The organism is Flavobacterium urumqiense (assembly GCF_900108015.1).
In the GTDB taxonomy this organism is placed as follows: Bacteria; Bacteroidota; Bacteroidia; order Flavobacteriales; family Flavobacteriaceae; genus Flavobacterium; species Flavobacterium urumqiense.
The window spans coordinates 230,686-346,028 of the sequence record NZ_FNVP01000001.1; the positions used below are offsets into that span (position 1 = coordinate 230,686).

Annotated in this window: 100 protein-coding genes, 2 tRNA genes and 2 pseudogenes (2 of these 104 only partly in view); 42 read left to right on the forward strand and 62 right to left on the reverse strand. The window is 34.1% G+C overall.

The window, feature by feature from the left end; all coding sequences use genetic code 11:
* The 6 genes from C4S35_RS00995 to C4S35_RS01020 form a co-directional block, all read right to left on the reverse strand.
* Positions 1-85, reverse strand: the 5' portion of a protein-coding gene (locus C4S35_RS00995) for an Mrp/NBP35 family ATP-binding protein (RefSeq protein WP_103998376.1). Its footprint begins 1,046 nt before the window's first position; the window shows 85 of its 1,131 coding nt (coding positions 1-85); it begins with the start codon at positions 83-85; its stop codon lies beyond the left edge, outside the window.
* A 199-nt stretch (positions 86-284) separates the two neighbouring features.
* Positions 285-611, reverse strand: a complete 327-nt coding sequence (locus C4S35_RS01000) for an MGMT family protein (RefSeq protein ID WP_103998377.1) — start codon at positions 609-611, stop codon at positions 285-287.
* Positions 612-665: 54 nt separating this feature from the next.
* Positions 666-1,304: a LysE family transporter gene (locus tag C4S35_RS01005; RefSeq protein WP_103998378.1), complete on the reverse strand. Its 639-nt coding sequence runs from the start codon at positions 1,302-1,304 to the stop codon at positions 666-668.
* Positions 1,305-1,357: 53 nt separating this feature from the next.
* Positions 1,358-2,035: a tRNA (guanosine(46)-N7)-methyltransferase TrmB gene (gene trmB / locus C4S35_RS01010; RefSeq protein ID WP_103998379.1), complete on the reverse strand. Its 678-nt coding sequence runs from the start codon at positions 2,033-2,035 to the stop codon at positions 1,358-1,360.
* Between the two features lie 169 nt (positions 2,036-2,204).
* Entirely contained in the window at positions 2,205-2,714 is a 510-nt protein-coding gene (locus tag C4S35_RS01015) for a nuclear transport factor 2 family protein (protein WP_103998772.1), read from the reverse strand.
* Positions 2,715-2,727: 13 nt separating this feature from the next.
* On the reverse strand, positions 2,728-5,184 hold the full coding sequence (locus C4S35_RS01020; RefSeq protein ID WP_103998773.1) for an AsmA family protein: 2,457 nt from the start codon (positions 5,182-5,184) through the stop codon (positions 2,728-2,730).
* Between the two features lie 637 nt (positions 5,185-5,821).
* On the opposite strand from C4S35_RS01020, the gene C4S35_RS01025 reads away from it, so the two are divergent.
* The gene (locus tag C4S35_RS01025; protein ID WP_103998380.1) at positions 5,822-7,393 is read left to right on the forward strand and encodes a L,D-transpeptidase family protein; all 1,572 of its coding nucleotides are present in this window, start codon (positions 5,822-5,824) and stop codon (positions 7,391-7,393) included.
* Between the two features lie 109 nt (positions 7,394-7,502).
* On the opposite strand, the gene C4S35_RS01030 is transcribed toward C4S35_RS01025, so the two are convergent.
* From C4S35_RS01030 to C4S35_RS01070, 9 genes and pseudogenes are all read right to left on the reverse strand, one after another.
* Entirely contained in the window at positions 7,503-7,817 is a 315-nt protein-coding gene (locus C4S35_RS01030; protein WP_103998381.1) for an HPF/RaiA family ribosome-associated protein, read from the reverse strand.
* A gap of 458 nt (positions 7,818-8,275) precedes the next feature.
* Positions 8,276-8,746 carry a hypothetical protein gene (locus C4S35_RS01035; protein WP_103998382.1) on the reverse strand — a complete coding sequence of 157 codons (471 nt, stop codon included), beginning with the start codon at positions 8,744-8,746 and terminating at the stop codon, positions 8,276-8,278.
* On the reverse strand, positions 8,743-9,363 hold the full coding sequence (locus C4S35_RS01040; protein ID WP_208618854.1) for an HNH endonuclease: 621 nt from the start codon (positions 9,361-9,363) through the stop codon (positions 8,743-8,745). Before C4S35_RS01040 ends, C4S35_RS01035 begins: the two co-directional genes overlap by 4 nt.
* A 526-nt stretch (positions 9,364-9,889) precedes the next feature.
* Positions 9,890-11,995 (reverse strand): annotated as a pseudogene (locus C4S35_RS01045) (prolyl oligopeptidase family serine peptidase).
* A 419-nt stretch (positions 11,996-12,414) separates the two neighbouring features.
* Positions 12,415-14,634, reverse strand: a complete 2,220-nt coding sequence (locus tag C4S35_RS01050) for a TonB-dependent receptor (protein WP_103998383.1) — start codon at positions 14,632-14,634, stop codon at positions 12,415-12,417.
* Positions 14,635-14,758: 124 nt separating this feature from the next.
* On the reverse strand, positions 14,759-15,112 hold the full coding sequence (locus C4S35_RS01055; protein WP_103998384.1) for a hypothetical protein: 354 nt from the start codon (positions 15,110-15,112) through the stop codon (positions 14,759-14,761).
* 128 nt (positions 15,113-15,240) lie between these two features.
* Complete coding sequence (locus tag C4S35_RS01060; protein ID WP_103998385.1) at positions 15,241-16,230, reverse strand: aspartate-semialdehyde dehydrogenase; 990 nt, start codon at positions 16,228-16,230, stop codon at positions 15,241-15,243.
* A gap of 394 nt (positions 16,231-16,624) precedes the next feature.
* Positions 16,625-17,041 (reverse strand): large conductance mechanosensitive channel protein MscL, encoded by a 417-nt coding sequence (gene mscL, locus C4S35_RS01065; protein ID WP_103998386.1) that lies wholly within the window; start codon positions 17,039-17,041, stop codon positions 16,625-16,627.
* Between the two features lie 86 nt (positions 17,042-17,127).
* On the reverse strand, positions 17,128-19,614 hold the full coding sequence (locus tag C4S35_RS01070) for a bifunctional UDP-N-acetylmuramoyl-tripeptide:D-alanyl-D-alanine ligase/alanine racemase (protein ID WP_103998387.1): 2,487 nt from the start codon (positions 19,612-19,614) through the stop codon (positions 17,128-17,130).
* A 282-nt stretch (positions 19,615-19,896) separates the two neighbouring features.
* Between C4S35_RS01070 and C4S35_RS01075 the strand changes: the two genes are divergently transcribed.
* Positions 19,897-20,502 (forward strand): hypothetical protein, encoded by a 606-nt coding sequence (locus tag C4S35_RS01075; protein WP_103998388.1) that lies wholly within the window; start codon positions 19,897-19,899, stop codon positions 20,500-20,502.
* Here C4S35_RS01075 and C4S35_RS01080 read toward each other — a convergent pair.
* The 5 genes from C4S35_RS01080 to C4S35_RS01100 form a co-directional block, all read right to left on the reverse strand.
* The gene (locus tag C4S35_RS01080) at positions 20,497-21,258 is read right to left on the reverse strand and encodes a porin family protein (RefSeq protein ID WP_244175168.1); all 762 of its coding nucleotides are present in this window, start codon (positions 21,256-21,258) and stop codon (positions 20,497-20,499) included. The two genes, C4S35_RS01075 and C4S35_RS01080, sit on opposite strands and share 6 nt — an antisense overlap.
* 766 nt (positions 21,259-22,024) lie before the next feature.
* Positions 22,025-22,111, reverse strand: a tRNA-Ser gene (locus tag C4S35_RS01085).
* A gap of 61 nt (positions 22,112-22,172) precedes the next feature.
* On the reverse strand, positions 22,173-23,201 hold the full coding sequence (locus C4S35_RS01090) for an asparaginase (protein WP_103998389.1): 1,029 nt from the start codon (positions 23,199-23,201) through the stop codon (positions 22,173-22,175).
* Positions 23,191-24,327: a 1-acyl-sn-glycerol-3-phosphate acyltransferase gene (locus C4S35_RS01095; RefSeq protein ID WP_103998390.1), complete on the reverse strand. Its 1,137-nt coding sequence runs from the start codon at positions 24,325-24,327 to the stop codon at positions 23,191-23,193. Before C4S35_RS01095 ends, C4S35_RS01090 begins: the two co-directional genes overlap by 11 nt.
* 65 nt (positions 24,328-24,392) lie before the next feature.
* A complete protein-coding gene (locus C4S35_RS01100) occupies positions 24,393-25,172 on the reverse strand; it encodes a TatD family hydrolase (protein WP_103998391.1) in 780 nt (259 codons plus the stop codon).
* A 158-nt stretch (positions 25,173-25,330) separates the two neighbouring features.
* On the opposite strand from C4S35_RS01100, the gene C4S35_RS01105 reads away from it, so the two are divergent.
* Positions 25,331-25,771, forward strand: a complete 441-nt coding sequence (locus tag C4S35_RS01105; RefSeq protein ID WP_103998392.1) for a retropepsin-like aspartic protease — start codon at positions 25,331-25,333, stop codon at positions 25,769-25,771.
* Positions 25,772-26,207: 436 nt separating this feature from the next.
* Here the strand turns inward: C4S35_RS01105 and odhB are convergent, their stop codons facing one another.
* Entirely contained in the window at positions 26,208-27,467 is a 1,260-nt protein-coding gene (odhB, locus tag C4S35_RS01110) for a 2-oxoglutarate dehydrogenase complex dihydrolipoyllysine-residue succinyltransferase (protein WP_103998393.1), read from the reverse strand.
* A gap of 217 nt (positions 27,468-27,684) precedes the next feature.
* Complete coding sequence (locus C4S35_RS01115; RefSeq protein WP_103998394.1) at positions 27,685-30,459, reverse strand: 2-oxoglutarate dehydrogenase E1 component; 2,775 nt, start codon at positions 30,457-30,459, stop codon at positions 27,685-27,687.
* A 118-nt stretch (positions 30,460-30,577) separates the two neighbouring features.
* On the opposite strand from C4S35_RS01115, the gene C4S35_RS01120 reads away from it, so the two are divergent.
* Together C4S35_RS01120 and C4S35_RS01125 are read left to right on the forward strand one after the other, a co-directional pair.
* Positions 30,578-31,120: a hypothetical protein gene (locus tag C4S35_RS01120; protein ID WP_103998395.1), complete on the forward strand. Its 543-nt coding sequence runs from the start codon at positions 30,578-30,580 to the stop codon at positions 31,118-31,120.
* 9 nt (positions 31,121-31,129) lie between these two features.
* A complete protein-coding gene (locus C4S35_RS01125; protein ID WP_103998396.1) occupies positions 31,130-32,461 on the forward strand; it encodes an alkaline phosphatase D family protein in 1,332 nt (443 codons plus the stop codon).
* On the opposite strand, the gene C4S35_RS01130 is transcribed toward C4S35_RS01125, so the two are convergent.
* Positions 32,462-32,812: a hypothetical protein gene (locus C4S35_RS01130; RefSeq protein ID WP_103998397.1), complete on the reverse strand. Its 351-nt coding sequence runs from the start codon at positions 32,810-32,812 to the stop codon at positions 32,462-32,464.
* Between the two features lie 136 nt (positions 32,813-32,948).
* A complete protein-coding gene (locus C4S35_RS01135) occupies positions 32,949-33,923 on the reverse strand; it encodes a polyprenyl synthetase family protein (RefSeq protein WP_103998398.1) in 975 nt (324 codons plus the stop codon).
* A 178-nt stretch (positions 33,924-34,101) separates the two neighbouring features.
* Here C4S35_RS01135 and C4S35_RS01140 point away from each other — a divergent pair, with 178 nt between their 5' ends.
* The 5 genes from C4S35_RS01140 to C4S35_RS01160 all read left to right on the forward strand — a co-directional run bounded on the left by C4S35_RS01140 (position 34,102) and on the right by C4S35_RS01160 (position 41,048).
* Positions 34,102-34,623, forward strand: coding sequence for a YceI family protein (locus C4S35_RS01140; RefSeq protein ID WP_103998399.1), 522 nt, complete (start codon positions 34,102-34,104; stop codon positions 34,621-34,623).
* A gap of 156 nt (positions 34,624-34,779) precedes the next feature.
* Entirely contained in the window at positions 34,780-35,376 is a 597-nt protein-coding gene (locus C4S35_RS01145) for a TetR/AcrR family transcriptional regulator (protein WP_103998400.1), read from the forward strand.
* Positions 35,376-36,719, forward strand: coding sequence for a TolC family protein (locus tag C4S35_RS01150; protein ID WP_103998401.1), 1,344 nt, complete (start codon positions 35,376-35,378; stop codon positions 36,717-36,719). The genes C4S35_RS01145 and C4S35_RS01150 overlap by 1 nt, the downstream gene beginning before the upstream one ends.
* 4 nt (positions 36,720-36,723) lie before the next feature.
* On the forward strand, positions 36,724-37,785 hold the full coding sequence (locus C4S35_RS01155) for an efflux RND transporter periplasmic adaptor subunit (RefSeq protein ID WP_103998402.1): 1,062 nt from the start codon (positions 36,724-36,726) through the stop codon (positions 37,783-37,785).
* Between the two features lie 89 nt (positions 37,786-37,874).
* Positions 37,875-41,048, forward strand: a complete 3,174-nt coding sequence (locus tag C4S35_RS01160) for an efflux RND transporter permease subunit (RefSeq protein ID WP_103998403.1) — start codon at positions 37,875-37,877, stop codon at positions 41,046-41,048.
* 140 nt (positions 41,049-41,188) lie between these two features.
* Here the strand turns inward: C4S35_RS01160 and C4S35_RS01165 are convergent.
* Positions 41,189-41,476: pseudogene (locus tag C4S35_RS01165) on the reverse strand (LexA family protein).
* A 588-nt stretch (positions 41,477-42,064) separates the two neighbouring features.
* Here C4S35_RS01165 and C4S35_RS01170 point away from each other — a divergent pair.
* Positions 42,065-42,703 (forward strand): hypothetical protein, encoded by a 639-nt coding sequence (locus tag C4S35_RS01170; RefSeq protein WP_103998404.1) that lies wholly within the window; start codon positions 42,065-42,067, stop codon positions 42,701-42,703.
* A 141-nt stretch (positions 42,704-42,844) separates the two neighbouring features.
* Here the strand turns inward: C4S35_RS01170 and C4S35_RS01175 are convergent, their stop codons facing one another.
* The 18 genes from C4S35_RS01175 to aspS all read right to left on the reverse strand — a co-directional run bounded on the left by C4S35_RS01175 (position 42,845) and on the right by aspS (position 60,366).
* Positions 42,845-43,561, reverse strand: a complete 717-nt coding sequence (locus C4S35_RS01175; RefSeq protein ID WP_103998405.1) for a DsbA family oxidoreductase — start codon at positions 43,559-43,561, stop codon at positions 42,845-42,847.
* A gap of 144 nt (positions 43,562-43,705) precedes the next feature.
* On the reverse strand, positions 43,706-44,698 hold the full coding sequence (locus C4S35_RS01180; protein ID WP_103998406.1) for a Gfo/Idh/MocA family protein: 993 nt from the start codon (positions 44,696-44,698) through the stop codon (positions 43,706-43,708).
* A 159-nt stretch (positions 44,699-44,857) separates the two neighbouring features.
* On the reverse strand, positions 44,858-46,228 hold the full coding sequence (locus C4S35_RS01185) for an NADH-quinone oxidoreductase subunit N (protein WP_103998407.1): 1,371 nt from the start codon (positions 46,226-46,228) through the stop codon (positions 44,858-44,860).
* Between the two features lie 12 nt (positions 46,229-46,240).
* Positions 46,241-47,683, reverse strand: a complete 1,443-nt coding sequence (locus C4S35_RS01190) for a complex I subunit 4 family protein (RefSeq protein ID WP_103998408.1) — start codon at positions 47,681-47,683, stop codon at positions 46,241-46,243.
* 9 nt (positions 47,684-47,692) lie between these two features.
* A complete protein-coding gene (gene nuoL, locus C4S35_RS01195; RefSeq protein WP_103998409.1) occupies positions 47,693-49,576 on the reverse strand; it encodes an NADH-quinone oxidoreductase subunit L in 1,884 nt (627 codons plus the stop codon).
* Positions 49,577-49,582: 6 nt separating this feature from the next.
* Entirely contained in the window at positions 49,583-49,903 is a 321-nt protein-coding gene (gene nuoK, locus C4S35_RS01200) for an NADH-quinone oxidoreductase subunit NuoK (protein WP_073205053.1), read from the reverse strand.
* A 1-nt stretch (position 49,904) separates the two neighbouring features.
* Positions 49,905-50,417, reverse strand: coding sequence for an NADH-quinone oxidoreductase subunit J family protein (locus C4S35_RS01205; RefSeq protein ID WP_103998410.1), 513 nt, complete (start codon positions 50,415-50,417; stop codon positions 49,905-49,907).
* Positions 50,417-50,962 carry a NuoI/complex I 23 kDa subunit family protein gene (locus C4S35_RS01210; RefSeq protein ID WP_103998411.1) on the reverse strand — a complete coding sequence of 182 codons (546 nt, stop codon included), beginning with the start codon at positions 50,960-50,962 and terminating at the stop codon, positions 50,417-50,419. The genes C4S35_RS01205 and C4S35_RS01210 overlap by 1 nt, the downstream gene beginning before the upstream one ends.
* 115 nt (positions 50,963-51,077) lie before the next feature.
* Positions 51,078-52,130: an NADH-quinone oxidoreductase subunit NuoH gene (gene nuoH, locus C4S35_RS01215; RefSeq protein ID WP_103998412.1), complete on the reverse strand. Its 1,053-nt coding sequence runs from the start codon at positions 52,128-52,130 to the stop codon at positions 51,078-51,080.
* Positions 52,123-53,172 (reverse strand): NADH-quinone oxidoreductase subunit G, encoded by a 1,050-nt coding sequence (locus C4S35_RS01220; protein ID WP_103998413.1) that lies wholly within the window; start codon positions 53,170-53,172, stop codon positions 52,123-52,125. The genes nuoH and C4S35_RS01220 overlap by 8 nt, the downstream gene beginning before the upstream one ends.
* A 67-nt stretch (positions 53,173-53,239) precedes the next feature.
* Positions 53,240-54,607, reverse strand: a complete 1,368-nt coding sequence (nuoF, locus tag C4S35_RS01225; RefSeq protein ID WP_103998414.1) for an NADH-quinone oxidoreductase subunit NuoF — start codon at positions 54,605-54,607, stop codon at positions 53,240-53,242.
* Between the two features lies 1 nt (position 54,608).
* Positions 54,609-55,139 carry an NADH-quinone oxidoreductase subunit NuoE family protein gene (locus C4S35_RS01230; protein ID WP_103998415.1) on the reverse strand — a complete coding sequence of 177 codons (531 nt, stop codon included), beginning with the start codon at positions 55,137-55,139 and terminating at the stop codon, positions 54,609-54,611.
* An 82-nt stretch (positions 55,140-55,221) separates the two neighbouring features.
* Positions 55,222-56,460 (reverse strand): NADH-quinone oxidoreductase subunit D, encoded by a 1,239-nt coding sequence (locus tag C4S35_RS01235; RefSeq protein WP_103998416.1) that lies wholly within the window; start codon positions 56,458-56,460, stop codon positions 55,222-55,224.
* A gap of 33 nt (positions 56,461-56,493) precedes the next feature.
* Complete coding sequence (locus tag C4S35_RS01240; protein WP_103998417.1) at positions 56,494-57,015, reverse strand: NADH-quinone oxidoreductase subunit C; 522 nt, start codon at positions 57,013-57,015, stop codon at positions 56,494-56,496.
* 3 nt (positions 57,016-57,018) lie between these two features.
* Positions 57,019-57,567, reverse strand: coding sequence for an NADH-quinone oxidoreductase subunit B (locus tag C4S35_RS01245; RefSeq protein WP_103998418.1), 549 nt, complete (start codon positions 57,565-57,567; stop codon positions 57,019-57,021).
* Positions 57,568-57,686: 119 nt separating this feature from the next.
* Positions 57,687-58,052 carry an NADH-quinone oxidoreductase subunit A gene (locus tag C4S35_RS01250; RefSeq protein WP_103998419.1) on the reverse strand — a complete coding sequence of 122 codons (366 nt, stop codon included), beginning with the start codon at positions 58,050-58,052 and terminating at the stop codon, positions 57,687-57,689.
* Between the two features lie 241 nt (positions 58,053-58,293).
* Complete coding sequence (locus tag C4S35_RS01255; RefSeq protein WP_007137066.1) at positions 58,294-58,488, reverse strand: cold-shock protein; 195 nt, start codon at positions 58,486-58,488, stop codon at positions 58,294-58,296.
* Positions 58,489-58,614: 126 nt separating this feature from the next.
* Entirely contained in the window at positions 58,615-60,366 is a 1,752-nt protein-coding gene (aspS, locus tag C4S35_RS01260; protein WP_103998420.1) for an aspartate--tRNA ligase, read from the reverse strand.
* Positions 60,367-60,526: 160 nt separating this feature from the next.
* On the opposite strand from aspS, the gene C4S35_RS01265 reads away from it, so the two are divergent.
* Together C4S35_RS01265 and C4S35_RS01270 are read left to right on the forward strand one after the other, a co-directional pair.
* Positions 60,527-61,540: a TlpA family protein disulfide reductase gene (locus C4S35_RS01265; protein ID WP_103998421.1), complete on the forward strand. Its 1,014-nt coding sequence runs from the start codon at positions 60,527-60,529 to the stop codon at positions 61,538-61,540.
* A gap of 175 nt (positions 61,541-61,715) precedes the next feature.
* Positions 61,716-62,081 carry a toxin-antitoxin system YwqK family antitoxin gene (locus C4S35_RS01270; protein WP_103998422.1) on the forward strand — a complete coding sequence of 122 codons (366 nt, stop codon included), beginning with the start codon at positions 61,716-61,718 and terminating at the stop codon, positions 62,079-62,081.
* Between the two features lie 253 nt (positions 62,082-62,334).
* Here C4S35_RS01270 and C4S35_RS16245 read toward each other — a convergent pair whose 3' ends face one another.
* A complete protein-coding gene (locus C4S35_RS16245; protein ID WP_341865114.1) occupies positions 62,335-62,592 on the reverse strand; it encodes a hypothetical protein in 258 nt (85 codons plus the stop codon).
* Positions 62,593-62,760: 168 nt separating this feature from the next.
* A complete protein-coding gene (locus C4S35_RS16250; protein ID WP_341865115.1) occupies positions 62,761-63,024 on the reverse strand; it encodes a hypothetical protein in 264 nt (87 codons plus the stop codon).
* Between the two features lie 177 nt (positions 63,025-63,201).
* Here C4S35_RS16250 and C4S35_RS01285 point away from each other — a divergent pair, with 177 nt between their 5' ends.
* The 6 genes from C4S35_RS01285 (at position 63,202) to C4S35_RS15775 (ending at position 66,579) form a co-directional block, all read left to right on the forward strand.
* On the forward strand, positions 63,202-63,462 hold the full coding sequence (locus C4S35_RS01285) for an AbrB/MazE/SpoVT family DNA-binding domain-containing protein (RefSeq protein WP_103998423.1): 261 nt from the start codon (positions 63,202-63,204) through the stop codon (positions 63,460-63,462).
* Positions 63,443-63,775 (forward strand): type II toxin-antitoxin system PemK/MazF family toxin, encoded by a 333-nt coding sequence (locus C4S35_RS01290; protein WP_244175169.1) that lies wholly within the window; start codon positions 63,443-63,445, stop codon positions 63,773-63,775. The genes C4S35_RS01285 and C4S35_RS01290 overlap by 20 nt, the downstream gene beginning before the upstream one ends.
* A gap of 95 nt (positions 63,776-63,870) precedes the next feature.
* Positions 63,871-64,278: a hypothetical protein gene (locus tag C4S35_RS01295; protein WP_103998425.1), complete on the forward strand. Its 408-nt coding sequence runs from the start codon at positions 63,871-63,873 to the stop codon at positions 64,276-64,278.
* Positions 64,279-64,315: 37 nt separating this feature from the next.
* Positions 64,316-65,443: a tetratricopeptide repeat protein gene (locus C4S35_RS01300; RefSeq protein ID WP_103998426.1), complete on the forward strand. Its 1,128-nt coding sequence runs from the start codon at positions 64,316-64,318 to the stop codon at positions 65,441-65,443.
* 31 nt (positions 65,444-65,474) lie between these two features.
* On the forward strand, positions 65,475-66,167 hold the full coding sequence (locus C4S35_RS01305; protein WP_103998427.1) for a hypothetical protein: 693 nt from the start codon (positions 65,475-65,477) through the stop codon (positions 66,165-66,167).
* A 115-nt stretch (positions 66,168-66,282) separates the two neighbouring features.
* Positions 66,283-66,579: a hypothetical protein gene (locus tag C4S35_RS15775; RefSeq protein WP_208618855.1), complete on the forward strand. Its 297-nt coding sequence runs from the start codon at positions 66,283-66,285 to the stop codon at positions 66,577-66,579.
* A 45-nt stretch (positions 66,580-66,624) separates the two neighbouring features.
* On the opposite strand, the gene C4S35_RS01315 is transcribed toward C4S35_RS15775, so the two are convergent.
* Positions 66,625-66,704: transfer RNA gene (locus C4S35_RS01315), tRNA-Leu, on the reverse strand.
* Positions 66,705-66,994: 290 nt separating this feature from the next.
* Between C4S35_RS01315 and C4S35_RS01320 the strand changes: the two genes are divergently transcribed.
* The 3 genes from C4S35_RS01320 to pth all read left to right on the forward strand — a co-directional run bounded on the left by C4S35_RS01320 (position 66,995) and on the right by pth (position 69,615).
* Complete coding sequence (locus tag C4S35_RS01320; RefSeq protein WP_103998428.1) at positions 66,995-67,936, forward strand: ribose-phosphate pyrophosphokinase; 942 nt, start codon at positions 66,995-66,997, stop codon at positions 67,934-67,936.
* Between the two features lie 106 nt (positions 67,937-68,042).
* Positions 68,043-68,654 carry a 50S ribosomal protein L25/general stress protein Ctc gene (locus tag C4S35_RS01325; protein ID WP_103998429.1) on the forward strand — a complete coding sequence of 204 codons (612 nt, stop codon included), beginning with the start codon at positions 68,043-68,045 and terminating at the stop codon, positions 68,652-68,654.
* Between the two features lie 286 nt (positions 68,655-68,940).
* Positions 68,941-69,615, forward strand: a complete 675-nt coding sequence (gene pth, locus C4S35_RS01330; protein WP_103998430.1) for an aminoacyl-tRNA hydrolase — start codon at positions 68,941-68,943, stop codon at positions 69,613-69,615.
* Positions 69,616-69,668: 53 nt separating this feature from the next.
* Here pth and C4S35_RS01335 read toward each other — a convergent pair whose 3' ends face one another.
* Positions 69,669-72,431, reverse strand: a complete 2,763-nt coding sequence (locus tag C4S35_RS01335; RefSeq protein WP_103998431.1) for a zinc-dependent metalloprotease — start codon at positions 72,429-72,431, stop codon at positions 69,669-69,671.
* Positions 72,432-72,634: 203 nt separating this feature from the next.
* Here C4S35_RS01335 and C4S35_RS01340 point away from each other — a divergent pair, with 203 nt between their 5' ends.
* The 5 genes from C4S35_RS01340 (at position 72,635) to C4S35_RS01360 (ending at position 76,811) form a co-directional block, all read left to right on the forward strand.
* Positions 72,635-73,564 (forward strand): bifunctional riboflavin kinase/FAD synthetase, encoded by a 930-nt coding sequence (locus C4S35_RS01340; RefSeq protein WP_103998775.1) that lies wholly within the window; start codon positions 72,635-72,637, stop codon positions 73,562-73,564.
* Positions 73,565-73,683: 119 nt separating this feature from the next.
* A complete protein-coding gene (locus tag C4S35_RS01345) occupies positions 73,684-74,133 on the forward strand; it encodes a hypothetical protein (RefSeq protein WP_103998432.1) in 450 nt (149 codons plus the stop codon).
* Positions 74,134-74,219: 86 nt separating this feature from the next.
* Positions 74,220-74,657, forward strand: coding sequence for a hypothetical protein (locus C4S35_RS01350; RefSeq protein WP_103998433.1), 438 nt, complete (start codon positions 74,220-74,222; stop codon positions 74,655-74,657).
* Between the two features lie 100 nt (positions 74,658-74,757).
* Positions 74,758-75,843 (forward strand): biotin synthase BioB, encoded by a 1,086-nt coding sequence (gene bioB / locus C4S35_RS01355; RefSeq protein WP_103998434.1) that lies wholly within the window; start codon positions 74,758-74,760, stop codon positions 75,841-75,843.
* 104 nt (positions 75,844-75,947) lie between these two features.
* The gene (locus C4S35_RS01360) at positions 75,948-76,811 is read left to right on the forward strand and encodes a cupin-like domain-containing protein (RefSeq protein ID WP_208618856.1); all 864 of its coding nucleotides are present in this window, start codon (positions 75,948-75,950) and stop codon (positions 76,809-76,811) included.
* Positions 76,812-76,909: 98 nt separating this feature from the next.
* Here C4S35_RS01360 and C4S35_RS01365 read toward each other — a convergent pair whose 3' ends face one another.
* Together C4S35_RS01365 and C4S35_RS01370 are read right to left on the reverse strand one after the other, a co-directional pair.
* Positions 76,910-80,095 (reverse strand): T9SS sorting signal type C domain-containing protein, encoded by a 3,186-nt coding sequence (locus C4S35_RS01365; protein WP_103998436.1) that lies wholly within the window; start codon positions 80,093-80,095, stop codon positions 76,910-76,912.
* A 570-nt stretch (positions 80,096-80,665) separates the two neighbouring features.
* Positions 80,666-84,112: a T9SS sorting signal type C domain-containing protein gene (locus tag C4S35_RS01370; protein WP_103998437.1), complete on the reverse strand. Its 3,447-nt coding sequence runs from the start codon at positions 84,110-84,112 to the stop codon at positions 80,666-80,668.
* A gap of 927 nt (positions 84,113-85,039) precedes the next feature.
* On the opposite strand from C4S35_RS01370, the gene C4S35_RS01375 reads away from it, so the two are divergent.
* The gene (locus C4S35_RS01375; protein WP_103998438.1) at positions 85,040-85,507 is read left to right on the forward strand and encodes a regulatory protein RecX; all 468 of its coding nucleotides are present in this window, start codon (positions 85,040-85,042) and stop codon (positions 85,505-85,507) included.
* A gap of 75 nt (positions 85,508-85,582) precedes the next feature.
* On the opposite strand, the gene C4S35_RS01380 is transcribed toward C4S35_RS01375, so the two are convergent.
* The 4 genes from C4S35_RS01380 to C4S35_RS01395 form a co-directional block, all read right to left on the reverse strand.
* The gene (locus C4S35_RS01380) at positions 85,583-86,737 is read right to left on the reverse strand and encodes a beta-ketoacyl synthase N-terminal-like domain-containing protein (protein ID WP_103998439.1); all 1,155 of its coding nucleotides are present in this window, start codon (positions 86,735-86,737) and stop codon (positions 85,583-85,585) included.
* 99 nt (positions 86,738-86,836) lie between these two features.
* On the reverse strand, positions 86,837-88,108 hold the full coding sequence (gene bioA / locus C4S35_RS01385; protein ID WP_103998440.1) for an adenosylmethionine--8-amino-7-oxononanoate transaminase: 1,272 nt from the start codon (positions 88,106-88,108) through the stop codon (positions 86,837-86,839).
* Positions 88,109-88,163: 55 nt separating this feature from the next.
* Positions 88,164-88,781, reverse strand: coding sequence for a dethiobiotin synthase (bioD, locus tag C4S35_RS01390; protein ID WP_103998441.1), 618 nt, complete (start codon positions 88,779-88,781; stop codon positions 88,164-88,166).
* Positions 88,782-88,833: 52 nt separating this feature from the next.
* Complete coding sequence (locus tag C4S35_RS01395) at positions 88,834-89,973, reverse strand: aminotransferase class I/II-fold pyridoxal phosphate-dependent enzyme (RefSeq protein WP_103998442.1); 1,140 nt, start codon at positions 89,971-89,973, stop codon at positions 88,834-88,836.
* A gap of 295 nt (positions 89,974-90,268) precedes the next feature.
* Between C4S35_RS01395 and C4S35_RS01405 the strand changes: the two genes are divergently transcribed.
* The 6 genes from C4S35_RS01405 to C4S35_RS01430 all read left to right on the forward strand — a co-directional run bounded on the left by C4S35_RS01405 (position 90,269) and on the right by C4S35_RS01430 (position 95,752).
* A complete protein-coding gene (locus tag C4S35_RS01405) occupies positions 90,269-90,808 on the forward strand; it encodes a hypothetical protein (protein ID WP_146059503.1) in 540 nt (179 codons plus the stop codon).
* Between the two features lie 468 nt (positions 90,809-91,276).
* Positions 91,277-92,485, forward strand: coding sequence for a hypothetical protein (locus C4S35_RS01410; protein WP_146059504.1), 1,209 nt, complete (start codon positions 91,277-91,279; stop codon positions 92,483-92,485).
* 56 nt (positions 92,486-92,541) lie between these two features.
* Positions 92,542-93,465 carry a transporter family protein gene (locus C4S35_RS01415; protein ID WP_103998446.1) on the forward strand — a complete coding sequence of 308 codons (924 nt, stop codon included), beginning with the start codon at positions 92,542-92,544 and terminating at the stop codon, positions 93,463-93,465.
* Positions 93,455-95,011, forward strand: a complete 1,557-nt coding sequence (locus tag C4S35_RS01420) for a vanadium-dependent haloperoxidase (RefSeq protein WP_103998447.1) — start codon at positions 93,455-93,457, stop codon at positions 95,009-95,011. The genes C4S35_RS01415 and C4S35_RS01420 overlap by 11 nt, the downstream gene beginning before the upstream one ends.
* Before the next feature lie 148 nt (positions 95,012-95,159).
* On the forward strand, positions 95,160-95,540 hold the full coding sequence (locus C4S35_RS01425; protein ID WP_103998448.1) for a hypothetical protein: 381 nt from the start codon (positions 95,160-95,162) through the stop codon (positions 95,538-95,540).
* Between the two features lie 2 nt (positions 95,541-95,542).
* Positions 95,543-95,752, forward strand: coding sequence for a helix-turn-helix domain-containing protein (locus tag C4S35_RS01430; RefSeq protein WP_103998449.1), 210 nt, complete (start codon positions 95,543-95,545; stop codon positions 95,750-95,752).
* Positions 95,753-95,904: 152 nt separating this feature from the next.
* On the opposite strand, the gene C4S35_RS01435 is transcribed toward C4S35_RS01430, so the two are convergent.
* From C4S35_RS01435 to C4S35_RS01465, 7 genes are all read right to left on the reverse strand, one after another.
* Positions 95,905-96,186, reverse strand: coding sequence for a FoF1 ATP synthase subunit delta/epsilon (locus C4S35_RS01435; protein WP_103998450.1), 282 nt, complete (start codon positions 96,184-96,186; stop codon positions 95,905-95,907).
* Positions 96,187-96,255: 69 nt separating this feature from the next.
* Positions 96,256-97,767, reverse strand: coding sequence for a F0F1 ATP synthase subunit beta (gene atpD, locus C4S35_RS01440; protein WP_103998451.1), 1,512 nt, complete (start codon positions 97,765-97,767; stop codon positions 96,256-96,258).
* Positions 97,768-98,025: 258 nt separating this feature from the next.
* Complete coding sequence (locus tag C4S35_RS01445; RefSeq protein ID WP_103998452.1) at positions 98,026-99,519, reverse strand: SGNH/GDSL hydrolase family protein; 1,494 nt, start codon at positions 99,517-99,519, stop codon at positions 98,026-98,028.
* A gap of 34 nt (positions 99,520-99,553) precedes the next feature.
* Positions 99,554-102,379, reverse strand: coding sequence for a TonB-dependent receptor (locus C4S35_RS01450; RefSeq protein WP_103998453.1), 2,826 nt, complete (start codon positions 102,377-102,379; stop codon positions 99,554-99,556).
* A 341-nt stretch (positions 102,380-102,720) separates the two neighbouring features.
* Positions 102,721-104,568 carry a glutamine--fructose-6-phosphate transaminase (isomerizing) gene (glmS, locus tag C4S35_RS01455; RefSeq protein ID WP_103998454.1) on the reverse strand — a complete coding sequence of 616 codons (1,848 nt, stop codon included), beginning with the start codon at positions 104,566-104,568 and terminating at the stop codon, positions 102,721-102,723.
* 8 nt (positions 104,569-104,576) lie between these two features.
* Positions 104,577-106,184 (reverse strand): BamH family beta-barrel-assembly machinery protein, encoded by a 1,608-nt coding sequence (gene bamH / locus C4S35_RS01460; RefSeq protein ID WP_103998455.1) that lies wholly within the window; start codon positions 106,182-106,184, stop codon positions 104,577-104,579.
* A 21-nt stretch (positions 106,185-106,205) separates the two neighbouring features.
* Complete coding sequence (locus C4S35_RS01465) at positions 106,206-107,012, reverse strand: glycogen/starch synthase (RefSeq protein ID WP_103998456.1); 807 nt, start codon at positions 107,010-107,012, stop codon at positions 106,206-106,208.
* Positions 107,013-107,120: 108 nt separating this feature from the next.
* Here C4S35_RS01465 and panC point away from each other — a divergent pair, with 108 nt between their 5' ends.
* The 8 genes from panC to C4S35_RS01505 all read left to right on the forward strand — a co-directional run bounded on the left by panC (position 107,121) and on the right by C4S35_RS01505 (position 113,608).
* A complete protein-coding gene (panC, locus tag C4S35_RS01470; protein ID WP_103998457.1) occupies positions 107,121-107,969 on the forward strand; it encodes a pantoate--beta-alanine ligase in 849 nt (282 codons plus the stop codon).
* 13 nt (positions 107,970-107,982) lie between these two features.
* The gene (gene panD / locus C4S35_RS01475; RefSeq protein ID WP_103998458.1) at positions 107,983-108,333 is read left to right on the forward strand and encodes an aspartate 1-decarboxylase; all 351 of its coding nucleotides are present in this window, start codon (positions 107,983-107,985) and stop codon (positions 108,331-108,333) included.
* 200 nt (positions 108,334-108,533) lie between these two features.
* Complete coding sequence (locus tag C4S35_RS01480) at positions 108,534-109,682, forward strand: alpha/beta hydrolase (protein ID WP_103998459.1); 1,149 nt, start codon at positions 108,534-108,536, stop codon at positions 109,680-109,682.
* A complete protein-coding gene (radA, locus tag C4S35_RS01485; RefSeq protein WP_103998460.1) occupies positions 109,682-111,043 on the forward strand; it encodes a DNA repair protein RadA in 1,362 nt (453 codons plus the stop codon). Before C4S35_RS01480 ends, radA begins: the two co-directional genes overlap by 1 nt.
* Positions 111,044-111,439: 396 nt before the next feature.
* Positions 111,440-111,979, forward strand: coding sequence for a hypothetical protein (locus C4S35_RS01490; RefSeq protein ID WP_103998461.1), 540 nt, complete (start codon positions 111,440-111,442; stop codon positions 111,977-111,979).
* Between the two features lie 195 nt (positions 111,980-112,174).
* Positions 112,175-112,438, forward strand: coding sequence for a hypothetical protein (locus tag C4S35_RS01495; protein WP_103998462.1), 264 nt, complete (start codon positions 112,175-112,177; stop codon positions 112,436-112,438).
* Positions 112,439-112,720: 282 nt separating this feature from the next.
* A complete protein-coding gene (locus C4S35_RS01500; RefSeq protein WP_103998463.1) occupies positions 112,721-112,993 on the forward strand; it encodes a hypothetical protein in 273 nt (90 codons plus the stop codon).
* Positions 112,994-113,197: 204 nt separating this feature from the next.
* The gene (locus C4S35_RS01505; RefSeq protein WP_103998464.1) at positions 113,198-113,608 is read left to right on the forward strand and encodes a hypothetical protein; all 411 of its coding nucleotides are present in this window, start codon (positions 113,198-113,200) and stop codon (positions 113,606-113,608) included.
* A 717-nt stretch (positions 113,609-114,325) separates the two neighbouring features.
* On the opposite strand, the gene C4S35_RS01510 is transcribed toward C4S35_RS01505, so the two are convergent.
* The gene (locus C4S35_RS01510; protein WP_146059505.1) at positions 114,326-114,538 is read right to left on the reverse strand and encodes a hypothetical protein; all 213 of its coding nucleotides are present in this window, start codon (positions 114,536-114,538) and stop codon (positions 114,326-114,328) included.
* 404 nt (positions 114,539-114,942) lie between these two features.
* Positions 114,943-115,343 carry the 3' portion of an FKBP-type peptidyl-prolyl cis-trans isomerase gene (locus tag C4S35_RS01515; RefSeq protein ID WP_103998466.1) on the reverse strand. Its footprint extends 61 nt past the window's final position, so the window shows 401 of its 462 coding nt (coding positions 62-462); its start codon lies beyond the right edge, outside the window; it ends in the stop codon at positions 114,943-114,945.

Below are 115,343 nucleotides of genomic sequence, written 5' to 3' on the forward strand. Positions count from 1 at the left end.
CACCACTCTCCACCATGTTTTTTCCTTCTCCAGCTATAGTAATCGTTTCTAAAGCTTTAAGAATCTCTTTTCTATCTAATTTCATTTTTAGTTCACTGTTTTCTATCGGCGTTTTACCACCAGAATATTATCTTTATTTAAACTGATTTCAGATTGTAAAGATACTGTGAAAAGTTCTTATTACAGAGGTTTTGCATCGCATTTATTGATGTTGAAATTGATGGTGGTTATTCATTTTTTTGAATAAATCATCAATTTTTGAAGATTAGGAAATAAAGAAAGTACTAAAATTGTATTTCAGGTTGCCAAAAGTGTTTCGCGAAATCCACTATCTGATTGTCGATCACAATAATTCCCTCATTTTCCAGTAACTGTTGCATGAGATTGGTTCCATCAAAATGGAGTTTTCCGGTAAGCAACCCGTTTCGATTCACCACCCGATGTGCCGGAACATCTTCTATATTATGTGAAGCATTCATAGCCCAACCAACCATTCTGGCGGAACGGGCAGTTCCTAAAGCTTTGGCAATTGCACCATAGGACGTGACTTTTCCGTAAGGAATTTGTCTGGCGATGGCATATACTCTTTCGAAAAAATTATCTTCGGACATGAATTTGAATCTAATAAAAATGAAGCTACTAATATATATTGCGATTTAGAACCACTAATTACCTATATAATGCTTTATAATATTGATCAAAGTAACAACTGCTATCAATCCAGTTATACTGCCAATAATGGTGTTCATATTTCTCATTAAATAATCGGCTTTGTTTTGTATTTTTCCGAAAAAAGTAATGTAGCAATAGAAAACTAAAAAAGCTCCCAAAACAACTCCATTCACAAAAATAAAAATAAAAGTGGTGTCGAATAAAAATAAGTTATAGGACGATAGCATAATGCTTACTAAAACATAATACGGAATTGGAAAAAAATTAAGTGCCGAAAGCAACATCCCAAGAAAAAAACGAGAACTTTTACTGTGTTTTTTTATTTTCCCTTTTATCTTTTTTGGTTTTTTGGCAATCAAAAGAAAATAAACCGTTAAACCTGAAAAAACAACACAACCAATTTCGCGTAACAACAGCACTAAATTAGGACGATCATCAATAAATCTGGCAAAAAGAATAGCGAGATACGCCTGAAAAAATATTATTATAATTGCGCCAAAAATAAACCATAAAGCACTTTTCTTTCCTTCTTTTAAGTTTACTTTAGCCGCTGTCATGTTGAGCAACCCGGGTGGAGTAATCCCTATAAAAGCAGTAATAAAACCAGAAAGCAAAGATATAATTAGATTCATAGGCAATGTATCAGCATTCAAAAAAGACAAACAACTCTAGTTAAAACGTAAAACTATTCTTTAATTTTGAATCGAATATACGTAATTGCTTTGTTAACTTCCAAATATTGTTTTTCGTAAAAAGTCTGAAAAGCAGTTACTTCCTCCGGACTTCCTTCATTTACGTATACATTATGATTGGCATACAAAACTTCGTGTCCTTCACCATGAAGTAAACCAAGTGTGTAACCGTGCATGAATTCACTATCGGTTTTGAGGTTTACAACACCCTCTTTTTTTAGTACTTTTTTATACAACTGCAAAAACTCGGAATTGGTCATTCTGTGTTTTGTTCGTTTGTATTTTATTTGAGGATCTGGAAACGTAATCCAAATTTCATCTACTTCATTTTCTGCAAAAATATGATTGATTAATTCGATTTGAGTTCGAATGAAGGCTACATTATGCAAACCTGTTTCAACGGCCGTTTTGGCACCACGCCAAAAACGAGCTCCTTTGATATCAATCCCGACAAAGTTTTTATTAGGATATCTTTCGGCAAGACCCACGGAATATTCCCCTTTTCCACAACCTAATTCTAGTACTAATGGATTATCATTTTTGAAAAATTCAGCGTTCCACTTCCCTTTAAGTGGAAACAAATCCCCTACTACTGCTTCTCTTGTTGGTTGAAAAACATTTTCGAATGTTTCGTTTTCCTTGAATCTCTTTAATTTATTTTTACTTCCCACGCTTTTACAAATATTTCGGCAAAATTAAGGAATTATATAAGACCGAAAGCCGTAGCGAAGAAAAATTAATAACGAGTTATTTATTATCTCCTTTTTTTTCATTCCAATAAAATAATTCAGCATCTTTATAAGACAGTTCAAACTACTTTTACGAAATCTGATTGTTTCCTTATTTATTGTCTTGCATTTTTTTCAAAAGAACTTCTTCGATGGGTGTTTTTATTTTTACAACTTCGTTTGTATTATCATTTGGAATGGTCATCGATAAAACATAGTGTTGTATTTTCCACTCGTTACCTATTTTTACCAAAACGCCTGAACCACGACAAATCTTCATTTGAGTATTCAACAACTCATCAAACCAAGCCATTTTCCCCGTTTTATCAAAATAAATATGACGCTCCAGTGCTGTAAAATTCCATGCTTTTCCCTTATCAAAAAAGGGTTTGGCGAAAGCCCGAAAGTTCGTTTTATTCCAATTCTCTGTCGCATCGGTGCCAATAAAAACAGCATCATCTGTCATCAAATTAAAGTAATTGTTATAATTCGCTTCGGCAGCCGCTTTATGCCAGGCATCAAGTGTGGAATTAATGTTTGCTTTTGAAGTTGTTTGGATCTCCATCATGCTTTTGCAACCGGATAAAATTAAAACGATGAGAACAGTCAATATTTTTTTCATCTGATTTAGGTATTTATTCATGGTTTTTATTCCATTTGATTTTTATTTTTCCATCAACGTCGACAGCCATTAAATGCAATACAATTCCCTTATTTCGATTTGCAGCTCTTTCGATTTTATTAATGATGAACTCATCCTTTTTTGGATCTCTCAAGGGAATAGTCATGGCTAAATTTGTCCCTCTGTTATATGAATATACGCCGTTTACATCTAAATTTAAAACGCTGGAACTCACTTTCAAATCATTCACATCGACTAAATCGCCATTGATTTTAAAGTTTCCTGACAAATCCTTAAATACAATATCGTTAACGTCTCTAAAAGGAAAAGCGAATTTACCAATATTTGTAATAGGTTCAAAATTGACCAATGCCCCCTGACTCACATCAAATTTAGCAGCCCCGGAAAGTGAATTTGTTTTTAATTGCCCTCCCGAAAGCAGCGTTCCTTTCAGCGATGCAGACGCCGTTAAAAATCCCTTTATGTTTCTTGGTTTAAAAGATTGAATCCCAAAATTATTCCACGAAGTCAGAAAATGTGAAATATCCACACGATTGATTTTTGCACTGGATTCCCAAAGAAAATTATCCCCATAAGGAGCTAACTGACCATCAAAAGAAATTATCCCACCTGAACTTTGCACCCAGCCATTTTTTATAATTAATTTATTGTTGAGTAATAAAATCGTGGCTTTGGCATTAGTCGCCTCGAATTTATTATAGGTCATTTTATCTGCTTTTAGATTTAACACCATTTGGCATTTGTCAATGACGGAATATAATCCTCCTGAAAAATCATCTTTTTTACGCTGCTTTTTTGAGGCTTTTTGACCTGAACTTGTAAAAACACCCACAAACTGTTTCACATCTAGAAAGGTTGCATAAATATCCCAATTAATCAGCATTTTTTCAGGATTTTCGTAATACAAAGTAAGGAAATTATCAATTTTACCTTCCATAAAAACCGTGTTGCGGCGGTCTTTAAAATTAATTTTTTTAATCAACAAAGCTTGCTCCGTAAAATCTAACTGAATCTCTGTTTTTACGAAAGTCAAATTTCGAGGTCCATAGTTTACCGTTGCATTTTTAACGGTTACATTTCCCGTGAACAAGGGTTTTTGTATTTTTAAATCCAAAATATCAAATTTGAAATCCAAATTCACTTTGGCTTGACCATCAGAAAAATGCATTAAATCTTTATTGACTATCTCATTCAATCGGGAAACTGGAAAATCCGATTTAAAACTTCCTGCCGCCGTTGTTTTTTCAAAATTCGAAATAATTCCGATTGGGATTGTAAAAGGAATCGTTTTATATTTCCCGGAAAGATTGGTTAAGGTAATTGTAGAATTGACATCATTACAGCCAGCGCCTTTTTCATATTGGTTAGTAAAACTGGCTTCAAAACTACAGTCAGAAATGATGCCGTCCGGTATCTTGAGTTCATTGTTTTTTATTTTCGTAGTCACTACAATTTCAGGATCACCAGTTTCACTCATATCGCCAATAATCGTACAGCCCACATTTATTGGCTTTTTCAAGTCAAATTGATTGATTCTCCGGCTAATATTATCGCTTAACAATGCCGAAGCGTCTTTCCATAAAATAGTTGTGGTAATGGCAATATCAAAAGGCGATTTCTTTTTGTCCAAGCTAAAATGTGCGTTAATATCAAAACGTTCTTTCCCTATTTCGAGATTCTCGGCTGCTACACTGATCTGGTTTTTCTGTTTAGAAAAGTCAACTACCAAAATGCCTTCAACGATTTTATCCTTGATAAAACTTCCTCTTTGGGTATTGAACGCCATGTTTTTAGCAAGCGTTTTTACATACAGTTTCGTGTGCCAATCGTCATCACCAAAATCTATTTTACTTTGTAAAGAAAGAATATTAAAATCAAACAATTTATTTCCCAATTGATTTTCGGAAATGAAATGCACCTGGTCTAAAACAATTTCATTAATGGAGGAAGTGGTCGAACTTTTTGATTTTGCGCCTTTTAACTGGGGTTTAAAAATAGCGGTATTGATGATTCCGTTTTTTCCTTTAAACAAATGCAAAGTGGCCTGCTGAATTTCTATTTTGTCTATATTGATCTCATTAGAAAGCAAACCCAAAACATTGACACGAATCTCTATTTGTTCCGCCTTGAGCAAGGTACGCTTATGAAAGGACCACAAACTATCCTTTAATTCCACTTGGCTTAACGCCAAAGTCATATTGGGAAATCCCTTTAAAAATTTGTAATTAATATCGCGAATACCAACTGTCCCCGAAATACTTTCGTTGATCTTGGCATTGATTTGGGTTATAATTTCCGCTTTGTGGTTCTTAAAATAAACGGATAAAACAACAGAAGTTATTAACAAAAGCATTACTATTCCCAGAAATAAAAAACCAATTTTTTTGATTATTTTTCTAAAATTTATGGTTTTAAAATAGGTTTTCGTGCTTTGATAAAATTGATTCATGCGAACTCGTTTACTATTTAAAATAAAGGTAGCTAAAAACATCAGGTTATGGAATTAATAATTCAAAAACTGTCTTCACTGCTACTATTGAGCGCACAAACCGACTTTTTCATTCTTGGTAACTCCATTCAATTGCAACGCATTTTTTAAACATAAACTTCGTTAATTGCTGTAAATTTACTTAAGTGAACTAATACAATTTGAGTTTTAATTTTTTACTACTACTCTATGAAAACAGCGTGAAGGTTCATCATCAGTGTCATCTGTGATCTCTAACTTACTGTTGTCTACACGGTAGCGCCGTCCTGCTTTTTCTTGCAAACAGTTTGTATTTTTATGCTGTCCCGACAAAAATGGGCAGCAGGAACAGTTTTACATATATCAGCCTATTTATTTCATAATTTTTGGATTTATAAACATTTATTAGACAAATAATATCGAGTTCAAAAATAAATTTAAAATTCAAAACATTGATATATAATTACTTAGCGATCGATTTTTATTGATTTGCATCTAAAAAGCAAAAATAGAACATAAAGCTCAAAAAATTCCCCTTTTCAAAACTGGTGTTTCAATACTTGATTTGACGTATTTTTGTATCGCCCTAAATGAATTATTACGCTTTAAAGTTTAACCTATGAGAAAGTTATCATTTCCAATTATAATTATCGTTATGACATTTTTGTTTATAACGGTTTCCTGTAAAAAGCAGGAGAAAAAAGAAGTAGAAGAAATTAAAGTTTCCCTTGAAACTCCATTCGACAGTACTCTTGTAAAGACATTTTTTGTCAATCATCCGAAATTACAAAAATATCAAGCTGATGTTGAGAAGCTATATCGCAAACATCAATTTCATTATGTTTGGTATGATGATAACGGAATTAATGATTTCGGTAATCTATTATATGACAAGATCAATAATCTTGAAGAAGAAGGTGTTCAAGTGGATGCTCCTTATAAAAAACAACTCGCTGATATTTACGAAGATCCAGATAACGACCAAAAGCCGGATATTGCTACGGAACTGCTAAGTTCTTCCCTTTACTTTTTTTATGCTGACAAAGTATATCATGGTATAGCTGCTAATAAAACGAAAGATCTCGGATGGTATCTTCCAAGAAAAAAACAATCATATGTTAGTTATTTGGATTCTCTTTTGATTGAACCTACGTTGATTAACAAAGACGAAAAGGGCGTATTAAGCCAATATTATCTTCTTAAAGATGTGTTGCAAAAATACCGTCAAATAGAAAAAAAAGGTGGATGGAAAACCATAACCCTTGATCCAAATGTAAAGTCGTATAAACCTGGTGACAATTCCACTACAATTGCACAAATAAGACAGCGTTTATTCATTACGGGCGATATTACAAAGGATTCAAAAAGCACAGTTTATGATGATGCATTAGCGGACGGAATTTTGAAATACAAAATGAGAAGTGGCAATACTCCAGATAAAGTTATCTTGCCAGCGCACATCAAAGACATGAATGTTTCCGTTGCTCAGCGCATAAAAACAATTCTTGTCAATATGGAGCGTTGTCGATGGATTTCCAATGACATTACTAAATCACCAGAATTTATTGTTGTGAACATACCTGCTTATGAGCTAACTTATTTCAATAATGGAAAACCGGAATTACGTTCTAAAGTGGTCGTTGGTAAAGCCTTAAACAAAACGGTAGTTTTTAGTGCCGTAATGAAATTTATTGCCTTTAGTCCGTATTGGAATGTACCAACGAGTATTTTGAAAAAAGAGATACTTCCTGCTATTGAAGAAAATGAAAACTATTTAGCAGAACACAATATGGAATGGCATGATAGTTATGTGAGACAAAAACCAGGAGGTGATAATTCTTTAGGCAAAGTGAAATTTTTGTTTCCAAATTCCAATAATATTTATTTGCACGATACGCCTTCAAAAAGCTTATTCAGTAGTGAAGACAGAGCATTTAGTCATGGTTGCATTCGAGTTGCTAAACCAAAGGACCTCGCTAATATCATTTTGAAAAATGATCCAAACTGGACTCCTGAAAAGATTGATGCTGCGATGAATAGGTCTACGGAAACCATGTATACGCTGAAAAACAAAATCCCGGTTTATATTGGTTATTTCACCTCTTGGGTAGATGATAAAGGAATTATTCATTTTTATGAGGATATCTACAATAGAGATGAACGATTAGCTTCGCTGATATTTGCGAACTAGACATAATGCTGTTGAAATTGTAAAAAATTTAGTATTCCACAAAAAAAATGACAATATCTTTAAAAAAGGTATTGTCATTTTTTTTTATGTCTTCCGGAACAAGTAAAATTTAATATGCTTTTATTTTATCAAAAGTAGTTCCCAACACTTTTTTTATCTTTTCTAAAGAACCTTGAAAAGCTTTCTCAGTTGTATCAGCATGATTAGTAACTACTATAGGTTGCATATTTGCGGCACGAACTTCTATAAGACAACGCTTATCATTAATACCGGTTTTATCACTATTTTCATCACCAAGATGCACTTCAAGACGTGTGATTTTATCTTCAAAACGCGATAGTACTTTTTCTAATTCGCTAGAAAAATAGGCTTCCAATCTTTCGTGTCCTTCAATATTTTTGTCTGTGTTGATCTGAATTTTCATAATTACTTTATGTTTAGTATTGATTCTCAAATTTAACCATAGTGCGATAAAAACAATAGTAATTAGTAAAACCTTATGAAAATAAAACAGAGAATTTGTGGATTTAAGGAAGGAATTGGATTGAGATTTTAAGTTTAGGATTAAACTTTTTAATGTTTCCTCGAATTAACTTCATATTGAATTTTAGTGATGCATTCCTCGAGATTTTTTTCTATTTCCGCACTCCAAAAACGAAGCACTTTTCAGTTTTGTGATTCGAGATAATTGTTGACTTGAATATCTCTTTGCATGTTAGGTTCTATTTTCTTTTACCAAAACTTGGTATTGGTTTTGACAAGGTCTTTTTGATTTTCCCAATCTTTGCCGTGGAACAATTCGCTGTCAACAAAAATGGCAATTTTGAGTTTTTTGTTAAAATATTTTTAAATCATTATAAAATAAGCTGAAGTTAGATTTAGTTATTCTTGAAGTTTTACAGGATAAACAATGTTGAAAAAATTTTCAAAGGCTTCACAAAGTAATTCTTTATCAAGTTCAAATAATTCCTTTCTAACATCCCATTCTTTTATGTATTCTTCATCTTTTTCACAGATTTCTTCTCCATCAAGCTTTCGAGTTAAAATGTCGCTTAATAAAACACTATCACAAGAATAATATTTTGGATAGTATTTTTCGATGAATGCCCAATAGTCAAATTTGCTTTCTTCTTCTTTTTCTTCGTCTATTTTATCTTCAAATTCATTAGTCACTTCAAATTCTAACCGACCAATCGATTCAGCAATCCCTTTGTAAAAAGCATTCCTTTCTGCTTTGGTATCAAAAACATATTGTTTAAAATTGATACTTTTTTCTAAATCATTAAAAGGTTCTTTGTTGTAAAACTTCCTAACTTGTTCTTTCCCGAAAATTATTTTAGTGTGATAGCTCATTTTTTAAAAATATTTTGATGATGATATTCTAAAAATTCTTTTGATGGTAAAAATTTATCTGGCAAAATGATTGAATGATTATCATAATTTAAAAAAAAATCTGTTACTGCGTCTTCTTTTTTATATTCCTTTAAATATTTAGAAACTTTTATTTTATAATCGGTGGTAACTGTTATAAAACCTTTATCAAATGCCTTATCATGAATTGAGTTTATACACAAACCATTATGAGGATTTAATCTAATTTTTTCATCCTTTGACCAAGGAACAATATGACTTGCTACCAAAAAATCTGGAATTGACAATCCAGTAATACAACACTTTAAATTATATGAAGAAAGAATCGTTGAACGAAAAAAACTTTGATTAACTCTAGCTTTTATGATAGTTTCTCTTTCTCTTCCTAACGGTAAATCATCAATATTTATATGTGCCGTTTTCTCTATTGGCTCATTCGCAAAATTAGAAATTAACATTTCACTTTCGAATGCAAGATTTTCCCAATTATTATTGAATTCGTTCCACACGATTTCATCCAATTTACTTGCATTGGCCAAACCTACAATTCCTCTCTTTTTCAATTCTGGATCAAAACTTCCAAAATTTCCGATTTTCATCTTTACTGAATTCGGACTTCTATCAATTATTTTCGCAATACGAATAATGTCTGGATGATTTGAAGAAACTCTATTAAATGGAATTTTACAATATAGATTCAATCCACTATTATTTGTTCTCTTGTCCAATTATTTCTAACCATAAAAATGAAGTTTTGCCCTAATTATTTTTTGAAACTTACGAAAATAAATTTCAGTTGTTTTTAATATGACAAAATAATAATATCCAAAGGTATTTTTATTTCGACAATTGACCTGCTTACAATTGTCTTCATTAATTTTTAGTTTTCAACTTGATTTTTTAAAACAGAATTACTCGAAAACAAAAAAAACGCTACTCTTTCGAATAGCGTTTTTTGAATTATTTGTTGGTATAAATTCGTGCTGTGATTGCTTCGTTCCTCGTAATGACAATCATTTGAGGAATCTGATGCCCTAGCCCTGATGGGAACGGCATCCTTTTCCTTTTTTCTTTAAAAAGGAAAAGATACAGTGTACTGCAGGAAATAGCTCCTGAAAATAGTTCTTAATTATTTAATTTTGGCAATTCCGTTACTCCCATATTGTACAAGGTAAATGCCTGTATGTCTACGTTTTCCTGAATGGTTGCCGCCACGGATTTTCCGGCACCGTGTCCCGCATTGATGTCGATACGGATTAAAGTAGGATTGGTTCCGGTTTGTTTTTCCTGTAATTCGGCAGCAAATTTGAAGCTGTGTGCCGGCACTACTCTATCGTCATGATCGCCCGTTGTGACCATCGTGGCCGGATATTGCGTTCCTTGTTTTACATTGTTCACCGGAGAATATCCCTTGATTTAGTCAAACATTTCCTTGCTGTCCTGTGACGTTCCGTAATCATACGCCCAACCCGCTCCAGAAGTAAAAGTGTGGTAGCGCAACATATCCATTACACCCACGGCCGGCAAGGCGACTTTCATCAAATCCGGGCGTTGCGTCATGGTGGCTCCCACTAACAATCCGCCGTTTGAACCACCGCGGATGGCAAGAAAACTGGAGGAAGTATACTTTTGAGCAATCAGATATTCAGCAGCAGCGATAAAATCATCGAATACGTTTTGTTTTTGCATTTTGGTTCCCGCATCATGCCATTTTTTCCCGTATTCGCCACCGCCACGCAAATTCGGAACGGCAAAAATACCTCCGTTTTCCATCCAAACTGCATTGGCAATGTTGAAACTTGGCGTCAAGCTTATGTTGAAACCTCCATATCCATAGAGTATAGTTGGATTTTTACCATCTAGTTTTAAACCTTTTTTATGGGTGATCATCATTGGGATTTTGGTTCCGTCTTTAGAAGTGTAAAACACTTGTTTAGAAACGTATTCTTCGCTTTTGAAATCAACTTTTGGTTTTTCATATACCGCGGATTTTCCGGATTTTGGTTCGAATGAATAAATAGTTCCCGGGCTGAGATAATTAGTAAATGAATAATAAAGTGTTTTTTCTTTTTTCTTTCCCCCAAAACCACCGGCAGTTCCTAGATTTGGCAACTGTATTTCCCGAATCATTTTTCCTGAATAATCATATTGTTTCACCACCGAAACGGCATCTTTCATATAATTAGCAAAAATGTAACCTCCACCCGTTGTTGGCGCTAAAACGTTATCGGTTTCTGGGATGAAATCTTTCCAGTTTTCCGGTTTTGGGTTCTTGACATCTACTGTCACAATGCGTTTGTTGGGCGCATTTAAGTCGGTTTCTATGAATAATTTTGTGCCTTCGTTGTCTATGATGCTATTGTCGCTCTTGAAATTATCAACAATAGTCACAATTGGACTGTTGGGCTTGGTCAGGTCTTTGATGTACAATTCGTTTCCATAAGTAGAAGTCGAAGCATTGATGATCAAATAATGATCGTCCTCTGTTACACTTCCGCCAACATAGCGTCGTTTTTGGTCCGCACCAAAGATGATTTTATCTTGCTTTTGTGGCGTTCCTAACTTGTGAAAATACAATTTGTGTTGGTCCGTTTTTGCCGACAATTCGCTTCCTTTTGGTTTGTCGTAACTGGAATAGTAAAATCCTTCATTCGCTTTCCAAGATACACCGCTGAATTTCACATCGACAATAGTATCTTCAATTATTTTTTGGGTGATGGCATCCATGATAATCACTTTTCTCCAATCGCTTCCGCCTTCTGAAATGGCATACGCAACTTTAGAACCATCTTTGGAGAAATCCAATCCACCAAGCGAAGTGGTTCCATCTTTAGAAAAAGTATTGGGATCCAAGAAAATAGTTTCGGTTCCTTTGGCATCTTTTCTATACAACACCGACTGATTTTGCAAGCCGTTGTTTTTGTAGTAATAGGAATAATTTCCCTCTTTGAAAGGTGCGCCTATTTTCTCATAATTCCACAGTTTTTCCATTCTTGCTTTTAACACATCACGAAACGGAATCTGGGCTAAATAATCATAAGTCACTTTATTTTGGGCTTTTACCCAAGCACCGGTTTCGGCAGATTTATCATCTTCGAGCCAGCGGTACGGATCGGCAACTTTGGTATCAAAATATACATCGACCGTTTCGCCTTTATGGGTAACTGGATATTTCATTGTAGTTGGTTTTTGGTTTTGGCCAAAACTTGTAATTGTGGCAGATAAAGCCATTAATAAAAAAGTGTTTTTCATCATTTTGGTTTTAGGTTATTACAAAAATAGGGAAATAGTTAGTGTTCCGTATGAAGGAAGCATTAAAAAAATTAGTCGCTAAAATGGTTTTTTTATTACAGTTGTGCCAATCTAAAATGAATTATACATTTTCATAATGCTGAAAATAATAAACATATAAGTCATATAAGTTTTTTTAAGTTCAAAAATAATTGACGTGTGCAGCAAAAAAATAACAAACCTTATAAGGCATTTAAGGTCATTTAAGTTAAAACTAATTCATTTGTGTCACAGTTTGAGCTTAATACTCATATGACTTATATGTTGAAAAAAATAGCTTAAAGACTTATTTTATAGTGTAAAGAAAAACGCTACCCTTTCGAATAGCGTTTTCTTATTTTTATGCTTATGCAAAAGTGCTACAAATTAAAATTCACCCCAAAAACAATGTTTCTTCCAATGTTAGGAATTCCATCAGTTTTCAATCTGGAAAGATGCGCGATATAGCTTTTGTCCAATAAATTATTCCCGTTCAAATTAATTTCAAAAGCCGTTTTACCGAGTTTTACTTTTCCTCCAAAACCTAGGTTTACCAGTGTGTAGCCATTTGATTTTGTTTCAAAACCACTCACGTTATTTTGATTGAAAGTAGAGGAGAAATTCAAAGTGGCAAATCCATCTTCTAACCAGTTTTTAATTTTAAATTCGGTTCTAATCGTGTTATTCCAATTGTTTGCAGGAATCAGAGGCAGAAAATCACTCCCGACGCTTCGGGATTGTTTCTTGCCGGTTACGGTTTCAAAACTAGTTTCAAAATGTAGCCAATCCAAAGGATGCGGGTGAAAATGCAGTCCTATTTCGCCACCGTACAATTTGGCATTATTCTGAATATAATCAAAAACATCGTTCTTGTCAATCACCGCTCCGGTTGGCGCCGTGTAAATATAATTATTGATGTGATTGTAAAATCCATTGGCAAAAAACTCAAAATGACTGTTTTTATATTCTAAATTCACATCGGTTTGTACGTTTTGCTCCGTTTTCAAATCACTGTTTCCTCTTTCATAACGATTCGTTCCTTCGTGGACACCATTGGAAGTTAATTCGGCTAAATTCGGCGCTCTAAACCCCGAAGCCACATTCAATCGTAAGGTCAAATCTTCGGCCAGATTGGTTTTGTAACCCAACGAAGCATTAAAACTATCATACGATTTATCGATGACCTTAAAATAACCTACCTGACCTCGCGTTCCGTGTTCTTGTGTGGTGATTTGTCTGTTATCGAAACGTAATCCTCCTTGTAAAACGTTTGATCCCCATTCATAATTAGCGGTTCCAAAAACACCAAAATCAGTGATTGCAGCATCTGGAATCAAAAATTCTTCTCCAGAATTCGTATTGTTTTGGTGCATTCCCTGAATTCCAACTATAGATTCGACTTTTCCTATTTTTGGCAAATGGTATTTCGCATCATAATTGAATGTTTTTAATTTCATCTGTAAACTGGCCACATCACTATCCGTGAACTCCGAACGGTCATTGGCAACATAACCCAAATCAACATCGAATTTTGAATTTTTTAAATAAAATATAGAATTCAAACTCAACAAATGATTGAAAACGCCTTGTTTTGGAAAACCTGTTTTCTTACTTGTAGATTGTTCCGCAATACCATTTTCTGGAATTCCTAAATCAAGTTTGTTGTAATTGTAACGAAACACCGTCGAAAATTTTGAATCACTGTAACCAATTCCTGTTTTGAAATCCGTCTCGTTATAACGGGTATTGGTCACTCGGTCGCCATTTGGAATGGTATAATCAGAATGTGTATTGTAACTTCCACGAGCAAGGAATTTCCAGTTTTCAGTAGATGTTTTTAATCCCAAAGAAGAATTACTGCCTAAAGTATTCGAGAATAATTTCTGACTGAAATTAGCTTTGAAGGTATTGGCATCGGCAAATTTTTCTGGGTTAAAATACAAAACACCACCCAAAGCATCCGAACCATACAGCAACGAAGCCGGTCCTTTGATGACTTCAACGCTTTCTATTCCAGAGTCGTTTAATCCCAAACCATGTTCGTCTCCAAACTGTTGATTTTCCATTCGAACGCCTTGTGAATATACCAAAACCCGATTCCCGCTCAATCCACGAATTACTGGTTTCCCGATGGAAGTTCCCGTAGAAACCTGCGAAACACCTGGAATAGTTGCCAATCCTTCGATTAGGGTGGCGGTTCCTTTTCGTTGTAACTCTTTGATGCTCTCGTGCTCCACCTTCATCACGTTCTGCGATTGTATTTTATTGAAAGCCGTGGAAACAATCACCTCATCCATTTGGAATATAGTTTCTTCAAGAATCACATTTAGTGTATTTTCTTTTTGTAAGCTATTTATTGTTTTATTTTGGATTCCAAATCCGATGAAAGTAAAAGTCAGTTTTAGATTTCCATTAGGGAGATTGGTAAATATATATTTTCCGCTCTCATCTGTTGCTGTTCCCTTGTGTAATTCTGAAGCATAAATAGAAACGCCTTTTATAGGTTGGTTTTTTGAATCCGTCACCGTTCCCGATACTGTGTTTTGCGCAGTAAGCATAACCGAAAACCCCAAGAATAGGGCTATAATAAAATATTTCATTGAAAATGATTGTATTCTTCCCGACCACATTCTTCTCTAAAATAAAGGAATGAGTCTGGAATTATTAAGTAAATAAAATAGAAATGATAGGTGCTGAAATAAATCAACAGAAGCTGAAATAAATTCAGCTTAAACTATTTGCAGGAGGTCCGCGAAGGGAATATAAACTTCCGGAAAACGAAAAAACCGTTTCCTCAGCACTAATGAAATAAAGTATTTCTTTATAAGTGGAATATGATTGATATGAAAATTCTTTTGGAGAAATATAACTGCCAAAAGTAAAATCACAGACATAACAATGATCAAAATTATGATGCTGATGCGTTATCTCTTTATTAGTAATATTGTATTTATGATGGCATTGCTTTTGGGAAAGTTGCTTCTCTAAATGCTCATAGGTATGAAAGGACTGAAACAGTATTGAGAACAATACCACAATCGCCAAAGAAAGACTTATTATGAGCTTATTCTTTTTCATCCAGGGCAAAGGTATGAAAACATAGAAATGTTATCCTATTTAAAACAAAAAAACTACAACCCTAAAAAGTAAAGACGCACTGCAGTGCGTCTCTACGGTGCGTCTCTACATTGAAAATTAAATTCAGGTTAAACTAATTTAGCTGCAATCAAATATTCCGCAATTTGAATGGTGTTTGTCGCTGCTCCTTTTCTCAAGTTATCGGCTACAATCCACATGTTCAATGTATTGGGTTGACTTTCATCACGACGAATCCTACCTACAAAAACATCGTCTTTTCCTTGCGCATACATCGGCATTGGATACGTGTAGGTATCATTGTTATCCTGAACCACCACTCCGTCAGTGTGATGCAAAATATTTTGAACATCAGACACTTCAAAATCCTTGCTGAACTCAACATTTACCGCTTCGCTGTGACCGCCAACAATAGGCACACGAACAGCAGTTGCCGTAACAGCAATTGTTTTATCACCCAATATTTTTTGAGTTTCACGAACCAATTTCATCTCTTCTTTAGTGTAACCATTGTCTTCAAAAGAATCACATTGTGGAATTGCATTTCTATGAATTGGATATTTATAAGCCATTTCACCTTGAACTCCTGCATACTCATTTTCCAATTGCTGCACCGCTTTTACACCTGTTCCAGTGATGGATTGATAGGTAGAAACAATTACGCGCTTTATGTTGTATTTTTTATGTAAAGGGGCCAAAACCAAAACCATTTGGATAGTAGAACAGTTTGGATTTGCAATAATTTTATCTTCTTTTGTTAATTCGCCAGCATTGATTTCAGGCACGATTAATTTTTTGGTTGAGTCCATTCTCCAAGCCGATGAATTATCAATAACTGTTGTTCCTGCTGCTGCAAATTTTGGAGCCCATTCCAGCGAAGTTTCACCTCCTGCAGAAAATAAAGCGATGTCAGCCTTCATATCTACTGCCGTTTGCATTCCTACAACCGTATATTTTTTTCCTTTGAATTCAATTTCTTTCCCAACTGACCTTTCAGAAGCTACAGGAATTAATTCCGTAACAGGGAAATTTCTTTCTGCTAATACTTTCAACATTACTTCGCCAACCATTCCAGTAGCGCCTACAACTGCTATTCTCATAGTATATTTTTATTATTTGGACATTCAATTTGAATTGCAAAAGTAAGTAATATTGAAACCAAAACAAGCGCATTCACAAAAAATAACAAAATGTTATAATTACAACAATCCATAAACAACCACTGATTCACAGATAAAAAATTTAAAATCAGCAGTACTATTATTTTTTTTGGGATCCTCCTTGATTTCTTTGCAAAACATCTTGTTTTAATTATTCAATCATTGAGAAATAAAGAAAATTTAACCACTAATTCTCTATGAAACTTAACTTCTTACTGGTGAAAAAAATGTCTTTTTTCAAGTAAATATTAAAAAAAGCAAAACCGCATCAATTATAAAGCGGTTTACTCCTGCAAAAAATCCAGGATAAATTCGACTATACAGTATAACGGTATTATTTTTTTAATAGATCTCTAATTTGAGTTAGCAATTCTTCCTGAGTAGGTCCGGCTGGAGCGGCAGGAACAACCTCATCTTTCTTTTTGGCTTTTTCAGCAGCTCTTAAAATAATAAAAATAAAGAAGGAAATAATAACGAAATTGATAATTGCTTGAACTAAATTTCCATACGTAATTACTGCAGCTCCGGCTTTTTTTGCTTCTGCTAAAGTTTCATAGCTATTCCCATCTAAGGTAACGAATTTTTGTGTAAAGTCGATTCCACCGGTTATCAGTCCTACAATCGGCATAATAACATCATCAACTGCAGAACCTACAATTTTACCAAACGCCGCACCTATAACTACTGCCGTTGCTAAACTCAACACACTACCTTTCATTAAAGATGCTTTAAAATCGCCAAAAAATCCCATAATTAATTTTTTTAGGTTAAAAACCCATTTTTTTAAACGAATTTAATCAAAATTTTAATATAGTTAGAGGACACTTCCTCAATTAATCACTCTCTATAAAACACCCGCTTTACACGTTGCGAAATACTGGTAAGGATTTCGTATGGTATCGTGCTTAATTTTTGGGCAATATAATTTACTGTTGGGCTTTTGCCAAAAATAACTACAGCATCCCCTTCTTTACAATCTATTCCGCTGACATCGACCATTAGCATATCCATACAAATGCTTCCAACTATAGTCGCTTTTTCATTTTTAATAGTCACAAAACCAACTCCATTTCCCCAACCTCTCGAAATTCCATCAGCGTAACCTATAGGAATTGTGGCAATTTTTGTTGATTTCTCCGCCATAAATCTTCTGCCATAACCCACACTTTCACCAGCAGGAATGGTTCTGATTTGAGAAATAATAGATTTAAGTGTGCCTACATTTTCTAAATATTTTTGCTCTTCATCGTCATTTGAAACTCCGTAAAGTCCAATTCCAAGACGAACCATATCAAATTGTGACTCGGGATAATTACTAATCCCCGACGTATTTAAAATATGTCGAATAGGTTTTATTTGCAATTCAGTCATTAATTTTGAAGATAATTTTTCGAACAAATCAATTTGTGAATGCGCAAAATCCTTCTGTTTTAAATCATCGCTAGTGGCCATGTGCGACAAAATACTTTTTATCTGAATGGTTTGATTTCCTTTTAGAGCAATTATCAAATCATCAATTGTATTGGCTTCAAAACCCAAACGATGCATCCCGGTATCAAGTTTGATATGAATGGGAAAGTGCTTCAATTTTTTTTGTTCCGCGATTTTAATAAAGGCACGAAGCCCTTTCAAACTGTAAATTTCTGGTTCCAATTGATGTTGGATGATCGCCGAAAAACTGGTGTTTTCCGGATTCATTACCATGATGGGCAAATGAATTCCCAGATTTTTCAATGAAATTCCCTCATCGGCAAAAGCGACTCCCAAATAATCCACTTTGTGATGTTCCAATAATTTGGCGATTTCAAATCCACCGTTTCCATATCCAAAAGCCTTCACCATTACCATCATTTTGGTTGCTGGTTTCAACTTTGATTTAAAGAAATTTAAATTATGGCTAATGGCATTCAAATTAATTTCAAGAACGGTTTCATGTGTCTTTTCTTCTAGCAGGGAAACAATTTCTTCAAATTGAAAAGTTCTGGCTCCTTTTATCAAAATGGTTTCATTGCTGAAGATTAAAACGTCAAAATCAGCAATGAACTCTGCAGTGTTTTTATACGTTATGCAGTTGGTAAACATTTCTTTAAATGCCGAAATAGTTTCTCCAATACCTATTACCCGACTGATTTTGTTAGAAATAATTAACGCTGCAACTTTCGAATACAATTCGGCATTAGGCAAACCACTTTGAAAAATATCAGATAAAATAACCGTTTTCTTTTGATCTTGTTTGTTGCGGATGTTGGCCTGTTGGGCTCGGGTCTGACTTTCTAGAAAATCTAAAGCTATTTTAAGAGATTGAAAATCGGAACTGTAACTGTCGTCAATAATACTGCAATTGTTGATTCCATTCTTGACTTTTAAACGCATTTCAACAGGATACAATAATTTCATCCGGTTTTGAATGATTGTTACATCGTATTTAAAATATAGCAAAACCATCAAACACGAAATCGCATTTTCAACAGAAGCCGCATCTTGAAAAGAAATTTCTATTTCGAAATTTTCTTTCGCTTGACGAATATGTAAAAATGTTTTATCTGAAACAGGCCTTTTAGTAACAAAAACATCAGCCGTTGCATCTTTAAAACTCCAGGAAAAAGCGATTTGATTCCCACTTTTAAAACTAAATAAATTAGCATCAACAATTTCATTTTTCTGATAAATAACCACTTTCGAATGCTTGAACAGCAGGAGTTTTTCTCTTATTTTTTCTTCTAAATTTCCAAAGCCTTCATCATGTGCAGAACCTATGCTTGTTAAGATTCCAATTGTCGGCTTGATAATTTTCTCCAGTTTTTCCATCTCAGAAAAAGTAGAAATTCCTGCTTCAAAAATTCCAAGATTGTGTTGCTCATTAATAGCAACCACGGACAAAGGAACGCCCACTTGTGAGTTGTAACTTTTAGGGCTTCTTATGGCATTATAATCCGGGCTTAGTAAAAAATTAAGCCATTCCTTAACGATTGTTTTTCCATTACTTCCCGTCAATCCAATAACCGGAAAATCAAAAAGACTGCGATAATATCCTGCAAATAGTTGTAAAGCGACTAATGTATTTTCGACTACCAGAAAATTAGCTTTGCCGGCAGAGTCGTCAGGAATATGAGTTACCACAAAATTCTGGACGCCTTTTTCAATTAAATTTTTAATGTACAAATGCGCATCATTGTTGGACCCGATCAATGCAAAAAATAAAGTTTGCGAACTATTTTGTAAAGAGCGACTATCGATAGAAACAGCGTCTATAGTTTTAGCATTATTGTTATCTACAAATACAGCGTGAATTTGCGAAATGATATTTTTAATTTTTAGAATCATTAATATAGAAAGCGAATGACGCTCATTTAAGGATTTATATAAATTACTATTACAAAAGAGAAGAATATTTTATTCCTAACTATTGTTTTCAATGATTCCTCAAAAATAATACTTCTTTTGAAAATGAAGACTTAGAAAGCTCAGAAATTATAGCCAATTTACATTTATTAATGATCAATCCAAATTACATAGAAAGCCTTATTAAATGTTAACAAACTCAAAAATACAACTACACTTTACAAAATTATTTATATTTGTTGAAGTCAATAAACATCAGAACTCTTGAAAAAAATCCTTCCCTTATTTTCTTATATTTTTCATCCGATATTTATTGCGGCTATGGCCACGTTATTTTATCTTTTTTTTAATACCTCTAATTTAATGCCAGAGGAAAAATTATTCGTTTTTTCTCAAGTAGTAATTATAACTGTTATCATTCCTATTCTATTTTTTGCAATATTAAGGGCTGTTGGTAAAATTGATTCTGTCATGGTTGTCGACGTAACGCAACGCAAAATACCGTTGATTCTTCAATGTTTTTTAATCATTTTATTGGTTCGAAAAAGCATTACTATAGATCGATATCCTGAATTGCATTTTTTCTTTTTAGGAGCATTGCTTAGCACTATTTTGGCCCTTTTATCTTTATTTGCCAATATAAAAGCTAGTTTGCACATGATGGCAATAAGTGCATTAACCGTATTTGTTATTGCAATAAGTTTACATTTTCAGTTTCAGAATACTTTTATTATCGCACTTTTAATACTCTCCAATGGACTTGTAGCTTCCTCTCGCATAGAAATGAACGCGCACACGAACAAAGAATTAATTATAGGGTTTCTTCTAGGAAGTATTCCGCAATTACTTTTATTGTTTTTATGGTTATAATATGTAGAAAATTAATCCAATATTTAGAGATTTCATAGCGATGGGATCTCCTTCAATCTTTGCCGTTTTAAACAAAGAATTTAAACCGTAATAAGCATACACATTTATGGTGTTATACCCTAATGAAATATAGGTTCCATAAAGAAGTTTGTTGAAATCCTTATTACCGGTAACTAAGATTTTGCCTTGGTCATCTTCAAAAATGGATCTGTCATAAATCAAATAACTCAATTTAAGTCCTCCATAAATTCTCCAAAACTTGTGATTTTCATAAGTAGAAGTTCGCCATCTAAACTCAATAGGTACTTCAACTAAAAATTGTGAAAATTTATTTTTATTAAAAGTGGTTTCGGGATTAATAATAGAATAGGTAGGAGATTGATCTGATTTATAAATCGCAAGATTCTGATTATAATTATTATAAGAAAATCCAATTCCAGAAGCTATTGCAACAGTTCTATTTTTGTTTACAGGCATATCCCTTAGAAAACCCAATGAAAATCCAGTAGACAATTTACTTTGTGACAAACCTTCGGGTTTATTTGTCAAGGTGTTGTACATGAATCCAAAATAGAATTGGTCTTCTCTATATAACGAATCGATTTTTACTTTTAAAGCACCATCCAGAGTTGTGGTTTCTTGTGAAAAAATATTAAAAATGGTTAGAAAAAAAAGACAACTAAAGAATAATCGCATGTTGTTACTTTTGTGTAATGATTGCTTCATGTCGCTCTTAAATACATTCCTTAATTCCATTATGGTTCATGGTTTTACAAATATAGTATTTTGATCGCCTCCAGAAACGTATTTTTGTCAAAAACACAGTAATCGATTTTAATATTCCCTTTTAGAGAATAATTTAGAATCGCAATCAAATAGATATATACAACAGCATCCCCATTAAAGCAAGTATAGACAAACTCCCTGTCGTAACAAAAAAAGCACCTACGTATAAAAACATTTCGTTTTTTTTATTTTCTGTCTCCATCTGTTCCGTTATTTTGATTGATAAATTTTTTATATTGATGCTGTATCAAATATTCCTTATTTCTCGGTTCTTCGATTTAATTATCTTAACTAAATTCCCGTAAAAATTTCAAGAATATTATGCTTTTTAAACTCTACATAAAAGTAAAGATTTAACGCCTTAAATGCAAATATAATCGATTAACTACATGAATCTATATTTTTTACAATATTTTTCTTACTTAATTTACGCGACGAATGTTATTTTAAAAAATAAGCAGAGACGTTTCATGACGAATCAACAAAAAAATTCAATTATAAATGAAAAAATGTGGTTAGAAATCAGAAATCGAAAAGATTTAAGAATGGTAAAAGCCGCAAATATCATATTTGTTAGCGATAAAAATTTTAAGGTATTTGTAAATAAAAGAAGTAATTTTACTAATCTCAGAAGTAGCGCTTAAAAAATTAATGCTTGGTATTTAATGCCTGAGTCTTTTTTATAATTTTAGCCAAACAAAAAATGCTCCCCTTTCAGGAAGCAATAGTTTTTTTGCAGAGAGGATGGGATTCGAACCCACGATGCAGTTACCCACATACTAGCTTTCCAGGCTAGCTCCTTCAGCCACTCGGACACCTCTCTATTTTATTTAAGGCTGCAAAGAACACGAAAAAAAATGAGTTACAAAAGTAAAATCTAATTATTATACCATTTCACCTCGTAAAGATGTTTCGAAGATCTTTTTGAACTCGTTGGGAGCTATTTTTTGACCTAATAAATACATCAATTTCGTGATTGCTGCCTCAGTGGTGATATCTTTTCCCGATATAACTCCGATTTCTTTCAACGAAGTGCTTGTTTCATATTGTCCCATACTCACACTTCCGGCAGAACATTGGGTCACATTGATGATATGCAATCCTTTATTAATGGCTTTTTTTAAGAGCTTAATAAACCAATCTTCTGTAGGAGCATTTCCGGCACCATAAGTCTCTAAAATAATTCCTTTAAGATTTGGAATGTTTAGAATTGCTGTCAAAACGACTTCACTAATTCCTGGAAACATTTTAATGATAGCCACATGTTTATCTAAATTTTTATGGACTTTCAATTGCAAATTACTTTTTAAAGGCAAAAACAATTCCGAATTCAGTTTTAGATGCACTCCTGATTCTACTAAATCAGGGTAATTTGGCGAAGTAAATGCTTTGAAATGTTCCGCATTTATTTTAGTAGTTCTATTGCCCCTGTACAATTTATATTCAAAATAAAGACACACTTCACTAATAACTGGTTTCCCGTTTTCACGCAAAGAAGCAATTTGTATAGCAGTTATTAGATTCTCTTTCGCATCAGTACGTAAATCACCTATAGGCAATTGGGATCCTGTAAAAATAACTGGTTTAGCTAAATTTTCCAGCATGAAACTTAAAGCGGAAGCGGAATAAGACATCGTATCTGAACCATGAAGCACGACAAATCCATCAAATGAAGGATAATTATCAGCAATGATTGTCGCAATCTTGGCCCATTTTTCAGGATTCATATTGGATGAATCAATTGGCTTATCAAAAGAAATAGTTTCTACCTCACAGTCCAATTGTTTCAATTCCGGTATTCTTTGCAGTAACTTACTGAAATTAAATGCTCTAAGAGCACCAGTCTCAAAATCTTTTTTCATACCAATAGTTCCACCAGTATAAATCAAAAGTATTTTGGCTTTAGACAACATTTTTATATTTTAATGTATTCACAACAGGTTTGGCATACATGGCCAGAAAACCTTCTAAAGCTACTGGATTATCATGGTCAATTCTCATTTCTAATCTGCGCTCAAAAAGTAATTTTTCGTTTTCAGTATATAAATGCGAATACGTGTTCAATTTATTTACAATATCGTAAGCGATGAAATTCGTAGTCCATAATTTATAATTGCTCAATATTGCATCATCTATAACTTGGGCCAAAGCTTGTATTTGCTTATTTGTATTGTCATTTTCAGTCGTAATTTTATCAATTTCAGAATCTAAAACTTTACCAACATGAATGTGGATTCTTTTCTTTTGTCCCATAGCTCCACTAAGAATCGTCATGAAATCTTCATTTTTCTCCTTGATATAAATTTCATTATTGGCTTCAGCCATCAATTGAGGCATTTTCAAAGCATCAGTTGGATCATATTCATAGGAAATCGATACCGGTACGATTTTGATTTTTTTGAAATAGTCCATCAAGTACTTCTCGTCAGAACCCATTCCAAGCATTTTCAAAACACCGGGATTTGTCACATCATTCCCATCTTTTGTTCTTCCCTCTCGCTGTGCAATCCAAACCGAACGATTTTCATGAAGCAATAAATTTCCAATATATTCTGATAGTAATTTAGAGCTTTGCAGCATTTCTCTGGGAGTCAATCCGCGTAACACCAGAAAATTACGATTCAGTTTCGCTAACGTACATAAAAAGGCTTTTTTGACCAGATTATCCCCAATCGCCGAAGCTGTCATTCCTAAACCATGCTCGAATAATGCGGTATTCAACAAAGTTGTGTCTAAAAGAATATCTCTATGATTTGATATAAACAAATAGGAAGTGTTTTTTTCTAAATTTTCAAAACCTGAAGTCGTTAAACCTTCAGAGCTTTTTTCTAGCACTTTTCGGACAGACTGGTATATAAAATTGCATTGAAAATCACGTATAGAATGCGTTTTCTTGAGTTGTTCTTTCCAAACTTCGTCTTCCACGTCAGGAAAAGTAAAGTTCATTAATGCCTTCATCATAGGATGATGAATCACATTATGAAGTGCCTCATTTACTTCAGAATCGTAAAATGGTCGAATAGCGTCAAATTTTTGCATTTTGGTTCTCAATTTTTGTGTGGGCAAATGAACAAAAAAAATATTAAAATAATGTCAATTCTCTTTTAAATACCAAAAATAGCTTTCGAATTCTGAGTTGTTACCTTCGCAATTTCATTTGCCGAAAGGTTATAAATTTGCGCTAACTTATCAACTATAGCGACTAAATAACTGCTTTCATTACGTTTCCCGCGAAAGGGAATTGGCGCCAGATACGGCGAATCCGTTTCCAAAACGATATCCTTTAAATCAATTAGATGCAAGAATTGATCGATTTTTCCATTTTTAAATGTTACAACGCCACCAATTCCTAGTTTCATGTTATAAGAGATCGCTCTCAAAGCTTGTTCATAAGTCCCTGAAAAACAATGAAAAATACCAAAAAGATCATCCGATTTTTCATCTTCCAAAATATCGAAAATTTCATCGAAAGCTTCTCGACAATGAATGACAATAGGTAATTTGTACTGTTTCGCCAACCTGATTTGAGTTCTAAAAGCAATTTGTTGTTCTTGCAAATGGGTTTTATCCCAATATAAATCGATACCAATCTCACCTATAGCACAGAAATTCCTTTTGTGCAATTCATTTTCCACATGCTGCAATTCTTCCAGATAATTTTCTTTTACATAAGTTGGATGCAAACCCATCATCAAGAAAACATTCTCCGGATAATTTTTCTCTAATTCATACATTGCTTTCGTACACGTTGAATCAATAGCAGGAATAAAGAAACGAGTAACTCCAGTATCTATGGCACGTTGTATCATTTCGGTTCTGTCTTGATCAAATTCTTCGCTATAAAGGTGCGTATGCGTATCGGTAATAATTGTTTTTGTTTCCAAGGGTAAAGTTTAAGAATACAAATTTACGAGAATAAAACTAGTGGGAAAAGCTGTTTCATCAGAAAAATCAAATTCACAAAATTCCCTTATAAAATGAAGAAAACTCCTAGTATCTTTGTGAAACAAGAATAGTAAATACTGAAATAAATTCTGCATAAATGAAAAATCTGCACGATATCCTAAAAAAAGAAAATTACAAAAAAGTAAAATTCAAAATCACAAAAACACAACACCTTTTGATAAAGGCAAAAATCAATGGCGTCATGGGAAACTTCATTTTAGATACAGGAGCTTCAAACAGTTGCATCGGATTTGAAAGTGTCGATTTATTTTTATTGGAAGCCAAAAAATCAACAACAAAAGCTTCTGGCGCAGGAGCAACAGGAATGTTTACACAAATAGCCACAAGAAATCTACTACAGCTTGGTTCTTGGAAAGATTTTGATTTTGAGATTATAATTTTTGATTTATCCCATGTAAATGAAGCTTTAAAACAACATAAATCAAAACCAGTACAAGGAATTATAGGGGCAGATATTTTAATGAAAGGCAAAGCGATTGTGGATTATTACAATCATTATTTGTATTTGATGAAGTAAAAAATAGTCATAAAAAAAGAGAGCATTAATGTACGAGTTACTTCAACTTACTTATCATCTCCTCCCTGGTAAGATCCATTAATCCCAAAATCTACTATTTTGATTTTAAATGTGGTTACATTTGGTGTCCAAACATCAATATGAAAATTAAGCATTGCCGATGCATCAATTTTGCTAGCTTTAGTGATAACACCAAAAAAACCTTATAATTCTGATTATTTTTTGAATGTTGTGGTGGTGTAATGGTAGATTCTCATTTTTAATTTTTTTAACTTATACTAATCTTACTTTTTTTACAATAAAAAGACGTAAACACAAGAAAAAGCAAAATTAAATACACATTTACAATTTCGATTTTAGATAATAAAAAAATCCCGTCTTGCAAAAACAAGACGGGATTAGTATTTTTCCTCTGTCGAGTGACAAAAGTATAGATTTACAATTCTAAAGCTTTTTTAGGATTGTTGTCCATCAATAATTCCATTGGGTTTTCTAAAGCTTCTTTTACCGCTACCAAGAATCCAACTGACTCACGACCATCAATAATTCTGTGGTCATAAGATAAAGCTACGTACATCATTGGATGAATTTCCACTTTCCCATTTACTGCAATTGGACGCTCAATAATGTTGTGCATTCCAAGAATTCCAGATTGTGGAGGATTAATAATTGGCGTACTTAACATACTTCCGAAAACACCACCATTGGTAATTGTGAACGTTCCACCAGTCATATCATCAACCGTGATTTGTCCGTCACGCGCTTTTATTGCTAATCGCTTAATATCAGATTCTACACCACGGAACGTCAAGTTTTCCGCATTACGAACTACAGGAACCATTAACCCTTTTGGGCCTGAAACTGCAATTGAAATGTCGCAAAAATCGAAAGCAATTTTGTGATCACCGTCCATCATTGAGTTAACATCTGGGAATAATTTTAACGCTCTTGTTACTGCTTTGGTAAAGAAAGACATGTAGCCCAATCCAATTCCACCATGTTTCGCTTTGAATGCATCTTTGTATTCATTACGTAATGTATTTATAGGCGTCATGTTTACTTCATTGAATGTAGTTAACATCGCTGTTTCATTTTTAGCCGCAACCAATCTTTCTGCGACTTTACGACGCAACATAGATAATTTAGTTCTTTCCGTACCACGAGATCCTCCTGTAGGAGTTCCCATAGATGGCACTGCATTTACGGCATCATCTTTAGTAATTCTTCCATCTTTTCCTGTTCCTGTAACCGTTGCAGGAGCTATATTTTTTTCATCCAATATTTTTCTTGCCGCTGGAGATGGAGTTCCTGTAGCGTAAGTTGATGTTGCTGCTACTGGTGCTGCTGCTACCGGAGCCGCTTTTGGAGCTTCAGCTTTAACTTCCACTTTTGGTCCTGAAGTCTCGGGATTAACTGTTTTTGCTACTTCAGCCACTGGTGCATCGCCTGATGGTTTAGCCGCGTCTGTATCGATAAGACAAACAACTGCACCAACTGCAACTGCGTCACCTTCTTCTGCTTTTAGTGTAATAATTCCGCTTGCTTCTGCTGGCAATTCTAAGGTTGCTTTATCAGAATCAACTTCAGCAATTGCTTGGTCTTTTTCTACATAATCTCCATCTTTTACTAACCATGTTGCAATTTCAACTTCTTTGATTGATTCCCCCGGTGATGGGACTTTCATTTCTAAAATCATGTCTTATTATTTTAAATTATGAATTTTAAGTTTTAAATTGTTCTAAAACAACCTATGTTTATTTTATGAACTGTTTTTTAGCCCTGATTGCAGTGAAAATCCTTTTTGTTTTTTTTTAAAAATAAAAAGATTGCAACGTAAAGTAGGTTCCTGGCTCCTAAAAATAATTATTTTAGTGAGATTGCTTTGCCACGTTGCTCACAACTCGTCGCAATAACTATCTAAATAAATTTTTATCGAATACCATTCTAATAGCATCCGCCTGACGACGTTTTGCTCTTGTATAACTTCCTGCCGCTGGAGCTGCATACGCTTTTAGGGAGGCCAATCTCCATTTTACTAAATTAAAGTTCATCAACATGAAACTGTAAGCTCCCATGTTTTTTGGTTCTTCTTGCGCCCAAACATAATCATCAACGTTTGGATATTTAGCGATAATAGCTTTTAATTGCTCTACGGGTAATGGAAATAATTGTTCGATTCTAACTACAGCAACATCTTTACGACCATTGATTTCTCTTTCGGCAGTGATGTCATAATAGAATTTTCCCGTACAGAAAACCAATGTTTTTACCTCTGCTTTATTTACTGTTACATCATCAAATGTTTCTTGAAAACTTCCAGTTGCAAATTCTTCAACAGTAGAAACTACTCTTGGATCACGCAACAAACTTTTTGGCGTAAAAACAATAAGCGGCTTACGGAAAGTTGTTTTCATTTGTCTTCTCAACAGGTGAAAGAAGTTGGCTGGCGTAGTACAATCGGCAACATACATATTTTGTCTGGCGCAAAGCTGTAAATAACGCTCCATTCTTGCAGATGAATGCTCCGCTCCTTGTCCTTCATATCCGTGAGGCAATAATAAAACGATTCCGTTCTGGTTATTCCATTTATCTTCTCCACAAGAAATATATTGGTCAATCATAATTTGGGCTCCATTACTGAAATCTCCAAATTGTGCTTCCCATATAGTCAGTGTATTTGGGTTTGTCAACGCATAGCCATAATCAAAACCTAAAACACCATATTCAGATAAAAGGGAATTAAAAATGTTAAATTTCCCTACCTTACCTTCTAAATTATTGATCAAAACTACCTCTTCCTCAGAATCTTCGACTTTTACTACGGCATGACGGTGAGAAAAAGTACCTCTTTCTACGTCTTGTCCAGAAATACGAACATCATATCCTTCTTTTAATAATGACCCATAAGCTAAATGTTCGGCCATAGCCCAATCCAACTTATTAGTTTCGAAAAACATTGTTTTTCTGTCGTTTATTAATTTTTGGATTTTGCTGATGAATTTTTTATCCGAAGGCAAATTGCAAATTGCATTTGCAACATCAGTCAGCCCATCTTTAGGATAAGAAGTATCTACATTTAAAAGCATTTGAACGTCTGTAACCTGCTCGAAACCTTTCCATTCATTTTTCATAAATGGAGTAATAATCGTCAAGTCTTTTTTACGAGATGCTTCAAGATTTACTTCAAGATTTGATTTGTATTCTTTTTCTAAACCATTTACATAAGAGGCATCAATAACTCCTTCTGACAAAAGTTTCTCTGCATAAATATCTCTCGGATTTTGATGTTTTGCAATAATTTTATAAAGAACAGGCTGAGTAAAACGAGGCTCATCCCCTTCATTATGACCATATTTTCTATATCCTAGTAAATCGATGAACACATCTTTACCAAATTGCATTCTGAAATCCAACGCAAATGACATAGCATGTACTACTGCTTCAGCATCGTCCGCATTTACGTGCAATACCGGCGACAGCGTTACTTTGGCAACATCCGTACAATACGTTGATGAACGAGCATCGAGATAATTAGTTGTAAAACCTACTTGATTATTGATTACGATGTGAATTGTACCTCCCGTTTTGTATCCATCCAATTGTGCCATTTGCACAATTTCATAAAGAATTCCCTGTCCAGCGATTGCTGCATCTCCGTGAACGGCGATTGGCAATACTTTTGAGAAATCATTAGGGAAATACTTATCTTGTTTTGCTCTTGTAATTCCTTCAATCACGGCACCTACTGTTTCCAGATGCGAAGGATTTGGAGCCAAATTAATATTTATGTTTTTTCCTGATCTGGTTACTTTTTCAGCAGTAAGCCCTAAGTGGTACTTTACATCTCCGTCAAAATATTCCTGATCGTAATCTTTTCCGTCAAATTCACCAAAAATGTCTTGAGTGGATTTACCAAAAATATTGGCTAAAACATTTAAACGACCACGATGTGCCATTCCCATAACAAATTGCTCCACTCCTTGCTCTGCAGCTTTTTCTATCAAAGCATCAAGCGCAGGAATAATAGATTCCCCACCTTCCAGTGAAAATCGTTTTTGACCTACATATTTTGTATGCAAGAAATTCTCAAAAGAAACTGCTTCATTTAATTTTTCTAAGATTGTTTTCTTTTCATCTGCAGAAAAATTTGGCTGATTGTCATTCTTCCCTAATTTTTTCTGGATCCATTCTACCACTCCTGGTTTACGAATATACATATACTCCACCCCAATATGCTGACAATAAATAGTGTCAAGGTGCATTATGATTTCCTGAAGTGTACAAGGTTGAATACCGATAACTTTAGCCGCGTCAAAAACCGTGTTTAAATCGGCTGCAGAAAGATTAAAATTAACAATATCTAATGTAGGAGATGTTGTTCTTCTGTCTCTTACGGGATTTGTTTTTGTAAACAAATGTCCTCGAGATCGATAGCCATCAATCAATTTAAGTACGTTAAATTCCTTTTGAAGTTTTTCTGACACATGAACACTCTCCATATTCCCAGAAGCAACATTTGCTATGTAGGTTACTGGATTCTCATCAGTATAAGTTGTCATCCCAAAGTCGAAACCCTGAAAAAAACTTCTCCAACTTGGCTCTACGCTGTCTGGATTTACTAAATACTGATCGTATAATTGTGCGAAAAATTCGGTGTGTGCTGCGTTTAAAAATGAAAACCTATCCATATCGTTAGTGTCTGTACTTTTTTGTTAAATAGTTTGACAAAAGTACAATAATCAATTAAATCTAAATCTTTTTTTTACCTACTTTTACGTAAAGATTTGTTAAAATAACCAACGAAATATGAAAAAAATATACCTTTTACCCATTTTAAAGTTTACTTTGATTTTCATATCCCTATTCTTTTCCGGGTTTTTATTGGCACAACAACAAACAACAGCACCAAAAGCTCAAAGTGATTTCTGGGAAAAAGTACAATTAGGTGGAGGCATCGGATTAAGTATTGGTTCCGGATACACCGATATTTCGCTGGCACCAAGTGCTATTTATAATTTTAATCAATATGTAGCGTTGGGTCTTGGCGCGCAATACAGGTATGTAAAGCAAAAAAATTATTATGCATCCAACTTATATGGAGGAAGTATTATTGGGTTGTTTAATCCAATATCCCAAATCCAACTTTCGGCAGAATTGGAAGAATTAAGAGTAAATGTTAATTTAAGCCGCTCTGATAGCAATTCCCAAGACTATTGGAATACCGGTTTGTTTCTGGGAGCTGGCTATAAAACTGGAAATGTGACTATTGGCGCACGTTATAATGTGCTAAGCGATAACAATAATGTTTATGGCAACGCATTCATGCCGTTTGTCAGGGTTTATTTTTAATTTAGCATCATGAAAAAGACTTTACAACTGTTATGTATTTTATTTATAAGTTCTTGCTTTGCACAAAGTAACATTTTACAATCCGGTCCTATGGTGGGTTATTGCGAAATGAAAGAAGCCGTTATTTGGTTACAAACCAATAAAGAAGCCGTAGTCAAGGTAGCCTATTTCTCAACCGATAATCCATCCAAAGTATTTTATTCTAACAATTACACTTCTTCAAAAGATTCTGGATATACATACCATGTTATTTTAGACCAATTACAACCTGGCAAGAAATACAACTACTACATTTTCATAAATAATAAAAAAATCAACTTGCCTTATGAAACTTCATTTTCATCAAAAAAATTATGGCAATGGCGTGAAGACGCACCTGATTTCACGGTAGCATTTGGCAGTTGCATGTACATCAATGATACTGAATTTGACAGACCGGGAAAGCCTTATGGAAGTGGCTATTCTATTTTTGAAAGCATTGTTAAAAAAAATCCGGATATTATGATTTGGGGTGGAGATAATTCCTACTTAAGAGAAGCAGATTGGGATAGTAAAACCGGTATTTATTATAGAAACACGCATTCGAGATCAATCAAGGAAATTCAGCCTTTGCTGGCAAAAACACAAAATTTCGCAATTTGGGATGATCATGATTTTGGTCCGGATGACAGTGACCGCAGTTTTTACAACAAACATATCACTCAAAAAGCATTTAAGGATTTTTGGGGTAATAAAAGTTACGGAATAAGTCCAGATCAAAATGAAGGTGTTTTTTCAACTTTTAATTGGGGTGATGCGCAGTTTTTTCTAATAGACGATCGCTTTTTCAGATCTCCTGATAATAGAATTACCGGAGTAAGAACCATGATAGGAACGACACAATTGGAATGGCTAATTGATGCTTTAAGTACATCAGACGCTAGTTTTAAAATAATAGTAATCGGTGGCCAAGTGATAAATGCTGTTCCGGACACCGAAAATTATGGTCGCTTTCCTTTAGAAAAAGAAAAATTACTCAACGAAATAACAGCTAATAAAATAAAAGGAGTGTTTTTTCTAACTGGTGATAGGCATTTTGCAGAAATGTCAATGCTTCCCCGTGAAAATACCTATCCTATTTTCGACTGGACCGTTTCACCGCTGACTGCCGGAATTGTTTCCAAAAAAGTATTAAGTGAAGACAATAAATATAAGGTTTTAGGAAGTGCATTTGTTCAGAACAACTTTGGGACAATTTCCTTTTTAGGTTCAAAAGAAGAGCGACAAATGAAACTTACTTTATTCGATATAAAAGGAAATGAATTGTGGAGTAAATCAATCTTTAAAAAAGAATTGCAGTAACTAATACTTATTTCTAAACCATACTTTTTGCCATTCTCTTTTTAGAATCAAGAAAGATACTTGCTCAGCTAGGAGTACTAAATCTGATCCGTCCAGTTTTTTTATTTGTTCCTCAGAAACATCAATTATATAAAGCAGATTAAGATATTCTGTAAATTTATACTGTATGAGCCTGTAAATTTTTTCGTGTAATTGCAGTTTCAATTCAGCAGGAGAAATGCTCATGGGAAAATCAATTGCTTCATTAGCAAGATTAAAATCCTTATTCATTTGTTCTACTAACTTTAAATATAAGGCTTCTTTTTCGGCTTCCGAAATAAGCAAATCAACATTTTTAGGTGCTACGAACATTTAATTTTTGATTTTTAGATTAGCGAATTCAGCTTTTTGATTTGGCACAATTTCGGTTTATATTTTTAGGATTAAAAATTATTCACTCGTAGTAAAAACTTCCGAGATCAAATATCATTAATCTTACATCAGAAATCTACACTTTTCTACCCATTAAATTTTCTCCAAAGGTTCGCAATATTGATTTTTTATCATCGTCAATATTCATTTTTTCAACGATTTCAAATGCTTTAAACGTAAATTCCTGAATAGCATCTTGAGTAGCTTTTGAAGCGCCTGAACTGTTAAAAATTTCTTTTACGGAACTAATTTTATCTGAATTTTCATCCGGTTGGATAGAAAACAATTGAGTCAATTGCTGCGCTTCTTCTTTTTTCGAAAATTCTAATGCTTTTAGATACAAATAGGTTTTTTTGTTTTCGATAATATCACCGCCTACTTGTTTCCCAAAAGTTTCGGGATCACCAAAAGCGTCTAAATAATCATCTTGCAACTGAAAAGCTAACCCTAAATTTAATCCAAAATCATATATTAAATTTGCATTTTCTTTAGAGGTTTCCGCAATGATCGCACCCATTTTCATCGCTGCAGCCACTAAAACTGCTGTTTTATTTTCAATCATTTTCAGGTAATCCGGGATTGTAACATCAATACGAGTTTCAAAATCCACATCCCATTGTTGTCCTTCACAAACCTGAAGCGCCGTTTTGCTGAACAATTTGGCCAGTTTTCGGAATATTTTTGGTTGATATTTTTCAAAATACTGATAGGCTAAAATAAGCATAGCGTCACCAGATAAAATCCCTGTATTTACATTCCATTTTTCATGAACTGTTGCCTGACCTCTTCTTAAAGGAGCATCATCCATTATGTCATCATGAACCAATGAAAAATTATGAAAAACTTCAACAGCTAAGGCCGCGGGTAACGCTTTTTTATAGTCAGCATCAAAAATTTCAGCGGTCAATAAAGTAAGTACCGGTCGGATTCTTTTTCCTCCAAGATCTAATATGTAATGAATGGGCTCATATAGATTTTTAGGCTCTTTTATTTCATATTGTGATTGCAAATAATCTGAAATAAATTCCTGATACTGATAAATGCTATGCATAAAAATTAATTTTTGGCTAATTTACAGTATTCACAAGAGATTACAAACTGCGTTTCTTAAGGAAATGTTAAATAAATAAAAATACTACGGAAACTTCTTTGGTATTCAAAGTTTCCTTTTTACATTTGCAATTGAAATTTTAACATTTCCTCTACATAAAATAACTTTTCCAATTATTATGAAAACAAAATGGATAATTGATTCAAGCCAATCAGATATTATGATTAAAAACAGACATTCCATAATTGCTTATTTGGATGGCACAATCAATAAATTTGCGGGTCATGTTGACATTCAGGATAATGAACTTGAAGATGCTTCGATCGAATTTGCTTTAGATATAAATAATACAGATATAAAACTGGAACAAATAGACACGCACTTAAGACTGAATAATTTTTTTGATACCAATGAATATCCGCTGATCAGCTTTAAGTCGACTTCGTTTCAAAAAGTAAACAAGAATATTAATTTTTTGAAAGGAAATCTAACGATTAAAAATATCACTAAAGTTATTGAACTAGACGCCGAATTCATTGGAATTAACACTACCAACGGAATTGAAAAAGCCGCTTTTGAGATTGTTGGGAAAATAAACCGTAAAGATTTTGGCTTAAAGTATAATTATTTTACACAAACTGGAGGTTTAGCAAAAGGGCAAGATATTAAATTAATTGCCAATTTAGAATTTACTGCTTAAAATACGAGTTTATATAAATGTTAAATTTATGTAAATAATTTGGAAACTATTTTCGTATTCAAAGTTTCCTTACTACATTTGTGCTCTAAATTCACCTATTCAAAATGATGAATTTGAGATAATTAAAAAATACTAAAAAGAGTTCAGCACAAAAAAATGAAAGAGAAAATTATATCAAAAGCAAGCGACATGTTCTTAAAACTAGGTTTTAAGAGCATTACTATGGATGATATTGCAGGAGAAATGTGCATTTCTAAAAAAACGATTTACAAGTATTTCTGCAATAAAGAAATACTTATCGAAGAAAGTACAGCTGCCATTCATGGAGAAATTCATGAAATTATTGATGCCATCATCAGACAAAACCACAATGCAATTGAGGAAAATTTTGAGATCAGAAAAATGTTTAAAGAGATGTTTAAATCATCTGACACCTCTCCAATATATCAATTAAAAAAACATTATCCCGAAATATATGAAAAGGTGATGCTTAGAGAAATCAATGAATGCAATTCCGCTTTTGAACAAAATATCAAAAAAGGAATTCAACAAGGATTATATCGGGAAAACATTAACATTGATAGTTATATTCAATTTTATTATCAGCTAGTATTTAGCATTAAAGCAAGCATAGTTTCGGAAAAAGAAGGCCAAAAAATAGAACTTGAAATATTAGAATACCATACCCGAGCGATGGCAACACCAAAAGGATTAATTGAACTTGAAAAACATTTACTAAACTATACTATATAATGAATAAGCTAATCTTAATCACATTCTTGGTTTTTGCCATTACCGCAAAATCACAAGAAGCAAAATCGCTCACACTAAAAGATGCGATTACCTATGCCTTAGAGAATAAAGCAGATGCAAAAAAAGCAAAATTAAAAGTAGAAAACAGCGAATACCAAATCCAAGAAGTTCGTTCTAAAGCACTACCCCAAATATCCGCTAATGGAGGATTAACTTACAATCCCATTCTTCAAACAACATTTCTGGATGCAGGTTCCTTTGGTGGTGAGAAAGGAAAAACAATTCAAGCTAATTTTGGACAAAAATGGAGTTCTACAGCTGGTTTATCGTTGAATCAAGCCCTTTTTGACCAATCTGTTTTTACAGGTTTAAAAGCGGCAAAATCAACTAGAGAATTTTACCAAATAAACAATCAATTAACTGAAGAGCAGGTAATAGAGAGAGTCGCTAACAACTACTACCAAGTATATGTTCAAAGACAAAAATTAAATGTTTTGGACAATAATTATGTAAACACCAACAAAGTAAAAAACATAATTAAAGGGCAATTTGATAATGGATTGGCTAAAAAAATTGATTTAGACCGGATTTTAGTAAAAATATCAAATATCAATACACAACGTCAACAAGTTTTGAACGCAGTTCAACTGCAGGAAAACGCCTTGAAATTTTATATTGGAATGCCTATTGAAACAAAAATTATCATTCCTCAAACGGAGTTTCAAGTTACCCCTCAGGCCTTATCTGAAACCCCAAATACGGAAATCAGAACGGAATATTTGCTTTTGAAAAAACAAGAACAATTATTAACCTTTCAAAAGCAAGCAAATCAGGCAGCTTATTACCCAACGCTTAATCTATCTGCAGGTTACAACTATATCGGTCAGGGCCCAAAAATACCGTGGGGAGCAAAACCAGCTGATGGTGTTTACTGGTCAGATTTCTCTTCGATTGGTTTGAATTTAAAAGTGCCCATTTTTTCAGGATTTGCAACACGAGCAAAAGTGAGACAAGCGGATATTAATCTAAGATCAATAAAGGAAGATATAAACGACACCAAATTAGGACTTGATTTAGCGTATGAAAATGCCAAAATACAAATTGACAACAGCATTATTACCATTGGAAACCAAAAAACAAATGCGCAATTAGCTCAGGACGTTTTGAGTAACACAAGAAATAACTACGTACAAGGATTAGCTTCTTTAACTGACTTATTGGATGCTGAAAATTCATTAACCGAGGCACAAAATAACTACACATCTGCGATATTAGATTACAAACTGGCAGAAATTCAATTGATCAAATCAAAAGGAGAATTAAGAACATTAATAAATAACTAACAAAATGAAAAAAAATATAATAACCATAGGATTAATCATAGCCGCTTTAGCAATTATTTCTTACACTTTAATGAATAATAAAAAAGAAAATGAAGCAAAAACAGCTATTGTAGCTGAGAAAAATGCCAGCGTTTCTGTTAAAGTTGGAACTGTTAAAACGGAAGATGTTTCCCTAGATTTTTCTGCTAATGGTAATTTTGAACCTTTACAGGAATTAAAATTTTCTGCAGAGAAATCAGGCAGAGTGGTGCGTGTTCTTGTAAAAGAAGGAGATTATGTGAGAATTGGGCAAACTTTAGCAATTATTAGAAGTGAGCAAATTTCATCTGACCTACAAACTGCAGAGGCTTCATACCAAAATGCGCAGGCGGACTACAATCGTTTTGAGAATGCCTTCAGAACTGGCGGCGTTACCAAACAACAATTAGATCAAGCAAAGCTGGGTTTAGTAACGTCAAAATCCAGATTGCAACAAGCTAGGGTTAATATTGGAGATACTAATATTAAAGCCACCATTAATGGTATTGTAAATAAAAGATATATTGAGCCAGGATCAGTTCTTGGTGTGGCAACACAGATGTTTGACATTGTAAATGTTTCAAAACTTAAACTAAAAGTTACTGTTAATGAAAGTCAAGTAGCAAGTTTGAAATTAGGTAATATTGTCCAAGTTAGTGCCAGCGTTTATCCTGATTCAAAATTTTCAGGAAAAATTACTTTCATCGCTCCAAAAGCAGATACAAGTTTAAACTTTCCTGTAGAAATAGAAATTGCTAATAACGCTGCAAATGATTTAAAAGCTGGAATGTACGGAACGGCTGAATTTGCATCCAATCAACAAAAAAAATCGTTAATGATTGTTCCCAGAAATGCCTTTGTAGGAAGTGTCAGCAGTAATCAAATTTTCGTTGTAGAAGACGGTGTTGCTAAAATGAAAACTGTAGTTGCCGGAAGAATACTTGGTGATAAAGTAGAAATTATAAATGGACTTTCTGATGGAGAAATAGTAATTATTACGGGTCAAATCAATCTTCAAGACGGATCAAAAGTGGATATTATAAAATAGTCGAAAGTCATAAAGTCAAAAGTTGCAAAGTCAAAAATAGAAAAACTAAGACTTTATACCGTAAACTTTAAGACCTAAAAAGTAAATATATGAAATTAGCAGAAATATCCATAAAACGTCCTTCATTAGTAATTGTGTTGTTCACGATTCTAATCCTTGGTGGACTGTTCAGTTACAGCCAATTGGGCTATGAATTGATTCCGAAATTTGAACAAAACGTAATTACGATTGCTACCGTTTATCCCGGAGCTTCACCAAGTGAGGTCGAAAACACGGTAACTAAAAAAGTAGAAGATGCCGTAGCATCATTGGAAAACATAAAAAAAATTGATTCTCGTTCGTACGAAAGTTTATCAACAGTATCTATCACTTTAAATACAAAAGCCAAAGTAGATATTTCGTTGAACGACGCACAACGAAAAATTAATGCCATAATTAGTGATTTGCCCGATAACGCCAAAACGCCTTCATTAAGCAAATTCTCATTGAGTGATTTACCCATAATGACTATTGGTGCCAATGGTAAAATGGATGAAGTAGAATTTTATGACTTGATTGACAAAAAAATTGCTCCTGTGTTATCCCGTGTGACCGGTGTGGCTCAGGTAAACATCATTGGTGGACAAGAAAGAGAAATTCAAGTAAGTCTTGATGCAGTAAAAATGCAGGGTTATGGACTTTCTGTTCCGCAAGTGCAACAAGTAATCTTGTCTTCAAATCTGGATTTTCCAACAGGAAATATTCAGACTCGTGAACAAAAAATCCTGATTCGTTTAGCTGGAAAATATAAAAATGTTGAAGAATTAAAAAACTTGATTGTATCATCAAAAAATGGTATCCAAGTTCGTTTAGCTGATATTGCCGATGTGCAAGATGCTCAAAAAACAGCTGAAAAAATAGCACGTATTGATAGAAAAAGCGCCATCATTTTACAAATCGTAAAGCAATCGGATGCAAATGCAGTTGCCGTTAGTGAGCAAGTTCTAAAAACGATTACCAAATTAGAAAATGATTATAAAGCCAATAGCGTAAAACTTAATGTAGCTAATGACAGTACGGTTTTCACCTTGGAAGCTGCTGATTCTGTAATTCATGATTTATTGATTGCGGTGTTTCTTGTGGCATTTGTAATGTTGTTTTTCTTACACAGTGTTAGAAACTCCCTAATTGTAATGGTTTCTATCCCTGCCTCTTTAATATCTACTTTCATTGGATTTTATTACCTTGGTTATACGCTGAATTTAATGAGTTTGCTGGGTTTATCTCTTGTTGTAGGTATTCTTGTAGATGATGCGATTGTAGTTTTGGAGAATATTTACAGGCATATGGAAATGGGTAAAAACCGTGTTCGTGCCGCTTACGAAGGAACTGCAGAAATTGGTGGAACAGTAACCTCGATTACCTTAGTAATTGTAGTTGTATTTTTACCCATTGCAATGAGTACCGGACTAGTTTCAAATATCATTACTCAATTTTGTGTTACGGTAATTATTTCAACATTATTCTCTCTATTAGCTTCGTTTACGATAATCCCTTGGTTGTCTTCTCGTTTTGGAAAACTGGAACATATAGAAGGTAAAAATGTTTTTGGAAGAATAATCCTTGCATTCGAAAAACAATTAACGAGTTTCACAAACTGGATTTCAGGTTTACTAGAATGGTGTCTTGATCATTATAAAACAACGCTATTAGTTGTTCTAGCACTGTTTTTCGGATCTGTTGCCCTTGTTCCTGCAGGGTTTATTGGTGGCGAGTTTTTTGCCCATTCCGATAGTGGAGAGTTTTTAGTTCAAATAGAATTGCCTAAAGATGCTTCATTGGAACAAAGTAACTTCATGACTCAAAAAGCAGAAGCCTATTTAAATACTCAGGAATACATCAAAAGTTTGATTACTAAAGTTGGTCAAACTAGTGAAGGTATGGGCTCGTCTCAAGCCACTGCATACAAAGCAGAGATTGATGTGAAAATGATTGATCAAAAAGACAGATCGGATGATGCGTCCGTTTATGCCGCTAAAATGAAACGTCAGTTAGAAAAAATATTGGTTGGTGCCAAAGTAAAAACAACTCCCGTAGGTATTTTAGGAACTGCAGAAGACGCTCCAATAGCTTTAATTGTTACGGGTTCCAGTTTAGACAACGCTATGATTTTTGCGAAAGCAGCCGAAGCAGAATTGAATAAAATTCCCGGAGCAACCGGTGTAAAATTATCTGTAGAATCCGGAAATCCGGAAATTAACGTTCAGGTCGACAGAGATAAAATGGCTGCCCTTGGTTTATCCTTACAAACCGTAGGTTTAACCATGCAAACGGCTTACAGCGGAAATACGGACGGAAAATTCAGAGCCGGAGAATATGAGTATGATATTAACATTAAATACAGCAGTTTCGACAGAAAAAGCATAGATGATGTAAGTAATCTTCTTTTTATAAATGAAAGAGGAGAACAAATTAAGTTGTCACAATTTGCAACTGTAAAAGAAGGTTCCGGGCCAAGTCAATTAGAAAGAAGAGACAAAACAGCATCTGTAACCGTAAAAGGACAAACGGTTGGGGTACCGGTTGGAACTGTTGTTGCCCAACTTGAAGCAAGATTAACTAAAATGAAAAAACCAGTAGGTGTAAATTACATTTGGGGTGGCGATCAGGAAAATCAAAGTGAAGGTTTTGGGACGTTAGGTTTTGCTTTATTAGCAGCGATTATATTGGTTTATCTCGTAATGGTAGGATTGTATGACAGTTTTGTTCATCCATTTGTAGTATTATTTGCTATTCCGCTTTCGTTTATCGGAGCCTTATTAGCCTTGGCTTTGACCAATAATACGTTGAATATATTTACGATTCTTGGGGTTATTATGTTGATTGGTCTGGTTTGTAAAAATGCAATTATGTTGGTGGATTACACGAATCAGCGAAGAGCTGCGGGTGAAACCATAAGAACAGCACTAATTCAAGCAAATCACGCACGTCTTCGTCCAATTTTGATGACCACGATTGCGATGGTATTTGGTATGTTCCCAATTGCATTAGCATCTGGTGCTGGTGCCGAATGGAAAAATGGTTTGGCATGGGTAATTATTGGTGGATTAATTAGCTCATTATTCCTAACCTTGATTATTGTTCCTGTGATTTATGAAATCATGGAGAAATTAATTTACAAATTCACAAAAGGAGAAAAAACAGATTACGAAGCTGAAATGGTAGCCGATTACGACCATAAAGAACTGAGTGAAGATGGATATAATCCAAAACATACTTTATAAAATAATTCATATTAAAAACACAAAAACCTGTTCATTAGTTTGAACAGGTTTTTTTATGGCTAAAATCCCAATAGGAATCCCATTTTAATAATGGCTACAACTAACTTTTATACTTGCTTAATCCCGTACCTTACAGTTTCTCAAATGATTAATTGATTTTCTTCAGTGACTTTTAAAGGAGCATAATTAGTGTTTTCAGGCATGCGATACAAACAGTCTTTTTCTAGTTGAATGCGTTTTACGGTAAATTCTCCGTCGATAACACAAATCACAACTTTATTGTTCTGCGGTTATAAACTTCGATCAACCATGAGAACATCTTTGTCTTTGATTCCCGCATCAATCATAGAATTCCCTTTGTCTTTGATGTAAAAAGTGGCCAATGAATTTTCACTTAGTTCTTTGGTTAAATCGATATTCGCTTCCATAAAATTAGCAGCTGGTGACGGGAATCCCGCCGAAACACCTTCTGAAATAAAAGGAATTTTTAATTCACTTTCAAAATCAGGCAAAAAAACTTAATTTTTGATTTTTGCTTATAGACATTTAGTTTCGAGTATATCTTTAAAATGCGAATTGCGACTGAAAAACCCTTTTGCAAGAAGCATAAAATTGTTACAACTATTAAAGCATATACGTTCTGAAATTACTCAATATGTCTATATGCGAGTAAATAACAAAAGTTAATTTTAGGATTGTTGATAAATAGTTTTATGCAAAAATAGTATTCAGTATTAGCAAATTTCTCTTTTCTTGGGATACAAAACAATAAGAACACAGCAGGAATTGCATTGAAAAAATATTAATGTTCGCTATTTAAAAAAAATTATTTTTATTTTTTAAAATATTAAACTACTGATTTTAAATTATTTAAATATAAAAAATTGATTTATAGTCTAAAATCAGGAAACTGTGATTCAAAACTTTGGCATGCTACTTGAATATACCTAAACAAATAAGTAAAAAAGCGAAAGCCGAAAAGCTCAAGAGTAGGCAAAACACAAATAACATTTATTATGAAAAAAATTACCTTTTTAGTAGCTAGTATCCTCTTATTTGGAATTGGTGTAGCGAATGCAACAGAGAAAAACAATTTTTCTCATCAGAGAAGATTACCTGTTGATTTTAGAAATGCGGAACCAATTGTGTTCACAGAAAGAGGAGTTGAGTTCTTCGTGTTTCCTGATGGACAATTTGATTTCAATACACGCCCATCAACCGGTGGTGACCAGTATTATAAATTTACCAGAAGTAGTGCTGTGAATAGAACTTATGGCGCTCCAACAAATTCTCGAAACGAAAACTATAGTGTAAAAGTGGAACACGATAATATGGGTAGAGTAAGACGTATTGGAAATGTGATGATCAACTATGATGCGAATGATAGAATTAAACGAGTTGGTTCTGTATACATGACTTACAACCGTTATGCCTTAGAACAAGTAGGTGGATTACAAATTATCTACAACCGTCGTGGTCAAATTGTTGATATGATTGGAACTGTAAAAGGTGGCAGAGCTTATCAATACAACCAAAATAACAATGGCAACAACGGTCATGACCATGATGATTGTGACGATCGTGATAATGATTATGACCAAAATTCAAACGATAAGGATCAATACTATTTTAAAAAGAACGGCACTAAAGACTAAAAAGAAGACGCCAAAGTAGTAGGAAGTTTAGATAACAGAATTGATAAAAGACGTTAGTTAAGTTTACATCGTTAATTAAAAAAACCCGCTGGTATTCGTATCAGCGGGGTTTTTGTTTGTAAATAAAACGTTTTATTATATTTAGTCACAACCATTAATGTCGCAACTATTCTCAGTTGTTGTATTTAATAAAGTCACATTCGAATCAAATTTGCCTTCTTGCCACACTTTTTCTAAAGTTTCCAAAAATGCAGTTGCGGGTTGCGCTCCGGAAATCGCATATTTATTATCTATAACAAAAAAAGGAACACCCTGAACACCTATAGTATTGGCCTCTTCTTGGTCTTTCTTCACTTCGGCACCATAAGTATCAGAATTCAAGACCTGAGCAATAGCTTCAGCATCCAGTCCTACTTCAATCCCCAGTTTACTCAAAGTATCGAGATCATTAACATTCTTTCCTTCGGTTAAATAGGCTTTGAACAAAAGTTCTTCTAATTCATTTGCCAGATTATACTTTTTAGCCAAATGCAACAATCGATGCGCATTAAAAGAATTAGCAAGAATTGCTTTTTCAAAATGAAAATCCAGTCCTGCTGTTTTTGCATTTTGAGTCATGTTATCGAGCATATTTTGAGCCCAATCATTGTCCTTTCTATACTTTTCTGCCAAATGTTCTACCATATTATCTTCAGTAGAGGCTATAAAACTGGCATCCAGTTGGTAACTTTTCCATTCAATTTCGACAGCATCTTTATGTTCGAAAAGGCGCAATGCTTCCTCAATTCTTCTTTTCCCAATGTAGCAAAACGGACACATTATATCCGACCAGATTTGTATTTTTAATTTATTTTCCATCTTAATTTTTTTAATGAAGTTCAAAAATTATTCCATGTTGTAAAATTAATCATTTCCGTTTTGAGCTTTTTGAGTTTTAGGTTTTTATTGGCAATTTAGACTTTTTGGACTTTTACAATAAACCCTGCCTTACTTTCAATTTTCCTAAATATTTCCAATTATCTTATCCATCACCCAGCTTGTATGAGTTCCTGTCAAACCAGTGGAAGGATGCCTGCTATTTCCCGCCAAATGTTCTCGAATCTGCTTTACATGATACAGTTGAATATTTTCCGGATGCGCAATAAAAAGTTCCGTTTTTCCTTGCGCGTTTGAAAGAACAATCGGTTCCTCATTAAATACAGAGAAAGCTATTTTACCTTTACTCCCAAATATTTCTACCTTATCTTCCCGCTCATAGCACCCAAAATTCCAGCTGCCTGTTCCCGTAATTCCTGACTCATGTAACCAACAAGCGGTAGCAGCATCTTTTGCGGAATACAATCCCTGCTGGTTAAGACTAATGCCGGAAACTTCCTTTATGTCACCTAATAGATGTGTAAATAAATCAATCCCGTGACTCGCTAAATCATCAAAATAACCACCTGTGGCGATATCCGCATCGGTACGCCAGTTATAGTTTCCCGACAAATCTTCCGGGGTTGCGGGTGCACTTAAATGCCATCTTACATGTCGCACTTCACCAATTTCATCGGTACTAAGCCATGTTTTTATCTGTTTGAAACGAGGAAGCGACCGCCTGTAATAAGCAACAAACAAAGGAATATTTTTAGCTGTAAATGCTTCAACAATCTCCAGACTATCTTTATAATTCGGCGCTAACGGTTTTTCGATACAGCAGGGCTTTCCTGCCAATGCTACTTTAAGTCCATAGTATTTATGAGTGTCTGGAGGAGTCGCAATATAGATCGCATCAATTTCGGGATCGTTGATTAGCGCATCTGCATCCGTATAATATTTAGCAATTCCGTGTCTTCTGGCATAATCGGCAGCTTTGCCTCCGTCTCTTCTCATAACTGCCGTGAGCTGAAACCCTGAGGTTTTCTGATAGGCAGGACCACTTTTTACCTCGGTAACATTTCCACATCCCACAATTCCCCAACGAATATCTCCTACTTTACTGTTTTTACCAATCATTTCTAAGTGATTTAAAATCTATATCTTTTTTTAGATTGAACTTTTACCGAAGTAAATATAATATATATAATTACTAGAATAAATTGCGAATTTTCAATAAACCAAAAAAACCACCAAAATTGCTTTTGGTGGTTTCTGATATATTTTTAAAATTTTGGTTTAAGCCAATAAATCCAAAACTAAAGAAGGAAACAACCCTATAGCAATATTCAATACAATCGCTACAACTGCTACCGCATAAATTAAGAATGGTTTTCCTGTTCGTTCTTCATTTGATTCTTTAGTATACATCGCCAAAATCAATTTGAAGTAGTATCCAACGCTTATAATAGAATTCACAACTGCAACAATCACTAAAGCTAAATAACCCGTTTGAATCACTTCGTTGAACAAAACCAACTTAGCAAAGAAACCAGCGAAAATTGGAATACCAGCCATAGAAAGTAAAGCCGCTGTAAGAATAGCTGCTAACAATGGATTGGTTTTTCCCAGTCCGTGGAAGTTAGTAATATCTTCGTTATTTCTATTTTTACAAACGTATAAAATCACACTAAAAGCAGCGATACCAGATAAAGAATAAGCGGAGGCATAGTACAACAAACTTCCTGCAGAAGAAGATAAACTCAATAAAGTCATCAACATAAAACCAGCATGAGAAACTCCTGAAAAGGCCAACATACGTTTCACATTCGTTTGTCTTAAAGCCATAATATTTCCAACTGTCATTGAAGCCATAGAAAGGACTACTACAACCATTTTGAATGCTTCAGAAATATCAGCATTCATAACCGATAATAATTTGTATAATGTTGCCATCGCAACTACTTTTGCTAAGGTGCTCATTAATGCTGTTGTCAAAGCAGGAGAACCTTCATAAACGTCCGGTGCCCAAAAATGAAAAGGAACTGCAGCAATTTTAAACAACATCCCAATCGTTACCAATACAATTCCAATTGGAAACCAAATTGGTAATTCAGCAGACTGCGATAATTCACTGATTTCGGTAACATCAAAACTTCCCATCGCTCCGTAAATTAAACAGATACCAAACAAAATAATTCCCGAAGCAAAAGATCCCATAAGAAAATACTTCATTCCCGCTTCGTTACTTTTTAAGTTCATACGGTCACTTGCCGCAAGAATGTAAAGTGATATTGATAATACTTCGATTCCTAAAAAGAACATCGCCAAGTTTCCAAAAGAGACCATTGCAACAGATCCCGCTAATAAGAAAACTTTTATGGCAATAAAATCTGATATTTTTGATTGGTGATTTTCGTAAAAATTATGACTTAAAGCCACCAAGAAAATAGTAAGTATGATAAACAAACCAGAAAATGTAGTTGAAAATTTACTTACAACAATCATGTTATTATAATAACTTTCTGTCGAATTAAATTCAGAGATGGTTAGGCCAAGAACACCTAACAATCCGATGATTGTTACAGGCACAATGGCTTTTCTTAAATTAAAAATTTCAAATAAAAGGCATAAAACACCTAATCCTATTATAGCTATTAATGTATTCATTGTTTTATTTGACTAGTTAATTCTATTAATTTGAGTTAAAATTTCTTGAAGACTTGGTGTGATCAAATCTATAATTGGTTTTGGATACATTCCAAAAAAGAATAAAACGGCAATTATTATTACTAAAGTTGTTCCTTCTCCGAAAGTTACATCTGCAAATATTTTTGTATTGGTTTCGCCCAACATCGCGTGTTGAAACATTTTCAACATATAATACGCTCCTAAGATTATGGTTGTTCCTCCTAAAATCGCAAACCAAATATTAATTTGAGATAAGCCGTATAAAACGGTAAATTCTCCAACAAAGTTAAAAGTAGAAGGCAACGCTATCGAAGCCAAAACCAAGATTAAAAACATCGAAGTGAATTTTGGTGTCTGGTAACGAATACCACCCATTTCAGCAATTGCTCTGGTTTCATATCTTCTGAAAATAATCTCAGCAACAAAGAACAATCCAACAACTACAAAACCGTGAGCGATCATTTGTAAAACAGCTCCACGCAATCCGTCTAATGTTAATGTATACGTACCAGCTGCAATTAACCCAACGTGTGCCAATGAAGAATACGCTAATAATTTCTTTAAATCCTTTTGTCTCAAAGCAACGATCGACCCATATATTACACCAGCTATTCCTAAACCAATAAATATAAACATGTATTCTTTAGCAGCAAGCGGCGCCAATGGCAATTGCCAACGGATGACGCTGTACAATCCCATTTTTAGCATGATACCAGATAAAAGCATGGTTCCAACAGTTGGTGCTTTTTGATACACATTAGCCTGCCAAGTATGGAAAGGAATTAATGGGATTTTGATGGCGTATGCTAAGAAGAAAGCCAAGAATATCCATAATTGTTCCTTTGCTGATAAATTCAACTTGTATAAATCTTCAATTAGCAAGCTTCCCGCTTTTTGATACAAATAAACAAATGCCACTAACATAAACAAGGATCCTGCAAATGTGTAGATAAAGAATTTAACTACTGCTTTTTTACGTTCTTCAGCATCTCCATTACCCCAAATTAATGCGATAAAGTAAATAGGAATAAGAGATAATTCCCAAAAAATGTAATATAAAAGCCCATCTGATGCCAAGAATGTTCCTGCCATTGCAAATGACATAAACAAGATTAATGCATAAAATGATTTTGAATTTCTATAGTCATTCCCAAAAGAAGAGAAAATAATAATTGGAGTCAAAACTGCAGTCAGTAAAAGCATCGCCATTGATAATCCATCCGCTTTCAAAGCAAAAGAAATGTTAGGCTGCACAACCCACTGGTTGATGAAACTGATGTTTTCACCTAAATTATAGTGATTTAATAATACAATAGAACAGCCTGCAGCAGCCAGACCAAAGAACAAAGCCACTTTTGAAGCTAATTTATCGCCTGCAAGAAAAGTTGCAAACGCACCAACTAAAAGTATAATTAATATTAGAGATACATTCATAGTATAAAATTATTGAGCTAAAAATAAATAAGAAACAATGGCACAAAGCCCTAGTACGAAAACCAGAAGATAAAGCCCGATACTTCCGTTTTGAATTTTCTTTCCTTGAAAACTTATTTCATTGGTTACTTTTCCGAATCCAAAAACCAAAGCTGACAAAGTCGTTTCAACATTGTCTCTGAAAAAACGTGACATTACATTAATCGTTTTTACAAAAATAGCATCATAGATTTCATCTACATAATATTTATCGTAAAGCACTTTTGAAAAACCTGTAATTGCAGCATCTTCGCTAGGAACCGCATTTTGTTTGATGTATTTGGCGTAAGCAATACCAATTCCTACTAATCCGCCTACAACGGCAATAGCCATCAAGATATATTCCGTAGTTCCTAAATGGTGTTCTGCGTTTGCTAATTTTGGTAAAATTGGCGTTAAATATTCATTCAACCAACTGTTCCCTGGTAAACTAATCAAACCACCTATTGTTGCCAATATTGCTAAAACGATTAAAGGAAGAGTGATCAAGGAAGGGCTTTCATGTAAATGATGCTTTTGTTCCGCTGTCCCTCTGAAATCTTGGAAAAAAGTTAAAAACATTAATCTAAACATATAGAAAGCGGTCATGATAGAAGCAACCGAAGCCACAACCCATAACGGAATGTTAGTATGAAAAGCCACTAATAAGATTTCGTCTTTCGAGAAAAAACCAGAGAATAATGGAACTCCTGAAATTGCTAAAGAAGCAATCAACATCGTTGCAAAGGTAATTGGCATCGCTTTTTTCAAGCCACCCATTTTACGCATGTCTTGTTCTCCGTGCAAAGCGTGAATCACAGAACCCGAACCCAAGAACAAACAAGCTTTGAAGAAAGCATGTGTGATTACATGAAAAACGGCCACTTCGTAAGCGCCTAAGCCTAAAGCTAAGAACATTAATCCCAATTGAGAAACGGTAGAATAAGCTAATACTTTTTTAATGTCATTTTGGACCAATCCAATTGTTGCGGCCACCAAAGCAGTTACAGCTCCAACTATCGCAATTATAGATTGAACATCCGGAGTCAAATCAAACAAGAAATTCAATCTTGTAATCATAAAAATCCCCGCAGTAACCATAGTAGCTGCGTGAATCAATGCAGATACCGGAGTTGGACCTGCCATCGCATCCGGCAACCAAGTATACAATGGAATTTGAGCCGATTTACCACAAGCTCCAATAAATAAAGCAAAAGCAGCAATAGAAAGCCAATACATATTAAGATCAGTTGCACTGGCAAAAGCCGTTTTTAAAGTAGCATAATCTAAAGTAGAAAATAAATTTCCAATAATGAAAATTCCAACTAATAATCCTAAATCGCCAATGCGGTTCATGATAAATGCTTTCTTTGCCGCATCATTAAATTCTTGGTTTTTATACCAAAATCCAATTAACAGATACGAACAAAGACCAACGCCTTCCCAACCAATGAACATCACTAATAAATTACTTCCTATTACCAATGTGATCATAAAAAATACAAACAGATTCAAATACGCAAAGAAGGTATGCATTTTCTCATCGTCATGCATATAGCTGATCGAATACAAATGAATCAAAGAGCCAATCCCGGTCACAAAAAGCAACCACAAAAGCGACAGTTGGTCTAAAAGAAAACCGAAACTTACTTTGAAATTACTAATTTGAATCCAATCAAATAAATCAATACTGATCGATTGTTTAGTTTGGTTTATTTGTAAGAAAAAATAAATTGTAACAGCAAAAGAAATCGCAACAGAAAGCGTTCCGATAATTCCAGAAATAGATTTCCCTAAAGTTTTTCCGAAGAAAACATTTATTAAAAATCCTAAAAAGGGTGCAAATAATAAGACTAAAGCTAAATTGGTATCCATTGAAATTTATCCTTTTAAGTTTTTTAGATTATCGATAGTAATTGAGCCTAAATTTCTAAATATTGAAACTAATATTGCCAATCCAACAGCAACTTCAGCAGCGGCAACTGCCATCGAGAAAAACACAAAAACTTGTCCTTGGGCATCCTGATGATAAGTAGAAAATGCCACGAACAAAAGATTCACTGCATTCAGCATTATTTCGATTGACATAAATACGATAATGGCATTTCGTCTGTACAACACTCCAAAAACGCCAATACAAAAAAGTATTACGCTAAGGAATATGTAGTTTTCAATACCAATTTGGTTTAATATATTGTTCATATTACTTTTCTAATTTTTCTTTTTTAGACAATAAAACAGTACCGATCATAGCAACCAAAAGCAATATAGAAGCAAATTCAAAAGGAACCATATATTCATTTAGGAGAATCTTACCCAATACCTTTATAGATTGATAATCTTCGCCAGTCGAAGTGTATTCTCCAACAATGGGTTTTGAGTTTATAAATATGGTTATCAAAACCAAACATATCAAACAGAAAGAAACAATTGCACCCAGTCTTGTAATCCTAGGTCTGTAAACCTCCCGTTGCTCATTCAAATTCATTAGCATGATGGTGAATAAAAACAAAATCATAATCGCTCCAGAATAAACAATAATGTGAACCATTGCCAAGAATTGCGCATTCAATAATAGATAATGACCTGCAATCGTAAAGAAACAAATCACTAAATAAATGGCACTGTGTATTGGATTTTTACTGAAAATTGTCAAAAATGCAGTTGACAGCGTTATAGCTGATAATACACAAAATATAATAAGTACTGTAGACATTAGTTAGCGTTTTTAAGTTGAGCATTTTTCATTGCGATATCTAAAGGCATGACCAATTTGTCTTTTCCAAAAATAAAATCTTCTCTATCATAACTGGAGGGAACCAATACTTTGGATGTAGTCAGGTAAATAGCGTCTTTTGGACAAGCTTCTTCACACAAACCACAGAAAATGCAACGCAACATATTAATCTCATATATCGACGCATATTTTTCTTCTCTGTACAAATGTTTTTCATCTCCTCTGCGCTCTTCAGCTTTCATTGTAATGGCTTCAGCAGGACAGGATAAGGCACATAAACCACAAGCCGTACAGTTTTCACGACCTTGTTCATCCCTTTTCAATTGATGTTGACCTCGGTAAACAGGACTCATTTCACGTACTTGCTCCGGATATTGAATCGTTACTTTTCTGGTAAACAAATGCTGAATCGTAATTATCAAACCTTTGACAATCGCAATAAGATACATTCTTTCCCAAAAAGTCATCTCCTTGTTAGAGACCAGCTTTTTTCTTCCCGATAAGGATATACTTTCTATTGACATTTTTTATTTTTATTTGAAGCTTAATCCTGCTATTCGTTTCAATCTTTATTGTTTTTTAAAGAAAAAACAATAAAGGATTTCCACTGCTATCAGGGCTAGGCTTTTTCGGTATTAATTAAAATCCTAAATAAGTAGCAATTTCTGCTCTCAAAATCACAATTCCGGTGATGATAATATTAATGATCGCTAATGGAATTAATATCCTCCAACCCAAATGCATCAATTGATCGTATCTGAATCTTGGAATAGTCCAACGAACCCACATATAGAAAAATATGAATCCACACAATTTGATAAACAAAGCAGCAAATCCTAAAATATTAGCAATATTTACACCCCAATTTTCAACAACCCAACTCATTCCGGGATAATTATAACCTCCAAAGAATAAAATCGCTAAAATCGTAGAGGAAATAAACATATTCGCATATTCAGCAAATAAATAAAATCCCATTTTCATCGATGAATATTCGGTGTGGTATCCTCCAATAAGTTCTGTTTCGCATTCCGCTAAGTCAAAAGGAGTTCTGTTTGATTCTGCAAAAGCACAAATTAAAAATATAATAAAAGATAACGGTTGGTAAAACACATTCCAATTCATTCCCGCTTGCTGTTCAGAGATCTCTCTTAAACTCAACGTTCCGGTCATCATCAATAATGCAATTATGGACAATCCCATGGCAATTTCATACGATACCATTTGCGAAGCAGCTCGAACGGCACCAATCAATGAAAATTTATTGTTCGACGCCCAACCACCAATCATAATTCCATAAACACCCACGGAAACAACACCAAAAAAGTATAACAATCCAATGTTTAAATCAGTGGCCTGCAGTAAAATATCTCTTCCAAACAAATGCAGTCTGTCTCCCCAAGGAATTACGGCACTCGTCATTAAAGCAGTACTCATAGCAATTGCCGGGCCTACAAAAAACAAAAATCGGTTCGGAGTGTTTGGCTCAAATTCTTCTTTCGAAAATAATTTTAAACCATCGGCAAGCGGTTGAAACAGTCCAAAAGGACCGGCTCTATTCGGTCCAACACGATCCTGAAGCCAAGCGGCTACTTTTCGTTCAGCCCAAGTGGAATACATTGCCATCAACATTGTCAAAGCAAAAACTGCAACAATAATGACACTTTTTTCTATGATAATTGTACTATCCATTATTACCCAAGCTTTTTTGATTAATGATGTCTTCTTCGGTCAATGGAATTTCGGCCATGCTTATTTTCTTGCGGTCTTCTTCTCTACCTAAAAGGATATGATCTTCGGTAGCGATTTCTACTTTTTGTAATTTTCTGTTGTATTTATTTTGATTGATCACCGAATCTTTTTCGAATGCTCTCGGTCCTTCAATCGTCCAATCTGCAATTTCTTTGTGATCAAAACGACATCCATTACAAATAAATTCATCTACTTCATGATACTCATCTTTTCTTCCTGTTACACGTTGGATTTCGTCACCAAACATCCAAACGGTAGTTTTTCCAGAACAAGTAGGGCAATCTCTGTGTGCAGTATAAGGCTTGCTAAACCAAACTCTAGATTTAAATCTAAACGTTTTATCTGTTAAAGCGCCTACAGGGCATACGTCAATCATATTTCCAGAAAACTCATTATCAATCGCTTTTGAGATACAAGTCGATATATTCGAATGATCGCCTCTATCCATTACTCCGTGTACCCGATCATCAGTTAATTGATCCGCCACCATTACGCATCGGTAACAAAGAATACAACGGTTCATGTGCAATTGAATATTTGGGCCAATGTTTTCAGGTTCAAATGTTCTTTTCTCTTCTATAAAACGACTTTCTGATTTCCCGTGTTCAAAGCTTAAATTTTGCAAATCACATTCCCCAGCTTGGTCACAAACGGGACAATCTAACGGGTGATTGATCAATAAAAACTCTGTAACCGATTTTCTGGCTTCAGTTACTCTTTCAGAAGATTTGCTATTCACTTCCATTCCATCCATACAACCGGTTACACAAGAAGCCATTAATTTTGGCATTGGTCTTGGGTCGGCTTCACTTCCTTTTGCAACTTCCACTAAACAACAACGGCATTTTCCGCCGCTTCCTTTTAGTTTAGAATAATAGCACATTGCTGGCGGAACTACTTCTCCACCTATCATACGTGCTGCTTGCAGGATTGTTGTTCCTGGTTCTACTTCTATTGACTGTCCGTCTATTGTTACTTTCATTATCTACCAATATTTAACTCCTACGGAGTATTTTAATTCTGAAATCAAAAATCGTTAATTGTCGATCCTAAATCATTTCTTTAGAAACCAAATGCTTTACTTTTTCAAAAGGTTCAGCAACAAAATGGTCTCTGTTTTTTATTTTTTCCGGAAAACGAATGTGATATTCAAACTCATCTCTAAAGTGACGAATTGCTGCTGCCACTGGCCAAGCTGCCGCATCACCCAATGGACAAATTGTATTCCCTTCTATTTTGCTTTGAATGCTCAGTAGCAAATCAATATCTTCTTCACGACCGTGACCATTTTCTATTCGGTGCAGTACTTTTTCCATCCAGCCGGTACCTTCACGACAAGGGGAACATTGCCCACAACTTTCATGGTGGTAAAAACGAGAGAAATTCCAAGTATTACGAACGATGCAAGACGTATCATTATAAACGATAAATCCACCTGATCCTAACATAGAACCAGTTGCAAATCCACCATCACTTAACGATTCGTAGGACATTAAACGATCTTCGCCAGCGGCAGTTTTGTAAATTAAATGGGCTGGTAAAACGGGAACAGAACTTCCTCCCGGCACAAAAGCTTTTAAAGGTCTGTCAGAACTCATTCCGCCCAAATATTCATCAGAATTCATGAATTCGTAAACACTTAAACCCAATTCAATTTCATAAACACCCGGGTTTTTAACATGCCCTGACGCTGAAATTAATTTGGTTCCTGTAGAACGTCCAATACCAATTTTAGCATATTCCGCACCTGAATTATTAACAATCCAAGGCACAGCGGCAATCGTTTCTACGTTATTCACAACCGTTGGATTTGACCAAAGTCCTGAAATAGCAGGAAATGGTGGCTTTATACGAGGATTTCCCCTTTTTCCTTCCAAGGATTCAATTAACGCTGTTTCTTCACCACAAATATAAGCACCTGCACCACAATGAACATAAAGTTCTAAATCGTAGCCTGAACCTAATATATTTTTACCCAAAAATCCAGCAGCTTTTGCTTCATTAATGGCTCTTTCTAATATTTTATAAACCCACATATATTCCCCACGGATGTAGATATATGATAGGTTTGCACCCAATGCATAACTGGAAGTAATCATTCCCTCAATCAATAAATGAGGAATAAATTCCATCAAATAACGATCTTTAAAAGTTCCCGGTTCTGATTCATCAGCATTACAAACTAAATGTCTTGGTTTTCCTGATTTTTTATCAATAAAACTCCATTTCATTCCGGCAGGGAAACCCGCTCCACCACGACCACGTAATCCGGAAGTTTTCACTTCTTCGACCAATTCATCCGGCGTTAAGGTTTTTAATGCTTTTTCAACAGAAGCGTAACCCCCGTTCTGACGATAAACTTCATAGGTTTTAATTCCCGGAACGTTTATTTTATCTAATAATATTTTTTGTGACATATTATTTATCGTGTAAAACTATTTTATTGTCTTTGCAATCTGCAATCAACTGGTCGATTTTTTCTTCGTTTAAATGTTCTTTGTAAAAATCGCCTAATTGCATCATGGGAGCATAACCACAAGCACCCAAACATTCAACCCCAACTACTGTAAAATTTCCATCTTCAGTTGTTTCGCCAAGATTAATTCCTAATTTTTCACACGTGTAATCCATTAGATTCTCTGCTCCATTCAAACAACATGGTGAAGTTTGACAAAATTCGAACATGTATTTCCCAATTGGTTTTTGGTTGTACATAGTGTAAAACGACACTACTTCGTAAACTTCAATTGGCTTGATTAAAAGAATTTCAGCTACTTTGTCCATTAATTCAATACTCAACCAATTTTCATGAGCATCTTGAACTTCATGTAAAACAGGCAACAAAGCTGATTTTCTTTTGTCTTCAGGATAATGACTTATCAATTCATTGATGCGAGTAATCAATGCTTCGGTCATATTTATTTCTTGTTTGTGATACGTTCTTTCCATTTTTATTTTTTTTGCCGCGAAGGCGCAAAGTCACAAAATTTTATTTTAAAATCTAAAATCGGTAATCAATAATCTGAAATCTTTATGCGTCTAACTCTCCGGCAATAACATTTAAACTTGACAAAATAACAATTGCATCCGATAGTAATGAACCTTTAATCATTTCTGGATACGCTTGATAGTAAATAAAACATGGTCTGCGGAAATGTAATCTGTAAGGAGTACGACTCCCATCAGTCACCAAGTAGAAACCTAATTCTCCGTTTCCACCTTCAACAGGATGATATATTTCAGCAACTGGAACAGGAACTTCTCCCATAACAATTTTGAAATGGTAAATCAACGATTCCATACTAGTGTAAACATCTTCTTTTGGAGGAAGGTAATAATCCGGAACATCTGCGTGGAAGTCATTTCCTTCCGGCATTTTTGCCAATGCTTGACGAATAATACTCAAACTTTCCCAAACTTCGGCGTTACGAACACAAAAACGGTCATACGTATCGCCTGATTTCCCAACAGGAATGATAAAGTCAAAATCTTCGTAAGAAGAATACGGTTGCGATACGCGCACATCATAATCAACTCCGGCAGCACGTAAATTTGGGCCTGTAAAACCGTAAGCCATAGCTTGTTCGGCAGTTATCGCTCCTACATTTACCGTTCTGTCAATAAAAATTCTATTTCTTTCGAATAAGTTTTCAAATTCTTTCCAAGCTGCAGGAAATTCTTCTAAAAATACATCTAATTTTCTAAAAGCTTCTGGTGACCAATCTCTTTCGAAACCACCAATTCTTCCCATATTAGTAGTCAAACGAGCACCACAAATTTCTTCATAGATTTCATAGACTTTTTCTCTAAATTGGAACACATATAAAAATCCGGTGTAGGCTCCTGTATCGACACCAAGGATTGAATTACAGATAATATGATCCGTGATTCTTGCCAACTCCATTACAATCACTCTTAAATATTGCGCTCTTTTAGGAACTTCAATATCCAGCAATTTTTCTAATGTCATCCACCAACCCATATTATTTATAGGCGATGAACAATAGTTCATTCTATCAGTAAGAGGTGTGATTTGGTAAAAAGGACGATTTTCAGCAATTTTTTCGAAAGCTCTGTGAATGTAACCAATGGTTGGCTCCGCTTCCAGAATTCTTTCCCCATCCATCAACAAAATATTTTGAAAAATACCGTGAGTTGCTGGGTGTGTCGGCCCTAAATTAAGAATCGAAAGCTCGCTTCCGTCTTCGTTTAGCTGCTCTTTTATTCTTTTAGCATATCTATGCTCTGGTGGTAATAATAGTTCTGACATTTATTTAATGTGAAAAATTATAATAGTTTTTTTTTAATAATTGTCTGTCGTTCTTCCAAAGAAACGGTCATCCTTATCCGTTCTTCCGCTGTCTTCCATTGGAAATTCTTTTCGCATTGGAAAAGAAATCATTTCATCCATATTCAAAATACGTTTCAATTGTGGATGCCCAATAAAATTTATACCATAGAAATCAAATGTTTCTCTTTCCATCCAATTAGAACTTAAGAAAATATTAGATATGGTTCTAATTTGAGGGTTTTCACCATCAATAAATGCTTTGATTTTTATCCGTTTGTTTTCATACCAATTATGCAAATGATAAACTACCGCAAATTGTCTGCTTACTTCATTATCAGGATAGTGAATCCCACATAAATCTGTTAAAAAATGAAAACGTAATTCTGGATCATTTTTCAAAAAAAGGATTACCGCAGTGATTTTATCGGCCGCTATCTCAAATGAAAATATGTCTTTTTCTTGACTGTAATGAGAAACATTTTCTCCAAATGTTTCCGTTAGTTTATCTTGAATTTGTATCGTTTCTAAAGCCATTATTTATTTGATATTATAAGAAGCTAATAATTCTTGGTATTCAGGAGAACTTCTTCTTCTTACAGATTCATTTCTTACTAATTCTTGCAATTTCATTACACCATCTACTATTTGCTCTGGTCTTGGAGGACAACCCGGAACATAAACATCTACAGGAATTACTTTGTCTATTCCTTGCAAAACAGAATACGTGTCAAAAATCCCACCGGAACAAGCACAAGCACCAACAGCAATAACCCAACGAGGTTCTGACATTTGCTCATAAACCTGACGTAAAATTGGCGCCATTTTTTTTGAAATTGTTCCCATCACCATTAACATATCGGCTTGACGCGGAGAAAAACTCACACGCTCAGAACCAAAACGTGCCAAATCGTAATGCGAAGCCATGGTTGCCATAAATTCAATTCCACAACAAGATGTTGCAAAAGGCAATGGCCATAAGGAATTAGCGCGAGCCATTCCCACAACATCATTCAGTTTTGTTGCGAAGAAACCTTCCCCAACAACCCCTTCTGGCGGCTCAACCATTTTTATATTTGAATCAGTCATTTTTATAAAATTATGATTATGGATTATGAATTCTAAGTTTAAAATTTAAAAACATCCTTTTAAATACTTTAGAAATTAAAAATTTTTACAATTCGTAATTTCTAATTCGCAATTAATTTTTATTCCCACTCTAAAGCTTTCTTTTTGATAATGTAGAAAAAACCTACCAGAAGCAAAAGCATAAAAATTACCATTTTAAACATCCCTTCCATTCCCAATTCCTTGAAATTGATTGCCCATGGGTAAAGAAAAATCACCTCAACATCAAACAAAACAAATAATATTGCTACTAGAAAATATTTTACTGAAAACGGAATTCTTGCATTACCTACAGATTCGATACCACATTCGAAGTTTTTATCTTTGACTTCAGACCTCCTTTTTGGACCTAATTTTCCAGAAATCAATATGGTGCCAACTACAAATCCTACAGCCAAAATGAACTGCATTAAAATTGGGATATAATTTAATTGATCGGATTGCATAGTACGTATATTTATGAATGAGAATAAGCCACAAAGATAGGTTTCAAGTATTTAAAACACAAGTTTAAAACAATTTTTAGTTTAAACGAAAATACAATTACCGACTAATTTTTATTGATTCCAAATAAGGAAAATTTTTTTTGTTTTTATACTATTAATTTCGATATGACTAAAAAAAAAACGTTTCGAAATAAATCGAAACGTTTTTAACATTCTTAGCAATAAAAATGAGTTTTTCTGCTTAGATAACTGCTACTTTCGCAGCAACTTTTCCTTTTCTTCCTTCTTCTTCTTCATAGCTAACTCTGTCACCTTCGCGCAATTCTTCCGCGTTGATTCCTGATGCATGAACAAAAATGTCTTTTCCTGTTTCTTCGTCTGTAATGAATCCGTAACCTTTAGATTCATTGAAAAATTTAACTGTACCTGTACGCATTGTAATAGTAATAATAATTTATAATGAAGCAAATGTAACCTTTAATATAATACGAAAGATAATATTATATTTATTTTTTGCAAAAATATTGACATTCAACGTTTTCTAACAAATTTAACCGATTAACTACACAACGTCTAATTTGATATGCAACTCTTTTAATTGTGATTCATCAATTATTGATGGCGCATCAATCATTACGTCTCTTCCTGAATTATTTTTTGGGAAAGCAATAAAATCACGAATTGTTTCTTGTCCTCCTAGAATGGCTACCAATCTATCCAATCCAAAAGCTAAACCACCATGTGGCGGAGCTCCAAACTGAAACGCATCCATCAAGAATCCAAATTGAGCTTTGGCTTCCTCTTCCGTGAAACCTAAATACTTGAACATCAATTGCTGTGTCGCTTTATCATGAATACGAATTGAACCACCACCAATTTCATTTCCGTTCAAAACCATATCGTAAGCGTTAGCACGAACTTTCCCAGGATTAGTTTCTAATAAATGCATATCTTCTGGCTTTGGAGAAGTAAAAGGATGATGCATGGCATGATAACGACCACTCTCTTCATCAAATTCCAATAACGGAAAATCAACAACCCAAAGTGGCGCAAATTCAGTTGGTTTTCTCAAACCCAGTCTTGTTGCAACTTCCATACGCAAAGCGCTTAATTGAGAACGGGTTTTGTCAGCCGGTCCAGAAAGAACAAAAATCATGTCTCCCGGTAGCGCTCCAGTTGTTTTTGCCCAATTGCTTAAATCAGCTTGATCATAGAATTTATCAACAGATGATTTATAGGTTCCATCTTCGTTACATTTTACATACACCATTCCTGATGCACCTACTTGAGGACGCTTAACCCAGTCAATTAATCCGTCAATTTCTTTACGGGTATAACTTCCTATTCCAGGAACAGCAATTCCAACAACTAATTCTGCTGCATTAAAAACTGGAAAATCCTTGCTTTTTGCCACTTCATTCAACTCTCCGAATTCCATTCCGAAACGAATGTCCGGTTTATCATTTCCGTATGTTTTCATGGCATGTTCGTAGGTCATTCTAGGGAATTTCTCTACTTCAATACCTTTTATTTCTTTTAGCAAATGTCTAGTCAAACCTTCAAAAACATTTAATATATCTTCTTGTTCCACAAAAGCCATTTCGCAATCGATTTGTGTGAATTCCGGTTGTCTGTCTGCCCGTAAATCCTCATCACGGAAACATTTCACGATTTGGAAATACTTATCCATTCCACCCACCATTAACAATTGCTTAAAAGTTTGCGGTGATTGTGGCAAAGCATAAAACTGTCCTTCATTCATTCGAGAAGGAACAACAAAATCTCTGGCTCCTTCAGGCGTAGATTTAATTAAATAAGGTGTCTCCACTTCACAAAAATCCAAATCAGAAAGATATTTTCTAACTTCCATGGCTACTTTGTGACGAAACAGCAAGTTATTTTTTACTGGATTTCTACGAATATCTAAGTAGCGGTATTTCATTCGAATATCTTCGCCACCATCTGTTTCATCTTCAATAGTGAAAGGAGGTGTTAGCGCCGCATTCAGAATATTTAACTCAGTAACTAAAATTTCAATGTCACCTGTGGCCATATTTTTATTTTTGGCTTCACGCTCAATAACAGTTCCTTTTACCTGAATTACAAATTCACGACCTAAGGTTTTTGCCAATTCGAAAACGGATTTTTCAGAACGGCCTTCGTCAAATATTAATTGGGTAATTCCATAGCGGTCACGTAAATCTACCCAATTCATAAATCCTTTATCGCGTGATTTTTGAACCCAACCGGAAAGGGTAACTTCTGTATTGATATGTGAGGCGTTTAATTCACCACAATTATGACTTCTGTACATGATTTAAATTTTAGATTGCAAAAGTAAACACAAAAATCAAATTAATTCAGAAAACTATACAGGTAGATGGAATTTAAAATGAAAAATTATGTTAATGTTTAAAATTTTTATCGGTAATCTCTTTAGATTTGAGACGCTATAAATTAAAAACCCAATACTCATGAAGAAATTATATTTTACTGCACTTGTGTTAATAACAACTTTGAGTGGTTTCGCTCAAAAAAACAATTACATGACTTTTCAAGGCAAAATAGCCAATAAGAATGGCGATGCAATTTATATCACTGATGGCAAAAACAAATTGATTAAAAAAATTCAGATTAGTAGTGAAGGTGTTTTTAAAGACACTATCCATGTTGTTCCAGGAAGATATGGTTTATCTGACGGTAATGAATTTACGATTGTATATTTGAAAAACGGATTTGATTTGGCCTTAAAAATGGACACTAAAATGTTTGATGAATCGATAACGTACACTGGAAAAGGGGCTTTAGAAAATAATTTTTTAGCAAAGAATTCATTATTTGAAGAACAAACCGATATGGGCAGTTTACTTGCTGCAAGCGAAGTTGATTTTTTTAGAGGACTTGATAAGAAAAAAGCAGATGATTTAAAACGTTTAGAAAACACGAAATTAGATCCTATTTTTATTGACTTTCAAAAGAAGAGTATTGATGAAAATTATAATGGCATAGTAAAGTATTACAAAATGAATTATGAAGCTAATTTAGCTAAAAGCAAATTGGCAAACACGATGTCTCCTTCTTTTAATTATGATAATTATGCCGGAGGAAAAACAAAATTAGAGGATTTTAAAGGAAAGTATGTTTACATCGATGTTTGGGCGACTTGGTGTGGCCCTTGTCGTGCTGAAATTCCTTTTTTGAAAAAAACAGAAGAAAAATACCATGGCAAAAATATTTCTTTTGTAAGCATCTCTGTTGATGTACAAAAAGATTTAGAGAAATGGAAAGCTTTAATCAAAGAAAAAGAATTGGGCGGTGTACAGCTTTTTGCAGATAATAATTGGAATTCTCAATTCATCAAGGATTATGGAGTAAACAGTATTCCAAGATTTATTTTGATAGATCCCGCTGGCAAAATCATAAGTGCTGATGCAGCAAGACCATCTTCTAAGGAATTACAGATTCAATTAGATGCTCTTTTGAAGTAATCAAGAATTTAAAAAAACAAAGTCAGTGCGTAAACACTGGCTTTTTTTGTATTATTTAATTTTCCAATGTTAAGCTTTTATCTAATGTTATTAAATTGTTATGTAAATGTGTTTTAAATGTAAAATATTATTTAATTTTGGATAACAAATCTATAACACATAAAAAACTAACGATATGAAAAAATGTATTTTTTTAGTAGCAATGTTATTCTCTGGGATAATTTTTGCACAAGAAGTAAAGCCAGTATTGGAACCTTTTGGAAAAAAGCTTAGAGCAACTTACTTTTTTGAGAACGGTCAAGTGCAACAAGAAGGTTTTTTTGAAAACGGAAAATTAGAAGGAATGTGGGTTTCTTTTGATGAAAAAGGAAACAAAATTTCGTCTGGAGAATATAAAAATGGAGAAAAAATCGGAAAATGGTTTTTTTGGTCTCAAAATGAAGACAATGGGTTCAACAGTTTAAGTGAAGTTGACTATTCTAAAAACAGAATAGCTTCCGTTAAAAACTGGAAACAAGAGGCATTAGCTAACAGAGATTAGATTACTTTTTTAAATTTAAAAAAAAGCTTTCGTTTTAGACGAAAGCTTTTTTTTTACCATTTTTTGAATCCTTTTTTGAATGACGATAATGATTCTGTATTGACCATAATAAAGCTTTTTTTAAAACCCCAATAGAAAATCCAAAAGCACTAAAATGTGTAACTAACAATATTATATTTTCTCGCTACCAAAACTTAGCATACAAAGCAAAAATAGTCAACTATATAATCACTAGTAGTACTGTTGTTTGCAGTTAAAATTTGAACATATCACTATCTAATTCAAATGCTTTAGGATTCACTTTCGGTCCTGCAAAACTGATGACAATCATAAGAAGCATGGTAATTACAAATGACAGTCCCCTAGAGATGTGAAACGGTATTTCAAATCCACCTTTCACATTGGCGTAAGCTGTATACAATAATGTTTCATTCCCAAATAAAGCCGGTGCAAATTCATTAAACAAAACAGATAATAAGAAACCCGAGATTATACCGACAATCGCCGCCATACCTGTCGTTCTTTTTCAGAACATTCCAAGGAAGAACATGGCAAATACACTTAAACTAATAAACCCCGTATATTTTTGAACGTAGGTAAAACCTCCTATACCACCAATTCCAAGAACATCATTCCAAGTGAATACAACAGTGAGAAGCATGGCCGCAAAAACCGCCTATCAACCAATGTTTACCTGAACTCTATCAGTTGCGTCTTTTTGAATGTATTTTTTATGAACATCCAGCGTGTAAATAGTTGAAATACTATTTACTTTATGCGCTAAAGATGCAACAATAGACGCATTTAAAGCTGCCACAGACAATCCTTTCAAACCAGTTCGAAGAAACGTCAACACAGCCGTGTAGGCGCCTTCTTTAACACCTACCAAATGAGGCAAATGTTCATTTTTATAAAAAACAATTTCAAAGAATTTTGAAATCATGGGAAAGTTACTGGCACAAATGATTTTGAAAGGCAAAAAAGAGCAAATTGAGAACAAAAGTGCGTTGATTATCAGGAATTCATTGTGATGAACTGAATTCTATAAACTCCTTTGAAATAACATGTTAAAAAAACAAAAAAACTAAAAAGTAACCACAAAAGTAATTACATTTGTTGTATGATAAAAGTCCGCCAAACACAAATAATAAAAATAGGCAATTCTAATGGAATTAGAATTCCTAAAGACTTCCTAAATGCATTAGGGACCAAAGAGGTCGTCTTAGAACTAACAGACAACACTTTGATTATTAAGCCCATAAAAACAACTACACCACCGCGAAGCGAATGGGCAAGCATTCTCGCTAAAATGAAGATAGAACCCGAAGACGATTTTAACGATTTTGATACAACCCTCATAGATGGCATTGATGATTTGTAAAAAGTGGGATATTGTATTGGTCGATTTAAACCCAACCAAAGGAAGTGAAATATCAAAAATAAGGCCGTGTTTAATAGTGTCGCCCAATAGTGTCAATACGTATATGAACACTATTGTTGTAGTCCCGTTTACCTCAAAACCAAAAGGGTACCCCTTTAGAATACTGACAAATCATAAAAACATTGAAGGTGAATTGTGTTTTGATCATATAAAAAGTATTGACAAAAGCCGCATCGTGAAAACTGATGGCACAATTGCAAAAACGTTGAGAACGGCTATAAATAATTTGTTATTTGAGTTTTTTAATGAGTAAAATATCTCAATATTCAAGTCCTTTACGGAAAACCTCAAAGCAGGTGATTTTTAATGGATTACATTTGAGTTTTATTAATCTAAATCTTTAAAACAATGAAAAAAATATTACTTATATTGATCTTGATAGTTTTTGGATGTAAAGACAAGGAAGAAACTGAGTTTCTTGAATCACAAGAAAAAATAAAAAAGGAATATGATAAGGCTCATTCTTTAACAGATGTGTTATTAGATTTTGATGGTGAAAAATTAGCCTTATTATCGATTATAAAAAACACACCAAACGACACCTTACGTCTTGTTTTAAAAGAATATTTAAAGAAAACATTTCCACTTGTTACCGATGCATCTAAAGTTGATAAAATAATTGACACCATTTCTCAAAAATATCACATATCAAAAATTAAAGTTGCAAGTATAGTTTTTAGTTACAATTATGAAATGCTAACTAAAGATGAAATTGAACAAAGTGCAATTGAAAATGAAGAAGTTAATAAAAAGTAATCAGAATATATTAATTATTAAATTTAAATAGAAAATTATGCGGAAAATATTTTTATTGATTTTTACTTTTTATACAATTGCAAATTGTTATAGCCAGACACATCAAGAGTTTTATAAAAGAGGTGAATTAAAGGACAGCTTACAAGATTATACAGGTGCAATCACAGAGTACACCAAAGCCCTTGATGTTAATTCTAACGACGTAGGACATAACATAAGCATATATCATAATAGAGGACTTGCAAAATATAATTTAGAAGACTATCAAGGAGCAATTGCTGATTACACGAAAGCAATAGAACTTAATCCTAGTTCTGCCATTAATTATGATTTTAGAGGAAAAGCAAAGAACGATTCGGGAGACTATCAAGGAGCAATAGTAGATTACAACAAGACTGTAGAACTCAATCCTAATGGCGCAGAGGCATTTGAAAATAGAGGAAGTGCAAAGTCAAGTCTAGAAGATTATCACGGAGCAATATTAGACTACAACAAAGCATTAGATCTTGACCCTAAAAACGAAAGTACTTTTAATAATAGAGGCAATACAAAGCAAAAGTCAGAGGATTATCAAGGAGCAATAGGTGATTATACCAAAGCAATAAAAATCAACCCAAACTTTGGAGCCTTTTATTATAACAGAGGTAATACAAAGAGAACTTTAAAAGATTACCACGGTGCAATCGCAGATTTTAATAAAGCAATAGAGTTTGACCCAAATGATTCTGAAACCTACCGTAGTAGAGGAGTTGCAAAAAATCAATTAGAAGACTATCGAGGCGCAATAGTAGATTATAACAAGACTATAGAAATTGAACCTAGCGATGAAATTGCATATAGGAATAGAGGGTTTGCAAAGTACAAATTAAACGATTATCGAGGAGCAATTTTAGATTACTCAAAACAGATTTCGATCATTCCTTTCGATAATCCATCGTATTACCTTAGAGGAATTGCAAAGGAGATATTAAAAGATTATCAAGGCGCAATATTGGATTACACGAAAGCAATAGAACTTGACCCAAATGTTTCTGATTATTATTTATCAAGGGGAGACGTCAAAATAAAATTAAAACAAAAAAATAGTGGCTGTTTAGACTTTAGCAAAGCAGGAGAGTTAGGAGATGAATATGCATATGAAATGATTAAAAAATATTGCAATTAACCATTAATTTTAAAGTTCAAAATACAGGCAAATGGATAAAGAATTAATAACAACCTTTAAAAAATACAAAGAGTCATACGACAATGGTTTAGAAAACCACAACGCAGTTTATGAAGATTATGACGAATTACACTTCATAAATAGTGAATTGGAATTCTATCAAATATGTTATGAAACAGCAAATGTTACAGAGCAAAGACTAATTGTAAACAACAAAGATTATACAGAATATGAATACCGTTATATAAATGAATTCGAATACAACGATATAAATCAAATAGACTCAAATATCAATGAAAACTATGATATTAAAAATCTAATTAAAGATGATAGTAAGTTTCTTAGTGATGGTTACAATTTAGAAATTTGCAACCAATTAACTACTAGTTTTACAAAAATTATTTCATTTTTAGAAACTAAAAAATCAGGAATTGGAACAAATTCTCATCCGATTATGAAGGTAGAAAATACTTTAAACTGGCAAGGATCAGAATTAGAATTTGCGGAATTAGTTAAGGCGTTGATTATGTCAAAAAAATTGAATCCTGAATTTCTTCAAAATAAAATATTTGAGCGAATGAAACTTTTTTTTAATGTCAAAGATTTTAGTGAAAGTGATAAATTGAAGGAGATTAGAAATAGGACAAACACACCTACACCACTAATTAACGTTTTAGAAATTTCACTAACAAACTGGATAGAAAATAAAGTATCCATAAAGTAATATTAGGCCTGATTAGACATAAAAACGTTAAATTTTTACCCCATCAACACCCCAGTGGTGAGTTAGTGGGGATTTTGCATTAGTACTCTTACAGTTCATTTAAATTAAAAGAGATATGCAACAAATTCAATTCGTGGCAACTTCGCCTCAAGAATTAAAAAAAGAAATTATTGTCGATGTAAAAGTAATTCTCGATGACTTTCTAAAAAACTTCAAACCAAAAAAGCCTAAAAGATCACTCCCAAGAAGAGAAAAAGAAAAATTGGCAAAAGCAATTTTATTAATTTTCCAAATAACGATACTCTTAATACATTTAATTGAGCCATCATTATTACAAAATAATCACTTTATAATAATCATCTTCTTATTTCATGTAGTACTTGCAATTATAAAAACTAAACAAAACTTTTAAAAACCCATTAAACCAAAAAAACCGCTTCTTTCGAAGCGGTTTTTGTACCCGGAGCCGGAGTCGAACCGGCACGGTTTCCCACAGGTGTTTGAGACCAGCGCGTCTACCAATTCCGCCATCCGGGCTTAGCAGACATGAAATAACGACAGTTATCTCAACGCAATAAAAGAGGTGATTGTGTTTAAATCAACCATCAATTCCTTTAACACGGTGCAAATGTAAAAAATAATATTAAAAATTCAACTAAAAATACTTAATTTTTTCCTTTCAGAGTTGAATAAATTTTATAAATTTGCACCTCGTTAAAAACGGAACACACAACTAACTACACCCGAGGCGTATACAAACATCAGGCTTTATACGAATGAGAAAGCCGAACTGTATGGACCGCAGCGGAATAAAAACAACAAATTAAATGTCACACCTAGAACCAGAAGCTAAAATTTTTGCTTGTTCACAAAGTGTCTATCTTGCTGAAAAAATAGCAGAGCAATACGGAATCCCTTTAGGGAAAATCACCATGTCAAAATACAGCGACGGTGAATTTCAGCCTTCTTATGAAGAGTCTATCAGAGGATTACGTGTTTTTATCGTTTGTTCGACTTTTCCATCGGCAGATAATTTGATGGAATTGTTACTGATGATTGATGCTGCAAAACGTGCTTCGGCAAGACACATTACAGCAGTAATTCCATACTTTGGTTGGGCAAGACAAGATAGAAAAGACAAGCCAAGAGTTCCAATAGGAGCTAAATTAGTGGCTAAATTATTAGAAAGCGCTGGAGCGACAAGAGTAATGACTATGGATTTGCATGCAGATCAAATTCAAGGATTCTTTGAAAAACCAGTAGATCACCTTTTTGCATCGACAATCTTTTTGCCATATGTAAAAAGTTTAGGATTAGACAATTTAACAATTGCTTCTCCAGACATGGGTGGTTCTAAAAGAGCTTACGCTTATTCTAAATTTTTAGAATCTGACGTAGTTATATGTTACAAACAAAGAAAAGAGGCCAATATTATTGACACCATGGAATTGATTGGTGAAGTAAAAGGTAAAAACGTAATCTTAGTAGATGACATGATTGATACCGGTGGCACTTTGGCGAAAGCCGCAGATTTAATGATGGAAAAAGGCGCTTTGAGCGTTAGAGCAATATGTACTCATGCCATTTTATCCGGCAGTGCTTACGAAAAAATAGAGAATTCTAAATTATTAGAATTAATAGTTACCGATTCGATTCCATTAAAAAAAGAATCAAAAAAAATAAGAGTGTTGAGTTGTGCGCCTCTTTTTGCTGAAGTTATGCACATGGTTCACCACAACAATTCCATTAGTGGAAAGTTTATAATGTAATACATTAGTCGTAAAGTCAAATGTCTTAAAATTATAAAGTCATACTGATAGCCAAAAGCTAGAAGCCAAACAAGTAATATTATTTAATAACTATATTTTTTTTACAATGAAATCGATTACAATTAAAGGATCAGAAAGAGAAAGCGTGGGTAAAGTTGCGACTAAAGCCCTACGTAATGCTGGATTGGTTCCTTGCGTATTATACGGAGGAAATCAGGCAGTTCATTTCTCAGCAGAAGTTATGGCTTTCAAAAACTTGGTTTACACTCCAAACGCTCACACAGTTGAGATCGATCTTGGTGAAGGAAAATCATTTAACGCTATTTTACAAGACATCCAGGTTCACCCGGTGTCTGACAAGATTTTACATATTGACTTCTTTCAATTATTTGATGACAAAGAAATCACTATGGAAGTTCCTGTAAAAGTAGTTGGAACATCTAAAGGAGTTCTTGCTGGTGGTGTTTTACGTTTGAACACCCGTAAACTTAAAGTAAAAGCTTTACCAAAAAATCTTCCAGATTTTATTGAAGCTGACATTACTCCACTTGAAATGGGGAACAAATTGTACGTTACTAAATTAGTTAACGAAAACTACAAATTGATTCACCCTGACAACACTGTTGTTGCTCAAGTAAGAATCTCTCGTGCAGCTATGAAAGCAGCTCAAGAAGCAGCAAAAGCAGCGAAAGCTCCTGCAAAAGGAAAGAAAAAATAATATTTTTTCAATCATTCAAGAAAGCATCAGTTGTAAAACTGGTGCTTTTTTTATGCGTATTACTTTTTTATTATCAGGAGCACAAATAGCTCCATTTCAAGCGCGAATCTTCCTGCTGTCCGTTGTATCTTTTTCCTATTTACCTGTTTAGGATTCAAAATCCTGACCCGGTAAATAGGAAAAAGGATGCCACTTCCATCAGGGCTATCCAGAACTATTTTGTTCTCAATAGCGATTTTCTAAAAATCTAATAGTCCAATACTCTAATTAAGTCTATTTTTGCAGCATGATAAAATGGATTTCAAATTTATTCTCATCAATAAAAACAGGAGACACTACAGATTATATGAAACCAGAGGTTCACGAACACCAAAAAAACAATATAGAAAGCGTGAGTAATAAATTTTTAATAGTTGGACTCGGCAACATTGGCGCCGAATATGTAAACACAAGACACAACATCGGATTTAAAATAGTGGATTTCCTGGCTCGAAAAGAAGGAATCAATTTCGAAACCGTAAAACTAGGCGCACTGGCCGAATATAAATTCAAAGGAAGAACCTTTTTACTACTCAAACCCAACACTTATATGAATTTGAGCGGCAAAGCAGTTCAATATCGGATGTGCAAAGAAAATATTCCGCTTGAAAATATTCTGGTTATTACCGATGATTTGAATCTTTCCTTTGGAACCATTCGCATCCGACAAAAAGGAAGCGATGGTGGACACAACGGGTTAAAAAATATTAATCTTGTGCTGAATACACAAAATTACGCACGATTCCGTTTTGGCATCAGCGATGAATTCAAAAAAGGAAAACAAGTAGATTATGTTCTTGGAGACTGGGACGATACTGAAAAAACGGCACTTCCGGAGCGACTGGAATTAGCTTCAGAAATAATAAAATCATTTGGAACTGCGGGATTAGAAAACACCATGACCGCATTCAACGGAAAATAAAAAAAGGGAAACGCTATTAAAACGTTTCCCTTTTTTAGTAAATTATATTTTGATTATTCAATCACAATCTTTCTAACATCTTTTCTATTTCCGTCAATAACCGTCAATAAATAAGCTCCCGGCTGCGCGTTTTTCAACTGAATGTTTTCATTGAAATTTGACTTGTTTTTAAATTCATTTTCAAATAGTTTTCTTCCTGACAAATCGTGAACTAATACCTTAATTCCATTAGAAGAGTTGCTTGTAAACTGTATATTAAAATTCCCTTTATTTGGATTTGGATACAAAACAAAATCATTAATTTGAAACTCAGGAGCAGCCAGTGTAAACGTTTGTGTACAAATAGTAATAGCCGCTGAATCTACTTTACCAATATCATTAACCTGAGCATCACTGGCTCTAAATGTCCAAACACCTTGTTTACTTTGCCCATTAAAAGCTGCTAAAGGATTAAATGGAATTACAGTTTGAGCCGTAATTGTCCCGCAAGCAAGCGCTACTCCAGCATCATCGTAATTCAACACTAAATTACTGTTAGACGCCCCACAACTTCTATCGAATAATTTTACAATAGTACCTTGTGGACTTACCACTTCCAATTGTACATCTGATAAATATTTATGCGTAAAACTAACAGCAAAATTCACATCGACTATTGTTTCTGTTGAAGCTGGAACATTTACAGTTTTAGAAATAGTTGAAGCATCAGGTATATTAAAAGGAGCTCCAAAAGCATAACTAGTGCAAGAGGAAGCCACAGAATATCCTATAGCAAAAGCTTTACTATTTAGGGCATAATAAATATTTGCTGTTGGCTCTATCAAAATTCTACAGTTTGTAGCAGCAACATTTGGAGCAGTAATGGTTTCTGAACCATCATTTGGCGTATTGCCAATTAAAAGTGTAGGAAACGTCAAACCACCATCTATAGAAAGTTTGATATTTACATTTGCTGATCCAGCTAAAGCATTTGCACCGCTTACACTCCATGTTATCGTTTGTGAAGATCCTTTAACCCAACTTAAATCATCTGTGTTTTGCGAGGTTACGGCAAAGGGACCGACTGTTCCGCTTACATTTACTATCATTTCATCCGTATTGGTTTGTCCGGTACCCTGTATAGCATTATCTCTCCCTGTTAAAGTAAAATGTAATGTTCTGGCAACAGAAGCTACAGATTCCCATGCTGAGGTCAATCGATTAGATAAAACTAAACCGTAAGCTGGCATATACCTGAACTTTGAACTGCTAGGATAAATTGATCTAAAAAGAGGTCCATCTGTTTTTGTAGAAACAGCAAAACTATCTGCTCCACTTTGCGCTATGGCCGTATCATTTTGCTCCCAACAATAGGAAATGGTATCACCATTAATGTCGGAACCAGTACCTGTCAACTTAAAAGCGGTACCATTAGGTATTGTATAATCTAAACCCGCACTAATTAATGGTGCACTATTGCTTAGTATTGTACTAATAGGACACGTTTTTGAAGAAAGATTATTTTGTATTTGTTTAATGCTTGCATAGGCAAAATAATCATCAGAATTAGCTTGAACATCATAATTCGTTGTAATTCCGGCATAACCCATAATCGTAGAACCGCTACCCGGCTCAACGTTTACCCCGGTTCTCTCACCGCTATCATACGAAAAGGTATGATTTGCCCCTAACTGATGCCCCATTTCATGTGCTACGAAATCGATATCAAAAGTATCTCCTTGTGGTATACCGTCACTAGGTGATGTAAAACCACTTCCTTTTCCAATATTATAAACTGGAGTTGTATTCGTATTTCTTAGCGGATCACAGACGCATCCAATACATCCGGCATTTCCTCCCCCTCCTGAAGCGCCAAATAAATGACCAATATCATAATTTGATCCTCCAATAACATTAGTTAATGTATTTTGCAATTCAACATTCCAAGTCCCTGGACAGTCATTACCATTGACAATTTTCTCAGTACAACCCGCGATTGTGGTTAATCCAGTCGCCGCATCAGAATACGGATCAGTAGCTGCATCTGTAAATATTACATCCTCATCATTTGCAATTATAACCAATTTTACTGCTAAATCTTTATTGAAAATACCATTCACCTTAATCATAGTATTATTCATTGCAGCCAATGCATCCGCTTTAGTTCCAAATGAATTTGTTTTAATTGCCCTGTGATAAGTTGTATACTCCGCTGTACATGACAAAGCCAATCTCAAGGTTTTAAAAACTCCGTTATTAGCTGCTATTTTGTTTGTTACACTCAGCAATTTTTTATTTAAAACTAAATCCTCTGTTTTACAACTAAAAGGTAAATTTCCTCTTTCTCTATTTTTAGAATCAAAAAGGATATAAATATTCTTGTCTTTAGCATAAGGTTCTATAAATTCAGAACCTTCATCAGCTCTCAAAATCATAGTTTGAATTCCGTTTGGCGATATACTAAAGTTTATAGACGCATTTTTATCTGTAATTCCAATCCCTGCATAAGATCGAATGTCCGGGTATTTAGCTTGTAATTCAGGTTCGAAATTTGAAGATTCCCAAACCGAAAATTGTTCTAATTTTCCATTTTTATTTGGAATCAAAATTTCCACTTTGTTTATTTTGGATACCTTACTTTCTAGGGAAAGCAACGACTGTCTCAAAATTGTATTATCAAATTTGAAAAACAGTTGCCTTCCCAAATTTAGATTTATATTATTTCTATCTGAAATAGTATTATTGTCCAGATTAATTCTCGTCCAAGGAGAATTATTTTGTGCATTCATCGTTGAATTACAAACAACAATTATAAAGAATAGTATAATTTTTTTCATGGCTGGAATTAATTAATGTTCAAAATTAAATCATTTATGTTAATGTTGAAGTTCATTGGCTATTATTTTGAACAAAAAAGTAATTTAATCCATTAATTTATAACTATTATTTGAAAAATGGAATCAATCTGAGAAAATCAATTACTCAAACGGTTACATTTAATATAGATAGTATAAATTTGCACCATTATAAAACAATTGCTTTGAAGATTTTTCATTCTATAAACGATTTCAGTTCCACAAAAAAAACAATCCTAACGTTGGGCACCTTTGACGGCGTTCATATTGGCCACAAAAAAATTCTGGAAAGGGTTATACAAAAAACAAAAAACGAAGACTATGAAAGTTTAGTTCTTACTTTTTTCCCTCACCCAAGAATGGTTTTACAGGAACATTCCGATATAAAATTACTCAATACCATAAACGAAAAAATAGATTTACTGGAGCAAATAGGTATTGAAAATCTTGTTATTCATCCTTTTGACGAGACTTTTTCGAGATTAACCGCTGAAGAGTTTGTTACAACCGTTCTTATAGATCGCTTTCATATTCAAAAAATAATTATCGGTCACGACCATCGATTTGGCAGAAACCGTACGGCTAATATTGACGATCTTATTACTTTTGGGAAAGAATATGATTTCGAGGTAGAGCAAATATCTGTCCAGGAAATAAATGACATTTCGGTGAGTTCCACCAAAATCAGAATGGCATTATTAGAAGGAGACATGGATTTGGCCAATAAATATTTGGGATATGAATATTTCCTAACTGGAATTGTTGTTAAAGGAAAACAATTGGGAAGAACAATAAACTTTCCAACTGCCAACTTACAAATCGAAGAAAACTATAAGCTTATTCCACAAAACGGCGTTTATATTGTAAAGAGTATCATCAACCAAAAAACTGTTTTCGGCATGATGAACATTGGATTTAATCCCACTGTAAGCGGACAAAATCAGTCTATAGAAATTCATTATTTTGATTTCGATGCCGATTTATATTCCCAAAAAATAAGGGTCTCCATGTTACACAGAATTCGTTCAGAGCAAAAATTTGAATCGGTATCACTTTTAAAAGAGCAACTTGAAAAAGATGCATTAACTGCCAACGCTTATACAAAGAAACTGTAGTTTTACTAGAAATTCTTTTTATACAATTTTATAAAATATTGGTATATTTTCTGTAAATTTGAAAATCAATGTATTGTTTCTCAAATAGATATTTTTTTAATTTTTTAAAAACTAGTCGTATGAAACTGCCAAAAGAAATTTCAAATGGATTAATTATCTTCATCGGAATTGGTGCTTACTTTTTATTAATGGAGGTTTTGGGCCTTGCCGATCAGATATACTTACGTTTATTTAATGTTTTGTTCGTTTTTTACGGCACCAATAGAACTTTAAAAACCAATTTTACGGAAGGTAAAGTCATCTTAGTTTCTAATGCCGGTGGAGCCCTCCTCACCGCCCTTACAGGCGTATTTTTAAGCATTCTGGGGCTCATCGCTTACAGTTACGTAAAAGGTGGCGATGCTTTTGTAAAATCATTGTCGAAAACTTTCTTATTTGGTGGAAACCCATCAGTAATGACGTATTCCATTTCTTTACTTTTTGAAGGAGTAGTTTCTGCCGTAATTGTCACATTTATTCTCCTGTTAATCTGGGAAACTCATTACGCTTCAGATAAACATCAAATTTAATTCTGAAATCGCAACACATTTCTTGATTCTTTAAAATAGAAATCCATATTAATTTTTTCGAAACCTTTTTTAAAAAAAATTAGTCCATGAGATTACCAAAAGAAGTAGTAAACGGAAGTATTATTTTTATCGGAATTGGAATCTTTTTTTTATTAATGAATGTTTTTGGTCTTGCTGATTTGTTTTATTTGCGTTTATTGAATGTAATCTTTATTTTTTATGGTGTCAACAGAACTATCGAAATGAACATTTCTCAAGGCAAAAAAGAATTTGTCTCCAATGCTGTATCGGCAATGGCAACATCGCTTATTGGTGTGCTTTTAAGCATCGTAGGTTTAGTAATATACAGCTACTCAAAAGGAGGTGATGCTTACGTCCAATCCTTATCTAAAACCTTTTTATTTGGTGGAAATCCATCGGTAACTACCTACTCGATTTGCCTGCTGTTTGAAGGAATGGCATCATCTGTAATTGTTACACTGTTATTGATGTTGTACTGGAACAACCGGCTTTCAACAGATTAACCATCGCTTTTAAAATTGTTTCCACCAGGCTTTTTAAAAACTATTAAATTGCTTCTTTAGAACAATTTGATTACTTTTGACGCATCAAAAAATTGTATCAATGAGCATTACAAAACACAACTGGACGAAAGACGAAATTATTGCAATATATAATAAACCTATGATGGATTTGCTTTTTGAAGCAGCCTCTACACATAGAGAACATCACGATCCTAACGTAGTTCAAGTATCCACTTTATTATCCATAAAAACAGGAGGATGTCCTGAAGATTGTGGCTATTGCCCACAAGCAGCGCGATACCACACTGACGTTGAAGGTAACGACTTAATGTCCGTAAGTCAAGTAAAGGCGCAAGCTTTGCGAGCAAAATCAAGTGGCTCATCACGCGTATGCATGGGCGCGGCTTGGAGAAACGTCAAAGATGGTCCTGAATTTGACCAAGTATTAGAGATGGTTCGCACCATCAACAAACTTGACATGGAAGTGTGTTGTACATTAGGAATGATTACTGAAAACCAAGCACACCGTTTAGCAGAAGCAGGATTATACGCATACAATCATAATTTAGACACATCCGAAGAATATTATAAAGAAGTAATCTCAACCCGCGGATTTGAAGACCGTTTGCAAACCATAGAGAATGTTCGTAAAACGAATGTTACTGTTTGTAGTGGTGGTATCATTGGAATGGGAGAAAGTATTGCAGACAGAGCCGGGATGTTAGTAGCATTGTCTACATTAAACCCTCAGCCAGAATCAGTACCAATAAATGCACTAGTTGCTGTTGAAGGAACACCCATGGAAGAAGAAAAGCCCGTAGAAATATGGGAAATGATACGAATGGTTGCCACTACCAGAATTATTATGCCCGAAACTCAAGTTCGTTTATCAGCCGGTAGAATGAACATGAGCCGTGAAGGTCAAGCCATGTGCTTCTTTGCAGGTGCTAACTCAATCTTTGCGGGTGATAAATTACTGACAACCCCGAATCCAGACGTAAATGAAGATATGAAAATGTTTGAAATGTTAGGTTTAAATCCACAAAAAGCATTTACTAAAGTTTCTCAACCGCAAACTGTTGAAGCAGCTAATTCCCAGTTTACTCCATTAGGTGAAAAACCAAAATGGTCAAGACCAGGACATACAATAGAAAGAAATTTAGAAGCATCAAAAAAGGAAAGTTAAAGTAAAACAGTATCACATATATTTCATTTACATTTGCATAAAGCATTATTAATTTGCTCTTAGTTTAATACTAGGAGCTTTTTTTTTAATTTAAATATTTTATTATGCCATTACAATTGACTGAAATTGAACGTGTAAAAACCATTTCAAAAGAAGATTTTTTCACCAATTTTGTAAAAAAGCAAAAACCTGTCGTGGTAGAGCAGCTAACATCTGATTGGCCAGCTTATAAAAAATGGAATTTAGAATATATCAAAGAAATTGCCGGTGATAAAATCGTTCCATTATATGATGACCGTCCTGTTTCATACAAAGATGGATTTAATGAAGCGCATGCAAATATGAAAATGGCTGATTATATTGATCTCCTTAATTCAAAACCTACGAACTTTAGAATTTTTCTATATAATTTGATGCAAGAAGTACCCTTATTAAAAAAAGACTTCCATTGGCCTGACATTGGACTGAGACTTGTTAAACAACTTCCTATGTTGTTCTTCGGAGGCGAAAATTCAAGAGTTTTCATGCATTTTGATATTGATTATTCCAATATTCTACATTTTCATTTTCATGGACAGAAGCGATGTGTGTTATTTGCGCCGGACCAAACGCCTTATCTATACAAAATACCTTTTTCTTTAATTTCCAGAGAAGACATTGATTTTGATAATCCTAATTTCAATAAATTTCCTGCTTTGAAGCAAGCCAAAGGTTATGTCACCGAATTAAAACATGGAGAAATGCTTTACATGCCAGAAGGCTATTGGCATTATATGAAATACTTAACTCCAGGTTTTTCAATGAGTTTAAGAGCTTTTCCCAGAAGTATTATTAAATTATCAAAAGCAGCTTACAACGTATTTATCATGAGACACATTGATAATTTTATGAAAAAAAGAAAAGGCCAGAAATGGATTGATTATAAAAACGAAAAAGCATTAATTACAACTAATAAAAATTTTAGTTAAGTACCATTATATTGTTACATTATCATTAAACACTAAAAATCCCATCCTGTTCAAAACAAAATGGGATTTTTTTTAAGCTTATAAAACTGTCAAATATTCTAAAAAATGACTTTTTTGGAAATCACCTGACCATTTGACAAAGTAACTTTTACAACTACCATTTGCTTTTTAACAGTAATATTTGAAGTTCGAAATTCATTAGTATCGATAGCCTCTTTATCGAACACTTTTCTGCCAAGTAAATCAAAAACCGTAATTTGTTTTATATTTTCCTGTTGGGATTTTATTTTTAATTCATTTCTGTCTTTAGCAACTAAAACCGTATTTTCATTTAAATCAAAATCTTTTGTTCCTAGCGTTTTGCCAGTGTATCGCAATACAAAACGGTCATTAAAAGTCCCCGCTGCCGAACTAAAATTGTAAGGGGAAGATTTGACATCATGAATGATGTTCAATAATTTGTCTTCAAGATATACTTTTTGATCGTTCAGAAAAATTCCGTCAACATGGTCTATAGTTATAACTGCATTTCCTGCAGCGTTTATAGTATAACCTAATGGTACAATATCTGTATCAATAAATGGCAAAGCTCTTGCTTGAATAGTCAGTTCATCTTTTCCGAGAAGGCTGTATAAACCATACGTTTCACCGCCAAAAGATGTTCCATCATAACCTGGATCATATAGATTTGTAGCTTCAGCCGCATAACCAACCAGTGCCTGACTAAAATTTTCAGAATTATTTGTCAAATTAAGCCATACTCTATGTGACTGTAATGACTCTGTTTTTTTGCTTGCTATTTTATAAAAATTCGTGTTGGCATTATTGACCGCACTTCTCATTGCATTGTTAAAAGTCACAGTTCCCGTAGCATCTACTTCTACAAAAAATCCTTGACCTGAAGCAATAAATTTCGTCGGGACATTCTTGTTACCAATTCCAGTAAGTACTCCAACAGTTCCAGTCCCTCCCAATTTAGTATAGGTTGCGTAATCCGTAGCTGAATAGTTATTGCCTGTTAAAGAATGATTATGTGTCCAAAAATATAAGGTACCAGTAATGGTTTTGTTTATTGTACCTAAACCCACAATATTTGCATCAATAAAAGCATCTGCATCTAATGCAGATGGATATGGATTTCCTATCAACCGAAGTCCCGCTGGCCCAAATGCATCTGTTATTGCCGTCACCGGAACAGCTATTGCACCGTTATTAGGAACTCCCGTGAATTGAAAAGGCATAGCTGCTGGAATGATAGCACTTATACCTTCAGGAGAACGAATCGCATATCCAATTCCTGGAGTAAAGATTGTAGTTGCAGCATTTACATTTGCCCAGTCATTATCAAAAATTGAAAATTTATCAAGCTGAGCATTTGGAGAAAAATTTAATAATGTTTGAGCTCCGGATGTTTGATTTGCAGATGTTGGGGATGACCAGTAGGTAAAATCATCGTTAATGATAGGTGTCGAATTTTTTTTGACATTTATATTGCTAGGATTATTAGTTCCAGTGTAACCGGACTGCAGTAAACTGGCATTATTTTCAAAAGATAATATTGCTGGAGAAGCTACTGTAAATGAAGACGACGTAGTACCTGCAACTGTCATAATACCATTCATACTTACGGCGCCATTCGTTACAGTTAACGTATTCGCTACATCTAAATTACTGTTAATTATCCAACCCCCACCAACTCCGTTAAATGTTAGATTATAAAACTGTCCTGCTGCTCCGCTTATTGTCCCTGAGATTGTTTTCCCCGTAATAGTGCTGTTAAAGTTAATCGTACTAGTTCCAGCGGTAAAAGTCCCATTATTGGTCCAATTTCCTGCAACATTATGCGTAAAATTTCCCAGATTAGCTTTTGACCCAGTTGTATTAGAAAAATTGTTAGTTATTGTTGTAGCTTGCCCCAAAGTTACTCCTGCCGTGTTACTCATCGTTAAATTGCTTACCGTTATTGGCATTCCTGAACTCGTAATTTGAGACGCCGTTCCATTAAAAACGTAATTAGCTCCGATGCTAAATGAACGTGTTATATTAGTTGATGAAATAGATCCGTCTATTCCCGTTGCATTAGCTGTAATTATAGTTGCTCCTGAGTTTAGAGTAAACGCAGCACCATTTGGAAAAGTCGTTGCGGCGTTCACTGTATAAGCACCTAAATCTAAAATACCAGCTATTATTACTTGAGATTTTCTGTTAGTGGTATTTTCACCTGTTAGCAATAGATTTGAAGAAAGAGCTACATTACTCGCTGTATTGATTATATAATTAACGAAAGCAGAGGCGGCAGTCGTAGGAATATTTAAGACTTGTAATGTCGACCCATTAAATATTATATTTCCATTTGGAGCTCCTGCTCCGCTCGTCTTAATGGAAGCGGCAGCTCCAGAATTAGTAAAGTTTCCTGCAACATTCATAGTACTTGTACCAGAAATTCCAGCGTTAAAATTAAAAACTCCAGCCGTTTGAAGATAATTACCCAGTATTGTTAATGAATAACTCGTTGCATTATTTAATTGAAAAGTCCCTGCCGTTAGTTTAAAATCACCACGTACAGTCGTATTTATTCCTTGTATTATTGTTCCCGTAATTGTCAAGTTAGGAAAAGCCGTAACTGCTGTTCCTAAAATACTACCAGTACCAGTCAATGTTACGATTCCCAAACCTGAAACCGTCTTTCCGTTATTTGTCCAATTCTTATCTATGTTAATATCTCTATTGATAACAAATGCAGAAGTATTGGTCAACGTTAAAGAATTAAAATCCATTGTAGTTCCCACACCACTAATAGTTTGGTCTAAAGTTCCATTAAAATTTACATCAGTATCAGCAGCATTAATGTTCATATCAAATGTCCCATTATTAACAAGATTTCCACCTATCGTTAAACTATTACCTCCATTACCAGCAGATTTAAAAATAGCTCCACTATTTACAGTTACATTGCCTGAGACCGTTAAATTTCTATCGGTATTATTGCTCCCAACGATGATAGAACCACTAATAACCAAACTCTTACAAACAGCATTTGCATTAATTGTAACGGTTAGTCCCGACGGTATAACTACATCGTGAATATTTGTAGGCACCAAATTTAAGGACCAATTCGCAACACTATTCCAATTTCCTGAAGTATTCGCGATAAAAGTATTCGTTTGCGCACTCAAAACATTCGAAAACAGACAAACAAACAAAACCATCAAAAACAAACAAATTGCTTTTGATGGTTTTAATGTTAACAAACTTATTTTAAAATTAGAGTAATTTTTCTTCATATATTATTGTATTAATATTTCTTAGCGCCAAATCCATTAAAATTAAATTGATTTTTTATCAAAAAAAAATAGGAAATTAGCTAATGTTGCAATATCGGACCATTTTTTAAATAACACCTAATGTAACCGACGAAGTGCACAAAAATCTGTTGAAATACACTATTAAATAGAAATTTACTTCGTTTATAAATACAGAAGTTTCGCAATCCTGATGTCTTTCTTAGTAAATAGCTGTTCTTTTTGATATTTAACCATTCCTTAATAATAAAAAATAATATTTGTTCAACGAAGCCTAGATATGAAGTTGTTATTTCTGTACTCTCAAAACCAATTTTTGATAAATAATATTCTTAAAAGAAAGCAAGACTAAACTCTCTCTATTTTTAATAAATAGCACTTATATTTAAAACAGAAAAATTATGATTCTAATTTTTCTAAATTAATATTTCCCAAACTTTTCTCGGCTTTTTACAAATTTCAATTTAAAATATTTTTTAAATTGAAATAAAAAAATACCCTCGATATTTGAAATCGAAAGGGCATTTATGTAAAGTAGCATTAAATATTCTTCTAGTAAATAATTTTCTTGGTGACTGTTTGTCCATTTTGTAATATAATTTTAACCAATAAGGCTTGGTGATTCGATACCAAATTAGAAATAAGAAATTCTGTTGTATTAACATTCATTTTTTGATAAATTAGTCTTCCCAATAAATCATAAATCTGCACTTTATCAATCATTTCAATCGAAGAATTTAGTTTTATTTGTTTGTTTTTATTAGAAACAAAAACTGTGTTGCTTAATTTATCAAAATTATTAGTTCCTAAAGTTTTACCTGTATTTTTAAATCGCAGCACGAACCGATCATTAAAGGTACCTGCTTGTGAACTAAAATTATATGGAGCTATTTTAATATCGTGAATTATATTTAGGACTAAATCCTCTAGGTAAACACTTTGTTGTTTATCAAATATTCCATCAACATGATCAATGCTGATTGATGTATTACCGGCGACATTTACAACATAACCAACAGGAATAGTGTCTGTATTATCAAATGGCAACCCTTTAGCTTGAATAGCTAAAATACGTTTTCCAATCAAACTATAAATCGAATGTTGATCTCCGTCAAAAGACATCCCATCAACACCAGGATCGTAATCGTTTGTAGCCATGGACGAATAGCCCATCAATGCCTGACTAAAATTCTTTGAATTATTGGTTAAATTAAGCCAAACTCTATGCGACTCTGGTGAAGCTGTTTTTAAAGTGGCTGTTTTATAAAAATTAGCATTGTTTGCAGCGCCTCTCATCGCATTATTAAAAGTTACGTTTCCTGTAGCGTCTACTTCAACAAAAAATCCTTGTCCTGAAGCTATATATTTTACTGGGGTATTGCTATTCCCCGTTCCCGAAATTGCTGAACCTGTTCCAGTTCCTCCAAATTTAGTATACGTTGCATAATCGGTAGCTAAATAGTCATTGCCACTTAAGGTATGATTGTGTGTCCAGAAATACAGTGTTCCAGTTATTGTTTTATTAATTGTTCCGGTACCAGTTATATTTGCATCAATAAAAGCATCCGCATCTATTGCAGATGGATATGGATTTCCCACTAACCGAATTCCTTCTTCAAAACCTGCAGCATCTTTTTGAGAAGTCACCTGAACTGCTATTGTACCATTATTAGGAATTCCTGCAAACTGAAAAGGCACAATTGCCGCAGCACTGGCACTTATTCCTTCGGGAGCGCGAATAGAATAGCCTATTCCTGGTGAAAATGCACTAGAGGTACCTACGTTTATCCAATCATTATTAAAAATAAAGAATTTATCTCCTTGTGTAAACGGAGAGAAATTCAATAGAGACTGCGTTCCATTGGTTGGAGATGACCAATAAGTGTAATCATCATTAATAATGGGAGTCGAGTTTCTCTTATAAATTATACTACCTGTATTAATTGCTGATCCAGTATTGGTTTGAATTAAACTTGCATTATTTTCGAATGTCAATGTTCCTCCAGAGACTGTAAGTTCATTGGTTAATGACAAATTATGACCTGAATTGATAACAACCGCCCCTGAATTTATCTGACAAGAACAGCCCGATAAATCCCCAGATGAAAGATAATTTCCATTAAAAATTATTTTATCAATACTTGTAGGAATGCTCGGCGACCACGCAATTCCATTCCACATAGACACAACTGGCCCAGTTATGACGCAATTAGTAACTAAGGAAATACAATTTCCAATATTTTTTATAATTACCTTATATGTCCCAGTAACTAAATCTGATTTGACATTACTGGCTTGGTAATTAGCCCCATTATCAAAACTATACATATCTGTTGCACTTTGAACGGTCACATTTATAACCCCTGTAGGAACTAAGCAGGTTGGCTGAGTTATTACTGTAGCGGGTGTTAATAATTGCGGAAGAAAAGTTAATAATCGGATTTTTGAAAAACTACTTACACTACAATTTCCACCTGTTCGACTATATACAACATCAACACGGTATTTAGCAGATTCTGCAGGAGTCCCATTAATTATATTCAAGGTTGCTGTTGTAGAACCCGAAAAATGAGTTCCATCAACGACATTATTCCATGATCCAGATAGTGTCTGGCTTTTCCATTGAAATGAAACAGGTCCATTTGAGGGATTTGAAATTGCAACATTGTAAGAATAATTAGATCCATAACATAGCGCTACATCTGTTATTGATTGAAAAGGTGTTAGTGACGGTGAAATTATATTAGTTATTTCATTTACTAAAAGTTGTGCAGCATTAGAAGTTATACTACAAGTACCATTGGAAACAACAACTTGATACTGCGTTCCATTTGGGGAAAGTGATGACCCCACATTCTCAAGTTTTATTTCCCCTAGAATTGGATAAGTAACGTTAGTTTCAGAGGGAATAGCGGAAAAGCTAGCATCTGAAAGTCTTTTACGTTGCCAAGTATAGGTCAGTGTCCCAGTTCCACTTGCTACTGCTTTAAAAGTAACGATACTTCCCTCACAATCCAATTGGTTTACTGGCTGAGTTGTAATAGTAGGTGAAGGATTAACTGTTAAAAATCCATAATTTCCCTTTTCAGTGCAACCAGATATTGTAATTCTAACTCTAAATTTATAATTATTCATTCCTGACGTGATATTGTTAACTGTAATATTTGCGGTATTTACACCAGAATAAACAGAATTATTTAGCACATCGCTCCAACCCGAACCCATATTAACCTCCCACTGGTAGGAAGGTGTACTTCCAGATGTTCCTGCAATTGAACTTGAAAATGTTGCAGTATTGCCCAAACATGCAGAAACAGAAGTCGTCCCATTTATAGTAAAGGGACAGTCACTTCCGTAAATTACAGAATTAACTAAAGCCAATAAAGCGGTATTCTCAGGTGGAACTGGAGTACCCGGTATAACATTTTGATCAATTGATGTTGGGGTAATTGTTACCGTAGCATTTGTATTCACAGCATAAATTACTCCAACTGCACTCCCGGTAATGTTGAAATCTCCAATAATATTTCCACCTACAACAACGTTACCTTGCTTTTGTAATGTTGAAGTCGCGGGACTTAGCAAATCACCCAAAATTACAACATCACTTTTCCAAAAATCTGTAATTCCATTATTTATATAATTACCATAGACAGCGAGAGTCGCTAAGTCACTACCAGACCCCATCGAAAAATTACCTCCGGCATTAACCGTAAAGTCACCTGAAACCAAATTACTCCCCACTGTTAGCAATTTACCGTCATTAATTTTCAAAGTTCCGGATAAGCTGATGCTTTTTGCTACTGCATCGAAGCTAATAGTCACCGTTTTCCCCGATAGGATAATTATGTCATCAGCAGAAGATGGTATTCCGACCGGAGACCAATTTGCAGCTGTATTCCAATCTCCACTGGAGGGGCCATTGTATGTTTTAGTTGCACCAAAACCGAGTGTATGAATTAAGACTATTATAAGAGTAAAAAGTATTTTTTTAATCATGACAATAATTTTTTTTATAATTAAATTAGTTTTAACAAAAGCTTTTCAAAGAGAAAAAACTTACATTAAAGCTTAAAATAAAAAAAACAATTTCAAAAAACACAATAAAATCGACAACATGCAAAACTATCAGTTAAACAACTGTTTTTTAAAACAATATGTCAAAAAAATTTAGGTAAGTGTCCAATTTTATCTAACTTAATCTTACAAAAATTATGATAAACAAATTAATTACTTCATAATTTTACTGGTAATAATTTGTCCATTATGTAATAGTACTTTTATTGGAGTTACAATAATTTTAAGTGTTTTTTAATATAAAATCAATCGTTGAATTACCATACCCATTAAAGGTTAATGTTCCTCAAATTGTAACAGTTCCCATTAATTGGGTAGTTATGGCTACACTTCCTGATGCAGACTTATTTATAACTATAGTATGATCGGATTGAATTAAAACTGCTCCTGCAGTTGCAGAATATTTACTTGGATATCCTTGGGTGCAATTTACTGAAGGTATAACCCAATAAGATCGGTCGTAATATTGCCAAATAAATACATAATTCCATAGTCTGGATTTTTAGATCTTTAGTCTCCAGTACTTTGCGACAAAACAAAGGTTTGAGTCAATCCTAATAAAATTGTAAGTAGCAATTTTATTTTCATAATAGTATAGATTTGGGGGAAATCATTTTCATATATTACTTTAAGTAAAAAAAAATATTAGCACACAATAAAATCGTTAACATGCACTTACATCTGTTATGATACTGATTTTAAAGATTTTGATAATCTATTTTTGTGATAAAAAATAATTTCGAAATTGATCGCTAAAAACTTATTTAAGATAATTACAATCGTTTTCAAAACCAATATCTCGCTTTTACAAATTATAAATTCTTAAATTACAAACTTTAAAACTCGACAATGAAAGAAGTTTATTCCATAAAAGAAGCTGTAAATAAGATAGAACATTTTTGCGCCTATCAAGAACGCTGTCATGAAGAAGTAGTACAAAAATTGCGAAGCATGAAAATGGATTCGGAAGAAATTGACACCATTATGGTTCATCTCATCAGTGATAATTTTCTCAACGAAGAACGTTTTGCATGCAGTTTCGCCAGAGGAAAACACCGAATTAAACATTGGGGGAAAATCAGGATAGTAAACGAATTAAAGTCCAAAAAAATAACACAAACTCTTATTAACATTGCACTAAGGGAGATATCTCCAGAAGAATATGCAACAACTTTTCACACGTTAGCCGAAAGGAATTGGGAATTCTTACGAGAAACTAATTTGATGAAAAAACGGAAAAAATTCTGTGATTATATGCTACGAAGAGGATTTGAAAGCAATATGGTCTTTGAAAAAGTTAAAGAGCTGGAGAATTGAAACACAGATGACATGGATTTATCGAATTAACACCCATTTTATATTTTTCAATTCGTGCGCCATCTTTTTAGCCAATTACAAACTCAAAAGTACGCTTACCGCATTTCCACCAAAACCTACGGCATTAATTAATACTTTTCTAATCGGTTTTGTCTGTAATTGTGCTTCCGTAAAAGGAACTCCGATGAATCTATTGTGTTGCATCATCATAATGGCCAATTCCATACTGAGTATTCCTGAAGCGCCAAAAGTGTGTCCAATTTTCCATTTATTGGTAGTCAATAAAGGAAGTTTTTCAGCAAATACTTTCTCAATCGCCCTATATTCGGTTAAATCGCCTTTTAGCGTTCCTGGAGCGTGCATAACAATCGCATCAACTTCGGATAAATTCGTATTTTGTAAAGCCATTTTCATTGATTTCTGGAAACAGGTCGCTTCTGCCGAAATAGAAATATTATGTTCTAAAACTTCTGTTGCATAACCAATTCCCTCGACATAAGCCTGCGCATTTTCTTTTTTACCAATTTCAAGACAACAAACTCCCGCCCCTTCACCAAGAATCATCGTGCTTTGTTTCTTTTTTAAATCAAGAGCGCGATTGGGATACTTCTCTTCACTATTCGAATAAATTTTTAGCGCCCGCATTTGCGCAATTGTAAAATCGGTTAACGGAGCCTCACTACCACCCACCAGAAATTTATCAGCCATTCCAGCTCTGAGCCAAGCCACACCGTTAAGCAAAGCGTGTAAAGCTGTTGAACATGTAATGGAATGCGAGATTTCCGGACCTGCACTTTGCAAATCATGGCTCACCCACGAGGAAATATTCCCCAACGTTGTTGTAGGCGAAGCAAGTGTATGCGCTTTTCCCGTTTTTAAATATTCTTGAAGGTGTTTTTCGAATAAATCTGTTGCACCGCGAGAAGAACCTATATTAATTCCAAAAACGTCATTTGGAGTCCACCCTGCTTTTTCTATTGCTTTACGCGAAACTGCCATAGCATACAGAACTGATTTGTCTAAGGATTTATACTTATTGTCTGATTGTTTTAAGTCTTCAACTATTTGTTTTGAATCCGCATCGAGCACTGCAACGACTGTTTTTTTATGGTCTAAATCATGCGCGGTGAAACAATGATTGTCCTGAAGATATTTTTCCCAAATCATTTCTGACTTATTCCCTAAAGGTGAAATGGAAGCGATTGCTGTTATGGAGATTATTTGAGACAAAATAGTTGTTATTTAAGCGTAAATGTTGCGAAGTTTTTCGCAAAGTTCACGAAGGTTATGAAAAATATATAGACTTAAATATGCCTAATTGTTATAAATTTAAACGATCTCCAGTGCTTTTTCAACCACTTGATATACTTTTTTCAATTGTTCATCAGTGATAATATATGGCGGCAAAATGTAAACTATATTTCCAACAGGGCGCAGGATTATTCCGTTTTCGATAAAAAAATCGTAGAGTTTGTTGCGCAAGGTTCCATAATAACTGGCAGCGCTTTCAGTTTTTATTTCTAAAGCAAAAATGACTCCCAGCACACGAGTTGTGGTTACTTTTGGATGATTTTTTATATGTTTTTGAAAATCTAAATGTCTTTTATTTACACGAACAATATTAGCTTGCATTTCATTAGTTTGCAACAATTCAAAACTTGCCAAAGCCGCCGCACAACCCGTTGGATTTGCTGTGAATGTATGTCCGTGAAACAATGCTTTATTAATATCATCATCATAAAAAGCTTCAAAGATTTCTTGGGTAAAAGTGGTTATCGCCATAGGAATAGTACCGCCTGTTAACGCTTTTGATAAACACATCATATCTGGTTTTTCTACCTGATAATCTGTTGCAAAGGTTTTACCTGTTTTTCCAAAACCGGTCATTACTTCATCAGCAATGGTGAGCACTCTATTTTCCTGACAAATTCGCATTAATTGATCCAACGATTCCGGCTCATACATCACCATTCCTGCCGCTCCCTGAACAAGTGGTTCATAAATAAACCCGGCACAGTTATTCTCTTTTATAACTAATTCTAAAGCATTACAACTTTTCTGCTCCTCTCCTTTAACCGGAACTGGAATTCGAACCACATCAATAAACATTCCTTGAAAAGCTTGCGTATAAAATGAAATTCCGCTTGCCGCCATTGCCGCAAAGGTATCGCCATGAAAAGCATTTTCGAAAGCAATTATCGTCGTTCTCTTTTCTCCTGTATTGAAAAAATATTGTAATGCGACCTTTATCGCTACTTCAACCGCCGTAGAACCATTATCAGAAAAAAATATTTTTTGTTGATTTTTTGGTAAAATTTCCATCAATTTTTCGGCAACCAAAACAGCAGGCTCATGCGTAAATCCGCCAAAAAGAACATGCTCTAATGTGGTGAGTTGTTTGTAAATCGCATCGGCAATGAATTTATTCGAATGCCCGTACGGATTCACCCACCAGGAAGCGATTGCATCAATATATTCTTTGTTATTTTCGTCCCAGAGCAAAGCGCCTTCTCCTTTTTTGATGGCAATGGGCAATGCTGCAGTTTTGTGTTGCGTGTAAGGATGCCAAAGATATTGGCTGTCTCTTTCGGTTAAAGTCATTTGAATTTTTGATTTTTGATTAACAATTCCTTACTTCAGATTTCAAAATTAGAAGTTACAACTCCAATAGTTTCTCCAGAAACAAATCAGCATATTCTTTGATTACATTTTGGTCAAAATAGGGTTCTTGTTCTATTCTTCCAATGCATTTTATACCAGTTTTGTTCAGAATTATTGTTTCCGTAGCCTTATTTTCTTCGCCTGAGAAGATTATTCCGGCAATAGTAATTTTTCGGTTTTGCAATGCTTCAATTGTGAGTAAAGTATGATTGATACTTCCCAAATAATGTCTGGAAACAACAATCACTTTATAATCGGGCTGAATTAAATCTATAACGCAGTCATTTGAATTTAATGGAACAAAAACACCTCCCGCTCCTTCAATGACCAAATTATTTTCTGTTTTGGGCTCAATAATTTTCTTTAAATTAATTACAATTCCATCTATTTCAGCCGCCAGATGAGGACTTGCTGGTGTATTCAAAGCATAACTATTAGCATGAACCACGGTATTTTTATTAGACAAAAACGATTTGACTTTATGACTGTCAGAGTTTTCTAAATCGCCCGCTTGTATGGGTTTCCAATAATCGGCTTCTAAAGCTTCTGTTATAATTGCTGACGCGATGGTTTTACCAACATCGGTAGATATTCCTGTGATGAATAGTTTCATTTAATATAATTTTACCCTTTATGCGTTTTAAACCCTGACAGGTTCTTTTGAACTAAAATACAAAAGTACTCAAGAATCGTAATACTTCGGAGATTTCTTCTTTTGAATTAAAGCTATGCAAACAAAATCGCAATCGCTCCTGCCCTTCTGGAACTGTGGGAGACAGTATGGCTTTAACATCGAAACCTTTTTCCTGCAATTGATTGGCTATGGATTTTACCCTTTCGTTTCCCGGAATAACAGCTGATTGAATGGCTGATTTGCTTCGGACAAAAAGTGGTTTTAAACTCAAAAGATTTTTCTGCTGATTAAAAAAAACAATGTTTTCTCTTAATTTTAAAATTGGAGCCGAATCGTTTTTTAAATGCTGATACGCAACCAGAATCGTGGCAACCGAATGTGGCGAAAGTCCCGTTGTATAAATAAAACTTCGGGAAAAATTCACTAAATAATCCCTCAATTCCTGAGATCCTAAAATCGCAGCTCCATGACATCCCAATCCTTTCCCGAAAGTCATAATCCGGGCAAAAACCAGTTCTTGTAAACCTAACATTTGGACTAATCCTTCCCCTGTTGAACCAAAAACACCCAAAGCATGAGCCTCATCAATAACTAAATAACAGTTATATTTATCGGATACTCGTACTAATTCCTCAAGATTGGGTGTATCTCCATCCATCGAAAAAACGGATTCGGTAACAATATAAATAACTGAATTTTGATTTCGAAGAATTAATCGTTCTAAATCCTCAAAATCATTATGATTAAATTTATAAGCTTTGGCATTCGACAATTGAATCCCATCCCGAATGGAAGCGTGACACAATTCATCGTATAAAATCAAATCCCCTTTTTGTGGAAGCGAACTAAAAAAGCCAACATTGGCATCATAGCCTGAATTAAAAATTAATGCCGACTCTGATTTATGAAACTGTGCTATGAAGTTTTCGGTTTCTAGATACAGTTTATGATTTCCAGACAATAATCTGGAACCTGTCGCACCATTTTGAATCTCATTGTTTTCAATTAAATACCGGTGCGTCTCGTAAAAAATTGTTTTTGATTTAGATAATCCGAGATAGTCATTGGAAGCAAAATCAATTCCTTTACTTGATAAAGGCAATTGTCGCAAAGCATTATTTTGCTTTCGGCGCTCTAATTTAGCGGATAGATTTTCTGGAAATTTTCTCATACCGCACAAAAATAAGCATCTTTTTCGGTTCATAGATTTATATCCTTACCGTTCATTAATTTTTGGAAATAAACTCCTAGATCCTATGATGATAATGTTGAAAAAATATACAATGTTCTAATTAAAACGCAATTCTTTAATAATTAACATTTGAATAAATACCAATCAAAATAAAATTGATAAATTTTTACGAAAACGGTTTCGATTTTATTTCTTGTTAAACTTGTGTTAAAAAATACTAATTTTTTTAATTTTGGCTGTTTTGATATTAAATAGTTTTCTACTTTCGACAAATATGAAACGAATAGCATCTCTTTTCTTACTAACAACATTGTTTTACAATGTCCTGGGATACTACGCGATGTTTGCCTACCAAAAAGAGCAAAGATGGGTATCTAGTATGGAGAAAGTTCCTAGTTCTAAGTTTCAAGTAATACGTTTGAATGCTTCTGTATATTCTTTCATTGAAGACACTGATTTTGAATATGTAAATGAAAATGTAATAATTAAAAATAAAAGTTACCATATTTTTAAAAAAAGAATTCAAAACAACATAATCAGTTTATACTATTTGCGCAATTCCTATGGAGATGTAATCGGTAAAGATTTAAACGAAATTGTTGACAATCAATTATTCAATAGTACGCCTTCAAAAGAATCACCGACTAAAAAACTTCTGAAATCTTCTCTTCCGGATTATATTCCAAACAAAATGATTTGTATTGATTTTTCGGCAAAAACGGATTTGAATTCTCGTGAACCAATTATCACTCCAAACAAAGAGTTAAATTCCGTATACCTTTCTTTATCGTATACACCCCCTGACTTCGTTTAATTACTCTTGTTGTTCAATGGAAAACATTCGCATTCATTAGGTACATGTAAACTCATGATAATTCGTGATTGTTTATTAGTCAAGATGAACTGTTTATTCTCAAACATTTATTAAAATATTCAACTTTTAACAACACAAAATTTTTAGTGTTTCTTAATTCATCTTTTTAGTGGAGAGAGAGGAAGTATATTTTTTATATTTTTAAAAACACAGTGCAGTGTCCTTTTCTAAAATCACGACTTAAAATAATTCGCAAACAAAGTAGATTTCAAATTACTTTCATTCATTCATTTACCTCGAATAAACAAGATGAAAAATTTTGGCGAAAGCCATAAAACTATTTTGTTTTATTGACAATTAGAACCAAAAAAAAAATTATTTCTTGTTGAATAACAACTTTTTAGATAGTGGAAAAAGTTGTTATTCTTATCTATTACAATACTATTTAATTACAAAACCAACCAAATTTTGAAAACTTCATCCTTTTTATCTTCTTTTATTTTTATTACAATTTTTTTTATCTCCATTCTTTCAGAAAATATAACCGCTCAAGGCTGTGTAGCGGTTCGCCAAATGGGAGGTCAAAACAGGAACTCTTCCAACTCTTATAATTTAGAAAAAGGGGAATTTCAGGTAGGAACAAATTATCGTTATTTTCATTCTTGGAGACACTTTGTAGGAAAAGAAGAGCAGCCGCAACGTCAAACTACTGGAGGTGGTTTTGACGAAAACGGGAAAGAACGCGGTAATGCCGTTAATATCTATTCTCATGCAATAGACTTAAATATTTCCTACGGATTAACAGACCGACTTCAGTTGAATGTAACATTACCTTATGTAAACAATGAACGTTCTCAAGTATTAAAACAAACAGCACCAGTAAAAAACACTTTCCGTTATAATGTTTATGCACAAGGAATTGCTGATGCACGCATGAGCTTTAACTACTGGGTTTTTGATCCTAAAACAGCTAAAAAAGGAAACCTAATGGTAGGATTAGGAGTAAAGCTAAATACAGGAAGCCATGACGAACGAGATGATGCGCCACAAATTGATGGAACTACCAAAAACGTTGTAATGGATCAAGCTATTCAACCCGGTGATGGAGGGGTTGGTTATTCCTTAGAACTTCAAGCATTCCGACAATTGACAGGGCGACTTTATGGTTTTGCTAATGGATATTATTTATTTAACCCAAGAGAATCAAATGGCACCTTTAAATCAGCTCCAAAACCAGGATTGGAAGGATACAATTTTTACGCATCTCCTGATCAATATTTTGGACGTGCCGGCTTTATGGCTGCCATTGACAAAAAAGAAAACTTCACTGTTTCATTGGCAGGAAGATTTGAAGGTATTCCTGCCTATGATGCTTTTGGTGGTCAAGTGGCGTACCGACGTCCCGGATATGTAATTGCTGTAGAATATGGCTTTTCTTATAGTATAGGAAAGCACGGCATAAGCTTGTACATACCATACAATGTTGTTAAAAACCGTATTCAAAGTGCTGCTGACATTGCGGATCAAAATTTACAAAATTCAGTAATTACAGATCCTACCAAATACGCACACGTACAAGGTGACGCTGCATTTGCAGATTATTCTATTAATGTTGGTTATTCTTATCGCTTCAATTTACACAAAAAAATGACTGTGAATATGAAGCATGAGATTTAAAGTAGAAAAAAAATAAAGATTACTTGTCCTTTTCTATAATTAAACCATTTTATTACATGAAAAAATTTTACTTAAGTTGCTTATTATTTGCGCCTGTTTTAATGAGCGCTCAAACAGAGATTGATGGTATTATGATGAGCAAAAACAACTTTTGTGTTGGATCAATCTATCAATACAGTAGTTGGAATCAGTATTGGGAAGGAAGCTTCAAGCGAGAGAACTTAAATCTGGGAACTGTATCGACACAGTCATTTGGAATTATGGGGAATTATGGAATTACTGATAAATTAAATATTCTCTTCAATTTGCCTTATGTAGAAACGAAAGCCTCTGCTGGAACCATGGAGGGACAAAAAGGAATGCAGGATTTATCGGTAACGGTAAAATATATGCCTTTAGAAAAAACAACTGGCAACGCTACCTATTCCTTATATGCCTTAGGAAGTTTTTCGACTCCTGTATCCAATTATTCCGCTGATTATTTACCGTTAAGCATTGGTTTACAAAGCAAAACAGCAGCTTTACGATTGATGGGCGATTTTCAACTAGGAAACTTCTTTTCGACTTTATCTGGAGCGTATGTAAAAAGAACCAACATTAATATCGATAGAAACGCCTATCTCACTAGCGAAATCCATTACACAAATGAAGTCAACATGCCCGATGTTATTTCAGTAAATTTCAGAACGGGATATCGATCTAGTAGATTGATTGCTGAATTTGTTATAGACAATTGGGTAACACAATCGGGAGGATTTGACATTACAACAAATAATATGCCTTTTCCAAGTAATACAATGAATGCATTAAAATATGGCGTTAATTCTAAATATACATTTAAAAAAATACCTCAATTATCACTTTTAGGTGGTTATAATTATGTAGTAGAAGGAAGAAATGTTGGGAAATCAAACACCTTCTATGGTGGGCTATTTTATGTAATTAATTTTGAAAAAAAGAACAACCAAGATGAAAAATAATATACAAAAAACAGCTTTGAAAAGTATTTTGGCTTTATTTCTTGCCTGTACTTATTCCTGTAGTGATGAGATTACAGAACGAAATGAACAATTTCACGCCTTAAATCCTACCAATATAGATGCTTTGGCCGGAACCTGGAAAACATTTTTGCTGACTGCTCCAGACGAATTTTCTTTAGATTTACCCTTAGCTACAAATACGCCTGCATTTACAAGAGAAATAAATGAGATAAAGAGTTACCAAAACAATATATCAGCAGATCAAAAAAGAATAGTGAAATATTGGAGTGCTGGTGGAGTTTTACGCTGGAATGAAATCATGCGAACTTTAGTAGCAAGACATAATCGTCCCCCATATCAAAATGAAGACGGCACGTATTCTGCACCATCTGGGGCGAACCCGTTTGCGAATCCGCAATTTCCATTTTCGAATCCACCATATGCTGCCCGAGCTTATGCTTATGTAAGTGCGGCGCAATATGACGCAATGGTCGCCACTTGGTATTATAAAAAATTATATAACAGAGCAGCACCTTTTACGGTGGATGCAACTATACAAGTTTTAATTCCAAAAAGCTCAATGCCTTCCTATCCTTCAGAAGATGGTGTTTTATCAGGTGTTACAGTTGAATTATTAAAATTATTATTCCCAACTGAAATCGCATACATTGACGGAAAAGCTGAAGAACAAAAACTTTATCGTATCCTAAGCGGTGCCAACGTTCGAAGTGATGTAGAATCAGGTATCATTCTAGGTAGAAAAATTGTAGCAAAATTCATAACAAGAGCGGGAGCCGATGGAGCAGGAGCTGCTATAGGAAACCAGGCACTTTGGACTCAACTGGAGACGCAAACTGCTGCTACGGGAGAAACGCCTTGGTTGTCATTAGATTTACCGGCAAGACCACCTATGTTGCCTTTGTTTGGAAAAGTAAAATCATTCCTGATGACACCTGCAATGGTCACGGCTAATCGCCCTGTGGCACCACCTTCTACTAAATCACAACAATTTGCAAAAGAATTAGCTGAAGTAAAAAGTTACGGTAATAATCCATCTAGAAAGAATATGGAAATTGTTTCTTTTTGGGCTGATGGTGTTGGAACCTACACCCCTCCCGGGCACTGGAATGCGATTGCGAGTGAGTTATTTGTAGATCAAAATTATAGTGAAGTACGTTGGGCTAGAAATATGGCATTATTGAATATTGCAATGATGGACGCGGCTATTAGCTGCTGGGATGCAAAATACACTTACTTTAACCCACGACCATCTCAAATCGATCCTTCTATAAAAACAAGGACCGGAGTTCCTAATTTTCCTTCCTATGTGTCCGGACACTCTACTTTTAGTGGTGCTGCCTGTGTGGTTTTGTCACATATAATTCCTGCAAAAGCGCAAAGTTTTATAAATATGGCAAAAGAAGCATCTGACTCCAGAATGTTTGGCTGTATTCATTACAGAAGCGATTGCGAAAAAGGACTTGAATTAGGCGAGAAAGTAGGAGGTTTTGCTGTTAAGAGAGCGCTTACTGATGGAGCCGAATAACTTTAATAATTAATTGGTAATTTGTTTTAATGGTTTGTTTACAATAAAGCTTTATCAACCCCAAGCCTAACAGACGTTGGAAATCTGTTAGGCTTTTTTTATAAAAAAATTATTTAAAAATGAATTTTCCCTGAAACGGTGATATAATATGCCTGGCGAAGCAATAACTTTAATGTACAAGGCATCAATTTTCGGTAATTTTAGTCCTTACATAATGTCAGTACGGATAGCTGTATTAATACTGGCGCTATTTAATATTCAAAAAGGGGTACAAGCATTTATTAAAGAAGGTTTTTTTAATTTTAAAAGCTCTGAAAGATTTAACAGAAGTGAATATCTTTTATTGCTGTTAAGTGTTTTTGGAATCATAATTAGACTGTTGGGCATGAATCAATCGCCAAAAGAACAAATACTATCTGATATTATTTTGTATTTATTATTACTTGCAATTGGGATTGGGTTATTAGCTTTTTCTGATGTTATTAAAAAAGGAAATATCATAGAAACTGAAAATAATCTAACAATATAACAATGTCTATTATCATCAACTTAGACAACATGCTCGCTACACGAAAGATGCGCTCCAATGAACTAGCGGAACGAATGGGAATCACTACTGCTAACCTTTCTATTTTAAAAACCGGAAAAGCAAAGGCGATTCGGTTTTCAACTTTAGAATTGATTTGTGAAATTCTGGAATGCCAGCCTGAAGATATTATGGAGTTTGTAGAGGAAAAATAATCTGGAAAAGGAAAATGTCTAGCCCAGATAGCAGTGAAAATCCTTTTGATTTTTTCTTTAAAAAGCAAAAGATTGAAACGCATAGCTGGAAATAGCTCCAAAAAAAAGCCTAACACTTACGTTAGGCTTTTGATTTTATTATCGAAATTATTTTAGTCTGCTAAAATAATTACTTTATTGTCTTTCATTTCAATTGTTCCTGAAACAATAGCAAGTGTGTAATTTTGATCATCTATTTTAGTAAACTTACTCGCTACATCTTTGCCAAAGTGAAAGCTCGAAGCTGCAATTTTAACAACACCTTTTCCTAATATAGAAACAATTGGAGCATGATGATTTAATATTTGAAAACTTCCGTTAATTCCTGGCAATGTAACCGAAGTTACTTCTCCTGAAAATAATTTTGCTTCTGGTGATACTATTTCTAATAACATATTTTTTAGTTTACAGTCTCAGTTTACAGTCACAGTACGGAATACTGAGACTGTAAACTGAACATTAATTTATGCTTCCGCTAACATTTTTTCTCCAGCTTCGATAGCTTCTTCAATAGTACCTTTAAGATTAAAAGCGGATTCTGGCAAGTGATCTAATTCACCGTCAATAATCATATTAAATCCTTTTATAGTGTCTTTGATATCAACTAATACTCCTTTTAATCCTGTAAATTGCTCTGCAACGTGGAAAGGTTGAGATAAGAAACGCTGTACACGGCGCGCTCTTGAAACGGCCAATTTATCTTCTTCCGATAATTCTTCCATACCAAGAATCGCAATGATATCTTGTAATTGTTTGTATTTTTGCAAAATTTCTTTTACTCTTTGTGCACAGTCATAGTGTTCATCACCTAAAATTTGAGGAGTAAGAATTCTTGAAGTTGAATCCAATGGATCAACCGCAGGATAAATACCTAACTCAGCAATTTTACGAGATAATACAGTAGTAGCATCAAGGTGAGCAAAAGTTGTAGCCGGAGCTGGATCTGTTAAATCATCCGCAGGAACGTAAACCGCTTGTACAGATGTAATAGAACCTTTGTTTGTTGATGTAATACGCTCTTGCATCGCACCCATTTCAGTAGCCAATGTTGGTTGGTACCCTACGGCAGATGGCATACGACCTAAAAGTGCTGAAACCTCAGAACCTGCTTGTGTAAAACGAAAGATATTATCCACAAAGAACAATACGTCTTTCCCTTGATCAGTTCCTGCTCCATCACGGAAATATTCAGCGATAGATAATCCAGAAAGTGCCACACGAGCACGAGCTCCTGGTGGCTCATTCATTTGACCGAAAACGAAAGTAGCTTTAGACTCTCTCATTCCTAGCATATCTACTTTAGATAAATCCCATCCTCCATTTTCCATAGAGTGCATGAATTCATCCCCGTATTTTATAATTCCTGACTCTAACATTTCACGAAGCAAGTCATTTCCTTCACGTGTTCTTTCCCCTACTCCTGCGAATACGGAAAGTCCACCGTGACCTTTTGCAATATTGTTAATCAACTCCTGAATCAATACTGTTTTACCAACTCCAGCACCACCGAACAATCCAATTTTACCCCCTTTTGAGTATGGCTCAATTAAATCAATTACTTTAATACCTGTGAATAAAACTTCAGAAGAAGTAGATAAATCTTCGAATTTTGGTGCTTGTCTGTGAATAGACATTCCGTTTTCACCTGTTTTTGGCAAGTTTCCTAAACCATCAATGGCATCTCCAATTACGTTGAACAAACGACCGTAAACATCGGCTCCAATTGGCATTTGGATAGGATTCCCTGTTCCAACTACTTCATAACCTCTACTCAAACCATCTGTTGAGTCCATCGAAATGGTACGTACTGTGTTTTCACCAATGTGAGATTGCACTTCAAGTACTAATAAAGTACCATCTTTTTTTGTGATTTCTAATGAATCATAAATTTTTGGAAGTTCAACATCCTTACCGTTGAAAACAACGTCAACTACTGGGCCAATGATCTGGGCAACTTTTCCTATTACTTTAGACATTACTTATGTATTTATTAAATAGCTATTTAGGTTTATGAAATAGAACCAATCGAAACGTATCGATTAAATGCTTTTTTCAGTGTGCAAAGATAATTTTTTAAAATATAAAATCAATAATTTTTTTTATAAAAAAAAGGATAATTTTAATAGATAATCATGAAAAGGCTTTATAACGGATAAAATATGGCAATATCCGCAAAAAAAAATAACCACCACGTCACAAAACGGGTGGTTATTTTATTAAAAATCACCAGTTAATTACGGAATAATAGCCGGATATTGAATGGCGTACAAGCCTAAATCAACCCCTTTCAAATTAGATCCGTATTTAGCATTTATAGCCTCTACGAATTTATTGGCAATCAAAGCATACCCTCTAGGACTTGGATGTACTCCATCTAAAGAAAAAGTACCACCAGTCACATAAGCAGCGGTCATGTGAAAAGTACCAAAACGAATTCCTCCGTTATTCAACTGATTCAATATTGCAGCTGTATCAACAAAAGCCAAACTGTTGGCATCTGCCGCAGCTTTTATAGTTACGTTATAGGCATCAGTGGCTAACTTTATTTCAGAAACCTCCGAAGCTGTTAAAACTCTATTGTCCTGCAAAGGATAAGTTACCCCAACGGTATTAAAAGGTGCGGGAACCCCAACTTGTGATGTTCCAATCACGGTTCTTGTGGTAAGTAATATAAAATCTTTATCAGCAACATTTGCACCACCATTAGCATGACGTGCCTGTCCATATAGACTGCCCATTAAACCTGCCTGAGCAGCTGGAACACCAGCCATCACCAATGCCCCAGTAATTTGCGCACTATAATTCACCAAAGTTTCATCTCTTATCAACAAAGGATTCGTAGCAGAAGCCGTTAGTGTTTTAATTCTGCTTCCAGCGCCGAGAGCCGTAAGAATTTGTTTTACTGGCCCCAACAACTGTGTGTTTAACTGCGCTGCAGTTGCAGCATTTAAAGGAACTGGATTATAAGGAACTGTAGTGAAAAACGGAAGATTATTGATGTAAGGTAAATTGGCAACAACACCTTTTCTTCCTCCAGCTGAAAGAGCAGTTGCTAAAGCATTATAAGCGGAATTAAAAGTTGCCGCTGGTGTAATATCATTTCCTGAAACAGGATCTTGAGAAGTAGGTATTCCACCATTAGTCGCATACCCTAACACATCGTTTCCTCCAATAAATAAAGAGAAAAAAGTTGGATTTTGATCCGTGGCATCTTTTAGCACACTTGACATTGCTGTTTTTGCAAATCGTCCAAAATATGGATTAGCCTGTCCGTAACCTGCAATTCCTAAATGTATCGCCTTGGCTCCCGGAACACCCATATTACTATAAGCTCCAGAAATACTAGCACCAAGCACTGTTCCTGAAACACCGCTAACATTTACAGGTGCTGCTCCATTAAAATACAACCGTGTTGGGAATTGAGGAATTTGATTCCCTCCAATGGAAAATCCTCCTCTATTGTCATCTGCCATAAATGGATTTGTAAAAACACCTCCGCCAACTAAAGCAAATTGTTCTGCTAAAATATTTGGGTATGAATTTTTTTGACCTGCTTTAAAAAGAGCGCCATCACTATATCCCGCCGCAAATGAATCTCCTAAAGCCACATATTTAGAGAAATTTGCTGTACCAGCTGTTAGTGGCTCTTCAACAACTACCTCATCATCATTGTTACATGCTGCGAAGGTTAGTGAAATCAACAGCAGCCATTTGAAATTTTTTATCATGATTTATATTTTAAAATTATTGTGCTTTATTTAATTATGGGTTGATTGTCCAAGTTGCAAACCATTGTTGACCAATTGCTCCAGCTCCTATTACTTGGATATAATCTTTTCCTCCAATATTAGTTGCTCCAACTTTAAGTACTGATTTCAATTTTGGTATTGCGTAGTTAATTTGAGCATCCACAACTGTATTTTCAGGAACCATTCCGTCAGCAAAAGAAGATTGCCATAAATATTCTGTATTGTATCGTAAGTTTACATTAAAACCAAAATTTTCAAATAATTTAGCATTACCAAAAGATGCTTTTATTCTATGTTTTGGAGTATTAAAACCTGCAACAAAACCTGGATCTTCTGATTGATTGAATTTAAATTCAGCATAATTGTAGTTTGCACCCAATTCAAAATCCTTGTATACCTTTTTAGACAAGCCTACACCGAAACCTAGTGAAGTTATTTTTGCAGTTGTATTAGTATATACTTGATACACCCTTCTGTCTCCATTGCTTAATGCAGAAAGAGTTGCTAATGTAGCTGGGTTTCCAAAGTCAAAAGTAGTATTAACATTCCCATAATAAGGACTGATAACTCTTGACGTATTCATGAAATCATTATATAAGTTATAATATCCATTAATATCAATTGATAAATCATTATTGATAACAGAACGATATCCCACTTCAAATGCCTTAACTTCTTCAGGTTTCACCAAACCTACATTAGCGGTCTTTAGTAAAGCTGCTGCTGCCGGAATATTGGTCGGATTTGCAGCTATTGCCGCGCTAAACGCCTGAACTGATGGTAAAGTATACGAATTAGTATAGGCATTTTGACCCGTTAATGTTAAATTAGAAGGAACTCCTAATGCCTGACCTGCAGCACTAACGTTTCTAATTTCCGTAAAACGATCTAAATTCTCAGGGGCAGAACCAATTAAAGCGAATGGTCCTAAATCTAAACCAATGTACTGATCTTGAGTAGTTGGATTTCTAAATCCAGTTTGATAAGAAACTCTAAAATTATGTCTTTTAGTTGCTCCTGCAGAATAAACAAATGATACTCTCGGAGAAACATTCCCATTGAAATTTTTACTTTTGTCATAACGAACAGAACCCGTAAATTTCAATCGGTCATCCATGAATTTTTTTGCAATTTGAGTATAAGCACCATATTCTGTATATCTTAACGGACCATCAAAATCGGTAAAAATGGTTCCTTCAGAGTTCATTTCATATTGTCTCCAAGAACCTCCAACCTGAATCTCAGCAAATTTCAATAAATCTTTAAAATTATAATTTACATCAGAATGATAAATTGTAGAATGATCAATGAATTTAGCCCCTTTAGTAAAATCTGGATCGGCGATTACCGTTTTTAAAGCATTATTAAATGCAGAAGAACCAGGTTCAAATCTTGCACTTCCTGTTGGCGTAGGTAAAAATGGCAATCCTGCAGGTTTGATATTGTAGTCTGCATAATTTCGGGCTAAAGCAGCAGATTGGCCTGCATTAGTTCCCAAAACAGCTCCTGATAACTGATATGCCGTAGCATAATTTGTAAACCACTCCGTATCCGATTTTGCAGCTCTATTTACATTCCATGCAGCAAAACGCATATCATAAGAATTACCTGCGTCCTCATTAGTCATATATGCTCTTGCAAAAAAGTTCTTCCCTTTTATCTCTAATTTACTTTGTTGCATAAAGAAATCATCTAAAGCATATCTATTGGCTCCTTGATATATTGTGCTACCTAGTCCAATTTTATGTTGCAAGATTATTTCAGTTTCATTTGCCCAAGGCTTGAAATGCAAAGAGAAATCAGCCTTAACATTTTTTACTTTATTATCAGTTAAATCTTGCTCACGATATCCTGTTCTGCTTACTTGCCCTACGTTTGTAATAAACGTAGTTACCTCATCACCATAAAGATTTAATCCGTCATAATTTTGATTGTTTGCATGTCCAATTGAACCCCCTGTCATACTTCTTTGATCGGAAGCAATCCATTCGGTCGCTCTCATAAAATTAAAATTTGCTTTTGCAGCAAAATGTTTACTAAAAGCTGTTGCAGCTCTTAAACCAAAATCGAAATAATCATTCGTTCCTGCTGTTTCTTGGTTAGTTTGTCCATATTTTACATAAGTGCTAATCCCTTGATTCGTAAAAGGATTTTTACTATTCATAAATAAAATACCATTGAACGCATTTGCTCCGTAAAGCGCAGAAGAAGCACCGGGCAAAAGTTCTACATTAGCAACGTCTATATCTGAAAGTCCAATTAAGTTCCCCAATACAAAGTTCAACGCCGGAGAAGAATTATCCATTCCATCCACCAATTGCATAAAACGTGTATTAGCAACACTTGAAAACCCTCTAGTATTGATTGATTTAAATGAAATACTACTAGTATTAAAATGCACTTCTTTTAGATTTTCTAAACCATCATAAAAAGTCGGAGCCGTATTACTTTTAATTTGTTGAATTCCCATTCGTTCAATTGTAACGGGCGACTCAATCACTCTTTCAGGTGTTCTTGACGCAGAAATTACAATTTCATTCAATTTGGTCTCCTCGTCAACAAGTTTAATTGTTACTTTTAGGTTATTCGATGAAACTGTTACTTTTTGAGCTTCGTAACCCACACTTGAAACATTGATTAAATAAGGTGGCTTTTTTGATGAGTTCAAAGCAAATGAACCATCAGGACCGGAAATGCTGCTGACAGTTTCACCAACAATTTTAATGTTGGCTCCCATAATAGGTTGATTGTTACTATCTGTAACAACACCTGAAATTGTATTTTGAGCAAATGTTAAGCCGCAAAAAAACAATGACAAAAAAAGTAAATACATTCTCATTTGGTTAAAATTTTATGATTTATGCTGCCAAAGTACAAATATTTTTAATATCAATAAAAAAGGACGTTAAAAATTTCATAATTATCAGTGATTTTACCTCAATTAAAATTATTCTGTATTTTTTTGCTTTGGTTTTTTGTTAAAAATTAAGTATAAATAATAGAATTACACTATGCACGCATATAATAAATGCATTAATCTTAGAAATTTTATTAAATTTTAGCTATTTGATAAAAGTTAATAAAACCAAAAAAAATTGCAAATCCTGCCCGAACAGACTCCAAAAAAAAGGCCTCGAAAAAAATATCTTTCGAGGCCTTTCGTAAAATTTATTCTGCGTATTATTCCACCGTAACAGATTTCGCAAGATTACGAGGTTGATCAACATTACATCCTCTCATAACTGCAATATGATAAGACAAAAGCTGTAATGGTATTGTAGTTATCAGCGGAGATAAAGCATCTGAAGTTTCCGGTATTTCAATCACATAATCCGCTAATTCACGAACTTGAGTGTCTCCCTTAGTAACAATAGCTATTATTCTTCCGCTTCGGGATTTAATTTCCTGAATATTACTAACAATTTTATCATAATGCCCTTGTTTTGGTGCAATAACCACCACTGGCATATGTTCATCTATTAAAGCAATTGGACCATGCTTCATTTCTGCTGCTGGATAACCTTCCGCATGTATGTACGATATTTCCTTAAGTTTTAAAGCTCCTTCTAATGCAACTGGGAAATTATACCCTCTTCCTAAATACAAACAATTAGGTGCATCTTTAAAAGTAGCTGCAATTTCTTTAGCTCTCTCATTTGTTTCTAAAGCTTCTCTAACTTTTTCAGGAATAATTTCTAATTCCTGCAAATACCTATGAAAATCCGTTTTTGACAAAGTGCCTTTAGCCTTAGCCAATCGTAATGCCATCATTGTCAAAACCGTAATTTGAGTAGTAAATGCTTTCGTCGATGCAACACCAATTTCTGGTCCAGCATGAGTATAAGCTCCTGCATGCGTTTCTCTTGAAATAGAAGAACCAACTACATTACATACTCCAAAAACAAACGCACCGTTTTCTTTGGCTAATTTTATAGCCGCCATAGTATCGGCTGTTTCACCAGATTGCGATATGGCTATAACAACGTCTTTACTGCTTATAATTGGATTTCTGTATCTAAATTCAGAGGCGTATTCTACTTCTACCGGAATTCGAGCAAATTCTTCAAATATATATTCAGCTACTAAACCGGCATGCCATGATGTACCACAAGCCACGATTATAATTCTGTCAGCATTTAAGAATTTTTCCAAATTGTCTTCTACACCAGACATTTTGATAATTCCTTCATTTGCATGAAGCCTTCCACGATACGTGTCTTTAATTACACTGGGCTGTTCATAAATCTCCTTAAGCATAAAGTGATCGTAACCCCCTTTTTCAATTTGCTCCAAGTTCATTTGAAGTTCTTGAATATAAGGATCCACTAAAGAATCATCTTTAATTTTTCTAACCTTCATAGCCTTGTGCAATCTGATAATTGCCATTTCACCATCTTCTAAATAAATCGCATTCGATGTATATTCTATAAATGGTGAAGCATCAGATGCAATAAAATATTCCCCTTCTCCAACTCCAATTGCCAACGGGCTTCCTAAACGGGCAGCCACAATTTCGTCTGGATTATTTTTATCAAAAACTGCAATAGCGTATGCACCAACCACCTGATTCAATGCAATCTGTACCGCTTTACCTAACTTTAATTTCTCTTTTTTTTGTACTTCTTCAATAAGATTTACTAATACTTCTGTATCTGTATCAGAATGGAAAACGTATCCTCTTTTTATTAACTCCACCTTCAAAGGCGCATAATTTTCGATAATTCCATTGTGGATTATTGCCAAATTTCCCGAATTAGAAAGATGAGGATGAGAATTAACATCATTCGGAACACCATGTGTAGCCCAGCGCGTATGTCCCATTCCTATAGTCCCGTTAATGGAAATTTCTTTCGATGCTCTCGCTTCTAAATCTACAACCTTACCTTTAGTTTTAGAAATTTTCAAGTTCTCACCATCATACAGCATTATTCCTGCACTATCATATCCTCTGTACTCTAACCTTTTCAGACCTTTTATAATAATAGGGTAAGCTTCTCTGTAACCGATATATCCAACAATTCCACACATACTTTTACTTAATTAGGTTTTGTATAAAAAATTTCAAGTTTTAATCTTTTGTCAACAGGAACAGACGATTTTCCTCCGTAAAGAATAGTCCCTAACGGATTCATAACGCTAGCTTTTGGCACTTGCGAAGTAAACGAATTCGGTGTTTTCAAATAATTTGAAGTTACCATGTTTATATCTTCGGTAACCACAAGACCGAACTTAACATTTGTTGAATCAGCATTTTTTAATAGATTTCTTATCTGATTTGTAATTCTAATTTTATAATTCAAACCTCTTCCATTTGTCGAAGTTTCTTTATTGATCATACCTCCGTAAATCAATTTCCCGTTTTTAGGGTTTTTACCTGTAGTACCATCATTAAAATAATCAACAACCGGTCTACTATTGGTCAAATCATATAGATAGATCCTATTCGGTTCAAATACTTTAACCCCACCAATATCTTTCATCTTTTCTGTATCAATATGAAAAACAAGATTCGCTTCATTAATTAACCAACCTTTTGATCTCAAAGTTGTAAGCTCACCAGGGGTACTGAAAAGATTAAGAATAGCCATTGAACCTTCACCGCCTTTTAAGAATAAATTTTCATCCCCATCGATGGTATTTGCATTGGTTGTAGCATTGGTAAACAAAGCATTTGTATTGGTTTGTTCTAAAAGACTCACCGAATTTCCAGCCATGTTAAGTATTATAGACTTATCAACTCTGGTGACAGTAACAACAGTACCAACTGTTGTAGACAAATCTTCTTTATATTTTATAGTAATTTTTCCTAATTTAAAATTCAATAAAGCTAGATTACCTGAATTACCTCCTGATTTTTCTACCTTGAAATACAGCCCTCTAAAATAGTCTTTAAAAACATCCGCTGTAGCCAATTTAACTGATGGAGCATGTATAATTTTAGAGTCAAAAAAACTTTTATTCAAGCTCAATCGCATTCCTGGAGCAGTACGCGTTGTCGTTTCTACTTTTGTTTTTTCATCAATTGTTTTTTCACTATATTCAGCTGCACTAAAAAAGAAACCGTCGTTTTGAGCAACATTTACATCATCATTCAAGCGATTTCCAACCTTGGCATTGTCAAAATTAACATTCTGATTTGTATAGTATTTTTGCGCCTCTTTAAACCCCGTTGCTGGATCTAAATCTCTCATGAAATATCCTGACTCATAAACGCTTAATTTAATTTCTGCAGGGCTTCCTCCGTAAATAGAATCTAATTCATAGACATGACTGCCATCCGCATTTGTAACCGTTTTGGTTGCATCAGTAAAATAGGGCACCGTTAAAACAACACTTTCAATTTGCGGATTACTTCCAATTTCAGGGCTTAAAGAACTTAGACTTAATTGTGTTGCAAAATTAGCAGTTGTCGTCCCAAAAGCAGGATTTGTATATATTCCCAAACCGTTTACAGCAAGGTCATTGGACTGTACAGCTCCAATTTTTTGATTGTAGGCTATTACGTTTGAAGTATAGGTGCTAAAATCAAAATGATTATCGCCAATTAAATCACTACCAATTGCATTGTAATCTTTATCGCACGAATACAAAAGGATAATGCTTGCTAAAACTAGCATTTTCTTAAAAAAAGAATTATTGTACATATTTAATAATAAAAGTTGAATTTAAAGAACCTCGTTTTTATAGAAATTAGTATACGCTTCCGCGAATTTATCTTTCGCCGCGAAAGGTAAAAAAGGTTTCCCTGAAGATTCTATAAATTTTGTTAAACTTGGAGACAGGTTTTCGGATGCAATAATCACTGCATCGGAATGGACAATAGTCGCTCTCATAATATGTTCGTAATCAGGTGTTTCAAGCTCAGCGATTGCGTCATCAGGAATACCGTCAAATTTCACTTTATTAATCATTTCAACATCCAAAACTCCTTCAAAAGACTGACTGTAAACAGAAGTAACAATTTTTGTTTCAGAAAAAAGCGCTTCGTTTTTATAGAAATGTTTTAAATAAATAGGCAACATCGCAGCCATCCATCCGTGAACATGAATAATATCTGGAACCCAATTAAGTTTCTTAACGGTTTCTACAACTCCTTTTGCAAAGAAAATAGCTCTCTCATCATTATCCGGATACATAACGCCTTCTTCATCCGCAAAGGTTGCTTTACGCTTAAAATATTCGTCATTATCGATAAAATAAACTTGAATTCTTTCTTTTGGTATTGAAGCAACTTTAATGATCAAAGGCATATCCAAGTCATTCACTACCAAATTCATCCCTGAAAGTCTGATTACTTCGTGTAATTGGTGTCTTCTTTCATTAATATTTCCATATCTAGGCATGAAAATTCTTATCTGTCCACCTTGATCATTGACCATTTTAGGGACATCATAAGACATTAAAGAAACCTCATTTTCAGCAAGGTAAGGCACCACTTCAGATGATACATATAATATCCTCTTATCTTTCATATTGTAATTTACTTAGTTTATTGGTAATAAAAACCACGCAAAATTACAAAAATTTATGCAGTTATTAACTAAAATAGTAAGTTTGCATCTAATTTTAACAATACCATTATGAATATATTCTATGGAAAAGCAGCTTTGATAGACTTTCTGAAATCTATTAAAACTACTCACTCCACTATTGGGTTTGTTCCAACTATGGGCGCTCTGCATCAAGGTCATCTGGCATTAATGCAAAAATCACTATATGAAAATGAACATACGGTTGTCAGTATTTTTGTGAATCCAACCCAATTTAACAATCCGGAAGATTTAGCAAAATATCCAAGGACATTAGAAGAAGATGTAAAAAAACTTACAGCTTTAAGTCCAAAAATTATTTTATATGCTCCAACTGTTGAAGATATTTATGATGGACAACCTGTTTCTCAATCTTTTGATTTTGATGGTTTGGAAAATCAAATGGAAGGAAAATTCAGACCCGGTCATTTTAATGGCGTTGGAACCATAGTAAAACGTCTTTTTGAAATTGTGGAACCAACTAACGCCTATTTTGGTGAAAAAGATTTTCAACAATTACAAATTGTAAAAAAAATGGTCGCAAAAAACAACTTAAAAGTCAATGTTGTTGGTTGTCCCATTTATAGAGAACCCAATAATTTGGCCATGAGTTCCAGAAATGAGCGATTATCCGACCATGAAAGAGAAACTGCTGCAATCATTTTTCAAACATTAAAAATTGCAAAAGAAAAATTTAAGAGTAAAAGTGCCACTTCAGTAAGTGAATGGGTACAAAAATCATTCGAAAAAAATCCGATGCTTATTTTAGAATATTTTGTAATTGCAGATGAGGCTACACTACTACCCTGTCTAAGAAAAAATAAAAATAAAAAATGCCGTGCTTTTATAGCTATCGTTGTCAATAATATTCGTTTGATTGACACTATTTCATTAAATTAATTACTTTTGTAGCATGCAAATTCAAGTCGTAAAATCAAAAATTCATCGAGTTAAAGTAACTGGAGCTGATTTAAATTATATCGGAAGCATTACTATTGATGAAACTTTATTAGAAGCTTCTAATATAATCGAAGGAGAAAAAGTTTCTATTGTAAACATCAACAATGGAGAACGTTTTGACACTTATGCCATCAAAGGCGAAAAAAACTCTGGAGTAATAACCCTTAATGGACCTGCTGCGAGAAAAGTACAAAAGGATGATATTATAATCATCATTTCGTATGCCACATTAGAATTTGAAGAAGCAAAAACCTTTAAACCTTGGATAATTTTCCCTAATGAAAATGACAATTCTTTGACGTAATTTTTCAGAAAAATAAATGCATTAAGAATCCCATTACAGATTTTCAGAAGAATTTTAATAATTTTCTTTACGCGACTTAGCTCTTTTTTCTCAAATTTTATATTGGGTGTTTTTGTTGGTCCTGTTTTTTATAAAAGTAAATAAAGTATTATATTGGTACTCACTTTAGAATTAATTTAATTTCTAAAACAACTAAAATTATGAAACAGATTTTACTCTTATTATTTTTTTCTATTTCAGTATTTTCCCAAAAAACCACACAACCTTTCGAATCAAAAAAGCTGGGTGAAAACAGGGAAATTACAATTGGATTACCCGCATCCTACGAGAAAAATCCAAACAAAAGATATCCAATTCTTATTTTACTTGATGGAGATTACCTTTTTGACCCTTTTTTTGGAGCTTTAAACTATGGAGCTTATTGGGATGATTTGCCGGAAACAATCGTCGTTGGCATAAATCAAAACAAAAAAGACGAAAGAACAGAAGACAGTAATTATGATGAAATTGAAGGCGTTCCTTCTGGAAAAGGTGCTCAGTTTTTCGAATTCATTGGAGGCGAACTACTGCCTTATTTAGAAAAAAAATACCGCGTGGCTCCTTTCCGAATTATCGCCGGACATGATACCACGGCTGGTTATTTAAACTTTTTTCTTTATAAAGATTCTCCAATATTTAACGCCTACATTTCATTAAGTCCTGAACTTGCTCCGGAAATGGAAAATCGCATTCCTGAAAAACTTAGTAACCTAAAACAACCCGTTTTTTATTACCAATCTACAGCAGATGGCGATGTGAAAAAATTGCAAGCGCCAATAAAAAAGTTGGATGAAAACTTAAAACAAGTCACCAATCCGTTGCTCAATTATAAATTTGATTACTTCAAAGGCGCTTCTCATTACTCCTTAGTGCTGAACTCAATTCCCAACGCGTTATACCAGTTTTTTGATTCCTACAAACCAATTTCATCAACGGAATACACCGATAAAATTGCCATACTCCCAGCTGGATATGTTGATTATCTGACCGCCAAATATGATCTTTTATCTAAAAATTTGGGATTAAATATCCCTATTCGAGTAAATGATTTCAAAGCAATTGAAGCCGCTATTTTAAAAAACAAAGCATATCCCGAATTGGAAAAACTAGCGGTTATAGCCCGAAAAAACCATCCAAAATCGATGTTGAGTGATTATGAATTAGGGTTGATGTATGAAAAAACAGGCGATTCAAAAAAAGCGGCAAAACAATATCAAAACGCCTCTCAATTAGACGAAATTGGAGCTTTAACAAAAGACATGATGTTTCAAAAATTTGATGAAATGCAGGGTCTAATACCAAAAAAATAATGTCAAAAGTAAAAACTACTTTTTTTTGTCAGAACTGTGGAGCCCAATATTCTAAATGGCAAGGACAATGCAACTCTTGCAAAGAATGGAATACTATAGCGGAAGAAATTATTCAGAAACAAGAAAAAGTAGCCTGGAAAAGCGAAACTTCAACCAACAGTAAAGCACCAAGACCCTTACGAATAAACGAAATTGATTCTGCACAAGAAATCCGAATGGACACCACAGATGGGGAATTGAATCGCGTGTTGGGTGGCGGAATAGTTCCCGGTTCATTAATTCTTTTGGGCGGCGAACCCGGCATTGGCAAAAGCACCCTTTTACTTCAAATTTCCTTAAAGTTACCTTATAAAACCCTATACGTTTCTGGAGAAGAAAGCCAGAAGCAAATAAAAATGCGTGCCGAAAGAATCACGCCGAGCGGCGACAATTGTTATATTCTTACGGAAACCAAAACCCAAAACATCTTCAAACAAATTGAAGCCATACAACCGGAAATCGTGATTATCGATTCTATTCAAACATTGCATACGGATTATATTGAATCCACTCCAGGAAGTATTTCTCAAATAAGGGAAACCACTGCCGAACTTATCAAATTTGCCAAAGAAACCAATATTCCCGTGATTCTGATTGGGCATATCACCAAAGACGGAAACATTGCCGGACCAAAAATATTGGAACACATGGTGGATACGGTTTTGCAATTTGAAGGCGACCGAAACCACGTGTACCGAATTTTACGTTCCTTAAAAAACCGTTTTGGTTCGACAGCAGAAATAGGAATTTATGAAATGCTGGGCAATGGTTTGCGCGAAGTTTCTAATCCTTCAGAAATATTAATTTCTCACAAAGACGAACAATTATCAGGAACAGCAATTGCGTCCACTTTAGAAGGTATGCGCCCGTTGATGATTGAAATTCAAGCCTTGGTAAGCACCGCAGTTTATGGAACACCGCAACGCAGCACGACGGGTTACAATGCCAAAAGACTCAATATGATTTTGGCTGTTTTAGAGAAAAGAGCCGGTTTCAGGCTTGGCGCCAAAGACGTTTTCCTCAATATAACCGGAGGAATTTCAGTAGATGATCCGGCGATAGATTTGGCTGTCGTAGCTGCTATTTTGTCCTCGAATGAAGATATTGCGGTCAATAAAGATTTCTGTTTTGCCGGCGAAGTAGGACTTTCAGGCGAAATACGTCCGGTAAACCGCGTGGACCAGCGCATTCAGGAAGCGGAGAAGTTAGGTTTTTCAACCATTTTTGTATCCAAATACAATAAAATTGCGGTGAAAAATACTGGAATTAAAATTAGATTGGTAGCCAAAATTGAAGATGTGGCGAGTGAATTGTTTGGATGATATTTGTTGACAAATCTAAAATCGTTATCCTACTTATACATTTAGCGCTGCCATAAATTGTGCTTTGTGAATGAATGAAGTAGAAGTTGTAGTATTGATTTGTTTTGAAATTTTCCATTCAATTTTTTCAATCGTTGTGGGAACCGATTGCAAATACTAACCTACCTTGTATTCAACTATTTATATTCAAAAAGCATCCAGGAAATAAATAATATTTTTGATGTTTTGTACTAAAAATATTATTTATATATTCGTTTAGTGTACCCTACTGAATGGCGGGAATCTATACGAAATAAGAAAAAAAGAGAAAGCAAAAGAATTAAATACATAATTTCGTTTCAACAAGATCGAACCGCTAAGAGCCGTTTGGCAAGAAGATGAAAGAAAACATAAAGAATGAAATTCGATAGAGAAGATAAAATAGAAATATTTGAAAATGCCATTACTTGGATTGTTGTATTTGCAATGTTTATTTATGGTGGAGCAAAACTAGTACAATTTGACGGAGCTTCTGAAATCAACAAAACAGTTTCAGATATGACTGGAATGGAATTGATGTGGGCTTTTTATGGTTATTCCAAATCATACGCAATGACTTTAGGTATTTTTGAGATAATTGGAGGAACATTGATGTTGATTAAAAAAACCAGAATTATTGGTTGTTTATTCACATCAACTATACTTGTAAATGTGATTTTACAAGACATATATTTCGAAGTGCATCTTGGGGCTCTAAAAGCAGCGATTCTATATCAATTTTTAATTCTAATGATTTTATGGTTAAATAAAGACAAAGTTGTTCAAAGCATAAAGGCTTTAATGAATTACAATAAATCTCCACTTCCAAAATATAAATTTATGATCAAATTAGTTATTGCTTTTATTTGTTTTGTAATATTGAGAATAACAGAATACTACTTAACAATTAAATTGTAAAACCAGTTATCAACCTTTACTGCAATTGATTTGGGCAATTAGTGTAATAGAAAACACTTACAAATCGTCAATACCTTTCATAAACTTCGAGAAACCATTACTGCTGCCCAATTTTTAATTGAAGAATATGGTTTAGAAAAACCAAATTTCAAAGGCTTCGAATTAAGGGAAAAAGCCAAACCGGAATTTATCCTGATGACTCCCGAAGGCGCTCTTGGCGAACCACAAATCATCCGCATTCCTGCAAACACTTTCGAATGTCCGCTGCATTTAATGCTTAACCTGCTGATGCATGAAATGATTCACGTGAGTCAAAAAACGAAAGAGAAAATGATTGAAGATAAAAATGAAAGAGAGTGGCAAGCATATTACGAAATGCTTTTTCACAAAAAATTCCCTCAAATTCCTGAACTTCATGATTTTAACAAACGCTTCTTTGCAAAAAAAGCGTTGGAATAATATATCAAGGTACATCTTCTGAATAAAATTTAGCTGTTTTGTCATTTCGACAAAGGAGAAATCTCATTAGTTACTCTCGTTATGTGATTTCTCATTCGTCGAAATAACAAAATTAAATTTTGGTATTAGTAACGGACTTTCATCTATTACTTTATCTGTTTCCTTAATTAATATTCCTTATTCTAAAGAAAAACCACAATTCAGAAAAAGGATTCACTATTTTTTGTAATTTTATATTTAACAATTCGTTACGCAAATAAAATAAAACTTTCACACCAAGTTATGACTTACTTATACGAACACTCAGGCAAAGTGTTCTATTCTATTGCGGCCATAGACAAAACAATTCGTAAAGAAGAAATTGAGAAATTGAAACAAATCATTAACAAGGAATGGCTTCCGCTGGAAAATAGTTTTAATGAATTTGGCGATGACACCGCTTATAAAATCGAAATTGTTTTTGACTGGCTGGTCGCCCATGAATGGAAATTGGAACTAGTGATTGCCGACTTTAAAATTTTCAAAGTAGAACACCAACACTTGTTCACTCCATAGATTAATGCATTAATTCTAAAAACAGCAGTGCAATTGCATCTTATTTTGCAGGGAAAAACAATTCAGAATAAGCTTTAATAATTCATTTGAATTCGATTTTAATACCGTTGTAGTTAATCAAAACAAATAATTTTATTCTTCAATCAGAAATAAAGCTTTTTGAAAACTTAATCACATTTACCTTAATAATAAAAAATTAAAGACATGAAAAGACAAACTGGCATCTGGATAGACACCTCAAAGGCAATTATTGTCACTCTTGAAGGTGGTAAAGAAGAAAAAATTTCCGAAATAGACTCTGCTGTTGAAAATAAGGTTTACCACGACAAGGAAGGTAACAAAGGGACCTTTTCTGGAGTTCATCATGGCAACAGCGAGACAAAATTTGATAACAGAAAAAAAGAACAACTAGATTTCTTTATAAAAGAAGTACTATCGTACGTCAAAGGAGCAGATGAGCTTTTTGTCTTTGGCCCCGCCGAAACAAAGATCAAACTAGAACAAAAAATTCAGGGTGAAAAATTATTTGCCAATAAATTAAAAGCAGTTGAAACAGCAGATAAAATGACCTTAAATGAGATTGTTGCCAAAGTTAAAAAATTCTATGTTTCATAGTTTAAAATCCTAATTTTGGGCTAGATTACTTCACTGTTTAGAGATAATTTCACTAAAAAAAATTCTGCACTCCTAAAACTGCGCTGAAGACTTTAAACAAACTCATAATTAATTTTGATAATAATGAACTAGATAAAATATCGAACTCATTATTATCAAAATTAATACAATGCTTACTTTATTGTAATAGTCTAGATATTCATTTATCAACTTTTTTAACTAGTCTGCTAATATTTATTTTTAAAAATAAACAACTCCGTTTTAAGTATCCCGAAGAACTTTCTATAATGGCATTATCGGAGCAATTCCTTTTTCTGGGTATGCTTTGTATAATTCTTTTTTCTTTCAATAATTAGTGATATTGTTTCATTTGATATTACCCGCATAAACAGAATGTGATATTCGATCTATTCCTTTTGGTAATTTCTTAAAAGCTTTTTTAAGATTAAATGCTGATCGTTCTCATTTCATAACTAATTATTTCTTGAATAAATAAATAAGTAATAGGTGATAAATACAATTTCTTCCCCAGGAAATTGAAACCGTAAAAATCGGTTGCCCATTTTGATCAGCTACTGATGCTTTAAAATTTCGAACTACATTATCAGAAGCTATTTTACTCTGTTCTCCTTTATAAAAATTGTATTTTTAAACTCTATTAACATCTTTCAATCCCAATAAACAGGAAATTATTATTAAAAAAAGGTATTGGATACATTAATACGTTATTCCATTACAGCTTACACTTTTCACTTCGACTTGAAGTAAGGCTGGTAACTTTTTTAGCAACTCATCCTCACAACATAATGATTCGTTCGCTAAAAGAAGTTCTTTTTCTTTAGTTATAGGTTTGTCTGCTTTGCGTTTTTTACGTTTAAAATTACTCCTAGATTTAGGTCTTCCTTTGGATTTTGGTTGTAATGTTTTCAAAATAAAGGTATTAAAATCTCTTTCCCGTTTGATAATAGTTAAGTCTGTAGAAATTTTATATTTGCTACTTTTATGACAACAAATACTTATCAATTGATAGTGCTACTTTTTGCTTAAAGTCAATGGAACAAACCCGATTCCTTAGTAACAACAACCCAACATTGCAAAATTCAGTCTAAAAAATTCCACTTACTAATTTTAAGCTCATTGATTCCTTTTTCATAGATACAATTCACATGAATAGTACTGAACTGTTACTAAAAATGTACATTCAAGTTTGAATGTACAAGCATACTTCACTTTTCTTTCCACAAAAATACATTCAAATAATGTCTAACTTTTTGGAGGCAGTGCAAAAATGGGTCCTTTTTATTTTAGTCTTATTAGGAACGAAAAACAAATGCCTAATTCACGGCTATAAGTTTAACTTCAAAAATAAGTACAGAACCACGAGGAATAGGGCCACTATCATTACTACCATAACCTAAATGAGCCGGAATTAAAAGAATACCATTACCACCTGTTTTAAAGTGAGGAATCCCTTCTGTCCAACCTTTTATCACTTGATTCAAACCAAAAGAAATACCCTCCGCTTTGCTTTGATCAAATACATTTCCGTTAGTAAAATAACCTTTGTAAGCCACTGTTACATTTGAAGTTGCTATAGGTTGCGCTCCAGTACCGGCTTCACTAACCACATAATATAAACCTGTAGCGCTTTTTTGAGCAGTTAAATGATTTTTAGCGACATAATCAACAATTTCTTTTTCATTTTGAACGGTATAATCAACTGGTTTAGATTTTC

Excerpts from the sequence above, each read along its gene's own strand:
- C4S35_RS01415 (WP_103998446.1), top strand. The coding sequence starts at position 92,542 with ATGAAAAAATTTTACTTAAGTTGCTTATTATTTGCGCCTGTTTTAATG.
- C4S35_RS01180 (WP_103998406.1), bottom strand. The coding sequence starts at position 44,698 with ATGATTGGTAAAAACAGTAAAGTAGGAGATATTCGTTGGGGAATTGTG.
- C4S35_RS01375 (WP_103998438.1), top strand. The coding sequence starts at position 85,040 with ATGAAAGAAGTTTATTCCATAAAAGAAGCTGTAAATAAGATAGAACAT.
- C4S35_RS01120 (WP_103998395.1), top strand. The coding sequence starts at position 30,578 with ATGAAAAAAATATACCTTTTACCCATTTTAAAGTTTACTTTGATTTTC.
- C4S35_RS01265 (WP_103998421.1), top strand. The coding sequence starts at position 60,527 with ATGAAGAAATTATATTTTACTGCACTTGTGTTAATAACAACTTTGAGT.
- C4S35_RS01370 (WP_103998437.1), bottom strand. The coding sequence starts at position 84,112 with ATGATTAAAAAAATACTTTTTACTCTTATAATAGTCTTAATTCATACA.
- C4S35_RS01495 (WP_103998462.1), top strand. The coding sequence starts at position 112,175 with ATGACTCCCGAAGGCGCTCTTGGCGAACCACAAATCATCCGCATTCCT.
- C4S35_RS01425 (WP_103998448.1), top strand. The coding sequence starts at position 95,160 with ATGCCTGGCGAAGCAATAACTTTAATGTACAAGGCATCAATTTTCGGT.
- C4S35_RS01350 (WP_103998433.1), top strand. The coding sequence starts at position 74,220 with ATGAGATTACCAAAAGAAGTAGTAAACGGAAGTATTATTTTTATCGGA.
- C4S35_RS01025 (WP_103998380.1), top strand. The coding sequence starts at position 5,822 with ATGAGAAAGTTATCATTTCCAATTATAATTATCGTTATGACATTTTTG.
- C4S35_RS01300 (WP_103998426.1), top strand. The coding sequence starts at position 64,316 with ATGCGGAAAATATTTTTATTGATTTTTACTTTTTATACAATTGCAAAT.
- C4S35_RS01220 (WP_103998413.1), bottom strand. The coding sequence starts at position 53,172 with ATGAAAGTAACAATAGACGGACAGTCAATAGAAGTAGAACCAGGAACA.
- bamH (WP_103998455.1), bottom strand. The coding sequence starts at position 106,184 with ATGTACAATAATTCTTTTTTTAAGAAAATGCTAGTTTTAGCAAGCATT.
- C4S35_RS01115 (WP_103998394.1), bottom strand. The coding sequence starts at position 30,459 with ATGGATAGGTTTTCATTTTTAAACGCAGCACACACCGAATTTTTCGCA.
- C4S35_RS01345 (WP_103998432.1), top strand. The coding sequence starts at position 73,684 with ATGAAACTGCCAAAAGAAATTTCAAATGGATTAATTATCTTCATCGGA.
- C4S35_RS01480 (WP_103998459.1), top strand. The coding sequence starts at position 108,534 with ATGAAACAGATTTTACTCTTATTATTTTTTTCTATTTCAGTATTTTCC.
- C4S35_RS01490 (WP_103998461.1), top strand. The coding sequence starts at position 111,440 with ATGAAATTCGATAGAGAAGATAAAATAGAAATATTTGAAAATGCCATT.
- C4S35_RS01360 (WP_208618856.1), top strand. The coding sequence starts at position 75,948 with ATGCCATTACAATTGACTGAAATTGAACGTGTAAAAACCATTTCAAAA.
- C4S35_RS01160 (WP_103998403.1), top strand. The coding sequence starts at position 37,875 with ATGAAATTAGCAGAAATATCCATAAAACGTCCTTCATTAGTAATTGTG.
- C4S35_RS01335 (WP_103998431.1), bottom strand. The coding sequence starts at position 72,431 with ATGAAAAAAATTATACTATTCTTTATAATTGTTGTTTGTAATTCAACG.
- C4S35_RS01365 (WP_103998436.1), bottom strand. The coding sequence starts at position 80,095 with ATGAAGAAAAATTACTCTAATTTTAAAATAAGTTTGTTAACATTAAAA.
- panD (WP_103998458.1), top strand. The coding sequence starts at position 107,983 with ATGCAAATTCAAGTCGTAAAATCAAAAATTCATCGAGTTAAAGTAACT.
- C4S35_RS01270 (WP_103998422.1), top strand. The coding sequence starts at position 61,716 with ATGAAAAAATGTATTTTTTTAGTAGCAATGTTATTCTCTGGGATAATT.
- C4S35_RS01405 (WP_146059503.1), top strand. The coding sequence starts at position 90,269 with ATGAAACGAATAGCATCTCTTTTCTTACTAACAACATTGTTTTACAAT.
- C4S35_RS01005 (WP_103998378.1), bottom strand. The coding sequence starts at position 1,304 with ATGAATCTAATTATATCTTTGCTTTCTGGTTTTATTACTGCTTTTATA.
- C4S35_RS01175 (WP_103998405.1), bottom strand. The coding sequence starts at position 43,561 with ATGGAAAATAAATTAAAAATACAAATCTGGTCGGATATAATGTGTCCG.
- C4S35_RS01245 (WP_103998418.1), bottom strand. The coding sequence starts at position 57,567 with ATGACTGATTCAAATATAAAAATGGTTGAGCCGCCAGAAGGGGTTGTT.
- C4S35_RS01465 (WP_103998456.1), bottom strand. The coding sequence starts at position 107,012 with ATGAAAGATAAGAGGATATTATATGTATCATCTGAAGTGGTGCCTTAC.
- C4S35_RS01095 (WP_103998390.1), bottom strand. The coding sequence starts at position 24,327 with ATGCAAAAATTTGACGCTATTCGACCATTTTACGATTCTGAAGTAAAT.
- C4S35_RS01295 (WP_103998425.1), top strand. The coding sequence starts at position 63,871 with ATGAAAAAAATATTACTTATATTGATCTTGATAGTTTTTGGATGTAAA.
- C4S35_RS01290 (WP_244175169.1), top strand. The coding sequence starts at position 63,443 with ATGGCATTGATGATTTGTAAAAAGTGGGATATTGTATTGGTCGATTTA.
- C4S35_RS01505 (WP_103998464.1), top strand. The coding sequence starts at position 113,198 with ATGAAAAGACAAACTGGCATCTGGATAGACACCTCAAAGGCAATTATT.
- C4S35_RS01450 (WP_103998453.1), bottom strand. The coding sequence starts at position 102,379 with ATGAGAATGTATTTACTTTTTTTGTCATTGTTTTTTTGCGGCTTAACA.
- nuoH (WP_103998412.1), bottom strand. The coding sequence starts at position 52,130 with ATGGATAGTACAATTATCATAGAAAAAAGTGTCATTATTGTTGCAGTT.
- nuoL (WP_103998409.1), bottom strand. The coding sequence starts at position 49,576 with ATGGATACCAATTTAGCTTTAGTCTTATTATTTGCACCCTTTTTAGGA.
- mscL (WP_103998386.1), bottom strand. The coding sequence starts at position 17,041 with ATGGGATTTTTTGGCGATTTTAAAGCATCTTTAATGAAAGGTAGTGTG.
- bioA (WP_103998440.1), bottom strand. The coding sequence starts at position 88,108 with ATGACTTTAACCGAAAGAGACAGCCAATATCTTTGGCATCCTTACACG.
- C4S35_RS01395 (WP_103998442.1), bottom strand. The coding sequence starts at position 89,973 with ATGAGAAAATTTCCAGAAAATCTATCCGCTAAATTAGAGCGCCGAAAG.
- radA (WP_103998460.1), top strand. The coding sequence starts at position 109,682 with ATGTCAAAAGTAAAAACTACTTTTTTTTGTCAGAACTGTGGAGCCCAA.
- panC (WP_103998457.1), top strand. The coding sequence starts at position 107,121 with ATGAATATATTCTATGGAAAAGCAGCTTTGATAGACTTTCTGAAATCT.
- C4S35_RS16250 (WP_341865115.1), bottom strand. The coding sequence starts at position 63,024 with ATGATTTCAAAATTCTTTGAAATTGTTTTTTATAAAAATGAACATTTG.
- C4S35_RS01235 (WP_103998416.1), bottom strand. The coding sequence starts at position 56,460 with ATGTCAGAACTATTATTACCACCAGAGCATAGATATGCTAAAAGAATA.
- C4S35_RS01055 (WP_103998384.1), bottom strand. The coding sequence starts at position 15,112 with ATGAAAAAGAATAAGCTCATAATAAGTCTTTCTTTGGCGATTGTGGTA.
- C4S35_RS01090 (WP_103998389.1), bottom strand. The coding sequence starts at position 23,201 with ATGTTGTCTAAAGCCAAAATACTTTTGATTTATACTGGTGGAACTATT.
- C4S35_RS01325 (WP_103998429.1), top strand. The coding sequence starts at position 68,043 with ATGAAATCGATTACAATTAAAGGATCAGAAAGAGAAAGCGTGGGTAAA.
- C4S35_RS01150 (WP_103998401.1), top strand. The coding sequence starts at position 35,376 with ATGAATAAGCTAATCTTAATCACATTCTTGGTTTTTGCCATTACCGCA.
- C4S35_RS01030 (WP_103998381.1), bottom strand. The coding sequence starts at position 7,817 with ATGAAAATTCAGATCAACACAGACAAAAATATTGAAGGACACGAAAGA.
- nuoK (WP_073205053.1), bottom strand. The coding sequence starts at position 49,903 with ATGAACAATATATTAAACCAAATTGGTATTGAAAACTACATATTCCTT.
- C4S35_RS01125 (WP_103998396.1), top strand. The coding sequence starts at position 31,130 with ATGAAAAAGACTTTACAACTGTTATGTATTTTATTTATAAGTTCTTGC.
- C4S35_RS01105 (WP_103998392.1), top strand. The coding sequence starts at position 25,331 with ATGAAAAATCTGCACGATATCCTAAAAAAAGAAAATTACAAAAAAGTA.
- C4S35_RS01070 (WP_103998387.1), bottom strand. The coding sequence starts at position 19,614 with ATGATTCTAAAAATTAAAAATATCATTTCGCAAATTCACGCTGTATTT.
- glmS (WP_103998454.1), bottom strand. The coding sequence starts at position 104,568 with ATGTGTGGAATTGTTGGATATATCGGTTACAGAGAAGCTTACCCTATT.
- odhB (WP_103998393.1), bottom strand. The coding sequence starts at position 27,467 with ATGATTTTAGAAATGAAAGTCCCATCACCGGGGGAATCAATCAAAGAA.
- C4S35_RS01285 (WP_103998423.1), top strand. The coding sequence starts at position 63,202 with ATGATAAAAGTCCGCCAAACACAAATAATAAAAATAGGCAATTCTAAT.
- C4S35_RS15775 (WP_208618855.1), top strand. The coding sequence starts at position 66,283 with ATGCAACAAATTCAATTCGTGGCAACTTCGCCTCAAGAATTAAAAAAA.
- C4S35_RS01035 (WP_103998382.1), bottom strand. The coding sequence starts at position 8,746 with ATGAGCTATCACACTAAAATAATTTTCGGGAAAGAACAAGTTAGGAAG.
- C4S35_RS01190 (WP_103998408.1), bottom strand. The coding sequence starts at position 47,683 with ATGAATGTATCTCTAATATTAATTATACTTTTAGTTGGTGCGTTTGCA.
- C4S35_RS01205 (WP_103998410.1), bottom strand. The coding sequence starts at position 50,417 with ATGTCTACAGTACTTATTATATTTTGTGTATTATCAGCTATAACGCTG.
- C4S35_RS01140 (WP_103998399.1), top strand. The coding sequence starts at position 34,102 with ATGAAAACAAAATGGATAATTGATTCAAGCCAATCAGATATTATGATT.
- C4S35_RS01250 (WP_103998419.1), bottom strand. The coding sequence starts at position 58,052 with ATGCAATCCGATCAATTAAATTATATCCCAATTTTAATGCAGTTCATT.
- C4S35_RS01155 (WP_103998402.1), top strand. The coding sequence starts at position 36,724 with ATGAAAAAAAATATAATAACCATAGGATTAATCATAGCCGCTTTAGCA.
- C4S35_RS01320 (WP_103998428.1), top strand. The coding sequence starts at position 66,995 with ATGTCACACCTAGAACCAGAAGCTAAAATTTTTGCTTGTTCACAAAGT.
- bioD (WP_103998441.1), bottom strand. The coding sequence starts at position 88,781 with ATGAAACTATTCATCACAGGAATATCTACCGATGTTGGTAAAACCATC.
- C4S35_RS01435 (WP_103998450.1), bottom strand. The coding sequence starts at position 96,186 with ATGTTATTAGAAATAGTATCACCAGAAGCAAAATTATTTTCAGGAGAA.
- C4S35_RS01445 (WP_103998452.1), bottom strand. The coding sequence starts at position 99,519 with ATGATAAAAAATTTCAAATGGCTGCTGTTGATTTCACTAACCTTCGCA.
- C4S35_RS01255 (WP_007137066.1), bottom strand. The coding sequence starts at position 58,488 with ATGCGTACAGGTACAGTTAAATTTTTCAATGAATCTAAAGGTTACGGA.
- C4S35_RS01240 (WP_103998417.1), bottom strand. The coding sequence starts at position 57,015 with ATGGCTTTAGAAACGATACAAATTCAAGATAAACTAACGGAAACATTT.
- atpD (WP_103998451.1), bottom strand. The coding sequence starts at position 97,767 with ATGTCTAAAGTAATAGGAAAAGTTGCCCAGATCATTGGCCCAGTAGTT.
- C4S35_RS01230 (WP_103998415.1), bottom strand. The coding sequence starts at position 55,139 with ATGGAAAGAACGTATCACAAACAAGAAATAAATATGACCGAAGCATTG.
- C4S35_RS01000 (WP_103998377.1), bottom strand. The coding sequence starts at position 611 with ATGTCCGAAGATAATTTTTTCGAAAGAGTATATGCCATCGCCAGACAA.
- C4S35_RS01420 (WP_103998447.1), top strand. The coding sequence starts at position 93,455 with ATGAAAAATAATATACAAAAAACAGCTTTGAAAAGTATTTTGGCTTTA.
- C4S35_RS01145 (WP_103998400.1), top strand. The coding sequence starts at position 34,780 with ATGAAAGAGAAAATTATATCAAAAGCAAGCGACATGTTCTTAAAACTA.
- C4S35_RS01130 (WP_103998397.1), bottom strand. The coding sequence starts at position 32,812 with ATGTTCGTAGCACCTAAAAATGTTGATTTGCTTATTTCGGAAGCCGAA.
- C4S35_RS01185 (WP_103998407.1), bottom strand. The coding sequence starts at position 46,228 with ATGAATACATTAATAGCTATAATAGGATTAGGTGTTTTATGCCTTTTA.
- bioB (WP_103998434.1), top strand. The coding sequence starts at position 74,758 with ATGAGCATTACAAAACACAACTGGACGAAAGACGAAATTATTGCAATA.
- C4S35_RS01305 (WP_103998427.1), top strand. The coding sequence starts at position 65,475 with ATGGATAAAGAATTAATAACAACCTTTAAAAAATACAAAGAGTCATAC.
- C4S35_RS01050 (WP_103998383.1), bottom strand. The coding sequence starts at position 14,634 with ATGAAATATTTTATTATAGCCCTATTCTTGGGGTTTTCGGTTATGCTT.
- C4S35_RS01080 (WP_244175168.1), bottom strand. The coding sequence starts at position 21,258 with ATGGAATTAAGGAATGTATTTAAGAGCGACATGAAGCAATCATTACAC.
- pth (WP_103998430.1), top strand. The coding sequence starts at position 68,941 with ATGATAAAATGGATTTCAAATTTATTCTCATCAATAAAAACAGGAGAC.
- aspS (WP_103998420.1), bottom strand. The coding sequence starts at position 60,366 with ATGTACAGAAGTCATAATTGTGGTGAATTAAACGCCTCACATATCAAT.
- C4S35_RS01040 (WP_208618854.1), bottom strand. The coding sequence starts at position 9,363 with ATGAAAATCGGAAATTTTGGAAGTTTTGATCCAGAATTGAAAAAGAGA.
- C4S35_RS01170 (WP_103998404.1), top strand. The coding sequence starts at position 42,065 with ATGAAAAAAATTACCTTTTTAGTAGCTAGTATCCTCTTATTTGGAATT.
- nuoF (WP_103998414.1), bottom strand. The coding sequence starts at position 54,607 with ATGTCACAAAAAATATTATTAGATAAAATAAACGTTCCGGGAATTAAA.
- C4S35_RS16245 (WP_341865114.1), bottom strand. The coding sequence starts at position 62,592 with ATGGCGGCGATTGTCGGTATAATCTCGGGTTTCTTATTATCTGTTTTG.
- C4S35_RS01020 (WP_103998773.1), bottom strand. The coding sequence starts at position 5,184 with ATGAATCAATTTTATCAAAGCACGAAAACCTATTTTAAAACCATAAAT.
- C4S35_RS01135 (WP_103998398.1), bottom strand. The coding sequence starts at position 33,923 with ATGCATAGCATTTATCAGTATCAGGAATTTATTTCAGATTATTTGCAA.
- C4S35_RS01210 (WP_103998411.1), bottom strand. The coding sequence starts at position 50,962 with ATGTCAATAGAAAGTATATCCTTATCGGGAAGAAAAAAGCTGGTCTCT.
- C4S35_RS01060 (WP_103998385.1), bottom strand. The coding sequence starts at position 16,230 with ATGAGAATAGCAGTTGTAGGCGCTACTGGAATGGTTGGCGAAGTAATG.
- C4S35_RS01015 (WP_103998772.1), bottom strand. The coding sequence starts at position 2,714 with ATGAAAAAAATATTGACTGTTCTCATCGTTTTAATTTTATCCGGTTGC.
- C4S35_RS01430 (WP_103998449.1), top strand. The coding sequence starts at position 95,543 with ATGTCTATTATCATCAACTTAGACAACATGCTCGCTACACGAAAGATG.
- C4S35_RS01500 (WP_103998463.1), top strand. The coding sequence starts at position 112,721 with ATGACTTACTTATACGAACACTCAGGCAAAGTGTTCTATTCTATTGCG.